Source organism: Arcticibacter eurypsychrophilus, from assembly GCF_001730525.1.
In the GTDB taxonomy this organism is placed as follows: domain Bacteria; phylum Bacteroidota; class Bacteroidia; order Sphingobacteriales; family Sphingobacteriaceae; genus Arcticibacter; species Arcticibacter eurypsychrophilus.
Window position 1 is genome coordinate 1 of the sequence record NZ_MDFN01000022.1, and the last position, 86091, is coordinate 86091.

Here is an 86091-nt window from a genome sequence, read left to right on the forward strand (position 1 = left end):
AAGTGTATAGCTATATTAGGACGAGACAACTGCGATAGGTCAGCTTCGTTGCTTGACCCTTCGTTGTTCGTTGGTGCTGGCTTGGTGGTGCGTGTCTGAAGCCGCAAGTAAGGGACAAGCAAGCGTTATGTAAGGGCGATGTTGTACTTGCGTTGCATTCATGGGTCTATGTTGGTTATGTTAGATAGCGTTTAAAGATCCCTAAGTAATTTCTTTAAAAAGTATTAATGCTTTTAAATTATTGAGCTAACGTATACCTGATATTAGTAATCGCTGATCCTCCAGCAGTATAACCAACTTCATCTGGATCGTCGTATGAAATTACTTCAACCACGGTAAATGACCTTTTTGCTTTCAGTGCAAAGATGCGTGCCAACCCTGGGTTGTAAGTGGTTATTGGTTGAATCTCTCCGGAGGTACCGTCATATTGATAATTTCCGTAAATGACCGTATAGTTTACATTTTCACCCTGTATGTTCGGTGTGAGCTCAAAACCAAATTCTGTACACGGTTCTGATAGTACAAAGGTAAAGGAGCCATTCTCTGTGGAATTGAACAATACTTCAGGGTTTATCTTCTCAACAAAAGGTGGGATGTTCCATTCCGAACTCCAGCCATGGGGAGCCGTTTTATTTGCCTTAAGTTTTTGCATGCAAATTCTTTCCTGGTCCTTGTTGAAAAAAGCCACAGAGAAACTTTTAGTGCCAATCTGATGGTAAAAATACTTTGCTTTTAGTTTTGAAATACCCAGCAGGCAAGTTTCCTTCAGGTAATCAGGATTTATGAATTCGATCCACGTGTGTTCTCCTGTACTTCCATCTCCTGTATCGTCTGGTACAGAAGGATAATTTATAGTACGTAAGTTTAAGTTGGCGGTTAAAGTGTCATTATGGGTTCCTGTTCCTAAAGGGATGGTGTAAATTAAAGTTTGAGCCAGACTATCTTTCTCCGGAACAACATCTATAAAGGTTTCTTTTTTAGAACAGCTGGATAGGGTTGTGGCTATTAAGGCCACCAATAAAAAATTGAGGGTAGTTTTTTTCATGGGTGTTATGCTTTATGATCATTGATGATTACTCAGCTAGCTTGTACCTGATGTTTGCAATTGCAGAACCTCCTGGGGTATAGTTCTCTGCATTGGCATATTCAGCCCAATGAAGGGTTACTGTAGTGAAAGGCCTTGCTGATTTTATTGCAAATAGTCGTGCTCCAGAAGGACTAAAGGTTGTCAGTGCAGAGATTTTGCCGGAACTGTAGTCCCAATTACCATTTCCATAAAAGCCTATGAAATTTGTGTTTTTATCTTTAATGTTGGGTGCAAGCTCAAAACCAAATGCTGTACATGGTTTTGATAACACAATGAGGAATTCTCCACGGGAATCAGGATTGAACAAAACATCGGGGTGTTCCTTTTCTACAAAGGGGAGCCTATTCCATTTGCAGTTCCAGCCATAAGTGGATGCGGTTCCCTTTAGTTTTTGAAAGCTAAGTTTTTCGTCAAAACGACTAAATAAAGAAAGATAAAAGTCTTGTGTACCTATTTGGTGATAAAAACTTCCAGGTGTGAGTTTTGAAATATCCAACAGGTGAGTTTCCTTAATATATTTAGCTGATGGAACGGGTATCAGATTAAAGATTCTGGTTGTTCCAATTAGTGGTTTTACAGGCGATTTTGGAACTTTCAAAGGGGTTAAACCGAGTTTTATTAATGAAGTTTCATTGAAACTTACCGATCCTAATGGTACAGCATACTCAAGCATAGCACTCTTACTTATGACGATGTCTGCCAGGTCTTCGTTTTTTGAACAACTTGATAATAAGGCAGTAATGATAAAGAGGAACAACGATTTAATGTCAAATTTTCCCATAGAGCGATTTGATTTATAACCTTAATTTAGGTTAAATCGATCAGTTAGGCAGGTTCTGAGTAATCAGATCATCACATTGTATATTCGCATGTATACTAATGTGAAATTGATTTTTTTGAATATTATGTAGTTGTGATTCAATATGTTTGGGAATTTATAGCTAAAAACATCTAATATTGATTACTATCTGTTGCAGGTATAAGCGCATTGTGAGAAATAATTAGAAAGTTTAAATTGCTCAGTTTTTGTGAGATAAAACTTGATTTTTTTTAACTATTCATTTCTTTTTTGACAGCTTCCTCAAATTCTTCGGGATGTTGTGTTCCGATCAGGTATTCTAAACCATCCCTGTCTATCAATGATAAAGCTTCTTTACCTCCTGCATAGAAACGGATCTTCCCTTTTGAATGAAGATTGTATACCGGATTGTTGATGATGTAATGGCTGTATTTCGTGCGCGCAACTTTTACAATACTATTCAGGTCAATTTTAACCAGGCGGGTAGTCCAGAGACCATCAATAATGATACTTTTATTTTTGATAGTGGTACGGTAATGTACCATAAATAGCATCAAAACAGAACCAATCAGAATACCTGCTCCTACCATAAGCAGCAGTTCGGCGGTATTTTCTTTTTGAGCGCTTAAGTAATAGGCTCCGAAACAGAAAAGTGCCATAGTGATCCGAATGCTGATTCTGTTAAAGTCTCTGCCTAAATATTGTTTTTCTGTAAAGGTTGCCTGGTTGATCATTTATTTAAAATTTCTATAATGAAAATATCCTGCGTCTGGATTGTTACCTTGTATCTATCGTCAGAACGGTAACCTGCAACCCAGATAATGTCGCCATTGCCGTTTTCCAGTATCCCTGTTTCTTGTTTCTCAAAGCGATTCAGTTTTTGATTGGTAAAATAATCACTGATCTTCTTTTTCCCTTTCATCCCTAAGGGGATAAAATAATCGCCTATATTCCATAGACGTAATTTAAGGGGAAAATGTAACAATTCGGCGTCTAAATATGCAATTTTATTATCGCCTTTATAAGGAAAAGATAAAAAGTCTACATGCGAAATAGAAAACCTCTGTCCCATCCAGGAGAAGGAGGTCATGTCGGGGGTGATGTTAAGCTCCTCTTGTTCTATTCTTGATTTGTGCTTTAAGATTAGTAAAGACCTATCCAGTAATATGGTATGACTACTGGATTCGAATGTTTTTCCGGATTGACTGTCCCATACATTAGACAGATCGCGCAGACTGGTTTCCTTAAAGTGATAGGGTTTAAAAAGCTCGTAAAGGATAAAATCTTGCGGTATTAATGGTTTTAAATCCGCTATCTGAATTTCTATCGTATCGAAAGAGATCTGTTTGAATAGGGAGGACCGGAGCTTTTCTATTTGCAGGTGCAGAAAAGTTTCCAGGTCGGCAAAACGTTTACTGTTTTCCTGAAAGGTATTGTCCAGCTCTTTGTTAAGCAGCTTTAATTGGGGGATCACATCTAGCCGGATCTTATTCCGTTTATATTTCACGGAGGCATTGGAGGCGTCTTCCCGGTATTGGATGGATTGAGCAGCAATGATTGAGCTGATTTCTTCGCTGTGTAGGAATAAAAGGGGACGGAGGATTTGGTTTCTCTTTGGCAGGATACCATGTAGGCCTGAAATACCTGTTCCACGAACCAGATTAAGCAAAACAGTTTCTGTAGCATCACTTTTATGCTGCGCTACTGCAAGATACTGGTAGTCGTTGGCTTTCCGGATTTGTTCAAACCAGGCATAACGCAAATCCCTAGCTGCCATTTCTATGGAGATATGATGCTCCTTTGCATAGGCAGTGGTTTGGAATTTGATAGTATAGAAAGGGACGTTAAGCTTGGCGGCCAGATCTTTGGTAAAGACTTCATCTTCATCAGATTCTTTATCTCTGAGGCTGAAGTTACAGTGTGCGATACCGAAATTAAAACCTGCTTCATAAAACAGGTGAGCAAGGAGTACAGAGTCTTTACCACCACTTACACCTACCAGTATTTCATCCGAAGGGTCGAATAGTTTATTTTGTTGAATAAAAGCAATAAACCTTTCTGTTGGGAACATTGTCAAAAATATTTAATTTATGTGTATAATATGCTGAATTCACATATAATGCATAAATAAACTAATTTTGCAAGGTGAAAAAATTGCTTTTTCTTTTTATACTTTTTTTAAGCGTTTACGATCTATCCGCACAACGGAGAAGTCAGATACAGTTAACGAGTTCTACCGAAATTAAAGCGGTAGATGGGGGTAATGGTCAGTTTGCCAGGGTTATCAATCCTGTATTTGTACATGATGGCTCCACGTTAAGGGCGGATAGTTCAGACTACAACCAGGCCGGCAATGCTTTTGATGCCTACGGACATGTGGTGATTACTCAACCTGATGGAACGACTATTTATTCGGATGTGTTGAATTATAATGGAGTAACGAAGGTTGCTATCCTGACCAATAATGTTCGGATGATTGATAAATCGGCTGTTTTGACTACGAATCACCTCACGTATAGGATGGCCAGCCGGTATGGTACCTATATTGGTGGGGGAAAGATTGAAAATGGAAGGGATATTTTAACCAGTCAGAATGGCTATTATTTTGCCAGCAATCATGATGCTTATTTTAGGTACGACGTGGTGGTGAATACACCTGATGCGTTAATCAAAACCGATACACTTAAATATAATACGGAAACAAAAATTGCTAATTTCTTTGGACCTACAACTATTAATGGAAAAGGAGCGAATGTAGCCTCGAAATTGTATACAGAGAATGGCAGGTATAATACAGTGACCGATCAGGCTTGGTTTGGCAAGAAAAATCTATATACTGAAGGTTCTAAATCACTGAAGGGCGATAGTCTTTTTTATGATGGGAAAGCGGGTACGGGTAAAGCGATTAACAATATCACGTTTTTAGATACGGTGCAAAAGGTGATTCTGAAAGGGAACCAGGGGATTTACAGAAAGTCTGATGAAAGTGCATTGGTGACCCGTAATGCCTATGTGGTGATGCAGGTAGACAACGATTCTTTATCTGTGGATTCTATATATATGACAGCAGATACCTTGATGACTAAGCTGATCCGGATGGGTGATTTGATACCAGCTAATCCGGAAGCCTTGAAATCTGATGAGGAAATTAATGATGATCCGGTAGGGGAGAGTGGTGAAGATCAGGGTATTGTGGTTCCTAAAAGGGTAGCTCCTGTAGAGGCAGTGGTAGCTGTGAAGGATAAGGATAAAAAATCATCCCAAAAAAAGAAGTCTTCCAAGCGTGATAAGGATTCCGAACAGGTAAAAAATGCACCTCCGGCTGTGGATAGTACAGCAACAGAAAATCCTATAAATGAAATAGGGGCGCTGGTTATCCCGAAAAAGCCTTCAAAGGCGGACAGCTTAAAGGCAGATTCTTTGTCCGGAAAAAAAGGTACTGTGGCTATTCCTAAAAATGCTTCTTTGCTGAAGAAGGACTCTGTATTGCTTAGAAAAGATTCATCGGTACTTTCGAAAGACTCCTTATTGGCTAGGAAAGGTGGTTCGCTAAAAGTGGATTCCTTGAAGCGTGATAGTACTGGTAAGGTAATACCTGCCGTTGTTAAGGTAATTGAATTGGTTCCTTTTAATCCAAGGGACACGGTTTTGACCAGAGTTATACATGCCTATCATAAAGTTAAGATCTTTAAATCTGATCTTCAATCGCGTTCTGACTCTACGTTTTATAGTTATGCAGATTCTATCATTAGGTGTTATGTTAATCCGATTATTTGGACGCAGGGGACTCAGCTTACGGCGGATACTATTTTCCTAAGGTTAAAGAATCAGAAGCTTGACAATATGCTGCTTCAAAATAATGGCCTTATTGTGAGTACAGAAGGTGATTCAACTAAGTTTAATCAGGTAAAAGGTAAAGTGTTAACGGGTGTTTTTAAAGACAGTAAGTTGGAAAGCATGTTTGTGGATGGAAATGCAGAGAGTATATACTATACGATCGAAGATAGTGTTTATACTGGTTTTAACCGGTCGTTGAGTAGCAGAATGAGGCTTGAATTTGCAGATAGTAAGTTAAAGCGGGTCTTGCTGGTGCGCAAACCGGAAGGTAAATATTACCCGATAGAGAAAGCCCCAAAGGATATGGAGATCCTGGATGGTTTTATATGGAAGCCTAAAGATCGTCCGAAATCTAAGGAAGAAATTATCCCTACATTAAGGAAGAAAAGGGCAACAGTAAGTGCTAAAGCAGTTGCGGCTAAAGCTAATAGTAGTAAGGTGGTTATAAAGCCTGTAGCTGTTACTACAAAACCTGTTCAGAAACCGGTAGCAGTTAGTGCAAAAACTCCTGCAGCTGGCAAAGGAAGTACTTTGCTGAAAGGGGCTACTATTCCTAATTCAGCTATTTCAAAAGGTCCTGCTATTCTTGATTCAGCTATTCTAAAAATTCCTGCTATTACGGATTCAACTATTTTAAAGGTTCCTGCTGTAATAGATTCAACGGTTAAAGCTGCTGTAAAGAAACTTTAATTTGTGTATTCTTACTAGGTTTAAAATGCTTAATCCTACCAGAAATACCTCTTTGTAGAGAGAATACCTGTTATAAATTTCTCATAACATTTGTTCAGTACATATTAGAAGCCTATTCTGGAAATTGTAATTTTAAAAATGCAACCAGCTTTTCTACTGCTTTAGCGCGATGACTGATTCCATTCTTCTGGGCAGAGGTCATGTCAGCGAATGTCATGTCATAACCCTCAGGCTGAAAGATTCCATCATAACCAAATCCTGCTGTGCCTGAACGTACCTGGGTGATTGTTCCTTCTGCGCTACCTTCAAAAATATGTTCTTGTCCGTTAATTAGGAGAGAGATGACGCATTTAAACCGGGAATTACGGTTCTCCATAGTTTTCATTTTTTCCAATACCAACTGCAGGTTAGTTTCCGGGTCACGCAATCCTGAATAACGTGCAGAATAGACTCCTGGATCGCCATTTAAGGCATCTACCTCTAATCCTGAATCATCAGAAAAGCAGTCTGTTTTGAAATTGTTGAAGATGAAATGGCTTTTTTGAGAGGCATTTTCGATAAAGGTATGCCCGGTTTCTGGAATCTCTTCCAGGCAGCCGATTTCATTCAATGTTTTCAAGAGGAATTTATCGCCAATCAGCGCCTGTACTTCTTCCAGTTTATGTTGGTTATTCGTTGCAAATACTAATGTTTTCATTAAAGTTTTTTCATTTGATTCCAGAATTCCCTTTTTTTATCCTCATTGACCATCATGTCAGTGAAACTATAAGTCGCCAGAATTTGCATTCCTTCGAATTCAGTGATCGCATTGAGAGGGAGTTTTCGTATTTGAATGGCAGTAGGTTCAATGCCAAACAGGACTATGCTGCTGCAGGCAAAATAGTTTTTGAGTTCTTTCCATCCTGAATTAGGGTATTTACGTTGATTTACGATGGCAATATCTTTTAAACTCATCCTTTTCGCGCTTAAGATCTTTTGTAGTGCTTCAAGTTCTTGGGACTGCAGGTTGGAATGGGTCTGGTCGTTTATTAAAAGCAAAAGAAATTTATTATTTTCACCCAGGTACTCAAAAGTAATATGCTGTTCCTCTTTTTCGTTAGTGATCTCAGGCAGTGGATCTTCTCTGACGACATAGATATCATCGGTCATCAGGTAACGAAGAGCTGAAAGATCAGTTGCTTTTAAATCACTCATGTAGTCAAAAGTAATAATCCTTTGTTAAAAATAGTTAAAACAATAGCATTAGCTATAGAGGAGTTAAAATTAAACTTACCTTTATAGAGGTGGAATTCACCTAATTTCTTAAGCAAATCAAATATTATATCGTTAGTTTTGCGAGATTTTTAAATTTAAATACTACATCTGTTGTAGCAGATCCATGGCGGACTGATATGCATAACGTACTAAAACATAATGAGACAAACCGTAGGGATACTTTTTTTTCTTTTAACATCTGTTAACCTTTTCGCACAAAATGTTTCCATCAATAAAATTGCTGCTGTAGTGGGCGATAACATCATCCTCCAGTCTGATATTGAACGGGAATATGCTAATTATATCCTGCAGGGAAATCCACAGAATGCAGATGTGAAATGTGGCGTGCTGCAACAAATGCTGACACAGAAGCTTCTTTCTCAACAAGCTATTATTGACTCCGTACTCGTTACTGACGATGAGGTGAGTAATGAAGTAGACAGAAGAATGCGGTCGTTTATACAACGAGCAGGTGGACAGGAAAAGTTGGAACAGTTTCTAAACCGTTCGGTAATCCAGTATAAAGATGAGATTCGTCCCGATGTAAAAGAACAGCTTGTCGCCAATAAGATGCATAGTAAGATTACCGAGAATATCGGGATCACACCATTAGAAGTAAAGCGGTTTTTTGAATCAATTCCAAAAGATAGTCTGCCTGATTACCCTACAGAGGTTGAAGTGGGAGAGGTTGTGGTATATCCTAAACTAACTAAACTGGAAAAAGAACAGTTTAGAGACAAAGCGGAGGCGCTACGTTTAAGGGTCAAGGCAGGTGAAGATTTTGCTACTCTAGCCCGATTATATTCTCAGGATCCAGGATCAGCTGCTGAAGGAGGGGACCTTGGTTTTTTCGACAGAACAGCTATGGTGAAAGAGTTTACTGCCCTTGCATTTAAGCTGAAGCCAAATGAATTGTCTCCGGTATTTGAAACAGATTTCGGTTTCCACTTTCTACAGGTTTTAGAACGTCGTGGAGAGCAGGTAAAAGCTCGTCATATCTTAATCAAGATGGAAGCACCTGCTGGCAGTTTAGTGCGTACCAAAGTAGCGATAGATAGTATCTATCAGAACGTGGTAGATAAAAAGCTTCCTTTTTCTACAGCAGCATCGCTTTACTCAGATAATAATGATACTAAGTATAATGGAGGGATGTTATTGAATGCAGAAGATGTGCAGTCGCGTACTACATTCATTCCTACTGATAAATTGGATCCTTCTGTTTTCTTCGCTATTGATACCATGAAAGTGGGTACTTATTCAAGACCTTATGAGTTTACCGCACGGGATGGCAAAAAAGGCTACCGTTTTGTTTACTTGAAGTCTAAGACGGACCCACATAAGGCAAATATGGATCAGGATTTTCCGAAGATAAAAGAAATTGCATTTCAGGACAAGACTCAGCGTGAAGTGAGTAACTGGTTTGAAAAACGCAGGGTGTCAACTTATATTAAGATTGATCCGGAATACCAGTCTTGTTCCAGTTTGAAAATGTGGTTACCTACAGAAACTGCTCAAGTTCAAAAATGAATTACAACTCGGATGTAGAGGGTTTAGACGCTTTAAGCTTATCCTATAATAGGATAAGCAAAGAGATTTCACGTGTCATTATCGGGCAGGATGAAGTAGTTAAAGCGGTTCTGATCTCTATATTGAGTAATGGGCACTGTTTGCTGATAGGAGTGCCCGGACTGGCAAAAACCTTACTGGTCAATACCATTGCCCAGGTTTTAGATCTTCATTACAATCGGGTTCAGTTTACGCCTGATTTAATGCCATCTGATATTGTAGGCTCAGAGATCCTTGGAGAGGACCGGTCATTTAAATTTTTAAAAGGACCAGTATTTGCTAATATTATTCTGGCAGATGAAATCAACCGTACACCTCCTAAAACACAGGCTGCATTACTGGAAGCCATGCAGGAGAAAATGGTTACCGTAGGTGGTAAAAGCTACCCTTTACCGAATCCCTTTTTTGTATTAGCTACCCAAAACCCGATTGAACAGGAGGGAACCTATCCACTTCCTGAAGCTCAGTTGGATCGTTTCATGTTTAATGTGACGCTATCCTATCCCTCGTTTAAAGATGAAATTGAAGTAGTAAAAAGTACCACTTCAAACAATAAGCCTGAGCTTCATAAAATATTAACTGCTGAGCAGATTCAGTATTTCCAACAACTGGTACGGAATGTGCCAATTACGGATCATGTGCTCGAGTATGCGGTATCGCTTTCTGCAAAAACCCGGCCTGGAACAGCTTTAGCAACTCCTGAAGTGAATAAATATTTGAGTTGGGGTGCAGGTCCAAGAGCCTCTCAATATCTGGTTATCGGGGCAAAATGTCATGCTGCTATATCTGGAAAATATTCCCCGGACATTGAAGATGTGCATGCTGTTGCTCTTCAAATTTTACGGCACCGTATCGTTCGAAACTATAAAGCTGAAGCAGAAGGAATTACTGCCGACGCAATTATTAAAGGGCTTTTTTAAGCTTTTTAACCTGCTGTTGAGCATCATCAATTTCAGTAATCACCATCATTTTTTTTAATCGTCTGAAAGTTAAATTTGTGAAGATGCCGATCTAAGCATCCTAAATACAAAGTTATGGAACCTTTCAGAAGAATATATTTCCCGGCCATTAATCTTATTGGCCCTGGAGCAGTCCAGGAGATTGCAGTTGAAATTGAAAAGCTTGGACTTACTAAACTATTAGTCGTAACCGATAAGGTATTACAAGCTGTTGGCGTAGTTAAACAAGTTACTGATGTATTGGATGCCGGTGGGATTGAATACGTGGTGTATGCTGAGGTTAAACCTAATCCTACAACTAAAAATGTATATGATGGATTAGATCTATTCAATTCAGCATCTTGTGATGGTTTGCTTTCTATCGGTGGAGGCTCTCCTCAGGATGCAGCTAAAGCAATAGGAATACTAAAGACCAATGGCGGAAAGGTTCCCGATTATGAAGGAATCAATAAATCGTCAAAGAAATCAGTGCCTATAGTAGCCGTGAATACCACTGCTGGTACTGCTTCCGAAGTAACCATTAACTACGTGATTACGGATGAAGTAAGAAAGATAAAGATGGTGATCATTGATTCAAATTCACTTGCTTCAGTAGCTGTGAACGATCCAATCCTGATGTTAAACAAACCAGCGGGACTTACTGCTGCAACGGGAATGGATGCCCTGACTCATGCTATTGAATCTTATATCACTAAAGGTGCTTTTCGTTTATCAGAAACTCTTTCTCTGGAAGCTATTCGCCTGATCAGTGAAAGCTTAGAAGATGCAGTTAAAGATGGACAGAATCTGGAAGCACGTTCCAAGATGGCATGGGCGTCTTATATTGCCGGCCTTTCCTTCTCTAATGCTGGATTAGGAATTGTTCATTCTATGGCACATCAGTTAGGTTCAGAATATGATCTTCCTCATGGTGTTGCAAACGCATTACTTCTTCCTTATGTAGAAGAGTTTAATTCTGTAGTTTGCGAAGAAAAGTTTAAAAATATTGCGCAGGCATTGGGTAAAAATATTGAAGGCATGACTGTAACTGAAGCTAAACAAGAAGCTATTACAGCGCTTAAAGAAATGGCAGTGAAGTTGCATATTCCTTTGTTAAAAGAAACTTCTTTTAATCCGGCTGATGTTGATAAACTAGCTGCTCAGGCAATGGTAGATGTTTGCACAGGCGGCAATCCAAGAGAGGTAACAGCAGAAGATATTAAATCAATTTATATGAAGGCTTTCCAGGGATAATCAAAGTTTTGCCCACCTTTGATTCCTGGGTTTTGGTTGTTGTGTAATCCTGCAGTTCATAGCTGCAGGATTTTTTTTCGTTAAAGTTCTTCAGTGAATACTTCAACTATGACATTCCATTTATAATTGGGCTGAACTTCCCACACACGGATATAGTTGTATTTCTTTGCCAGGATAGTTGATGTACCGTAAGTATAAGCAATTTCGCCACTTACAGAACGATCTGCCTTAATTGGATAAGTCAGTGCTTTATATCCTTGCTTTTTCCAGAATTCCATGATAGCCTTCTTATTGGTCATGGGCTCGAAGCCTGGAAACAATAACCAGCTGTCTTCGGTAAGGAATTCCGTTTGGGCAATCTTATTATCAGCCTTCATGATGGTAGACATGAGCTTGTCGGAACTGTATACAATGTCCTCACGTTGCTGAAGTCGTTTATCTGACTTCTGATGGATATAACTGGCATCGGTAGGATTAAAAAACTTCTTAGGTATTGTTTTTACTGGTTTTTTATGGGCAACACCTGCATCCATTGCAAGTCTCCATACTCCTCTATTATTTTTCTTCCAAACTGAAATATAAGTACCATAGAAAGATCGCTCATCTGTTTCACTTTGCTTATAAGTATAAGGCCCTGCAGTAAATCCCCAATCATTACTCTTTGATATTTTGGCAAGTACCGGATTAAGTCGCAAATATCCAATACTATCAGGTTGTTCTTTATAGTATTTTAACGCAGGAAGGGGACCTGGTCTAAAGGCAATAGTGCTATTATCGGATACTGAAATAAACGCTTTCTTCAATCCTTTCTCCTGGGCTTTTAGGTTAAAATAATTCTCTGCTGCAATAAGCTGGTCTACGCCTTCGGGTGTTTGGGCAAATGCTGATGTGTAAAGAACAATAGCGCATAGAAAGCTGAATATTTTTTTCATTTATTTGATTTTGTTTTAAGTAATGGGATTGACAAGGGATTATACTTTGCTCCAGGAAGTGCTTTCTTTATTGTCCTTTAGCTGGATGCCAAGATCAAACAGTCCATTCCTGATTTTATCAGATGTAGCATAATCTTTGTCGGCACGGGCTTGTAAGCGTAGATTGATAATGAAATCAACCAGAGGGCCCATCTCATCGGTTTGAATGGTTTCTTCCTTTAATCCCAAAATATCATAAACAAAGTCATGAATAAGAGTAGATAAAAGCGAGAGATTGGCCTGGTCAATGCATGTCTTACCATCATGAATACTGTTGATGACACGTGCTGCTTCAAAAAGCTCTGCAATGGCAACCGGACTATTGAAGTCATCATTCATTGCATCATAACAACGCCGACTTAATTTCGCAATATCAACATCAGAATGATCGGATGTTTGAAGTTTTTCAACTAAAGCACAAGCATTCATCAAACGACGGAACCCTTTGTCGGAAGCTTCAAGTGCTTCATTGGAAAAATCAAGTGTACTGCGGTAATGTGCCTGAAGCATAAAAAAGCGAACGGTCATCGGAGAAAATCCTCTTTTCAAAAGATGATGATTTCCTGTAAAAAGTTCAGCAGGTAGGAATCCGTTGCCTGCAGATTTAGACATACGTGTTCCATTCACTGTAAGCATATTGGTATGCAACCAATATTTAGCAGGTTCTGTATGATGGCAGGCTTGCGATTGTGCAATCTCATTCGTATGATGTGTGGCAGCAAGGTCCATTCCTCCTCCATGAATGTCAAAGGTATCACCCAGGTATTTGCTGCTCATGGCAGAACATTCGATATGCCATCCCGGGAATCCCCATCCCCATGGGGATGGCCAGCGCATAATATGTTCTGGTTTTGCTTTGATCCATAAAGCAAAGTCCAAACGGCCTTTCTTTTCGTCCTGACCACCAAGATCGCGACTGTTTGCTATCAAATCATCAATATTCCTATTTGTCAGAATCGTATAATTATATTCTTTACTGTATTTTTCCACGTCAAAATAAACCGATCCGTTTATTTTATAAGCAAACCCATTGTCGATGATTTCCTTAACCATCTCAATCTGCTCAGCAATATGTCCGGTCGCTGTTGGCTCAATATTTGGAGGGATTGTATTGAATATCCGCAACACGTCATGAAAGCCAATGGTATAGCGTTGCACTATCTCCATAGGTTCAAGTTTTTCAAGTCGCGCTTTTTTTGAAAACTTATCATCGCCCTCATCATGGTCGCCTTCTAAGTGTCCGGCATCCGTAATATTTCTTACGTATCTGACTTTATATTTAAGATGTACTAAGTATCTGTATATTAGGTCAAATGATATGAATGTGCGGCAATTTCCTAAATGAACATCTCCGTAAACAGTAGGTCCACAAACGTACATTCCTACAAATGGTGCATTTATAGGTTCGAAAACTTCTTTTTTTCGTGTTAAAGTATTATAAACAACCAGGTTGTTATTCATGCTGCAAACTTAATAAAATTGATCAGTTAAGGTGTGAGTTCCAGATCACTTCTTACAGGATAGTGATCAGAAAGTTTTTTATTGACGGTTAGATAACTTTTAACTTGAAAATCTTTCGATACCAGGATATAATCAATCTGAAAGTTAGGAAATTCGCCATTATAAGTCATGCCAAACCCACTTCCTTTTTCACGAAAGGCGTTTTTAAGTTCGTATGATAACTTATTTACAGCAAATGATGTTGGCGTATCATTAAAGTCTCCGGTAACAACAAGTGAATTCGGATAGTCCTTCATGTGACGGGAAAGGATTATCACCTGTTCACTGCGCTTAATAAAGGCTCTTTTGAGTCGACTTCCAATACGTCTGGATGATTCTACATCCGTATTAATTTCATCTTTGACTGTTTTGATATATTCATAATCTTCAGGCTTAAAGCTAATGGACTGCAGGTGGATGTTATACACTCTAAATTTCTTTTTTTTATACTTAAAATCAGCGTAAATGGCTTCATTTCCACCGTTAGAGTTTGGGAATTTAACTGATCCTGTATCGGTAAAAGGAATTCGGGAAAATATAACCATCCCTTTGAGTTCCCATGGATTACTGAACTCCTCATAAACATGATAATGATCAGCATCCAAAATTTCTGTAATTAATCTTTTGATATTTGATTCTCCCCGGCGCTTGGAATAGTATTCCTGCAGGCAAAGGATATCAGGTTTTTCATTGCGGATAACTTCCAACATCTGATCTCGTACCGGCCGGTTATTCTTTAAGTCGAAAGGTTTAAATTCATGTACGTTCCACGTCATTACTCGAATCATATCCCTGGAAGTCTTTGGCACCTCTATCGCATTTGACTCGCGAAATCCAATTGTACCGGTAAGAAATTTCCAACCAATGATAACAGTCATCATGGAAATTAAAGCATATACAGGTTTACTCAGGATCCAGAAAATGATAAAGGCGATGTGAATACATAAAAAAAAGGGATAGGCTAAACCTAAAAAAGCAAGAGGCCATAATACCGAAGGACTTGTAATGGAAGACAGGTAGCTGAGCAGGATTAATACGACAAAGACCAGGTTTAAAAACAATACTGATTTCCGTGCTAGTCCTATTCCTCTACCCTTTCTTTTTCTCCTCATTCTTTATTACTCGCTTTGAACAATTCTTCCTTCTCTTTGCGACTCAGGCTATCATAACCAGACTTGGAAATCTTGTCGAGTATGGTATCAATGATATCCTGATCAGGGAATCCAGCCGGAACTTTAGGATTGTAATTCTTCGCAGCAACCTTTAGTTTTTTCTTTTTAGCGAAGATCCTACTCCAGTCATTTCCACTTTGAAGCTGTTTAATAAAAATAAAACCCATCAAAGCACCACCTAAATGGGCAATGCTGCCACCTGCATTGAGTTCAGCTATACCAATAATGTCAATAATGATGAATACCAAGACCAGGTATTTCAATTTAACGTCGCCAAATAGGAGTAAACGAATACTAAAATTTGGAAGTAATGTAGCAGTTGCCACTACAACAGCCATTACACTCGCTGAGGCGCCAATTAAAGTAGCTACCGGTAATACATTAGAAAATGCAGGAAAGATATTATAGAACAAAATATAAAGTAAGGCGCCTGCAAGACCCCCACTGAGGTAAGCAAACGTAAATTGCCGTCCGCTTAAAAAATCTTCGAAGATCTGACCAATCCAATACAACCATAACATGTTAAACAAGAAATGGAAAAATCCGGCATGCCCAAACATATAAGTAAGCGGAGTCCAGAACTTATACATCAACTCCGGCAGATAAGCGGGAAGTGACATATACTCTTTAATCAAAGAGGCAACAGAGGTATTCCTGGTAAATAACCATTCAGCAACGGAGATGAACCCTATTGCCACAAATATAATACTGTTTATTCCAATAAACAGATTCAGACGGCTTCCAGAGAGAGCCACTTTATACCACAGTTCGCTGATAACCGATTTTCTCATATTAATCCCCCCGGACGATGAATCCTCCAATATTTTATTAAAATAAAACCAAATAGTGCACCCCCTAAATGTGCAAAATGAGCAACAGAATCGCCTGCAAATTGTCCCACACCCATGAATAATTCTATAACGACATAAAACGGAATAAAATATTTCGCTTTTATAGGAACAGGAATAAATAGTAAATATAATTCAACATTAGGAAATAACAAACCAAAAGCGACTAAAACGCCGAAGATTGCACCCGAAGCACCAACCATCGGTCCCATATAAATTTGACGTAATGTATTAATATCTGCAGGGTTCGCAGAAGTAAATGTATCCACATTTAAAGTAATGCTCCCGGCAATGCCGTATACTTCAAATGCCTGTACCGCCATTTGTAAAGCCAGCGCTCCCAAACCAGTAATCAGGTAGAAGTTCAGGAAACGTTTTGAACCTAAAACATATTCAAGAGAGGTCCCGAAACTAAAAAGCGCAAACATATTAAACAGAATATGGAAAAAAGACTGATCACTATGCATAAACATATAAGTAATGGGTTGCCAGATTCTAAAATGCCGGGAATCAAAATAAAATACACCTAATATATCAGTCAACTGAGATTGCCCATCTTTCATAAACAGCATGGTTGCCAGATAGAAAATACCATTTATAATCAATAAGTTTTTAACTACTGGTGATATATTTGAAAAAGGAGATGTGTTGTAACTATTCATTTGTGCTATAAAGGGGTGCTATCTATTTGTCAAATTTTTGTAAAAGTTCTTCAATTGAGTATTTTATAATAACAGGCTTGCCTGTCAGGGAAGAGTTTGGCCTTTCGCATGCAAACAGCTGATCGATCAGGTTGTTCATTTCTTCCTGCGATAGATGAGTTCCTGCCTTTAAGGCTGCATTCCGGGCAAGTGTGCGGGCCAAATTATCCCGCTTATCCAAGCGCAAAAGTGTTAAATTGTTTTTAAATCCTTCAATAAGATGTTCCAGCATTTCGACCTCACTGACGTTAGTGCTGATGTCTGCCGGAATTCCCTCCACCACTACGGTGTTTTTCCCAAATTCCCTGATTTGAAAGCCAAGTGCCTGAATATCGGGTAACAACTCTTTTACCAATTCGAAATCAGCAGCATTCAGCGTAACGGTTTGTGGAAACAAGCTTTGCTGACTAGCGCCCTGATGGTTTTCAAGCTGAATTATGAAACGCTCATATAAGATCCTTTCATGGGCAGCTTGCTGATCAATCAGCATAAACCCGGATTTAATAGGCGATATGATCAAGCGGTTATGCAGCTGGAAGAAATGGCGTCCTTCTTTTTTAATCTGAGCATTCTCGCTTTCTTCGATATCCAGAATCGTCTGCTGCTGCTTATCCCTTGCCTGATCCACAATATCATACAATGACCCCCAGTTCTTATTCACATCACGCTGGTCTTCACCAAACGGACGGAAATAAGCAGAGGTACTACGCTCCGGTTTTTTATCTGATTCAAATGGATTAAAGTCTGGATTAAAACTGATTTGTGGCTGTACAATTTCGTCCGGTGTCTGTTGCGTAATCATACTGTTAAAGCTTGTTTCCTGATCAAAATCAAGTGTCGGAGTGATGTTATACTGGCCAAGAGAACGTTTTACCGCAGATCGTATAATCGCATACAGGGCTTTTTCATCCTGATACTTAATCTCTGTCTTAGTTGGGTGTACGTTTATATCAATTTTTGATGGGTCAATATCAATAAAAAGCACATATAACGGATAACTATCGTCCGGAAGCAGCTCATCATAAGCCGCTAATACCGCATGGTTCAGATACGGGTCTTTAATATATCTTTTATTGACAAAGAAAAACTGCTCTCCGCGGGTCTTGCGCGCAAACTCTGGCTTTCCTATAAAACCCTTCACTACAATAATACTGGTATCTTCTTCCAGAGGAACGAGCCTTTGATTGTAGGCGTTGCCTAATAAATGAACAATGCGCTGCTTTAAACTGGCCTTAGGAAGATGAAAAAGCTCATTTCCATCATGATGAAAGGTAAAATAAACTTCCGGATGAGCCAATGCGATACGTTGAAACTCATCAATAATATGGCGCAATTCTACCGGATTCCCTTTTAAAAAATTACGTCGTGCAGGAGTATTATAAAACAGATTTTTAATACAGGTACTGGTTCCGGCTGCACAGGAAACTGGTTCTTGCTTAATTATTTCAGAGCCCTCTATACAGATCAGGGTGCCAAGTTCATCCTCATGTCGCCGTGTTTTAAGTTCCACCTGAGCGATAGCAGCAATAGATGCCATTGCTTCTCCTCTGAAGCCCATCGTCCGGATTGCAAACAGGTCATCCGCTTTCCTGATCTTTGATGTAGCATGGCGCTCGAAGCACATCCGCGCATCGGTCACAGTCATGCCGCATCCATCATCAATAACCTGTATGAGGGATTTTCCGGCATCTTTTACAATTAACTGGATTTTTTCCGCACCAGCATCTATAGAATTCTCTATGAGTTCTTTAACTGCCGATGAGGGTCGTTGTACTACCTCGCCTGCTGCAATTTGATTAGCAACTGAATCTGGTAAAAGCTGTATAATATCAGACATAATTCTATTTGCAAAAATAATCAAAAATAATCAGCATCATTCCTATGTTCTTTCCTTCTCATTTTTTACACAAAATGTGAGTATTATTTGTGGAACCGGATTATTATTCAGACTTTCAGACCTACAAACTCTTAATCAACATTTAACATTAAGTTAACCGTTTTAGCAGAATGAAATCATTTAAGCTTGTCTCGTAAAAGCTCCAATTGGATTTTTATCTGTCCCTAAGATGGAAAAAAGCTCAAACTAACCAAGGCCTGGGGGATTCCTCCAGGCTTTTTTTATAAAGACATTTATTATTCGGAAGTTTGCTTATCCGTAAAAGAGAACTTACTTATGAGATTTAAATCATTTCACTCTTACCTTTTTATTACTCTTCCTATTCTCATCCTATTTATCACACTTACCTCTTTTGGTTTCTCATGTCATCGTGCCCAGATAGATTCGCTGCAGGATATGAAAGCAGCATCAAGCACCACTGTTTTGTTAAATAATACAGGTTTGGTCATTCCTTTACTGAATCTGGAAAATAACCGGATTGCCAGTGTAAACATGGGATCAGCGCATGCTGAAGTTTTTGATAGTATAGCCAATAAATATACAACGGTAGACCCCTTTGTTTCGAAATCTTATACTTTAAATGCGGTCACTCATCCATTAACCTCCAGGCTCAAAGCATACAAAACTATACTGGTATTAGTCAATGATGAAGCGGTAAACGATAATAAGACGCGTTTATTTCTCCAGGATCTGCAAAAAAGCAAACAGTTAATTGTTGTATTCTTTGGAAATGCCATTAACCTGGGAAGGCTCGACAGTATCCATGCCCCTGTCATCTGGTCTTCTCATAACTCTGCAGCAGCTGCAAATTTTACCGCCCAGCTCATCTTTGGAGGAGCCTCTTCTACAGCAAAACTCAGCTCTACTTCATCTGCCCACTATAAGTTAGGCGATGGTTACCAAACTTCTGTGATGCGTTTATCTTATACTATTCCCGAGGAGTTAGGAATTAAAAGCACTAACCTTGAAAAGCCTATTGACGAGATTATGTTTCCAGCCATTGCTCAACATGTTACTCCAGGAGCAGTCATCATGGTGGTTAAAGATGGTAAAGTGATTTTTGATAAAGCTTATGGGAGTCATACGTACGACAAAACTACAGCTACAAGGATCGATGATATTTTCGATCTGGCCTCAATAACTAAAATTGCAGCTACTACCATGGCTACAATGAGGTTATACGAACAAAATAAGATCAACTTAGATTCATCAATGGCTTATTACCTGCCAATTGCAAAAGGCACGAATAAAGGAGGTATTCAGGTTAAGGATCTGATGCTTCACCAGGCAGGACTAATTCCCTTCATTCCATTTCAAAATTACATTAAGCTAGGAGAACACAGTGTGGACTCCTCCATCTTCTTTCCCTTGAAAGTGGCTGATAATTATTATATCCGGCCTAACTTTTACCAGGATGTGATGCTTCCAAAAATGATCAGTTCGGCAGTTCGCCCCAAAGGCAGATATGTGTATAGTGACCTGAGTATGTATTTCATGAAAGAAATTATTGAGCGGCAAACGGACGAACGGATGGATCAATATGTAAACGAACAATTTTATCTACCGCTAGGCATGAAGTACACTGGCTTTAACCCGCGAAAAAGATTTGATCAGATTAACATTGTCCCCACCGAAAATGATAAATATTTCCGCCATACCCTTGTAAACGGATATGTACATGATCAGGGGGCTGCATTAGCTGGTGGTGTTGCTGGTCACGCCGGTTTATTCTCTACCACAAATGATTTGGCGATCCTGTTTCAAATGATCCTGAACGAAGGGACATACGGTGGAAAAGCGTATTTTAAACCATCCACCATCCAAATGTTTACGTCAAAATATTCAGACATCAGCAGGAGGGGATTAGGTTTTGACCGTTGGGATCCCGATCCTGCAAATCGGTATCCGTCTGAACTGGCATCAGCTCAGACCTATGGACATACCGGCTTTACGGGCACTTGCGTATGGGTAGACCCGAAAAGCAAGCTGATATTTATATTTTTATCCAATCGTGTGTATGATCAAAGTGCAAATAAGTTAAGCAGTTTGCGCATCAGACCCAGGATTCTGGATGTAATTTATAAGGCGATTAGCAAGGCTGAACGATAAGATTAACAAGGCTGCATTATAATATACAATTGCAACGTTTAATTTACCAGAAGCAAACAATAACTTCATCTTTTTCTGATAATTTTGCAGCATGAAAATCGGAATTGTATGCTACCCTACTTTTGGTGGAAGTGGCGTCGTAGCAACAGAGCTAGGTAAGGCATTAGCAGATCATGGCCACCAAGTTCATTTTATTACCTATAGCCAGCCGGCTAGGCTTGATTTCTTTTCTGAAAATTTATATTACCACGAAGTTGCGGTGTCGCAATACCCTCTTTTCGATTATCCGCCCTACGAATTGGTTCTTGCAAGCAAATTGGTAGATGTGGTACGCCATGAGAAGCTGGATATTCTTCATGTTCATTATGCCATACCGCATGCATCTGCCGCCTATATGGCTAAACAGATCCTGGCTACATTCGGGATTCATATTCCGGTAGTAACCACCTTGCATGGTACTGATATCACGCTGGTAGGAAAAGATGTAACCTTTAAGCCAGTTGTCACTTTTTCGATTAATAAATCGGATGGTGTTACCGCTGTTTCCGAGCACTTAAGAAAAGCAACATATGATCATTTCGATATCACGAATGAAATAGAAGTCATTCCCAACTTTATTGATCTTAACCGCTTTTCTCATAAAGGAAAAGATCACTTTAAAAAGGCAATAGCTCCTAACAACGAAATGATCATGGTGCATACTTCTAACTTCCGTAAAGTTAAAAGGGCTACAGATGTGATCCGCATCTTTAAAAAAGTAATTGAAACTATCCCATCTAAATTATTAATGGTAGGAGATGGTCCTGAACGCGTAAACTGTGAACAACTTTGCCGGGAGTTTGGCATCTGCGATAATGTTCGTTTTTTGGGTAAACAGGATGCTGTGGAAGAAATTTTATCGGTTGCCGACCTTTTTCTAATGCCTTCAGATACGGAAAGTTTCGGATTAGCTGCATTGGAAGCTATGGCTTGCCAGGTACCTGTTATTTCCTCAAATGCAGGCGGCCTGCCTGAATTGAACATTCAGGGTGTTACCGGTTTTATGAGCAATGTAGGCGATGTGGCAGATATGGCAAAGAATGCTATTTTTATATTGGAAGATAGAGAGCGTCTTGCTGAATTCAAAAGCAATGCACTTAAAAGAGCAAAGGAATTCGACTTGAGTATCATTTTGCCTTTATATGAAAACTATTATAAGCAGATATTAGAGAAAAACTTGTCTGTTTTATAACTGGCTTTGTTGTTATCTGACGCACAGCCTCAAATTTGAAACTATACGACTCATGCCTCTCAACCTTTTTTGAACGAAATCCGCTTTCCCGGCAGAATATCTGGAATAATCTGCTTTAATGTTACTGTTTTGCCACTCGAAGTAGCCTGTGTACTTAATCGAGAATCCAGTCCCAGCATCAGGAGATTGCCTTTATAAAACATCTCTATTATTTTTTCTTCTCGACCTGGGTAATTGCACGGTTGCATATCAACCTCTTTTATAGCATAGTCTGAGGGTTTTTCAGATTGAAATGCTCCGATGATCGCACAAGGACTGAACGCTACACTGTTTAACAAGATACTTTCATTGGTTTGGCTTAGAGTAGAGTACAGCATCAAGGACATGCTCACCAAAGCTAAACAATCCTCTGGAACTGCTTCTTTAAAAGTAATGACTTGTCCTTCAGTTATTTGATAACCTTCAATGTCAACATCCTGATAACCTAGGTTTTCATAATACTGTTCCCTAAAGTTAAACGCAACTAACATTAGCCTGATCCGGTGTTTCATATAAGCTCCGTTAGCGTTTTTAGGCCTTTTGATGCTTGTTTGCGTATTTAAGTTACTTATTGTAACACTCACCAACCCATCCTCGCTTTTACTAACCTCATGACTCATCTGCAAAACATCATGAAGTTTACAGTTTGCATTGAACTCGAAACTGTTAAGTAAAGAAAGATCCCCATCATGCAGATCCCTCTTCCCTTTTTCTCCACTCACATTATTTAGTATCGACCGGTACACCATTTGGGTACTCCTGTAAGCTGCCGTCCCGTCTTTGAATAAATAAGCTGGTTCAAATGCCGTCCGTATAACCGCCGCCGAAGAACTTGAAAGTCCAAACTCAGTAGCACTTCTTTTAGTTTTTTCGGTTTGTTTAAATGCCTTTGCCTTGCCCTGTATAATATTCTTTCCCCGGTACTCCCTGTAAATCACCGAACCTGCGGTTCCATGGACCATTCCTTTTTTATCTATTGTAGCCATATCGTTGAAATTTAATAGGGCAAAGGACTTATTTAGGAATCTTAAAAACGAAACACAGGCAAAATCTTCCGAAATCTTCTTAAATACATCAGATTTTTCCTAAATACGCTTTAGATTTATGATAAAGGATTTTACGGTTAAGTGTATAAAATAAATGACTGCAATTCACAGCAAAAACAAGCTCATAAGAATCACCAATAAGTCCGACTTTAATTATCCATTACCGGACTCAATTTGGATCCTTATCGCATTCTTATTAGATTATGTTAGTATCAGCACATCACATGATGACTCATAATCTTTTGGTCATGGGTTCGAGTCCAGGTGGGCGCACAAATAAAAAGCAAAACCATAACAAATCCCTAACAGAAAATTTGCGTCCTAAAAGAAAAATTAGGACAGCCGTAAGCGCAAAGGTTTATAAACACCCCAATATCAATCATGACGCTTTTAACCTTTATTATCATACATTGCAGTTTGCTTACCATAAACCAAATAAATCCGCTAGCTATAATGAACGACAAATTAAGAACCTGAGCAGAAAGTTTAAGGCAAAGTATATTAAAAAAGACATTTGAAGGTAAGTTATTATTATAAATAGTTCACAAATTTGTGAATATAATTAGTATATTTGTACCAATCCAATACCAATGGAGATTACATTTAAAGAACAGTCGTTAGCAGATTTATATGAAGGTAAAAAAGTTAGAGACAAGAGGTTTCAATTTCAGCCCCAAGTTATCAAACAATATATCAAAACATTAAACAAGCTTCGTTCTCTGGATAATATAGAGCAAGCATTTCAATATAACACACTCCGTTATGAAAAACTATCAGGTAATTTAAAAGGAAAAAGTTCGGTAAGTGTAAATATGCAATACCGTATTATTTTTCAGGAAATAGCTAGTGAGAAAGCACCTTTCGAAATCATTTTGATAGATATTGAAGCGTTAAACAATCATTATAGCTGATTAATCACCTATTTAACACAAAGGAGAGCCACCTTTAAAACGGCAAAAATATGTCAACCAACATAAAACAACTTACCCCTGCAAAAGCTATCCATCCTGGCGAAATTCTTAATGATGAGTTAAAGTATAGAGGAATAAGTCAGCAAGATTTTTCCCTTGAAACGGGTATTTCCAAAACCATTCTTAACGAAATTATTAAGGGCAAAAGAAGCATTAATGCAGATGTTGCTTTGCTAATTGGTAAAGCTTTGCAAATGGACGCAAAACTTTGGCTGAATCTGCAAAATAATTATGATTTAGATTTATCCAACATCAAAGAAAAAACCCGAAGATACTTGGAGGCTACAGATATGTGGAATCAAATCAAAGAATATGTTCCGTATAAGTTTTACAAAAAGTGTAAAGTGATATCCGGTAATCCGGTAACTGATGTATTATTGGTTAAAGAAATCTATAATGTATCGGATATTACTGCTTTAGCGGCAGTTTATAAGCAACCAAAGTATGCGCATTTTCGTAAGTCGGGGAAACTGATACCAGATAAAATTAATTTAATTGGTTGGGTAAATGTGATTGCTTTTGAGGCGAAAAAAGTAGAAGTTGATGTTTTTGATGTAGTAAAGAAAGACGAATTAATTTCAAAATTAAAGGATGTTTTTAGAGAGAACACGGAGACTGTTAGTCGTACAACGGAGATTCTGAGCAATTATGGCATAAAACTAATTGTTCATAAAAACGCTGAGAAATGCGCCGTGGATGGTGTTTCTTTCTGGAGTGAAGGTAAGCCCGCAATTGGATTAAGTATCAGACATCAACGTATTGATAATTTTGCGTTTACCATTTTGCATGAGCTGGCGCATATATTTCTACATTTGATAAATGATGTCAATGCGCAGTTTATTAATTTAGATAAGCAGGCGTTGGAGCAAGAATATATTGAAAGTAAGGAAGAAAAAGAGGCAAATGATTTTTCTTCGTCCGCTTTAATAAACAATGATGAATGGAAAGTATTTATTGCAGACAACTCTATCTATCAGGCTCATAAAGTAGACCAGTTTGCAACTCGTTTGGGCGTACACCCGGCTATAGTTTATGGAAGATATTCTAATGAAACGGGTAATTATAAAATCAAAGCTAACATCGATAAAAAATTAAATTAGTGGCGAACAACGCTAAATTATAAAATAAAAAGATTACTGATTGATTCCTAAAATGGTTCCAGTATTTACTTGATGAATTTCAGGAATTACTTACTAAATTTCAGACAAACCGGAGCGTCAAGCGCTAACTTTTCTCCAGTAGCGGTTAGCAGTCCTGTTACTTTGTTCCTTTTGAACACAATGATTTCGTTGCTATTGTTATTGGCAACCAGTAAAAAGTTACCTTTTGGATCAATTATAAAGTTTCTTGGCCCTTTACCTAAAGTCGACTGATGTCCTTTCAACGTCAGCACTCCTGTTGATGGATTTATGGAGAATATTGCAATGTCGTTAGCATCACCTCTGTTTGAGCTATATAAGAATTTTCCATCAGGAGATACATGAATATCTGCAGCACCAGTTTGCCCTGTAAATCCGTCGGCAATCATAGAGATGGTTTGAATTTTTTCCATCTTCCCTTTATCAAAAGAGAACGCCAATACATTTCCTGTCATCTCCATGAGCGCATACACATATTTGCTATTGGGATGGAAATCCAGATGTCTTGGTCCATCACCAGGCTCTGCAGCTATATAGGGAGGGTCAGTTGCCTTTAGTGGCTCTGAAGCGCCGCTATGATCAACGGAATAAACGGAGATCTTGTCGGTGCCTAAATCGCTAACCAGGAGGAATTTCTGGTCAGGGGATAAGATGGTAGAATGAACATGCGGACCTTCTTGTCTGGATTTATTTACACCACTTCCGGTATCCTGGATAGACTGAAGCATATCGCCTAATGACCCATCTGGTAAAACTGCATATACAACCAGGTTACCCTGACCATAGTTGCCCGCAAAAACGTACTTATTTGTAGCGTCTACTGAAATATAACACGTACCACCACCCTGAGCGGTTTTCTTATTAAGGAACTTTAGTTTTCCACTTAACTTATCGAAGGCAAATGAACTGATTGAACCTTCATTGTCTTCATTAGTGGAATAAATGAATTTTCCATTGGCACTAGGTGTGAGGTAAGAAGGATTTGATACACCGGTAGCTTTGTTCTTGTAGCTTAACTTGCCTGTTACGGAGTTAAAGGAGTATACATAAATGCCTTCACTTTTGCCCTTAGTGGTATAAGTTCCCACTATCAGATTCAGGTTTTGGGCTGATGCTTGATGTATGGTGATTAGCGACATGATAATTAATAAAAAGGTCTTTCTCATTACAAGGTAATATATGATGGTTTAGGTATAAAGTTAACACATTAAGGGAATAATCAAATTTGTTTTGAAACTATTTAAGCTGATGAGTTTAACAGCTTCTGGTGGAAAAAGTTCTGGGGAATTGTGGTAAATCAAACGGAATATTCATAAACCCAAAAGCCCTCAAGATATCCAGCTTTCTAAGGCTTGTATCTTGAGGGCTGTACATAGATTTCGACTATGCTTTTTATTATTTTATTAGATGTTTCAGTTGGATGATCTCTTTTTCGTCAAGGTATCTCCATCTTCCACGAGGTAAGTCTTTTTTAGTCAGGTTGGCATAAACCACTCTGTCAAGTTTAACTACTTCGTATCCAAGGTGTTCGAATAAACGACGTACTATTCTATTTTTTCCACTATGGATTTGAATTCCGATTTCTTTTTTACTTCCACCGGCAACGTAGCTGATTTCATCAGGTTTCATCATACCATCTTCAAGTTCAATACCATACGCAATCTTATTCATATCGCCCTGGCTAAGACTCTTATCCAGTTCTACATGGTAAATTTTGGTAATGTTATGACGGGGATGAGACAGCTTATCGGTAAGATCGCCATCATTAGTCAGCAGGATTAAACCTGTTGTGTTCCTGTCCAATCTGCCAATAGGATAGATCCGCTCTTTAGAAGCTTTGTCTACAAGCTGCATGATCGTTTTGCGTTCCTGAGGATCGTCAGTAGTGGTGAGATAATCTTTAGGCTTATTTAAAAGCACATAAGTCATTTTCTCACGTTTCAATGTTTCGCCATTGTAACGGATCACGTCCGTCATTGGATTGATTTTGAAACCTAGCTCATTGACCGCTTCACCATTCACGGTAATTACACCTGCTTCAATTAATTCATCCGCTTTTCTGCGGGAACAAATCCCGGCATTAGCAATATATCTGTTCAGTCTGATAGTTGCATCTGCAGGTTGAGAAGGAGAATAGGGTTTTTTCCTTGCACGAAGGTTTGATCCTTCGATCTTTTCTTCAGAAGTCCATTTTCTGTTCTCTCCGTTTTCTGTTTTGCGTTCCGTAGATCTTCCGTCATCAGCAGGCCTTCTGTCGTATGAACGGTCGCTTTGTGTTACGCTACCTGGAGTACGTGGTTTTCTATCTTCACCGTAAGGTTTTCTGTCCGCACTGTACGGTTTTCTTTCTCTCTTATCATCACCAAAAGCCTTCCTGTCATCACCAAATGGTTTTCTGTCCGAATTGAAAGGTTTTCTGTCCGAATTGAAAGGTTTTCTGTCAGAATTGAAAGGTTTTCTGTCAGAACTGAAAGGTTTCTTTTCGTAAGGGCGGTCGCCTTGTGGACGGCTACCTGAAGTTCTGTCTTCACCGAAAGGTTTTCTGTCAGAACTGAAAGGTTTTCTTTCGTATGGGCGGTCGCCTTGTGGACGGCTGCCTGATGTTCTATCATCACCGGAAGGTTTTCTGTCAAAACTGAAGGGCTTTCTATCCGAATTGAACGATTTTTTTTCGTAAGGACGATCGCCTTGTGGACGGCTACCTGAAGTTCTGTCTTCGCCAAATGGTTTTCTATCGGAGCTGAATGGTTTCTTTTCGTATGGGCGGTCGCTTTGAGGGCGGCTACCTGAAGTTCTGTCTTCACCGTAAGGTTTCCTATCGGAGCTGAATGGTTTTCTTTCGTATGGGCGATCACTTTGAGGCCTGCTGCCAGTAGTACGTGGTCCTCTGTCTTCGCCTAATGGTCTTCTTTCTCTTTTGTCATCGCCAAAAGTCTTTCTGTCCTCACCGTAAGGTTTTCTGTCCGAATTGAAAGGTTTCCTTTCGTATGGACGGTCGCTTTGTGGGCGGCTTCCTGAAGAAGTACTTCTTCTGTCAGAACTGAATGATCTTTTGTCTGAGGAGCGTTCTCCTCCGGCTTTAAAGTCACGGCTTCTTTCTCTGGAATCTGTTGATCTGTTTGCGAAAGGGGGACGGTCATCCGTTCTTTTACGATCACCTCTTTCATCAGACGCTGGGCGATCTGATCTTCCCGGACGATCACTTGTTGGTCTTTTACGATCTCCGTCAAACTTTCTTCTTCTTTCTGTGTTTGTCTTGTCCGGACGTTCTGTTTTTGATGTTTTATCAAAACGATTGGTATTGAAGGACTTGTCGTCGCGACTTTTCCGATTATTATTTTCTGGCATACTATACTGCTAACCTATTTTAAATGGGGGGCAAAGTTAGTTAAAATAAATAATTAAAGCCGTAACGTACGGATTTAATTATTTATACAGAATTGCTCAGAAAGCAGGCAATAAAGGCCTGATTTTTAGGCAGTAGTGTATAAGTGCTTGGTTATTAGATATATATTGTATATCTTTGTAATCTTTTTTATTTAAACATAGTAAGGAACGCATGATTAAGAAACATTTGATGGCGTGTTTTGCAGTTGTTATGATTATGATTTTAGCAAAAATCGGGGTCAGCAGAACTTCAGTAACATACGTTAATTCGTTTCCACAAAAAGTGGATGTCCCTTCTCCCCAAGAGGAAAAAGATTCATCTCCATCCTACTCTTATGAGTTTGCAAGTGAAGTGATACCAGTTGAACGTTTAAAGGTATCCAGGAGAATGAAGCGTTATTTGAAAGCCAGTAGTTATGAGCATATTCAAACAGATCGGTTACATCATAAGGCAGCCCGTTGGTTTCCTATTATAGAGCCGATTTTAAAAAGGTATGGCATTCCGGAGGATTTCAAATATTTGCCATTAGTTGAAAGTGGCTTAAAGGGTGGAACTTCTGTTAAAGGTGCTGCTGGATATTGGCAGTTTATGCCTGGAACAGCACGGAGTTATGGACTGGTTGTTAATGGCGATCAGGATGAAAGACATAACATGAAAAGATCCACTGTTGCTGCGTGCAGGTATTTAAAAGACCTGTATAAGGAATTCAACAATTGGACGTTGGTTGCAGCAGCTTATAATTTAGGAGAAAATAGCTTACGGAGGCAAATACATGCTCAAGGGCACAAGAATTATTTTAAGCTGAAGCTGAATAAGGAAACTGCTTCTTATGTATATAAATTAGTATCCATGAAAGAAGTGATTGAAAATCCGATCAAGTATGGATTTGCAAGTCGGAACAAAAACCTGCTTGCCAAGGAAACAAGGCCTGCACCGGTATATATTAATCCGGTTATAGAGCAAAATGCAATTACGGCATTGAATCTGCTGCAAAAGCAGGAGTTATAGATTTATTTTATTTGAAGACCGACATGCGAAATCTGGGGAGAGATTGGCCTGAGGTCTTTAAGTAAACTGTAAAATTCCAAATCCAAGGCTTTATTTAAATTCTATTAACCGATCTTTACACTTTAATTTCAAGAGGTATTAATTAATGGATAAAAGCACACCTGATCTTGGCGAGCAAAGCGAAGTAGAGGTTTACGGAGCCAGGGTTCATAATTTAAAAAATATAGACGTTTCTTTTCCACGCAATCAGTTGGTAGTAATAACCGGATTAAGTGGCAGTGGTAAGTCCTCTTTGGCCTTTGATACCATATATGCAGAAGGTCAGAGACGCTATATGGAAACCTTCAGTGCCTATTCCCGGCAGTTTCTGGGAGGCATGGAGCGACCTGATGTGGATAAAATTTCCGGATTAAGTCCGGTTATCGCAATCGAGCAGAAGACCACATCTAAAAATCCACGTTCTACAGTGGGTACTATTACTGAAATTTATGACTTTATGCGACTGCTTTTTGCCAGGGCAGGTGAAGCTTATTCTCATGTTTCGGGCAAAAAAATGGAGCGTATGTCCGAAGGGCAGATGCTCCAAAGTGTTTTGCAGCAGTTTGACGGTAAAGCTATTGCAGTGCTGGCTCCTGTTGTAAAAGGCCGAAAGGGTCATTACAGAGAGCTCTTTGAGCAGATTCGCAAACAAGGGTATTTAAAGGTAAGGGTTGACGGCAAGATTGTTGATCTTACGCCTAAGATGCAGCTTGACCGCTATAAGATCCATGATATTGAAATGGTTATCGATCGGTTATATGTATCGCAAAATGATAGTAAGCGATTAAATACTTCCATCCAGTCCGCATTAAAAACATCCAAAGGGATTATAAAGATTGCGGATGAGGAGCAGAACGAATTCTTTTTCAGTAAATTCCTAATGGATCCTGAATCAGGGATTTCTTATGATGAACCACAGCCTAACACGTTCTCGTTCAACTCGCCGTATGGTGCATGTGAACGATGTGATGGGTTGGGTACCATATTTGAAATTGATGAATCGTCAATTGTTCCTGATCCGAAGTTGAGCATCATGAAAGGCGGACTAGCACCTTTAGGCGAATACAGGGAAACCTGGATGTTTCAGATGTTGAAAGCACTAGCAAAGAAGAAGGATTTTTCTTTATCAGATCCAATAGAAAAACTTCCACGAGAGATTTTGGAAATGGTATTAAACGGATCGGATGAAATGATAACCGTTCCGGTAGCCTATAATAAGTGGAACGTTCAAAATTATCAGGTTACTTTTGATGGAATCATCAAAATGCTGGAAGAACAGGCAGATAAGGGTGTAGATGATTCGTCAAAGGATCTGGAAAACTTCCGTGTACTCAGGACCTGCCCGGTATGTCATGGTGCCCGATTAAAGAAGGAGTCTTTGAATTTTCGGATCAGTGATAAAAATATCTATGAGCTCTCTTCCATGAGTATCGTCAAGCTGGGGAATTGGTTTGAGGATATAGAATCGAAGCTTAGTGAGCGTCAGAACATTATCGGGAAAGAGATATTAAAGGAGATTCGTTCCCGCATTGGTTTTCTGCTGGACGTAGGTTTGAATTACTTAACCTTAAACCGGACCGCAAAAACGTTGTCGGGGGGAGAGGCACAACGCATTCGTTTGGCTACCCAAATTGGGTCGCAACTCGTCAATGTATTATATATTTTGGATGAGCCAAGTATAGGTCTCCATCAACGGGATAATGCACGCCTTATATCTGCATTAAAGAACCTGCGTGATATTGGCAACTCGGTGTTGGTTGTTGAGCATGATAAAGATATGATTCTGGAAGCTGACCATGTAATTGATATGGGGCCGGCAGCAGGTGTGAGAGGAGGCGAAGTGGTTGCTCAGGGTACACCAGCAGAGGTGCGAAATGCGAAAACGCTTACTAACGCCTATCTGAGTGGTGAAAAATCAATTGCTATTCCTTCGCAGAGACGTAAAGGAAATGGGCAGGAGTTGATCCTTAAAAATGCGACAGGTAATAATTTGAAGAATGTAACCGTCAGGTTTCCATTAGGTAAGCTGATTTGTGTTACCGGTGTTTCAGGCAGTGGTAAATCAAGCCTAATAGGTGAAACTTTATATCCTATTCTGAATCATCACTTTTTCAGAGCAAAGAAAATTCCTATGCCTTATAAGGCAATCGTGGGACTTGAACATATTGATAAAGTTATTGAGATTGATCAAAGTCCTATAGGGCGTACACCACGTTCCAATCCATCTACCTATACAGGTGTGTTTTCTGATATCCGTAATCTGTATGTGGGTTTACCGGAAGCAAAAATCCGTGGATATAAACCCGGCCGCTTTTCTTTTAATGTAAAGGGCGGACGGTGCGAAACTTGTCAGGGTGCAGGCATGAAGGTTATTGAGATGAATTTCTTACCTGACGTACACGTACCATGCGAAGAATGCAATGGAAGACGATACAATAGGGAAACCCTTGAAGTGCGTTATAAAGGTAAGTCAATCAGTGATGTACTGGATATGAGCATTGAAGAGGCGGTTGATTTCTTTGAACTTATTCCTTCTATTCACCGAAAGATTAAAACACTTTTTGATGTAGGTCTCGGGTATATCAAACTGGGACAATCATCTACAACCTTATCAGGAGGGGAAGCGCAGCGGGTGAAGCTGGCAACGGAACTTTCTAAAAAAGATACAGGACAAACATTCTATATTCTGGATGAGCCAACAACGGGACTTCATTTTGAAGATATCAATGTACTTCTGGGCGTGTTGAACAAACTGGTCGATCATGGAAATACTATTCTGGTGATTGAGCATAACCTGGACGTGGTAAAGGTATCAGACTGGGTAATAGATCTTGGTCCGGAAGGAGGAGATGCAGGAGGAGTGGTTTTATTTGAAGGAACGCCGGATGATCTTGTAAAGGTCAAAAAGAGCTTTACCGGACAATTTTTAAAGATAGAAATGGGAAGATAAATATTGAGCTATGGAAAATATTTTAAGTGCTGCCCAAATGCGAGACACAGATGCTCATACCTGTGCTACATTTAAATTATCCTCATTGCAATTAATGGAGCAAGCTTCACAGTCTTTTGTAAAGGCTTTCTCCAGAGAGTATCCGGAACGTTATCTTAAAATAGCGGTTTATTGTGGTACCGGAAATAATGGTGGGGATGGACTGGCGATTGCCCGGTTGTTATACCAGGAAGGATACAGCCACTTAAATGTTAAAATAGCCCGTTTTTCTGATAGAAGCAGTGCTGATTTCGACGCTAATCTCATTGATATAGAATCTACTCCTATTCCTGTTGCTGAATTAGTGCATGCCGATGAATTGGATAAGGAAGAGGCGGAACTCATTATAGATGCCCTGATAGGTTCGGGCCTGAATAAGCCACTAGAGGGTGAGTTCAGGATGTTGGTGGAAAAGATCAATGTGCTTAACAAGGTAGTTGTTGCTGTAGATATCCCTACCGGTTTTAAATCAGAGGGCGCTATGAAATTGTCAGATACGGTACTGGTTGCAGACCTGGTTATTTCTTTTCAGCGGGCAAAAGTGAATTTCTTTTTGCCTGAATCTGCAGGTTTTATCAAAGAGATTAAAGTAGTGGATATTGGATTGAATGAGCATTATATTCAGTCACTGACAACACCTTATTACCTGATTACTCAAAAAGATATTGCATCTCGTTTAAAAAAACGAGCTAATTTTACTCATAAGGGAACCTATGGACATGCGCTAATCATTGCAGGCGCGCCTGAAACTATGGGTGCTGCACTTTTGAGTGCTGAAGCCTGTATGTGTACCGGAGCTGGTTTAACAACGGCCTGTGTGCCGGAAGAGGGTTTAACTGCTTTAAATACCAGGGTGCCCGAGGTTATGGCTATTCTGAATAAAAATGTCAATGGAGATTTGAAATGGAATACCTACCAGGCTGTAGGTATTGGCCCGGGCATAGGTTCTTCCCCTGAAAGTTTGGCCTTACTTACAAAAACGTTAAAAGAGTACAATAAACCCGTAGTAATTGATGCTGATGCGCTAAATTTAATTGCACAGAATAACGACTTGATGCAAATCATTCCGGAAGGATCTGTTTTAACCCCTCATGTGAAAGAATTTGACCGGTTGTTTGGGAAGCATGAGAGTTGGTGGGACAGGGTTGTCACAGGAATAGACCGTGCGGTAACTCTGGGTTGCACCATACTGCTTAAAAATCAGTATACAATGATTTTTACAAGAGATGGGAAGTGTTTATTCAACCCTACAGGTAGTCCGGCAATGGCCAGTGGAGGGATGGGTGATGTTTTAACAGGGATGATCACCTCCTTTATCTCCCAAGGTTATAGTATAGAAGACGCCGTTATTTTAGGTGTTTATATTCACGGGGCAGCTGGCGAAGAAGGCAATGATTATGTTGTTCCTGCCTCTAGTCTGATTAAAAGGCTGCCAGCCACTATTGCAGCGAATTATACTACCTGATCAAATAAGTGTTTTTCAGCGTGATAAGATGAACGGACCAGTGGACCACTTTCTACATACTTGAATCCCATTTGCTGTCCTATTTCTTTATATTTAGCAAACTGATCCGGGTGGATCCAGTCCATTACAGGGTGATGATTTTTTGAAGGCTGAAGATACTGACCTATTGTTAGCACATGAACGCCTGTATTTGCAAGATCCTGCATGGTTTCAATGACATCAGGTTCTGTTTCACCTAAACCTAACATGATACCAGACTTGGTACGTAATCCAAATTCAGAAATCCGGTGCAATGCTTCCATACTTCTATCGTATTTGGCTTGAACACGAACCTGTTTGGTTAATCTTCTAACGGTTTCTATGTTATGAGAGATCATTTCCGGGCGTTCTTCGCATACGCGATACAGGTTATCCCAAATTCCTCTGAAGTCTGGAATCAAAGTTTCCATAGTAGTGGCGGGACTTTCTCTTCTTACAGCACGTATGGTTTCAGCCCAAATGATTGAGCCTCCATCTTTGAGATCGTCACGATCTACAGAAGTAATAACGGCATGTTTGACGCTCATTAATTTGATAGAATTGGCAACCCTATTGGGTTCATCCAAATCTACAGCAAGAGGTCTTCCTGTGGACACAGCGCAAAATGAGCATGAGCGGGTACAAATATTACCAAGAATCATAAAGGTAGCGGTACCGGCACCCCAGCATTCACCCATATTGGGACAATTGCCACTTTCGCAAATCGTATGAAGTTTGTGGGTATCGACTAATCCTCTTACACTTGCGTATTCTTTTCCGACGGGTAGTTTAACCCGTAGCCAGTTTGGTCTCCTCTGAGATTGGTTGGCAGGTATTACCAGCAATTCGATCATATCGCAAATGTAAATAATTAGACCTTAGGTAATGGTCATACTTCAGTGCAATTTGACAATTGAGAGAGATTTGGAGTGTGATTTATGTAAAAATTTTATGATTTAATACGTTTCCCTGTTTGATTGCAGCGTATTTATGAAATATGTGCAGCTGCTATTTCACCTGAAATTTCGCCATGGGATGCATGATAAATACACTTTCCATCCTTTATGAGAAGTAATTGAGGGGACTCATGGTATACATCAAAAGTTTTCGCTACTGCTGCAGAAAGGTCCCGGTGCTTAATTAAGTCCAAAAAATATAAAGAAGTTTCCTGGGGAAGAGCACCCTTGTCAAGCTCAAATCTTTTCTTAGCCATCATGCTAATTGGGCATCGGGTACTGTGTTTAAATAAAATACTGTAGCCACTAATGTGCTGTATGTCCTGTAGTTGTTGTATCGTTTCTAGTTGTATCCAGTTCATAGGTGTAAAATTAAAATACAAAGTTGAATTTTATCTGCGTGATTTGGGGTATGAGTTATATGCAGGGCATACTTTGTTTGAACAAGATTGAAAAACTGTACATGCAGTAATTAATAATAAGAATAGTAACGTAACTCTTTTCATGTTGTTAAAATAAGAAAACTATCTGATCAACAGCTTTCTAATATGATTATTATTTAAGTAAACGCTGCAAATCGGCCATAAGTATAGCTGAAGCTGCTGCTTCGGTTCCTTTATTGCCATGTTTGCCGCCTGCCCTTTCTTGTGCTTGTTCTAAATTTAAGGTTGTTAATACACCGAAGATCACCGGTATAGCATGCTTAATGCCTACATTACTGATGCCATTTGCAACTGCATTACAGATATAATCGAAGTGAGGAGTATCTCCCTGGATAATGCAGCCTAAACAAATTACTGCATCTACTTGCTGTGTGTTTAATATCATTTCTGCAGCTACAATCAGTTCGAAACTGCCGGGTACAGTAAATGAAAGGATGTTTTCCGGAAGTGTACCTTGTTGAATAAACATATCATATGCACCCTGATATAAAGCACCGGTTATGTCCGCATTCCATTGTGCGGTAACAATAGCAAACCTGAACGATTCAGCGGATGGAATTGTTGTATGTGAAAAGTCGGAAAGATTCTTGAGATGAGTTGCCATAGGAACAAATGAAAAATGGCTACCCTTTAGGTAACCATTTAATTATTTATAAAGCTCAGTATTTATAAACGAGCTTCCGCACGTGCAATGTAAGTATCTATAACAGAGGCTTCAATGCTTGTTGGATAATTTTCTTTAATTTTTTTATAGGTATCAGCAGCAGATTTAAATTCTTTTTGCTCTTCGTAAACGAGACCTAGCTTTTTCAAGAAAAGAGGAGAAGTAAAGGTGTTATCAGATTTGCTTGCTGCTTTTTTGTAGTAAGTAATTGATTTATCGTACTCTTTTAATTCAGAATAAGCATCACCTAACATGCCTAATACCAATGGGTCGATAACAATACTACCGGTACTGCTGTAGTTACCTAATGCATCAATGGCTTTCTCGAATTCACCCTTTTGCAGGTATAAACCACCCAGATAAGCATTGGCAAGATTAGCAGATTTAGTGCTGGAGTATTCGTCAGCTATTGTTTCAAAGCCCGGATATGAACCATCACCCTTAATAGCTCTGTCAGCTAAAGAATCAACGGCTACGTATTCTTCTGCTTTAAACATTTCATTTGCAGCCGTTTCTGCACGGGGTGCTAAGTAGAATTGTTGATATCCGATGTAAAGTAAAATAAGTGCTACTATTGCTCCGCCAATAACAGCCAGACTTTTCTTGTTCTCCTGCACAAAGTGCCCTGGGTTTGTCAGCATATTTGATTGAGTTTTAGTATCCATTTGATTTGTCGCCATTTGCGTAAAATTGAAGTTTGCAAAAATACGTTTTTAAGGGTTACTAACAAGTGATTGTAGAAAGAAAAAACTTAAATTGTTTTTGAAAGATTAACTTTGTCACTGATAGTATGTGGCTGGAGAAATTATCCCTATTAAATTTTAAGAATTATGAAGAGGCCGAATTGGCCTTATCACCTTCAGTTAACGCCTTTACGGGCGATAATGGAGCAGGTAAGACCAACCTTCTGGATTCGATTCATTATCTTTCCCTTTGTAAAAGTTATTTTAATCCAATAGACTCCCAGCAAATCAAAAATGCATGTGATTTCTTCATGATACAGGGTGTTTTTGATATGGACGGATCAAATGAAGTGATTTCCTGCTCGCTTAAGCGCAATCAAAAAAAGCTATTTCGTCGGAATAAGAAGGAATATCAGCGATTGGCCGACCATATTGGTCTCTTTCCATCTGTCATGATTTCCCCTAATGATGTCAGTATTATTATTGAAGGAAGTGAAGAACGTCGTCGTTTTATCGATAATGTGATTTCTCAAACCGATGGGCACTATCTGGATGAACTGATTATTTATAATAAAAATCTGCTCAACAGAAATGCTTTATTAAAAAGGATTGCAGAAAGAGGGCAGTATGATCCGGAACTAATGGAGGTTATTGATGACCAGATGATCGCATCCGGTCAAATAATATTTGAAAAGCGAAAGGCTTTTATGTCTGTTTTTATCCCAGTATTCGAAAAACATTATAAATATCTGACTGAAGAAGCTGAACAGGTTGAGTTAATATATGATTCTCCTTTGTTTCATGATGAATTTGCAGCACTGTTGAAAAAATCAGTGGAGCGCGATCGTTTCCTTCAGCGTACCACAATGGGCATCCACAAAGATGATTTAAGCTTCAGTGTAAACGGTATGCCGATGAAGAAATTTGGGTCACAGGGACAGCAGAAGTCATTTCTTATTGCTTTGAAGTTAGCTCAGTATAGTTTTCTGCAGATGAAGAAAGGGTATAAGCCTTTGCTATTGCTGGATGATATTTTTGATAAGTTGGATGACAAGCGGATTAAGAAGTTAATGCAAATGGTGTCTCATGATGATTTTGGACAAATATTTCTGACGGATACCAACAGAGAGCGTATTGAAGGAATCTTTTCAGGTATTGGAGTTGGCCTAACTATATTTGAGGTAAGGAAAGGAGTGATACAAAATGAGAAAACCGAATGACAAGCCAATCAAAGAGGCTATTGAACAAATGTTGCGGGTATATAAGCTAAAGAGAAAGTTTGATGAAACCTCGCTTGTTGCAGCATGGCCGGAAATGATGGGTCCTGCTGTAGCTAATCGTACGCGTCAGTTATATATCCGTGATAAAAAATTATTTATCCGTGTGGAATCTTCGGTGTTGAAAAATGAATTACTGATGATCCGTTCTCAGATTCTGGATAAGATGAATGAGCGGGCAGGGGCGGATGTGCTTGAGGATATTGTATTTTTATAAACAAGGTCCTTTGATAGACCTTGTTTATAAGTGGTTTTTTAAAAACGCTCAAACTGAGAGAAGAAGAAGTTCCCTTCAATAGCTGCATTTTCATCTGAATCGGAACCATGTACTGTGTTCGCTTCAATAGACTTGGCATATTTATTACGAAGTGTGCCTGCATCAGCTTTAGCCGGATCGGTTGCACCAATCAATGTACGGAAGTCTTCCACTGCATTGTCTTTTTCAAGAATGGCAGCGACGATAGGGCCTGAACTCATAAAAGATACCAGGTCATTATAAAAAGGACGTCCTTTGTGTACAGCATAAAATTCACCTGCAGTTTCTGCAGTTAATTTAGTGTATTTTAATGCGATAATTTTAAAGCCCCCTTTAGTGATATCATTCAGTATAGCACCAATATGGTCGTTTTCAACGCCATCTGGCTTAATCATGGTAAATGTTCTGTTTGTTGCCATTGTGTTTTTAAGTTGCCGTAAAATTATAATTTAATTTGTAGCAAAAGAAGTATTTGGCGAAAAAGACGGATAGTTATGCGCGAAGATAAGAAATAATTGCATTTTGTTAGATCAAGGTTTTTAATAGCTTTGCATTTCTTTTAATAAATGATGTTAGAGTTAGAAACCCTTAAAGAATTATTGACGCTGCCCAGGCGTATTGTTATTACCACTCATCATAAGCCTGATGGCGATGCAATGGGTTCATCTTTGGGGCTTTATAACTATCTGATCCAGAAAGGGCATCATGTACGGGTTATCACGCCATCGGATTATCCGGTTTTTCTTCAATGGATGCCCAATAATACCGAAGTCCTTATCTATCCTCAACAAATAGAACTGTCCAATACTTTTATAGCGGAGGCAGAACTTGTATTTTGTCTGGATTTCAATGCATTGAACAGGATCTATGAAATGGGCGTTCAGATACAAGAATCGCCGGCTAAAAAAGTGATGATTGATCATCACCTGGAACCGCAGGACTTTGATGATTACCGGTACTGGTCTATCAATGCTTGTTCTACAGCACAGCTTGTATATGAGTTTATTGTCCAGGTGATGGAAGAGCCAGAATTGATCAATAAGGATGTGGCTACCTGTTTGTATACGGGTATTATGACCGATTCGGGATCTTTCCGGTTTCCGACTACCACACCAAGGGTGCATATTATTGTTGCAGATCTGATCACGCGAGGTGCAGAAAACTGGAAAATTCATCAGTTGGTATACGATAACTTCTCTGAAAGCCGTTTACGTTTTCTGGGTTATTGTTTACTTAATAAGCTTGTTGTGCTTCCTGAGTATAAGACCGCATATTTTTCCGTGTCTGCAGAAGAACTGAAGCGGTTTACAATTACAACAGGCGATTCAGAAGGATTGGTTAATTATGCATTAACAATAAATGGCATCAAACTGGCTGCTCTTATTATTGAGCGACCGGATACTGTTAAACTTTCCCTTCGCTCTACAGGTGATTTTCCGGCCAACGAAATTTGTAAAAAATATTTTAAAGGAGGAGGTCACAGAAATGCAGCAGGGGGACAATCTGATCTGTCTCTGGATGACACCGTCTTGAAATTTAAAGAAATTCTAATTGAATATAAAAGTCTATTAATACAATAACTACAAAAAAGAAAATGAACAAGAGCTTAATTATGTTGGGAATTGCAGCGTTAGCGTTTACTAGCTGCAAACAGTTTAAAAAAGGTGAAGGTGATATGCAGTATATTATCCACGAGGATAAAGATGGTGCTGCAATCAAAGAAGGTGACTTTATCGCTTTACATGCGATCCAAAAAACTGAAGAAGATTCTACTTTATCTAATTCGTATGACTATGACAGGCCTATGTTTGTCGCAGAACAGAAATCTTCATTTAAAGGAGATATCTATGCTGCATTAGCAATGCTAAGTGAAGGTGATAGTGCAACTTTCAAAATCAATCTGGATTCTTTGCAGGCAAAAATGAACATGCCAAAGCCAGCAAACACAAAAGGAAAGTACATGGTCTTTACTTTTAAGATTGACAAAGTAATTCCAAAAGGTACATTAACAGATAGTTTATTTCAGGGTAAAGTAGACCAATTTTTAAAGGCAGAAGTTGCTAAGGCTAAGAGTCAGGAAGCTGGTAAGATCAGTAGATTTATCGCTGCTAATGATTTGAAACCTACAGTAACGGCTTCAGGCTTAAATTATATAGTAGAAAAAGAAGGTAATGGTACAAAACCAGCAGTTGGAGATACCGTTAAATTAGATTATACAGGTAGCTTCCTTACAGGAAAAGTATTTGATACCAGTATTCAGGCTGTAGCTAAAAAAGAACCAGGTTTGTTTAATGCAATGCGCCCTTACACACCTATGAAGGTCCCTGCAGGTGTACATGCTACAATTCCAGGTTTTGATGAAGGCTTATTGTTATTATCAAAAGGAAGTAAGGTTAAATTTATTATTCCTTCTAGTTTAGCTTATGGCGAACAAGGAAGTCAGATTATTCCTCCTTTTATGCCATTAGTATTTGAAATGGAAGTGTTGGAAATTATTAAACCTAAACCAGGTTCTCCTGCTCCAGTAATTGCTCCAGCTCCGGCTCCAGTTGGTGCTCAGGGTAAAAAATAATAACTTATTTCTTATATTAAAATTTAACAAACATCCGGCTGATGCATATTCAGCCGGATGTTTAATTTTAAATCTCATATGAAAACTGCAAATTTAATCATGGCATTGTTGGTTGTGCTGAGTGTTCAGGTATTTGGACAGGCTAAGCCCGATTTAAAGCAATTGCCCAATGGAGTTCAGTATCAAATTTATACCAAAGGCACAGCGGCCCGAATAAAATTAAATGATGTAATTACCTTTAATTTTACTCAAAAAACGGATAAGGATTCTGTTTTATTCAGCTCATTTGCATCAGGCAAGCCTGTTACAATAGCTGTGGAGCCATCGAAGAGTATTTCGGATTTGATGTATTTCTTTCCGATGCTTGGATTGAAAGATAGTGCATTTGTGAAGATACCCAGTGATTCTTTATTTAAAGATGGCCAAATGGAACGTCCATCTTTCTTTCCTAAGGGAAGTACACTTCAGTTTGTTTTAAAAGTTGAGAATGTTCAGTCTATGGAGGCTGCAATGGCTGAACGTCAAAAGATGATGGATGTACAGGCTAAAGCCGCTGATTCTTTAAAAACAAATGAACTGCGTATTATGGATGCTTTTGTAGCAGAAAATAAGTTGGTGGTCACACAAACACCTTCCGGTTTACGGTATTTAATTCTGACTCCTTCTTCGAAGCTGAAACCTGCTGCAGGCGACACGGTAGAAGTAAATTACATTGGACGGACCTTAAATGGTAAAACCTTTGATTCCAGTATTGAGGCAGAAGCTAAAAAGGCTGGCCTGGAACAACCGGGTCGTAATTATGAGCCGATTAGTTTTGTAGTTGGACAGGGAGAAGTAATTCCTGGGTGGGATGAGGCGCTATTGCTGATGAATGAAGGATCAAAAGGACGCTTTCTAATTCCTTCTGCACTTGCTTACGGACCTAAGGGTGCCGGCCAGGATATCGCTCCTTTTAGCACGCTTGATTTCCAGGTAGAATTAGTGAAAGTGAAACCTGCTAAAAAAGTTGTAGCCACCACTAAACCTGCCGTAGCAGTGAAAAAAACGGTGTCAGTTAAGAAAGTGACCCCTAAGACAAAATCTACAGTTAAGAAGAAGGTTGTGACCTCTAAGACAAAATAAGCTGTCATATTGTCATCGTAAACAATTTCATTATTGTCTGCTATTACTTTTCCATGTGTCAAACAGTTGAATTATAAGCTTGGCATAAGCATTGATAAGTAAGAAGTAGTTATTGAATTAAGAAATAATAAAGAAGAATATAATATGTCAAAGATTATTGGTATCGACTTAGGAACAACAAACTCTTGCGTTGCCGTAATGGAAGGTAATGAGCCTGTAGTTATAGCCAACAGCGAGGGAAAACGCACAACTCCATCAATTGTTGCGTTTGTTGAAAACGGAGAACGTAAAGTAGGTGATCCTGCAAAACGTCAAGCAATTACAAATCCAACAAAAACGATCTACTCTATTAAGCGTTTCATGGGAAACAGCTTTAATGAAGTAACGAAGGAATCATCACGTGTACCATACACTGTATTAAAAGGTGATAACAATACACCACGTGTTGATATTGACGGTCGTAAATACACTCCTCAGGAAATTTCAGCAATGATTCTTCAGAAGATGAAGAAAACAGCAGAAGATTTCTTAGGCCATGAAGTAACAGAAGCGGTTATTACTGTTCCTGCTTATTTCAATGATGCGCAACGTCAGGCTACTAAAGAAGCTGGAGAAATTGCAGGTCTAACTGTTAAAAGAATTATAAATGAACCGACTGCAGCTGCTTTAGCATACGGTTTGGACAAAGCACATAGAGATATGAAAATTGCTGTGTTCGACTGTGGTGGTGGTACTCATGACGTGTCAATCCTTGAATTAGGTGATGGTGTGTTTGAAGTTAAGTCAACTGATGGTGACACTCACCTTGGTGGAGATGACTTTGACCATGTGATCATTGACTGGTTAACTACAGAGTTTAAGGCAGAGAATGGTATGGACCTTGCAAAAGATCCTATGGCTCTTCAACGTTTAAAAGAAGCTGCAGAAAAAGCGAAGATTGAATTATCAAGCTCTACTCAAACTGAGATCAACCTTCCTTATATCACTGCTGATCAAAATGGACCGAAGCACCTTGTACGGACTTTAAGTCGTGCTAAATTTGAGCAATTGGCAGACAGTTTGATCAAACGTACTATTGAGCCTTGTCGTTCAGCTTTGAAAAACGCTGGATTGACTATTGCAGACATTGATGAAGTGATCTTAGTAGGTGGTTCTACTCGTATTCCTGCTATTCAGGATGCAGTAAAAGCATTCTTTGGTAAAGAACCTTCTAAAGGTGTTAACCCAGATGAAGTTGTAGCTATTGGTGCAGCAATTCAGGGTGGTGTGTTAACAGGAGAAGTGAAAGATGTATTGCTTCTTGATGTTACTCCACTTTCTTTAGGTATTGAAACTATGGGTAGTGTAATGACTAAATTAATTGAGTCTAACACCACTATTCCAAGTAAGAAATCTGAAACTTTCTCTACTGCATCAGACAATCAACCATCTGTAGAAATTCATATTCTTCAGGGTGAGCGTCCTATGGCAAACCAGAATCGTACTATTGGACGTTTCCACTTAGATGGACTTCCACCAGCACCTCGTGGTATACCTCAAATCGAAGTAACTTTTGATATTGATGCGAATGGTATCTTACATGTATCTGCCAAAGATAAAGCAACAGGTAAGGAACAGAAAATTCGTATCGAGGCATCTTCCGGTTTAACAGACGAAGAGATTAAGAAGATGAAGTTGGAAGCAGAAGAAAATGCTGATTCCGATAAAAAAGCAAGGGAAGAAATCGACAAGCTTAACGCTGCCGATGCACTTATATTCTCAACTGAAAAACAGTTAAAAGAGTATGGTGATAAAATCCCTGCTGAGAAAAAAGCGCCTATCGAAAGTGCTTTCACTAAATTGAAAGATGCTTACGCTGCTAAAAGCTTTGCTGATATTGACGTAGCTCAGGAAGAATTGCAAGCCGCTTGGAATGTAGCTTCTGAAGATATGTACAAGGGAACGCAAGATGCGGGTGCTCAGGGTGCTCCTAATCCAGGACCTGGTGCTGCTAATGGAAATGCAGCCAGCAATGGTGACACAGTTACTGATGTTGACTTCGAAGAAGTAAAATAATTAAGTAATTTTTAATTTAAAAAGCCGTTTCAGTTTTCTGAAGCGGCTTTTTGTTGTTGTAATAAACGATATTTGCAGTAATGACCTTTACGGATACACATACACACCTCTATTATGAGACGGATACTGAGAATCGTAAATTGCTAATGGAGCGATGTTTCTCTAATGATGTTACCCGTCTATTTCTTCCTAATGTTGATCTGGATACAGTTCCTTTAGTTTTAGCACTGACTAATGCCTACCCTGAAAACTGTTTTCCTATGCTAGGACTCCATCCTTGTAATGTAAAGGAGGATTATTTAAAGGAACTTCAATCGCTTGAAAATATAAATTTACCTTCCATTGTGGCCATAGGTGAAATAGGTATTGACCTCCATTGGGATAAAACAACGCTGGTCTTTCAACAAGATGCGTTTTTGAAGCAGATTAAATGGGCGAAAGAGCTGGATCTTCCTATTGTGATTCATTGTAGAGAGGCTTTCGATGAGGTATATGAAATACTGCTTGCAGAAAAAGATGCTAAATTGAGAGGAATATTTCATTGTTTTTCTGGAACTCTGGAACAAGCACAACATATCATAGCGTTAGGTTTTTATTTAGGCATAGGAGGGGTGGTAACCTATAAAAATGCTGGATTAGATAAAATACTTGTGGATATTGATATACAAAATATAGTGTTAGAAACGGATTCTCCCTATTTAGCGCCGGTGCCTTACAGGGGGAAATCGAATGAAAGTAGCTATTTACCCTACATTGCTGCAAGGGTTGCAGTGATTAAAAATTTACGGATAGATGAGGTCGCAGAACTTACCACTAAAAATTCTAAACGAATATTTGGTGTCTGAGAGTTGCATTCCTTTTATATCTTTATCAAAAATAACAGAGCTGAGTTAAAATGACAAAGGTACTCATCATTTATACCGGAGGAACCATAGGCATGGTACATGATAGGGTCACGGGTACATTGATGCCTCTTGACTTTAACCTGATTACCGAAAATGTTCCAGAACTTAAGCGCCTGAATTATGAAATAACAGTTTATTCATTCCCTGAAATAATAGATTCATCTAATATGACACCGGATGTATGGATTGAACTGGCGGAAATTATTGAAAAGAATTATGCTATTTACGATGGCTTTGTAGTACTACATGGCACGGATACAATGGCATTTACAGCATCTGCTTTAAGCTTTATGCTGGAAGGCTTAAACAAGCCGGTTATTTTTACAGGAGCACAACTGCCAATAGGGGAGATCAGAACGGATGCAAAGGAAAATTTAATAACTGCTCTGGAAATTGCATCTGCTAAGCAAAATGGTAAAGCCAGAGTGCCTGAAGTATGTATTTACTTTGATTTTCAGCTGTTTAGAGGGAATAGGGCATTTAAATATAATTCCGCTAAGTTCGAAGCTTTCCGGTCTCCTAACTATCCCGTACTTGCTGAAGCGGGTGTTCATTTAAGATTCAATGATTCGAGTATCCGGAAATGTGACGACTGTATTTTCAAAGTGCATAAAAAGCTAAACAATTCTATTGCTATCTTAAAGTTATATCCGGGAATAAGTGCTGAAACGGTTAAAGCAATCGTAAATTCAGAGGCTAGCGCTATTATTCTAGAGAGTTTTGGGGCTGGTAATACTTCTACCGAAGAGTGGTTCCTAAACTGTCTGCAAGCTGCGCTGAATAAGGGTAAGGTGATCCTGGATATTTCACAGTGTAAGGTAGGAACAGTTGAACTTGGGAGATATGAAACTAGTCGCCCATTGAAAGATATGGGAATAGCAAGTGGTTTTGATATGAGTTATGAAGCTGCTGTAACCAAGCTGATGTTCCTGTTAGGAAGAGGATATACAGTCGATCGTATTTCGCATTTACTGGAAACTAATTTGCGCGGAGAGTTGAGTAAATCATCTCCTGTAGCGACGAAAACAGTTTTTTAATATTTATTTTCCAAAGGGTGGTTTCTTGTGACATAAATTCTTAGTTTTGCATCCCATAAAGGATAGGTGTCTGAGTGGCCGAAAGAGCACGCTTGGAAAGCGTGTATACCTCAAAAGGGTATCGAGGGTTCGAATCCCTCCCTCTCCGCAAGATAATTTTCCAAAGACAGTCAAAAGCCTGCAATCATCTGATTGCAGGCTTTTGTGTTAAAGACGAAATTTTATTTTTATTCAAAAAAAGCAGCGAAAAGTTTAATTAGATGAGTTCTTTTATGACTATCTACCTCATTAAGCAGATTCTTTGAGGTATGGATAATATATAATTTGCAATCTATATAAAAATAGTACTAGTACAGTAAGCACATAAAATTTAGAGAATACCTAACCAATAAAAGGAACGAATAGGTTTTATACACAGAAAGATCATAGATAATTGTGAACTGTTTACTAATTTATATATCTTAGTAAAACTTTAGGGGTGCGTTACGCTGAGAAATACCCTTTGAACCTGATGCAGTTAGTACTGCCGAAGGGAAAAGTGAAACAACTTCCAAAGGTTGTTTTTCCTTCCTTAATATGGGTGCATTCCTATTGTTAGAAATTCTGATAAATGGACATTACCGTAAATCAAAAAACGTATTCCGTAGCTGATGTTTGCTCCTTGCAGCAAATAATTAGCGTTGTTCTGCACTCTCCCTTTAGTGGTATAGCTGTAGCTATTAATCAAAAAATTATATCCAAAAACGATTGGGAATCTCACTTCCTGGAATCTGGAGACCATATTATCATCATCAAAGCAGCCCAAGGCGGATAATCAAATTAATTTATGAAAAACGAAAAAATTCCAACAGATGAGGCGATCAGTAGATCACCGTTTCCGGCATCGCGTAAAGTGTATGTTAAAGGGCAAATTCATGATATCAAAGTTGCCATGCGTGAGGTTATCTTAAGTGATACTAAGTTGCATGGCAGGTTTGGTGAAACAGAAGCAAACGCAGCCGTTACTATTTATGATACAAGTGGTCCTTATACCGATCCAGCCGTTTATATTGATGTTAAAAAAGGGATCTCCCGTTTGAGGGAACGTTGGATCTCTGAACGCAATGATGTCAATCAGCTTGAAAATATTTCCTCTATTTATGGCAACCAGCGTGCTAATGATCCTGATTTAGATACCTTGAGGTTTACGTATATCAGTAAGCCTTATAAGGCAAAACCTGGTATGAATGTATCACAAATGCATTATGCAAGAAGAGGGATCATTACCCCTGAAATGGAATATATAGCTATTCGTGAGAATCAGCAGATCAATCTGTTAAAAGGTCAATTGAGTGGTCAGTATGAGGTAATGTCACAACAACATGAAGGACAAAGCTTTGGCGCAAATACTCCCAAAGGAGTTATTACCCCTGAATTTGTCAGGCAGGAAGTAGCAGAAGGCAGGGCTGTAATTCCATGCAACATCAACCACCCTGAGCTTGAGCCTATGATCATCGGGCGTAACTTCCTTGTAAAAATTAATGCCAATATTGGAAACTCAGCCGTCAGCTCCAGTATCGAGGAAGAGGTAGAAAAGGCTGTATGGGCTTGCCGATGGGGTGCTGATACGATTATGGATCTATCAACCGGTAAAAATATCCATGAAACTAGGGAATGGATTATTCGTAACTCACCAGTTCCTATTGGTACAGTACCTATCTATCAGGCATTAGAAAAAGTAAACGGAAAAGCAGAAGACCTGACCTGGGAACTTTTCCGGGACACCTTAATTGAACAAGCTGAGCAAGGCGTGGATTACTTTACGATCCATGCAGGGGTGCTTTTGAGATATGTTCCACTTACAGCCAAACGTATTACTGGCATTGTATCCCGTGGAGGCTCAATTATGGCGAAGTGGTGCCTCGCACATCACAAAGAAAACTTTCTGTATACACACTTTGAGGATATTTGTGAAATCATGAAAGCGTACGATGTTGCCTTTTCTTTAGGTGATGGTTTGAGACCTGGCTGTATTGCTGATGCCAATGATGCCGCTCAGTTCGGGGAGCTTGAAACGTTGGGAGAACTTACTAAGGTTGCCTGGAAACATGATATTCAAACCATTATTGAGGGTCCCGGCCATATTCCCATGCACATGATAAAGGAGAACATGGATAAGCAATTAGCCCACTGTGGTGAAGCCCCTTTTTATACTTTAGGTCCGCTAACTACTGATATTGCACCTGGATATGACCACATTACTTCTGCTATCGGAGCAGCAATGATAGGCTGGTTTGGTACGGCCATGCTTTGTTATGTTACTCCAAAAGAGCATTTAGGTCTTCCAAATAAGAAGGACGTTAAAGACGGTGTAATTACATATAAAATTGCAGCGCATGCAGCTGATCTTGCTAAAGGGCATCCCGGAGCACAGTACCGGGATAATGCTTTAAGTAAAGCCAGGTTCGAATTTAGATGGGAAGACCAGTTCAATTTATCCTTAGATCCGGATACAGCTAGAGAATTTCATGATGAAACCCTTCCTGCGGATGGTGCTAAAATAGCCCACTTCTGCTCGATGTGCGGTCCTAATTTCTGCTCTATGAAAATTACCCAGGATGTGCGTGAATATGCGAAGGAACAGGGTATGGCTGCCAGTGATGCTCTTTCAAAAGGCATGGAAGAGAAGTCAAAAGAGTTTCTGCAGAAGGGTAGTGAATTATATTTATAATTATGAAGATGATCGTAATTTCAAACCCAACGGACCTGACTGCTGAATGGAAAACCATCAACACCTTGTTTGAATTAGGTTTGAAATACTTTCATCTCAGGAAACCGGATAGTGATATCAACAGTGTACGTGGTTTTTTAAAACGGCTAAACCCAAAGTATTATCCATATATCGCTTTGCATCAGTATCATGAACTGGCAGCAGAGTTTGGAATAAAAAGACTTCATTTCAGCGAACAGGCACGGAGGGAAACTAACACCGCGAAGGTAGACATGTATCAGGAAAAAGGATATAGACTAAGCACCTCGATCCATGACCTTAGTATCATCAAAAGCTTAACTCATTTCGACTATGCTTTTTATGGCCCTGTATTTAACAGTCTCTCCAAACCTGGCTATCAAGGTGTGCTTGCTGAAAATTTCAAACTTGAACTTCCGGATAGAATAAAAATAATTGCTTTAGGCGGCATCACTCCAGCCAACATACATGCGATCAGGGAAATGAATTTTGATGGTGCAGCATTCATTGGCACGATATGGAACGAGCCTGAACATGCTATAGAAAATTTCAACTCATTAATAAAATACCAATATTTTGAACAATGACAATTGATCAACTACATTATATATCGCAGCCTGCTGCTGATGGATCTCATCTAACAGCCATCAAACAAGCACTGGAGGCAGGTTGTAAATGGATCCAGCTCCGAATTAAAAACCAGTCTCCTGAAGAAATCAGGGAATGCGCAGCAGAAGCGCTTAAGCTATGCAAGCTTCGAGGCGCAAAATTAATTATAAATGATCATCCTGAAATAGCACTTAGCATTGGTGCCGATGGTGTTCACTTGGGCTTAGAAGACATGCCGGTAGCTCTGGCACGTCAATTTGTAGGTAAAAATATGCTCATTGGAGGAACGGCCAATACCTTCCAGCATATTCAACAACGCGTGACAGAGGGTGTTGATTATATTGGTTTAGGCCCTTTTCGATTCACAACAACAAAAGAAAAATTAAGCCCCATATTAGGTCTCCAAGGGTATATTGATATCCTGAAACAAATGGATGAAGCCCAAATCAGTATTCCTGTAATCGCAATAGGCGGAATATTACCTGGGGATCTCCAGGCAATTATAAACACAGGCGTTCATGGTATTGCCCTATCAGGAGCCATTACTTTCTCCAATAATAAGCAACAAACCGTTAAACAAGTATACGCAATCAAAAGAATCTATGTTAAAAATAGCTGATAGAACGTTCAATTCCCGGTTGTTTACAGGAACAGGCAAATTTAGCTCTGCTGCAGTGATGGAGGAAGCTTTACTATCCTCCGGTTCTGAATTGGTAACAGTGGCACTCAAACGTGTTGACCTTAAAAAACATGATCATGATGATTTTCTGGTTCGACTGAAATATCCTCATATCCATTTATTACCCAATACTTCTGGTGTTCGAAATGCAAGGGAAGCAGTCTTTGCCGCTCAACTGGCAAGAGAAGCATTGGAAACAGACTGGATTAAACTGGAGATTCATCCAGATCCAAAATACTTAATGCCCGATCCGATTGAAACATTAAAAGCAACAGAAGAACTGGCAAAATTGGGCTTCACTGTACTACCCTATATTCATGCGGATCCTGTTTTATGTAAAAGGTTAGAGGATGCAGGATCCGCAGCAGTGATGCCTTTAGGGTCTCCAATTGGTAGTAATAAAGGATTAAAGACCATTGACTTCCTTGAAATGATTATTAGCCAAAGCAATGTTCCAGTCATTGTCGATGCTGGCATCGGCTCTCCTTCTGATGCCGCCTGGGCAATGGAAATTGGTGCTGATGCTGTGCTGGTAAACACGGCGATAGCTGTTTCTCAAAATCCGGTATTAATGGCACATGCATTTAAATTAGCCGTAGAAGCCGGAAGAATGGCCTTTAAAGCCAGACTCGCCAGCCCAATGAATTATGCAGTTGCAAGTAGCCCCTTAACCTCCTTTTTAAATGAATAATTTTACAGAAGTTTTCAAAACCTTTGACTGGGAAGAAACGAAGAGAAGCATTTATGCTAAAACGAGTCAGGATGTCGAAAGAGCCCTGTCTACGCAAAAACGTACATTGGAAGACTTTAAAGCACTTATCTCTCCCTCCGCATCTGCTTATCTGGAACAAATGGCAACTATTAGTCAGAAATTAACCCAGAAACGTTTTGGTAAAGTAATTCAGATGTATGTGCCACTTTACCTTTCCAATGAATGCAATAACATCTGCACCTATTGTGGGTTCAGTTATGATAATAAAGTCAGGCGTAAAACCCTCTCTAATATGGAAATTATGCAGGAAGTTGCTGTAATTAAGAAAATGGGGTATGAGCATATTCTTTTAGTTACAGGTGAATCGAATCAAACCGTTCATGTAGATTATTTCAAAAAGGTACTTAACTTGATCCGTCCCCATTTCGCACATATATCTATGGAGGTGCAACCACTTGACCTGGAAGATTATCAGCAGCTTACCCCTTATGGATTAAATACAGTATTGGTTTACCAGGAGACTTATCATCAGGAGGATTATAAGAAACACCATCCCAAAGGGAAGAAGTCTAATTTTGATTATCGCTTGGAGACACCTGATCGACTCGGCAGGGCAGGCATCCATAAAATGGGCTTGGGTGTTTTAATAGGGCTGGAAGACTGGCGTACCGATTCTTTTTTTACTGCTCTGCACTTAGATTATCTGGAGAAAAAATATTGGCAAAGTAAATACAGCCTTTCATTTCCAAGACTAAGACCCTTTAGCGGTGGCTTGGAACCCAAAGTAACAATGAGCGACCGTGAGCTCGTGCAATTGATCTGTGCTTACCGTTTGTTCAATGAAGAAGTTGAACTTTCAATTTCTACCAGAGAATCCCCTTCTTTCAGAAATAATATCATCAAGTTAGGCATAACTGCTCTAAGTGCAGGATCCAAAACCAATCCTGGAGGTTATGCGGTAGAGCCTGATTCGCTTGAGCAATTTGAAATTAGCGATGAGCGGAGTCCCGAAGAAATAGCGGAGATCATAGCTGCGCAAGGATACGAACCCGTTTGGAAAGACTGGGATAACAGTTTGGCTATCTAGCTATTTTTAATTCACCCTGTTGCTTTTTAATATATTTCGCTACGTCTAACATAGGGGCAACCCAAATATCTTTCTCTCGTTTCTTTAAATAGACTAGTAATTTACGGTGCTCTTCCAAGCTTACATTTAACGAATGCTCCCCACCAACACCGTGAAATAGAAAAACGATTAATGACCCTGCTTTTTCAGCTTCCTCAACCTGGAATATCATTTGAGCTGCCGTACTGTTGTTCTGGCCAAAAGCATTCACATTAGAAAGGTCTATACCTTTTATTTGAGGATATCCAGGTATAACACCTCGTGCAGCCACAAAATCGTTCTTTAAAAGATTATAAAAAACCGTATCCCCGATTGTAAGGTCGCCGCAAGGATAAGCAAATGTCCGCTCTGATTTGCCGTCAATAGCTTTGAGCAAGGTATTGGTAACGCGGATTTCGTTTATGGCTCTGGCCACTGAATATCTGGTCAGATCATTTTCTTTGGTAACAAAGCCCCTTCCAGGTAATGTACCATCACAAGGGTGGACTAAAGAATGGTTTCCCAATTCATGTCCTTCTTTTGCAGCAGCACGCCACTCGTTCATTCTGCCCGCTAATACAGGTGAAGAGCCGATAAGATAAAATGTGCCCTTTAGCTTATATGAATCAAGCATGGGTATAACCTTGTCAAGGTGCACATTTAAAGCATCGTCATAGGTTAATACAACAGCGCATTTTTTTCCTTCCCAGTTTATTGGTTCTACCTGTGCATAACAGTAACTGTTGACTACTAAAGCTAAGCTTAGGATCAGTATGTTTTTCATATTCATTTGTAGTATATGTTTTAACGATATCAGGGCATGTTATTTATTGTAATTAGAAAAACATCGTTCTGCCGAATAGTTAACAGTTTTTCCAACTTACCTGAAGCGCCTACTGTCACGGTTATCTGTTGTACAGGTTTATCATTATTCTGCTTCTTCAGAAATTTTACCTGATCAATAGTCAGTTGCGAAGGAGAACCCAATTTGAAATATGCAGAATAAGGGTCATTTATTCCATATCCGGTCTGGTACATACTTAAAATATATTTGCCTGGTTTTAACCCCTCGAGTTTCAACTGAGCAGGAGCTAATGTTTTTGCAGGTAAATCTCTTTTATAAAATACCTGGTTATTTACACTATCACCAGGATGGTCTATTGTGAAGTTCCACACTAAAGCCTGCACATTACCTTTAGCATCCTTACAAATAATTGCGCTTGAATCCGCATTTTGTAACTCTGTATCTCCAAGCTGATTTAAATATTTATAAGCATAATAGGCAGGCTTCTTAATGTCCTGGTAATTGATCAAGCCGAAGCCACCATGAAAGGGTGTAGCTCTTGGACCAGCTTCTTCAAAAATATCAGTAAATGTCCAATACGACATCGAATTTACATGTGGGGAGGCGTATTTAACTGTATTTAAAATATAAGCAGCCTCGTGATAACTGTCATGAATAGGATCCGCTGGCGTATAAGAGGAACTCCATTCGGTATAATGCAATTCAAGATTGGGTAAGGCAGAACCTAATATTTGCTGTTTAGAACGATGCATATTGTTTGAAACCTGATTTCTGTCCTGACTCAAAACCGTTCCCACATCACCACTAACATCCAGAAAACCTTGTTTTACACCATAATCATGCGTGCTTATAAAATCAATAGGAGCATTTTGCTTCACACAGAAATCAATTGTTTCAGGTACCCATGCATTACCTGCAGTGGCAGGACCACCTACACGATAACGGGGAGATACACTTTTAATCGTGCTTGCCGTTTCCTTATAAAGTTTAAAGTAGTCCTGTTGAGTCCCTGTAAAAAAAGCATCTTTAAGGTTAGGTTCATTCCATATTTCAAAATACCAGTTAGCCACTTCTTTTTCACCATAGCGCTGTGTCCAATGTTCAGTAAGCGCTTTAATCAAGTCATTCCATTTTTTATAATCTTTGGGCGGAGTGACATTCCCTTTCCACCAAAAGATGGTTTTGTCTCCGCTTGCCAATGCACCAGGCATGAACCCTACTTCTACAAAAGGCCTCATTTTTATTTCAAGCAGAAAGTCGAAAAGCGCATCAATGTATTGCCAGTTGTAAATGGGCTTGCCAGTTTTATCTTCAAAGTAGACACCCATATCATCAGAAAGCAAGCCATGGAAACGGATGTACTTAAACCCACATTCCTCCTTTGCCTTTTTGAGTTGCCTTTGCCAGTCTGCTCGCAAGCCTTCATTAGCCCTGCCAGCCCCTACACAAAGATTAAAACTCTTCGGGAGTAAACCCTTTATTTGACCAACGTTGGCATAAATAACTCTGGAGTTCAATTTTACTTGCGCTTTTGCATTGATATCGAAGATGGAAATCAACAATATTGACAACCAATATTTTAATTGCATATTTTAATAGGTTTATTTTATTCTCACGTAAAGATATCATCTTTTGGGTATTGTGACTATAAACTGAATTAACATTTTTTAGAGCTTGATTCTCCGTTTTAACAAACAGGTATTTCAATACTGCATAATGATATAGTTGATAGGGGTATTCTTTTTTGCTAGTAATATACTGAACAGCAAAAAGGCTTCGAATTGCAAGATTCGAAGCCTTTTTGTTGTTCAGTTACCTGGATTAAAAAGTATTACTAAAATAGATCTGTTATTACTTTTTACATTCTCCCAAAGTAAACCTGAATCTTCCTTTATCAAATTTTATAGGTTCCCCTTTAACAAAATAGGACCTTCCTAGTGACGTTTCTATCGCACCTACGCCTAAAATCAACTGATTATCTTTCTTTAAAAATGCCAGCGGATTTTTAAACTTATTCGCCTTATTGGTGCCAACGGTGTAGCTATAATCAACAAATAACGTATCACCACTATATTTTCCCTGAACAATACCTTCATTCTTGGGACTCTTTGTGAAATTGATCACTAAACTTCCATCAATTTTACCACTGCTTAACTCTTTAATGTCTAAAAAGGCAGTATCCTTTCCATCAACAGCAACATAGCATTGGCGACTAACCATGGAGTCTTTCACCGTAGCTGAAGTACTATCCGTTTGTTTCGGGTTCTGATTACAACTTATTAATAATGGCAAAGCCATCAATACATAATAAAGGTTTGATTTTTTCATAACTGTATTATTAATCGCGTTAATTCAAGGTAAAACTAACGTATTTGTATAGATTTATAGGAACCACTTTGTAAAAATACTTTGATCAAAGCGCAATTTATTTATAATTAACTTACTTTGTGGCAGTAGAAAAGATCGAACGATAATAAGGCCATCTTTCCAATTAACCTGATAATATGCTCAAGCTTATTAAAAATTATAAAACCATTTGCTTGGCCGGTACACTTTTATTACTGACCATTCAACATACCCTCTCACAGGAACTTTATCCCCTAAAACTTGCTGAAGGTTTATGGCATAATGAATCACGTGAACTCCGCTATAAGCCAGATGGAAAAGGCTTTTTAATCATTAACGGAAATCGTCTTTTTACCAGAGCCCTTTATGGCACCCATACCGCTTTTAGAATAGAGACTGGTGATCGACCTGAATTCGCTCTATATATGCCGGGAATGGGAGGTAATTTCAAGTTAGGTATTGAAGTAAATGGAGGTAGCAAATGGCTTTCACAAGCGCAGACCATCACTGCCCGTTATGAAGCTGGCTCCATGAACTATACCATAAAAGACCCTCTTTTAGGTTCAGGTACGCTTACCATGGATATTCTTGCCCTTGCTGATGCAGAAGGTCTGATCCTTAAAGCCCGCTTTCAGGGTGTAAAAAATCAGGTACATCTTATTTATGCTTTTGGAGGTGCCAGTGCTAAAAAGTTCTCCAGGGATGGCGATATGGGACCTGATCCCGAATCAAACTTTTATCTCAAACCTGAAAATTGTAAAGATAATAGCTTTGCCATTAATAAATCACAATTTGCACTTCGGTATGGCGCAGGCTTGCAGGTAGGACAGGATGGCCGTTACTTTGAAGAAGACTTAATTCAACCATCGGCAGTATCGAAAGAGCGTCAATTAAAAGGTGTCTTCCCTTCCGGCACAATACTAAAAATTGCTGATGCAACACAACTAGGTTCACCAGCAAACTTATTTCAATCAACGGTTCAGAAAGCTCCTGTACTGGTAGGGAAGTTAAAAGTCAGCAATGACAAGGATTATTATGTTTCCATATATAATCCTTCAACAAAACCTGCCTTTAAGGATTCACAAACACCAAAGCTATTTCAACAAGCAGAAGATACGCGTAAGCTCTTAGCCAATCGGATCACCATTAACACACCCGATCCCTTCATAAATACCATCGGAGGTACTTTAGCCATTGCTTCAGATGCAATTTGGGAAGAGCCATCTTATTTGCATGGTGCTATTGGATGGCGAATGCGATTGAATGGTTGGAGGGGAGCTTATACAGCCGATGTTTTAGGATGGCATGACCGGGCTAAAACTCATTTGGAAAGTTACGTTCAATCCCAGGTTCAAACTCCTGCAAGTGGTTCTGTCATCGCGGATACAGCTATGCACCTATCCAGAAGCCTTGAAAAACTTGGAGCAGGCATGTTTACAAGTGGTTATATCAGTCGTGACCCCGAAGGCATAAAACTTAGAGCCCATCATTACGATATGAACCTGGTTTTTATTGATATCATGCTCCGGCATTATGCATGGACCTGCGATCTGCAATTTCTAAAAGAAACATGGCCCGTATTAAAGCGACACCTGGAATGGGAAACCCGTAACTTTGATTCCGATGGCGATGGCTTATATGACGCATATGCGGCAATCTGGGCGAGCGATGCCCTTCAATATAGTGGTGGTGGAGTAACACACACCTCTGCCTACAATTACCTTGCTTATAGTAAAGCTGCTGAAATTGCAACTTTGCTAAACGAAGACCCATCTCCTTATCGTAAAGAATCAACGAAGATTTTAAATGCCATGAATACGTTGTTATGGATGCCAAAAAAAGGATCTTTTGCTGAGTTTAAGGATGCGTTAGGCAATAGGTTATTGCACCCTGCTGCTGCCATCTGGACTATCTACCACAGTATGGATTCTAAGACCATGGATCCTTTCCAGGCCTATCAGAGCATGCGCTTTATCGATAATGAGATCCCGCATATTCCTGTCCGCGCAAATGGATTAGAAGACAAAGGCTATTATACCATTGCGACTACCAACTGGATGCCCTATACCTGGTCATTGAACAATGTCGCCATGGCCGAATCCATGCACACTATTTTAGCAAATTGGCAAGCTGGCCGCCCGGATGAAGCCTTTAAATTATTTAAAAGTGAAATTTTAGCCTCGATGTACTTAGGTGGAAGTCCTGGCAACATAGGTCAAATTTCCCATTATGATGCTGTTCGTGCAGAGGCTTACCGGGATTTCGCAGATCCCATAGGCATGTTTTCCCGTGCATTAGTGGAAGGTCTTTTCGGGATTGTACCCGATGCATTAAATAAGTCAGTTACCATTCGACCTGGTCTGCCCGCTGAATGGAACTATGCCTCTTTTTCAACACCGGATATCTCATTTGACTTTAAAAGAAACAACAAAAGGGATATCTATACCTTAATACCGACATTTCCTAAAAGTCTAGACCTGAAATTTCAAATCATTGTACAAGGCCAGGTAAAAGAAATTAAAATAAACGGCCAGCCGACGAAATGGATCAATATTTCATCATCAGTAGGTCAGCCTGTGATCGAGCTAAACGCTAAAGCTTCAAAAAGTTATCACATTGAAATGCTCTGGGAAGGTGCAAAACCTGTTTTACCTGAGCCGGAAAAAACATATGTTTCTGGTAACACCTTATCGCTTAGTTTCCCAGGTGTAAAAGTGATTAAAGTGTATGATCCTCAACAGTCCTTAACTCATATCCAAGCCAATGACGTTGGTTTTAGCGCAAAAGTGAGTGCTCCCGGAGGATCACCTATGGCATTCGTTCAGTTAAGCCAGGGCAGCTTAGTATGGTGGATGCCAATCTGCTTTCAGGTTAAAAAGCCACTTACCCTACTTACGGTCAAGGGTAACGATGTCAATAATCAGGCGTTTCGTTTACAGAACAATACCCAGACTGATCTACTTGCCACCGTTCGCGTAAATCAATATCAAACGACAGTTCCAATCCCTGCAGGTACAACAGCACCTGAAATAAATATTCCATCCGAACAGTTGATCACAGGAACCAATGAGGTTAACATCAGCATTCCTAATGGAGAACCAATTGTGGAACATCTGATAGATTGGACTGCCCAAACCACCAATAAACTGGAAATGATCAATCTTATACCCTTTTTCAATGACCAGGTTACCCAAATTTTTAAAAACAAATACCTTTCACCAAGGCCACAGGTAACCACTTTGCAATTACCATGGCAGGGAACAGGTGACTGGCCTCATCCTCTAGAAACACATCTCATTGACGATAGTGGTCTGCGCAAACTAGCAGGAGATAAAAACACAATCGCTCTTCCCCAAGGAATTTCTTTTGCGACAACAGGTACCACCGGTAAAAATAGTATCCTGTTTACCTCCCAATGGGATAATTATCCGAAGGAGCGGAGCATCCCTCTTTCCGGAAAAGCTGCACACCTCTGGTTGCTTATGGCAGGATCTACCAATCCGATGCAAAGCCAAATGAATAACGGAATCGTAGTGGTCGATTATACCAACGGAACAAGCGATACCCTCGCATTACGGAATCCTGAAACCTGGTGGCCAATAGAGAAGGATTATTATACCGATGGTTATGCCTTCAAACTCAAACAACCACGCCCTATCAGGGTACATTTAAAAACCGGAGCTGTCGTTTCAGGCGAAGAATCACTGCTTTCTTTCAACGGAAAAGAAATCGATGGTGGTGCCGCTACCGTTTTGGATCTCCCGCTTGATCCCAATAAAGTACTGAAAAGTCTTACCTTACAAACACTGACCAATGATGTCGTTATAGGATTGATGGCCGCCACTCTAATGAGATAAATTTAAATTAAAAGAAGTATTTATCTGCAATTCATAGATAAGTTTGAAAAGAAAGTATTTATCAGAAAATAAAAACCGAAATTCGGTTCATAAAATTTAAAAGGTGTATTTAAATGAATACATCTTAATGCGTTACATCTAATCTTTGTAAAAATGAAAAAAAGCATTTTGATTCTATTTAAAAACCGAAATTCGGTTCATAAAATTTAAAAGGTGTATTTAAATGAATACATCTTAATGCGTTACATCTAATCTTTGTAAAAATGAAAAAAAGCATTTTGATTCTATTTGTTCCTTTTCTGATTCAATCCTGTAATTCTTCTGGCAGTTATAAGGATGTGATGGATGAAGTGTTAAAAATCCATGATAAAGTAATGATGGATAGCGAATTGGCTGTTCGGAACAGAATGAAACTGGATACGCTTTCTTCAAACATGGAAAGCCTTGCTAAAACAAAGCCAAACCTCGATACCTTACAAGCTTCCAAAAAAATAAAGCAATTGAAGTCAGAGTTAGATCAGGCTGACAATAAAATGAATGCCTGGATGCAAGGCTTTGAAGTTGAGCCCGGTAAAAAATCAAATGACGAAGCAGTTGCTTATTACAAAGAAGAGGAAAAAAAGATTAAGGCATTGGACAGCCTTTATCTAAAAGTGATCAAACAATCTGATGATTATCTGAATGAATTAAAATAATAATCAGAACTGGATTCAGGTAATCCGCTCATTCTGATTATTATTTCAAGTAGAAGATTAAGTAGAAATAAACTTGTGTTTAATAGTGATGATATTACGATCAATAGTACTACTGTTTTATCGTAATTTCTATCTTTCCCCCATTCTTAAATAGGTCGTGTGGCACAAAATATCCGTTGTTTTCCTTGCCATCAACTTTTATAGAGGTTAAAACTCTACCCTTTCCAGGCTTGGTTATAGTCAGCACTTTCCCGCTGCTGGTTTTCCATTTTACCTCATCAAATAACGGAACCGTAACCAGGTATTCAGGATCAGTTGCCGAGAAGGTATATAAACCCAATGCGCTAAATACATACCAAGCAGACATTTCCCCTGCATCATCCATTCCGCAAAGTGCCAAACCCTGGTCACCGATACCGTATAAATTATTCAATATGTTATCGATCACTTTCTGTGACTTCTCTGGTTTGCCAACAAAATAATAAGCAAAAGGCACTTCATGATCAGGCTGATTGCCATGACAATACTGACCAATCATAGTTTCTACATTTCGGGCAATATAATTGGGGTTCCATGGTAAGGTGAAAAGTGAATCTAATTTCGATTCAAATCTTTTTTCTCCGCCATACAAGGCGATTAAGCCCTTCATATCATGTGGGGCAAAGAAAGATACCTGCCAGGCATTTGCCTCCCTGTACATATACTCATAATAAGGGAACTGAGGATTGAAATTTTTTATCCAATCACCATTTTCTAATCTGCCTCTCATAAACCGGGTAGATGGATCAAACATATTTTTATAGTTCTTAGATCTCGCCATGAGGATCCTGTAATTAGAAGTATCCCCTAACTTTTGGGCCATCTGAGCAAGTGAATAATCATCGTAAGAATACTCCAGCGTTTTCGATACACCAGCCTTGGCCTTGGTTTCTACCTCAGGATGCGGCACATCAGGATCAGAGATATACCCTTTTTTAATATATTCAGTAATATACGGACGGGCGCCACCTTCTACATTGGCATTTTTTAGTAGTATTTTATAAGTCCCTTTCACATCAAAATTGTCGATACCTCTTAAGTAAGCTCCTGCAATAGATGAAGCGCCATGGTCACCATGGAAAAAAGTAGGTATAAATCCGGTTTTATCCCCCACATCTTTCATTGATTTAATTACATCAAGCGTAACCTGTGGTGATATCAAGCCTAAAAGCACATCTTTATTTCGATACGTATCCCACAAAGATGGCTCCGTATAATAATTAAAATCAGCCTTCACCACCTTTCTGGCTGCATCTGTAAACTCTCCGTTTACGTCACTGCGTAATGCTGGCCACAGAAAAGACCGGTACAAACATGAATAAAGCAGTTGCTTCTGCTTAGCGGTTCCCCCCTTTACCTGTACAGATGATAATAAGGTTTCCCATTTTTGTGTGGCTTCTTTCCGTACAGTATTAAATGTTTTATTGCCAATTTCCTGCAACAGATTCTGTTTTGCATTCGCTACACTTACAAATGACAATCCTATTTTGAGTTCAACAGGTCCACTGCTGCCATTTGACAAATGAACCATGGCAAAGCCTGTACGTTTACCTTCTTCAGTCTTTTCTAATTTTTCAATAGGGGTATTCAGACTGGCGTAGAAATAAATTCGCTCTCCGGTCTGCTGATATCCCTGTAAAGCAGATGTTCCTATCTGCTCAATACTCCAGTTTGATATGTTATTATTGGCTTTTGCCAGGTCAAAGAGAATTTGCCTGTCTTTGTTGTTTTTATATTCGTACTTGTGATAGCCACATCGTAGCGTAGAGGTCAAACTCACATTAACAGAATAATCGTCAAGATAAACCTGGTAAAAACCAGGTGCAGAGCTCTCTTTCTTATGAGTAAACTTAGATCCAAACTTAGCTCCAGGATTTGAAACAGGCAATATAGGTATATTACAAAGATTCCAATGCCCTTTATTGGTATGCGTAAATCCATAAATAACCGTATCCTCATACTGGTATCCTGCACCAGATCCATATGCTGTAATGGGACTTAATTGAACCATCGCGTTTGGCAATGAACTGCCCGGAAAGGTAAGTCCGGCCCATGATCTCCATCCCTGTGGCAACTTATATCCAATAATTTTAGGATCGGTAAGTGGTGCTGTGCCAATAAAAGTATTAACATACTTGGTAAGAGACGTTGTGGTTTGACTTTTACCAGCAGTTGAAGCAAGTAAAAACAGTAATACCAGGTTTAACGTGAAATTAATTGGATTCCTCATCTTTATGGAAATAATTTGGTTCAAATAATGTGTTTAATCATCTGTTGTATTCCTTACAATTCGATAGCCCAACATCGCTGATCTGTTTTTATAGAATATGAATGCCAGACAATTGATCCTAATAATTTGCAAAATCATAATTATAGCTAAATTGGTTAATGCATTTAGCATAAAGACAAAAATGGTCTTAAATTTTGAATAATTTCGATAAAAATAGAATTAAAAACAAGCTGAGCAAAACGAGGATGTAAGGTATGAAGTGCTGAAACTCATAATACAGTAGGGATTTGACCTGTCAAGTCATTCGTGTAAAAATTCAAATGAAGAGGGTATTGGGAGGGAAGAAGGAATAAAGTATCAGGATAGAGTTTTTAAAAAAAAATAAGGAGAGGATACGAATAACCCTTTCCTTATTAACTAATAACCTTACACCGCAAACGAGGTCCCGCATCCGCAAGTACTCGATGCATTTGGGTTGTTAAACGTAAACCCACGTGAGTTTAATCCATCCTGGAAATCAATTTGCATCCCAGCAAGATAAAGACCATGTGTCTTATTCATATATATTTTTACACCGTTATGCAAAAACTCCTGGTCCCCATCTTTTTTCTGATCAAAGCCTAAAATGTAAGTCATACCTGAGCATCCTCCACCTTCAACACCAATGCGTAAGCCGAACTCATCGTTAAGCTCCTGTTGCTGTTGTATTTTTTTAAGCTCTTTTGTTGCTCCTTCAGTGAAAGAAACCGGTATAAGTGATGTTGCTGTCTCCATACTCATTTCTTTTTTATATTTACACCAAATATAACCTTAATTCCTCATTTTTGTTTATCTAAGGGCGATTTGACGCTCTGACTACAAATAGTATAATGCAATCAACCACACTGTTTTTACTTGATATTGCTAAATTAACATTATCAGGAACCCTACTTATTTTTATCGGATATCTCTTTGCAAGACCTCATCTGGATCAGAAACTTAAAGTCCAGCTGCTCGATTTGAAAAAAGGAAGTCAGGCCGCAATACTGCCTCTTCGGCTTCAGGCTTACGAAAGAATCATCTTACTGATGGAGCGGATTAATCCAGTGAATCTGCTGCTACGGACGAATACACCCGGTCTTACCCTCATTGAATATCAACAAATTCTCACTGCGGAAATCAGAAATGAATATCAGCATAATGTAACGCAGCAATTGTATGTGAACGAGACCTCATGGGCTTTGATCTCAAAATTGAAAGAGGATACCATCGCATTAATTAATAATGCAGGCAAATCATTACCTGCTGATGCCTCACATATCGAATTAAGTAAACTTGTACTGCAGCATTTATCAACATTGGAAATTAATCCCTATGATGCAGCTCTTGTCGTTATCAGACAGGATATTCAACAATTATTTTAAAACTCGTATATAAAAAAATGGTCTTATTCTTATCACAAATTTTCCATAAAGCCAAATGGATCCTGCCTGTGTTAGTAATCACACTAGCAGGATGCAGCCCGAAGCTTCATCTTTCCGGCAATACACCTCATCTGTATCCAATTAAAAATCTTCCGGCAGACTCATCTATACTAGCCTATTATAAATCCTATAAAGCCGGTATTGATTCTCAGATGAATACGGTGATTGGAGTGGCATCGGTCAATATTGAAAGAGGACGTCCTGAGGGATTATTAAATAACCTGGTTGCCGACGTCATGTTTCAGGCCGGTAATGAGAACCACATAGAATTTGATTTCGCTCACACAAATTACTATTCACTCAGGAATCCCATCAGCGCAGGACCTATAAAAGCATTTAAGATCTATGAACTCATGCCCTTTGAAAATTATTTCGTAACCGTAAAGCTCAAAGGAGCAGACATCCTCGATTTATTCAACTATATGGCAGCAGGAGGAGGCGATCCAATTTCGGGAGCTACGTTCTGCATTAAAGACGGAAAGGCATCTGATATTATGATTCAGGGCATCCCTTTTGATGTATCAAGGGACTATACCGTATTAACCAATGATTATTTAGCGAATGGTGGCGATAAGGCAGTGATCTATACCAGGGCACTAAAGCGCACAGAGAGTACCATTAAGGTAAGAGATGCCCTGTTGAACTATATTAAACAACAGCAAGCTGCCGGCAAATCCATCAATCCTAAACTTGATCACCGAATCCAAACTATTAAACTTTGATCATGAATAGAAGAAAATTTATCAAAAATACATTGACATGTTCCGCTCTTATCGCATTAAGCTCCGGATACCAGGATGTTTTTGCTGCAGATCAGCGCGTAAAATTGACTATTCTACATACCAATGATGTTCATAGCCGGATAGATCCTTTCCCCATGGACGATATTAAATATGCAGGTATGGGTGGTGTAGCATCTCGCGCCGCCTTAATTAAAAAGATCAGGCAAGAGGAGGAACATGTTCTTCTTTTCGATGCTGGCGATATCTTTCAGGGTACCCCTTATTTTAATTTCTATGGCGGAGAGCCTGAAGTTAAGATGATGTCATTGATGGGATATGATGCAGGAACAATGGGCAACCACGATTTCGATAATGGAGTAGAAGGATTCGTCAAGCAATTGCCACATGCTAATTTTCCAATCCTTACCGCAAACTATGATTTTTCGGACACTCCCTTATATGGGAAAACAAAACCCTACCAGGTATTTAAAAAAGGCAGACTGAAAATAGGGGTTTATGGAGTCTGTATCCAACTCGATGGATTGGTTAATATGGAGCAATTTGGAAATACCAAATACCTCGATCCTATCAAGAAGGCGCAGGAGATTGAGGTGCATCTGAAGAACAATGAAGATTGCGATATGATCATTTGTCTGTCGCATCTGGGATATATGTACGATACGGATAAGGTATCCGATGTAGTGTTGGCACAAAATACGTCTTATACAGATTTGATCATCGGCGGACATACCCATACGTTCCTTGCCGTTCCCGACAGCATTCTAAATAAGAGGGATAAAAAGGTGATCATTAATCAGGTAGGTTTCGCCGGAATTAATCTGGGACGTCTGGATTTTGTCTTCGAAAGTAAAATTTCAGGCAAAATGACCTATACTTCTGCTGTTGAGCCTGTTAAATTATTTTCAAATTTTAATTCCTAAACCGAGTATTTTTTCGAATATTCGATGTTCCAAATCGGTCGTTGAAATCTTCACTGCATTGCTTGGAAATCAAATTATTAACAAAACGCTTCATGGAAAAAACTGGTACTAATGTTTGGAATAACTGTCTTCAGATCATAAAGGACAATATTCCGACTCAAAGCTATAAGACCTGGTTTGAGCCAATAAAAGCATTGCGTCTGGAAGGAAATGTGTTGACCATACAGGTGCCTAGTTTATTCTTTTACGAATGGCTGGAAGAGCATTATGTTGGTCTTTTACGGAAAACCGTAAAAAAGCAATTAGGAGACGAAGGTCGCCTGGAATACAATATAGTTGTTGAGAAGTCGTCGAGTAGTAAACCATTTACTACCAATATGCCCTCTACCGGAAATGGGTCCGAAGCAAAATACCAATCCATACCAGTAGCCGTAACGTTAAATAAGGATATTAAAAATCCATTTGTGATACCTGGTTTGAAAAAACTTCAGGTTGACCCTCAGTTAAATCCCAATTATTGTTTTGAGAATTTTATAGAAGGGGATTGTAACCGTCTTGCCCGCTCGGCAGGTTACGCGGTAGCAGCAAAACCCGGAGGCACTGCATTTAACCCACTACTCCTTTATGGGGGTGTCGGTCTTGGTAAAACTCACCTTGGTCAGGCTATCGGAAACGAAATCAAACGCACCAATCCCGAAAAGCTCGTGATTTATGTGTCCTGCGAAAAGTTCTGTCAGCAGTTTGTGGATTCACTGAAAAACAACACCATCAATGATTTCGTGAATTTCTACCAGGCTATGGATGTAATCATCATGGATGATGTGCATAACTTCGCCGGCAAGGAAAAAACACAGGATATTTTCTTCCATATTTTTAACCACCTGCACCAGTCCGGCAAACAGTTGATTCTAACATCCGACCGTGCGCCTAAAGACATTACAGGATTAGAGGATAGACTCTTGAGTCGTTTTAAATGGGGACTCTCTGCAGATTTACAGGTTCCTGATCTGGAAACCCGTATGGCTATCCTAAAGAAGAAAATGTATGCCGATGGTATTGAACTACCTTCAGAGGTAATTGAATACGTGGCACATAATATCGATAACAATGTCCGCGAATTAGAAGGAGCTATGGTTTCTTTACTAGCTCAATCTACATTGAACAAGAAAGAGATTAACCTGGCTCTGGCTAAGTCCATGCTCAAAAACTTCATCAAACATACTTCCAGAGAGATTTCAATGGAATATATACAAAAGCTTGTTTGTGAGTATTTTGAAGTGCCAATAGAGATGGTTAAATCAAAAACCAGGAAGAGGGAAATTGTTCAGGCCCGTCAGATCTCGATGTATCTTGCTAAAAGCCACACCAAGACCTCATTGAAATCAATTGGTCAGTTCTTTGGTGGACGCGATCATTCTACAGTAATATATGCTTGTCAGACGGTTGAAGACTTGATTGATACCGATAAAAAGTTTAAGAATTATGTACAGGATATCCAGAAGAAACTCAAAATGAGTTAAACCCGTGTTTATTTTAAACATAAAAAAGGGCAATCTCCATTACGAGGTTGCCTTTTTTGCTATAAGACAATATAATTAAAGCTTTCCCAATTTCGCTAAAGCGAAAAAGATGCTGCTGATATGTAATGCCTGTTCAATTTTATTCTGAAATACCAGTTCTTTTAATTCGGGTACACTAACCGTAAACACTTCGATCTCTTCTTTTCCATCCAGATCCTGCTCCTGCACCTTTTTGCCTCCTGTAAGGATAAAACTGTGCGTCAGGTTAGATGAAGTTGAAGGATTGGCATAAACCTGGCAAATCGGCTCTAAGGTATCGAAAGCGTAACCGGTTTCTTCCAGCAATTCCCGAACTACCGCCTCTTCAGGTGTCTCCCCCGGATCTATACAACCACCTGGAATTTCAGTAAAGACCTTTTCCGCTCCATGACGATACTGCCGGATGAGTAATACCTTACCCTCTTCTGTAAATGCCACTGCATTTACCCAGTCCGGATATTCCAGCACATAATAATCATCGACTATCTTGCCATCGGGCATGCGGCAAGTATCCACGCGTAACGTTGCCCACTGCTTCTTAACCAGATATTTAGAAGATAATTTCTCCCAATTCAGATTACTCATATTGCTGAGTATTTAAAAAATTGGTGATTTGCTCCCGTCGCGCAATGTTCTCAAAACTTTGCTGATGGTGTTCAGTTTCCAATAAATTAAGAATGGCAGCCGTTTTATGAAGTATCAAAATAGTTTCCTTTTCTTCTTGAAATGGATATACGGTTTCAAACAAAAGCTGCGCTAAGAGGTTCAGCTTTGATGCCGAATACGTATTTGCGTTTAAAAATAATTGAAAATCTTCCACACCTGAAGTTTCCAGATATTCTCTAGTGAGTCCGAAATTATCAGAAAGAGCCTGAAAGGCTAAGTCCATTCCATCATCTACATTTCCATCATTTTTAAGCCCCAATATCTTAGCCAATATTTGGCCCAGCTTCTGAATTTCAGCTTCTATAAAGTCTTTTCGTATCATGGTTAATAAAATTCTATGTTTAACTCCTTAAATTACCAGCTGCCGCTTGATCCGCCACCGCCAAAACTACCGCCACCGAATCCGCCAAAGCCACCGCCTCCACCACCAAAACCGCCTCCGCTATTTCCGCCGCCAAAGCCGCCACCTCCACCGCCGCCGCGACCAGCCATGCCGGCAAGCAAACTCCACCATAATAATCCTGCACCACCACGACCTCCGATCACTCGCCCGCCGCCACCACCGCCACCACCTTTAGAGGCGATAACAGCAATTACGATAACAGCAAGTATGATCAATCCAACCGGAAAACCTCCCGATCTTGATTTACCTTTAGGCGGTGCATCATTTTTATATTCACCCTTGGTATAGGATATAATGGCATTCGTAGCTTTATCTAAGCCGGAATAATAGTCTCCTTGTTTAAAATAAGGCTTAATATCATTTTCAATAATCTGATGAGTAATGGCATCAGGAAGAGCACCTTCTACACCATATCCGGTTTGAATAGTTACTTTTCGATCGTCAATTGCCGCAAGAAGCACCACGCCATTGTTCTTCCCTTTCTGACCCACCCCCCAGTTTTCTGCCAGCTTAACCGTATAATCAGCTATGTCATAAACACCTATAGATTTGATCAGCACGACAGCAATCTGTGTAGAAGAGGTGTCATTAAAGGCAACTAATTTTTGCTCCAGACGGTTAGTTTGTTCAGCCGAAAGGGTATTGGTAAAATCAGTCACCAGTCGGTCCGATTTAGGAGGAAGCTCTTGAGCCCTTAGCCCTGCAGTAATTAAAAGGAAGGAAAGTGCTAGTAATAAACCTTGTTTTACATTCATGTTGGTTCGCTAATCTTATCAGATGTAAGAAATATCATCTGATAACTCATTTTTATCACCATTTCTTGCCGGAAATAGTTTCTTAAGCTGCTCACCTGCAGCAGTTATCCCTGCAATTACGCCCAAAGAAAGATTTTCGCTCTTAAAATGTGCAAGCATTGTCTCTTTCGTCGTATCCCAAAAGTCTGCAGGAACCCGGGCATTTATGCCTTCATCACCTATAATGGCAAATTTATGGTCATCCGTTGCAATATAAATCAGGACGCCATTGCGTAATGCAGTCTTGTCCATTCCAATCTTAAGAAAATAGATCGATGCCCGTTCAAAAGCATCAGGAACAGGGCATTTTTTCTCTATGCAAATCCGGATCTCTCCGGATGTACTCTTTTCTGCATGCTCAATTGCTTTACGGATATCTTCTTGTTCGATATCCGTAAAAATAGCTGAATTCTTACTCATGTTGCTGGTTTAAAACTGAACAGTAGGGGCTTTGTTAGCACCTGCTTCAGCCTGGAAATAACCTTTCTTAGAAAAACCGAACATTCCGGCAGTCAGGTTATTAGGAAAGCTCCTGATCTTGGCATTGAACTGTTGAGTGACGTCATTAAACTTTTGTCTTTCTACTGTAATACGGTTTTCTGTTCCTTCCAATTGACTTTGTAAGGTTTGGAAATTCGCATTCGCCTTCAACTCAGGATAATTTTCTGTAACCATTAATAAACGGCCGATTGCAGAACTTAACTGTCCCTGTGCGTTTTGGAATTTTTCAATATTTTCAGGGGTCAAATTATTAGGATCAATATTTACTGAAGTCGCTTTTGCACGAGCTTCCACAACCTGTGTAAGCGTTTCTTTTTCGAAATTTGCTGCTCCTTTTACGGTATTTACCAAATTAGGGATCAGATCAGCACGTCTTTGATACACGTTTTGTACTTGTGCCCATTGCGATTGAACTTGCTCGTCCAATTTAACCATGCCATTATAATCGCATGACGAAAAGGTAAAGATGCCGATTAAGCCGGCAAGCGTATAAACTAGTTTTCTCATAGTGTTAAAGTTAAAGTTTTTGATTCATATCTAAGATGTCAAAATTCATACCTTTGTTACTATCCGGGATAAAAACCTGGCTATAATTATGAAAGAAATTGAAATAGTGCTACTTCCGCACGAAAGTAACGATCGTGAGATCTTGTTTGACAAAGCGGCAACTGCACTAAATATAGCGCGTAATAGCCTGAAAGACGTACAAATCCATAAACGATCTATAGATGCACGTGGTAAGCAGGTCGTATTTCGCCTCAAAGTTTATGTGTACACCGAAGAAATTCCGGTACCTGAAATTTTTACCGTTTCCTATCCAAATGTCAGTAATAAAAAGCCGGTCTTAATTATCGGGGCAGGTCCGGCAGGTTTGTTTGCCGCTCTTCGCTGCATCGAACTGGGTCTTAAACCCATTATTCTGGAGCGTGGAAAAGATGTGAAACAAAGAAGGAGAGATTTAGCAGCCATCCACAAAGAAGGAATCATCAATCCGGAGTCTAACTATTGCTTTGGAGAAGGTGGAGCAGGAACTTATTCCGACGGTAAACTATATACCCGATCCAACAAACGGGGCGATGTGCAGTATGTATTGAAAGCTTTCGTTGCCCATGGTGCCACAGAAGATATATTGATCGATGCCCGTCCCCATATCGGTACAAATAAACTTCCACAAATCATTACTTCGATGCGGGAAAATATTTTGAATTCCGGTGGTGAAATTCATTTTGATACCAAGGTATCTGAATTTTTGATGTCTGGTAATAAAATGAAGGGCGTTAAAACTGCATTGGGCAATGATTTTCATGCAGAAGCTGTCATTCTGGCAACAGGACACTCAGCACGGGATATTTATTATATCCTGCGCAAGCATAACTTACACATCGAGGCCAAACCATTTGCCTTAGGCGTTCGTATTGAACACCCCCAATTGCTCATTGATCAGGCGCAATACCATTGCGAGGTACGCGATCCGGATCTTCCACCTTCTTATTATAGTTTAGTGGAGCAGGTAGAAAGCCGGGGTGTGTTTTCATTTTGTATGTGTCCCGGTGGAATCATTGCGCCCTGTGCAACTGATTTTAATGAGATTGTAGTGAATGGCTGGTCGCCTTCAAAGCGCAATAATCCATTCGCAAATTCTGGAACCGTGGTGCAGATTAACCTGGAAGATGTTCCCGGATCATTTGAAGATCCGTTCCGGCTTTTGAATTTCCAGGCAGAAACAGAGAAAAAAGCCTTTTTCGCAGGAGGAGGAGCATTGGTCGCCCCGGCACAGCGCATGGTCGACTTTTCCAATGGTAAGCTTTCCAACGATTTGCCGGATAACTCCTATTTACCCGGAACCAGAAGTGCTGATCTTTCGATGGTATTGCCTGACTTCGTTTATAGCCGACTTCAAAAAGCCCTTCCTGCTTTCGGAAAAAAGATGAAAGGGTATTTTACCAATGAAGCAATATTGGTGGGGGTGGAGTCCCGTACCTCAGCACCGGTGCGGATTCCCAGAGATAAGGAGAGCCTTCAGCATCCCGATGCAATCGGATTATTTCCTTGCGGAGAGGGTTCAGGATATGCCGGCGGTATTGTCTCGGCTGCAATTGATGGCATGAATTGTGCAGATGCAGCATCGAGGCTTTTAAATTAAATACATAGGTTTAACAGCTTAGTTTTATTAAATAATTGCTTTTATGAAAAAGACATTAGTATTAGGAGCCACTCCGGATTCAAGCCGGTATGCATTTCTTGCATCAAATAGATTAGTAAACCACGGACATGAAATTGTGAATGTAGGAATTAAAAAAGGAGAGGTGGCCGGTGTTGCTATTGAAGAGGCAGGGGATATTCATTCGGATATCGATACGGTGACGCTTTATGTGGGAACCCGCAATCAACCGCCTCTTTACGATTATATTTTAAACACCAATCCGAAACGGATTATTTTTAATCCAGGCACAGAGAATGAAGAGTTGGAAGCACTTGCGCAGGCAAAGGGAATAAAGACGGTGGAAGCATGTACATTAGTGATGCTTTCTACGGGGCAGTTTTAATGTTTGAATTTATTTAACCTTGGAATCTTAGGGTTCCTGTTGATTAGGATAAGTCGGCTCGTTGCCTGGTGGTGAGGTAGCGACTTACATTTCTAAATGCTAAGTAAAAAAAAGTAATCTGTACTTGCTGCTTGGTGATGAGGTACAGACTCAGATCCTTGAACCCTTAGTCAAAAAAGTCAATCTGCACTTGTTTCTTAGTGATTAGATAGCAACCGTTAAGTGAATTCTTCTAATAAGATAGCAACAAAAATCCGGTATGAGTCCAACTAAAGCTAGTTGAAGTCGGACTTACACCGGATTTTTGTTGATATAATTTCGCTTGCAATAGCATTCATTTAACCAGTTGTCCTTCCTTAGTACAGTTTGAATACTGGACCCCTGGAAATCATTAGAGGAATTTACAGATGCTCGCAATGCTTTATGCAGGGTAGGAAAATTAGTCAAAGCAAATTAGTTTGTTTTTTTTTAAAAATGGTTTTAAGTGATATGGTTTGGTAGGTTTTAGATTGAAGCAAATCTCCAACTAAAGAATGTAAAGATTAACCAAAAGCTTTTTTGTCCTGTAATGAAATTTATATCAGGATGGTCATTTTAGGTTATTTGCGACATAATTGGGAAGATTTGGGACATTTTCTCTTAACAATCGTTCCTAACGAATCTTTCTAGTACTTTATGCAACTAATTTTAAAGTTATGGCTACAATAGACAAAAGAGGAATGGTTCACGGGACCGCAGGTCCAGTGATCTACCGGGAGTACCGGGGAAAGAACATCATCCAAGCGAAAGCAAAGAGGTTTAAACAAACCGAAAAAACGATTAGGAGTGCTAGCGAGTTTGGGCTTTCGAGTTCAGCAGCAAGAGTTATTCGTACTGCGTTTGAACCTGCTTATTATTTTAAAGATGGAACAGCTGCGTATAGGAGTACTCAACTGGTGTACCGGTCGATACTGAACAATGTGAGCGGAGAGAAAGGGAAACGGGATTTACATGATGGGGATCTTTCTTTATTAAAGGGATTGGACTTCAATGCCAACAGCAAACTGCATGAAGTGCTGCAAATGAGCCATTCAGTGAGTAAAAGTGCAGAAGGTTTGGTAAGTGTTACCATTATAAGATAAACAAAAAGGCAGTCGCAGTTAGTAAAAAGATAGAAGTCAAGGAAATTAATCCTGATGGCCTGGTGCGAAAAAAGATTTCGTTTAAAAAGATATACTGATAATTGCAGATCATAATTAAATAGACCCACCCGGTATTAATACAGAATGTGCAACTATATTCTGAACAAACGGAGTACCAGCCAGGCAAGCAATCATCCGGCTGAATGCCAACTTACCTAATTTATATCCACTTGTCTCCGCATAGGTTATTTCGGGATAATATAATTGGGGTATAAATCCATCACTAATGGCAACGATACCTATATCTTTAGGCACATTGATTTTTTCGATCTGCACAGCTTTCATCACCCCTGTCAAAATCTCATCGCTCATGCAAAATATAGCATCTGGCTTTGTTTTTGAACGGTAGGCTATTTGAAGTAGAGTAGCGGCTTCGGCTGGATTCAAAGCATGAACAACGTTATAGTTTTTTTGCATGTGGTGCTTTTGCATGTAATCAATAAATGCCACCATACGGGCCTGTGTAATTGATAAATGTTTATCACCAAAAATTGCCAAAATCTTTTTCTTCGATTTTTTTATCAGAGTATCTGCCGCGATTTCTGTTGCATGAACATCGCCTACACACACTTTGTTACAAGCTTCAAACGGCGGAACTTTATCAAAAAAAATCACTGGAATATTAACTTTCTCCAAGTTTAGAATTTCACTAATATCTTCTGTGGAGGATGTTAATGAAATGAATATACCACTTAACCTCGCTTTCCGACACCGTTTAACATTCGCCTGCTCGATAGCAGGATCATCGCCGGATTGTAGGATTATGAGGGAATAGCCATAACGCCTGGCTTCTTCTTCCAGTGAACTGATGAAAAAGTGATAAAAGTAATTAGAGATGGCCGGTATAATCACGCCGAACTCCTTGCTGTTGTTTGTACGTAAATTGACCGCATTTTCGTTCGGCTCATATTCTAAAGTTGCCGCAAGTTCCTGCACTTTTTCGCGAGTCTCCTTCGAAATATCAGGATGATCCTTTAGTGCTCTCGATATCGTAGATATACTTAGGTTAAGCATATCCGACAATTTCTTTAGTGTAACCGGGGTTTTCAATTTATATTAATCAGGTGAGTTAATTAGTTACCAACAACAAACGTTTGCGGAAATGTTTGCGATAACGTTTGCGCTACTAAGGTAGCGAAACATCGTCAATAGTACGACCCATGCTCATACCTTTATTCCGAACCAAATATTAAATCTGAATTAGATGAAAGTACAATTACTATTGGGTATACTGCTGTTAACTGCGGTATCCGTATTCGCTCAGGAAAACGTTACCGTAAAAGGTAAAGTTACCGATAAAAACAATGAGAGCCTACCAGGCGTAACTGTTCAATGCCTTAACAATATGCACTCAACTGCAGCAGATCTTGACGGTGTGTTTACCCTAACGGACCTACCCGCAAAATCTGATGTAAAATTGCGTATCACTTTTATCGGATACACGGCTGTTGAAAAGGTGATCAATCTTTCAGCCGGCTCAATTGATACCGTTCGTATCACCCTTATGAATAATGACGGTCTAGCGTTATCTGAGGTTGTCGTAACGGGTGTAAATAACCGGGGGAGCAAATTGAAGACGAGTCTTTCGGTAAGTACATTAAGACCTTCGGACTATTTAAAGGCAGCGCCTCAAACTACTGCTGAAATTTTTAAGTCTATCCCTGGCATTCGTTCGGAGTCGTCAGGTGGCGAAGGCAATACAAACATTACGGTCAGGGGTGTTCCGCTATCTTCAGGCGGTTCAAAATACCTGCAATTACAGGAAGATGGTTTACCTGTGCTGCAATTTGGCGATATCGCTTTTGCTACCGCTGACATTTTCTTACGGGCAGATCAAAATATTAGCCGTATTGAAGCAGTAAGAGGAGGCTCAGCTTCTACTCAGGCCACTAATTCACCGGCAGGGATTATTAACTTTATCAGCAAGACCGGTGTCGTTGAGGGCGGAAGCCTATCTACTTCCATTGGCTTAGATTATCGGAATTTTAGGACAGATTTCGATTATGGCTCTCCGTTAGGAAATGGTGTAAGTTTTCATGTCGGTGGTTTTTACCGTACTGGTGATGGTCCCCGCACTGCAAATTTCACTGCAAATAGTGGTGGTCAGTTCAAAGCGAATCTTACCAAACAGTTCGACAAAGGTTATGTAAGGATTAATTTCAAATTCTTGGATGACCGGGCTGCTGCTTATCTGCCAATGCCCGTTCAGGTTACTGGTACCAATAGCAATCCGACTTATACATCTCTTCCAACTTTCGACATCAAGAAAGGCGCTTTACAGACACCTTATTTACTCCAAACACAAGGGTTGGGAAGTAACGGCTCGCCTTATACCAGCAACGTAAGCGACGGTATGCACCCGATATCCAAATCAATAGGTGCAGAAATGCAGTTTGACCTGGGCGATGACTGGACATTAGAAGATCGCGGCAGGGCATCATTTAATTCCGGTGAATTTATAGCACCTTTTCCAGCAGTTGTTGGAACAACTTCTTCCTTATTAGGCCAAATAGCTACAGCTACCGGCACCAACTTGGCAGGTGCTACGGTTACAAATGGTATTACCGGGCAGTTAGCAGGGTCACAGGCCATGATCATACATATGTTTGACGCGAATCTAAATAATTTCAACAATTTCGTCAATGATTTCAAGATAAGGAAAAAACTCGATAATATAAACCTGACTTTTGGTTATTATAAATCAAGTCAAAACATTGATATGGATTGGCTTTTCAATTCTTACCTGATGACTCTTGAAGGTAAAAATTCCCAACCTCTTAACATTACTACGGCAGGCGGTGCTTCGGCAAGCCAGAACGGGCTATTCGCATATGGTGTGCCGCTTTGGGGCAACCTGCACCGCAACTACAATGTAAATTACGATATATCAGCTCCTTATGCCGGTCTTGCCATAGATATTACTAAAAAATTAAATTTTGATGGAAGTATCAGGTATGATATAGGACGCGTTCGGGGTACTTATTCAGGGGACGCACAAAGCGCTTTTGATGTTAATCACGATGAGACCATTGGATTAAACGAAAAAAGTGTGTCATCTATTAATTCCGCAACTGCCAAACCGGTAAATTATAATTACGAGTATCTGTCGTATTCCTTCGGTTTAAACTATTTGATGGATGATTCCAAAGCTATCTTCGCCCGTTATAGTTCAGGTGCAGCCGCACAGGCTGACAGGATCTTGTTTTCGTCGACTGTATCCAACGACGGCAGCGCAGTTGGAAAATACAATCGTATTAATCAGGGTGAGCTAGGCTTAAAATATAAATACAACAAGGGCGGAATATTCTTAACCGGGTTCTATGCAAAAACTGACGAAGCCGGTGAATACGAAGTGACCACTCAAAAGATCATTCAAAATAGCTACCGTGCTTTCGGTGCAGAATTTGAAGGTGTACTGAACCTGACCGGGAATTTCGATCTTCGCGCCAATGCGACCTATACCCATGCACGTATCATTTCCGGTGCATTAAACGGCAACAAACCCCGCAGACAGGCAGACCTGATCTATGGCTTTACACCCACCTATACTATAAAAAAACTTTCATTTGGAGCCAGTGTAATCGGAACAACCAGTTCGTTTACCCAAGATGTAAACAGCCTGATATTGCCAGCTTATGTATATGTTAATCCTTTTCTTATGTTTCATTTAAACAAAAATTGGAATGTATCTTTAAATTTCAATAATGTATTTAATGTGACGGGCTTCACGGAATCTGAGGAAGGTGCGATAACTGAAAACCAAACGAACGTGGTTAGAGCGAGATCGATTACCGGACGCACCATGACCGGAACGTTGTCTTATAGCTTTTAAATTTTACCTTGAATGGCCAGAGAGGTGAAGTACTTGCTGGCCATTTTATTTTTCATACTATTTATTACAGCACACCATGCAGGATATAAAACGATCAGCGCTTTTAAACCAAGCTATAACAGTTTTAAAGCGCGCATCAACAGGAAATTATATTTTAGCCGCTGCCACAGGGGCAAAGGACAATTACGATCATATTTGGGCACGGGATTGTGCGGTCACTGGATTGAGTATTTTAACCTGCCAGATCGATGAACTATATATTCCCTATATCAATTCCTTAAAATTGTTGCAAAAAGCGGCCAACCATGCCGGGCAGATACCCTCTAATATCAAAGTTGATCAAGATGGATCAATCATGAAAATAAGCTTTGGCGGAACGGCTGGTCGTACTGATGCCAGTTTTTGGTGGCTGATTGGGAGCATCAGTTACTTAAAGCAACAGCCCGATGATGCTTTCTACCGATTGGTGTCTGACCAGGCATCATTGATCTTCGCCCTTGCAGAAAATTGGGAATTTAATGGCAAAGGCTTGATGTATGTTCCCATGAGCAGTAACTGGGCAGATGAGTATATTACACATGGCTATGTGTTATTTGACCAGCTATTGCGCTATTGGGCATTGAGCATTGCGGGAACTTATTTTGATCGCCCGGAATGGACGGCAAAGGCGTCTGAAATTAAAACACTGATCAGGCAGCACTTTTTACTGGAACAGCCATTAAAGGACAGTCTTTATACCCTGGCGCAGCAGCAAGCTCTGGCAGGTTACGAGCTGGGCAAGAACTTCATCGCCTCATTTACACCAGGCGATCGTGTAGAGCGGTTTGATGGCTGGTCTATTGGCCTTTTGCTGATGCTTGACATTCCATCCCCTGAAAGTATTCAGAAGCTTGTTTGTTCGCTACAGGAAAGTTTGTCGTCAAACCAATCGAAGGGTATTCCGGCATTTTGGCCGGAGATCAAAGCCGGGGAAGTGCTGTATCAGCAACTTTTGAATAATCATAGTTATGATTTCAAAAACAAGCCGGGCCATTTTCACAATGGGGGTATCTGGCCTGTGGTGAACGGCTTTTTGATTGCAGGGTTAATGATAGCAGGTGAAAGTAAACTGGCATCGGATCTGACAGATCTTCTTTTTGAAACTCTAGAAACTTCAGATGTCGAACATCCATTTGCCGAATATTACGATCTCTATGAGGGTAAACCTGGTGGCATGGCGAATTTATGTTTTAGCGCGGCAGGTCTTTTACTGGCCAATACTGCTGTAAACAAATCATCGGATATAAATAGTATCATCCCACCGGCTGTAGTGACTGCTATTGAGGTTAGAGAGCAATTTGAAACCTGTGCCACGCATATTGCAAAGTTACTTCCGCCAATTCAAAACGAAACCTTTGTTATTTCCATTGCGGGAGAGTCAGGCAGCGGAAAAACAACTCTGAGTAAGGCACTTAAAGCTGTTTTAGATGAAAAAGGATTAAAAACAGTTTTGCTACACCAAGATGATTTTTTCAAATTACCACCGAATCAAAATCACCGGGCTAGGGAAATGGACTTTGAACACGTTGGCTATTCCGAGGTACGACTTGACATGCTAGATGCGTCTTTGCAGCAAATTAAAGATCAGCATACCGATGTGCTTGCCATTCCTTACATGAACAGGCTTGTTGATACTGAGGAAACTAAAGTGATCAATATTGCTGACGTAAAAATGGTTATTGTTGAGGGGACATATACAACCATGCTTCATAACCCTGATTTGCGTATCTTTATGGACACCAGTTACCAATTGACCCGTCAAAACCGCATTACCCGCGGACGTGATACCATTACCGATTTTATTGAAAATGTATTAATGAAAGAAAGCCAATTGATACAATTACATAAAACCATGGCCGACCTGGTTGTCGACAACCAGTTTAAAATTGAGCGTAAACAATAGTATTAGAGGCAATTAAGATGAATCAAATAATTTCCGGCAAGGCCAGGCTTAGTTTTTGGCAGATTATCAACATGAACTTTGGCTTTTTAGGTTTGCAGTACAGCTTCGGCTTGCAGCAGGCCAACATGAGCCCAATATATTCCTATTTGGGAGCAAAGGAAAGCGCATTACCTTATTTATGGCTGGCCGGCCCGATAACGGGTCTCATACTCCAACCCATCATTGGGGCGATGAGCGATAGTACCTATACCCGCTGGGGAAGAAGAAAACCCTATTTTTTGATCGGTGCTATATTTTGCAGTCTTTGCCTTTTTATTATGCCGCATAGCAGTTCTGTTTGGATGGCGGCCAGTATTTTATGGATATTGGATGCTGCCAACAATATCACACAGGAGCCCTATCGCGCTTTTGCCAGTGATAAACTGGATGAATCACAGCACCCTATCGGGTTTTTAACCCAAAGCGCCTTTACAGGTTTAGGGCAAACCCTGTCTTACCTGACACCGACATTACTCATTTTAATCGGCGTAAATAAATATGCTGAAAATTCTCACCATATTCCGATAACCACCATTATTGCCTTTATGATTGGCGCTGTTATCTCTATCAGTTCTATCATATGGACATTATACACCACTAAAGAAAATCCACTATCAGTCGAGGAGATCGCTGTAATAAAACAAAAGAAAATCAGTATTAAAAGTGTTTTTACCGAAATATTCTATGCTTTAAAAAATATGCCCTTAGCAATGAAACAAATGGCGCCAATGATGTTTTTCAGTTGGTATGCTATGTTTACCTATTGGATATATATAGCCAATTGTCTTTCGCACTCGGTTTATGGTGCTTATCCGGTCAACAATTTTAGGTTGGCCGATCTGCTAGCAGGACAAATAGGAGCATTTTATAACTTTATTGCTTTTCTATCAGCTTTTCTACTGGCCTTCCTAGCAAGAAAATGGGGTTCTAAAACCGTTCATTTCATCTGTCTACTTTTAGCTGGTTTGGGGCTAATTGCTTTACCATTAATACATAGCGCTACCCTTGTGTTTATCCCAGTGGTTTTCCTTGGGTTTTGCTGGGCTAGTATGATGGGAAATCCTTATGTTATTTTGGCTAAAAGTATTCCAGCTAACAAAGCAGGTATCTATATGGGCATCTTTAATTTATTTATTGTAATCCCAATGCTTTTACAAAATTTAACCATGCCATTATTCTATCATTCATGGCTTGCCGATAGTCCAACTAATGCTATTCAACTTGCCGGAATATTTTTATGTTTGGGATCAATATGCACTTTTTTTGTAAAAGGACGTTCGAAAACAATTAAGTTAATGATTCCGTGAATCACCCGGTCATTGGGACTTTTATAGGGTAAGGGTCCCGCCTGGACTTGACTTACAAGGACCACGCTGTTGGTTGCTCCATAGGCGGCAATGCCATGAGTTACTTCCCGTAAGAAAGTACAGTTGTTCATGATGCAGTATAATACGTGACTAAGATGTTCCCATGATTTGCAGCGTTTGCTGTACCTGTCGGCATTATATTCTTTGACCAGACTGGCAAAAGAGGAACGATCTAACATTCATGTAAGATGCGGGAGTATCGGCTGTCTGGAGAAAGTTGTACCTTTAAACATACCTTTAGTGTGGTAACTTACAGTACAATAAAAACGGGTTAGCTTAGGTTAGCCCGTTTTTTTATCGGATAACAATGATTTTTAGTATAACTTTGACTTGAATTTGTAAATTTTTATAACCAAGAGTACAAGATAAACCTTAACCATCACATTACTTCATAAAGCTAATTCGCCATCAATTGGAAGTATCAACTGTGTTGCTTAACATTAATCCCTAAGTATTTCTTGAATAAGCGATTATATTTTTTTAAAATTGAAAAGCTTTATACTTTAGCAACTCTTCTATGTATTTGATCAGCAACAGTAAAATAATCAAGCCAGGTATATTTACTTTCTTGATTTTTATTTTGTCTTCAGCCAGCCTCCTTGCAAAGCAACATCCTTTAAAACCAGACAAAGAGCCGGTAGATTACGTAAATCCTTACATTGGTAATATAAGTCATTTGCTGGTACCAACCTATCCTACCATACACTTACCCAATAGTTTGCTTCGCGTATATCCGGAGAGAGATGATTTTACAGGAAATCAGATTAGCGGACTTCCTGTCATTGTCACCAGTCATCGAGGTGCATCCGCTTTTAATTTAAGTCCTTATCAGGGAGAAGAGAAAAATCTGGATGCTGTAATCAACTATGGTTATGACAATGAGATCATCAAGCCTTACTTTTATCAGGTTGACCTTGATGATTATGGAATAGCGGTAAAGTATGCTCCATCGCATCAATCGGCTATTTACCAATTAAATTTTACGGAAACCGGGCCTGCTTACATCGTCCTTAATTCACGTAATGGTGAAATGAAAGTGGATGCGAACACCATTAGCGGATATCAGTCATTGGGAAATAACACAAAAGTATTTCTGTACATGGAAACTGATTTAAAGCCTACGTTAAGCGGTGTTCTAACAGAGCATAAAATTAATTCGACTGTAAAAACTATAAATGGAAAAGATGCTTGTGTGATTCTTAAGTTCCCTTTAAATACCAAACAGATAAAAGTGCGATATGGAATTTCGTTTATCAGTATTGAACAGGCAAAGAAAAACCTGCAACGCGAAATCAAAGATTACAATCTCGAGAAAGTAGCTGAAACAGGAAGAGGAGTTTGGAATAAAACATTAGGAAAAATACAAATAGACGGTGATAATGATAATCATAAAACGGTGTTTTATACCTCGCTTTACCGTACATATGAACGGATGATCTGTATTTCTGAGGATGGAAATTATTTCAGTGCTTTTGACGGCAAGGTTCATCAAGATCAAGGCATTCCATTTTATACTGATGACTGGATCTGGGATACGTATCGGGCAACACATCCGCTAAGGGCAATAATTGAACCGAAAAAGGAACAGGATATGATTAATTCATTCATCCGTATGGCTGAACAGATGCCTGATTTCTGGATGCCTACTTTCCCTGAAATCACTGGAGATAGCCGACGAATGAATTCGAATCATGGTGTGGCGACAATAATTGATGCCTATAATAAGGGGTTAAGAGGATTTGATCTCGAAAAAGCATATCTGGCATGCAAAAATGCCATTACACAAAAAACATTAGCTCCATGGTCGCCTAACAAAGCGGGAGCACTGGATGTTTTTTATAAGAAGAACGGTTATATTCCTGCATTGCATCCGGGAGAGGAAGAAACAATTCCAGAAGTTCATTCCTGGGAAAAACGCCAGCCTGTAGCGGTTACGCTAGGTACTGTTTATGATGAATGGTGTTTATCTAAAATTGCAAAGATTTTAGGGAAGGATGAAGATGCTGCTTATTTTGCAGAACGCAGTCTTAATTACCATAAGGTATTCAATTCGGAAACGAAGTTCTTTCATCCTAAAGATAAAGATGGAAAGTTTATTGAACCTTTTGATTATCGGTTTTCGGGTGGCATTGGTGCCCGGGATGCTTATGATGAAAATAATGGGTGGGTGTATCGTTGGGATGTACAACATAATATAAGTGACCTGGTGCAAATGATGGGTGGAAAAGATTCTTTCGTTAATGAACTGGAACGGATGTATAATACTCCTCTTGGCATGGGAAGGCCTGATTTTCATCATCAGTTTGGTGATCATACCGGGATTGTCGGTCAGTATTCTATGGGCAATGAGCCAAGTATGCACATTCCTTATTTGTATAATTATGGAGGACAACCCTGGAGAACTCAAAAGCGCGTTCGTACTTTATTAAATCAATGGTTCAGAAACGATTTAATGGGTATACCAGGAGATGAAGATGGGGGTGGTCTGACTTCATTTGTTGTATTTTCATCTTTAGGATTTTACCCTGTTACTCCTGGCTTACCGATGTATGTGATAGGCGCACCTATGTTTAGAGATGCAAAAATAGATATTGGCAATGGGAAAATATTTGAGATTTCATGTTTGAATTATTCACCGGATAATAAATATATCCAATCTGCAAAACTCAATGGAAAGGACTGGAACAAATCATGGTTCTCGCATCAGGAATTAATAAAAGGGGGAAAACTAGAATTCGTTATGGGAAAACAGCCAAATAAACTATGGGCTTCAGCTGACAATGCATTGCCTCCGTCATTTAGTATGCCTGATTAATGTATTAAAGTTTTGCCTCTATTGCCTGAGGCTTTATATTTGATTTTTTATTCGTAAATATGGCGTGATCCCTGGGACCAAAAGATGAATTCAGACGGCTTGATGATTCCTGGACTTCCTTAGAGGATTGATCTCCGGTACCGATAATTTGATATGATTCAGTCTTTTTGCGTCTTTCAATGATGCTTCTGGATCCGAAATTATAAGTCAGACTTAATCCGGCAAAAAAATTACCATGAATAATCGTGCTTTTGAATACCTCCTTATTCCATTTAACAAAACCTTCTTTGTGATATTCAATAGTTCGGATTCCATACATACCTAAGGTCCCCTTTATTAGAAATCCTGATTTTTGCACACCTAAATGCAGTGCAGTATAATTACTTGCCGCATAAGAAGCCTTTACGTCACCATCCAAGATCATTTGTGTGGCAATCTCTGCATTATATACGCCATTGGGATGGGCACGGTTATAATCACGTTGCCATTCTGCACTCCCTGTTTGCGATGCCCCGTTTTGAGTATGTGTCAGATTGGTCGTTCCTTCATTATTGGTTTCGCCGGCTAATTCCAAATCTACGATGAAGTTAGAGCCTCTTCCATCTTCCACATTGCCATAGCCTAAATTCAAAATATGTGTCACCAGGGTGTATCTGTAATACGTCATGACGTGTGAAAGGTCAAAAAATCTTTTGTAAGGATCATCCACACCAGGGGTAGAAAGAACAGTGGCGTCAACACCTAGCATAACCGGACCTGCATTTATGCCGAAGTGACCGCCCCAGTTAATATAGTGCTGATTAAACTTGGGCACCTCACCATGCTCTCCCAGTATTGTTTTATCATCATATCCCACTTGGCGCTTTCCTGTTCCTCCTATGATGCCAAACTCAGGATAGAAAACAGGCTTTACTCCCTTTGTTGCAATCTTGAGCAGGTTTGAGAAATAGATGTCAGATTCTAGTCTGAATTCTATACCATTTTGAACAACACGCGACCCTTGCTGTGGTTGATCGTTTACATATTCTGGAATAAAGTCAACGGCATCAAATACAGTTCGGTATTCAGAATGGCGACTCGCCATTTTTATTCTGGGGTTAAACAGGATCAATTTTTTTGTTTCTTGTATGTCAACAGTTGAATATTGACGCATAATACTTGCGCCGACCTGCTGTACGCTGATATATGCTGTTGATGTGGATTGTACTGGGGTATCAGGACCAGCAACGGCTACCAGAACAAGATCAGAACTGGTCATATATTGTGTTTTGTCTGATCCATAACCTAGCGATTTCATCTTTTCAGTACCATGATCAGTTAATTCAGCCAGGCGTTTAGGCGTAAAATTACCTGTTTGAGTGGCAGAAACTGAACCTTTGCCACTGATTAGCTGTCTTAAAAGTTTTAAAGCATCCCGTTCTCCATAGTGAAGGGCGGTGAGCATGGTTATTTCGAGTGCCTTTGCTTCAGCTTGATTACTTACCTGATCGGGATTAATTACCTGATCTTCTGTAAGTAAAACGGGTCCTACGTTGCCTGGTACATTCGCATTGAAAAACTGACTGTTTTTTAATGCTTTAATGGTATTACTTTCTTTCCCTTTTCTAAGATCGTTTGTTAACTCTTCTACGAATTTTTTACTTTCAGGATGACGGTTTAAATCTCCTTCCTGCAAACGGATCAATTCAAAAAGTGCACGTTTGTAGTTCTCATTGGCATTCTCTTTAGACATTTTGGCGCCAGGAAATGTACGTGACCTGAATTCAGCAACGGCTGCTTTTTCCGCGGCATATTTATTTTTATTTTTTGCCTGTTCGCGGCGTAGTATTTCTGCTAGTGTAATAGTGGTGCCATTGTAATCAAGTATTTCCAGATTGCTGCTTTCACGGATTTCTCTTGTGGCTGAAGTAATCGTAATTGTGTTATGTAGCTTAGTTCCATAATCGCGTGCCATATAGGCTTGATATACATTTTCCTTCCATTGCGGCTGATTGCTCCGGATTGTGGCTGGTTTAGCTGATATCATTGCCCGAAGGTCTTTTAATACTAGTGGATTATTTCCAATAGTGACCTCTTGATTTTGTTCTGTTCTGAAAGTTATACTTTGTCCTTTAGGCAGATACTTATTAATCAATTCAAATAAGGCAACTGTTCCATTTATACCTTGTTTGGCAACATATTCCAAATCATGTTCGCTTAGTAATGTGGTAAGGGGTACGCCGTTCTGTTTGTCATATTTAGTAGTATCCGCAAGTATCTCAGCGGCTTTTACTGCTGCTCCAGTAAGTCGTGTATCCTCTTTTAGCAATTGAGTGGTCTTTTGATAGGTAGTTAGCGACTCTCCCGGACTGCGTTTTATAGTTACTGTATCCTGCGGAGCTTTGTAGGTTTGCGCTTCTGAGTTTTGAGTCATTGCGAAGTAGCTGCCAAAAGAAGCAATGGTCATCATTAGAGTACGGTTAATCTTATGAGGGAAATAGCTAAGCACTTTCATGTGTGAAATAATTTTGCGCAATATAGAAATGTGTTTGGGTTTAAGAGGTCAGGTGTGCCTGTTTTGAACATAGAGTGTGAAATATGTGGTAAAATGTGTTTATGTCCAATATGCTTATCTGTTTATACTGTAGGGTTAGTTTAAATTACATAGTAGCGCAGTCTTAAATTTTCTTAGTTTTTAAATTTATTGATAGGTAAGGTTTTTACGAAAATTCGAACAAAAATATTCCGTTGAGTTGGAGTATTATTTCATAATAAGAACTGCAGTTTAAACTTTGTATGATTGGATACGAAGAATTTATTAGTAGGAGATGTAATTGGATATTCTACAAGGGTACCAACTTTCGTGGTTTAACATGATTCCTGGTAATTTGAAACACAATGATGAAAGATAACTTTGTCTGGGTTCTCAATCAATGAATCTATATCCTGTTGCTTTTAGTGATTTATTAAGAAGTAGGACTCTTTTTCTTTACAAAGCACTTAATTTTATCTTTATATATTTTTAAATGAATTTTTATACAGCTGGTATCTGGGCAGAATGAAGGTATAATAAATGATTTCCTAATCTATATAGATTTTATTGCAGTTTCGTTTGCTGTTAAGATTGCTTTCTTTTTCCTGATATTTCGTATCAACGGAGGCTATTTTATACGGAATTCGTATTTTTAGTACTTCATGTTAATAAATTATTTACTTTATTTTCATGTCCTAACAGTCTGTCGGATAAGCGTCCCTGCGGGTTCTATGAGATTTGAGATGGTTTTTTTGAGAAAAGGACTGAGAAATAGTTGCAGGAATGCTGCGAAATGTGCACTTTTGCAATCCCAAAACGAACGGGGAAAAGCAAAGCGCGAGGCGGAGCGGAAGATGAAGAGAGATGGAAAGAGGAGCTGGAAAAGAAAATCATTTTTTTCTTGCAAATATGAAAAAGCTTCTTACCTTTGCAATCCCAAATCGGGGATAACAAAACGCTGCAAGCGCAAGGCTTAAAGCACACAGGATTACAGGATTGAAACTAAGTATAACAGCTTAGAAGAAGCCAAACAAGATTGACATAATTCAAGAGGTTAAAACCTTAAATTGAAATATA

At 39.5% G+C, this 86091-nt stretch carries 70 protein-coding genes, 1 tRNA gene, 1 pseudogene and 1 riboswitch; of the genes and pseudogenes, 39 read left to right on the plus strand and 33 right to left on the minus strand.

What is annotated here, in order from left to right:
* Positions 1-238 precede the first annotated feature (238 nt).
* The 4 genes from BFL47_RS12720 to tilS all read right to left on the minus strand — a co-directional run bounded on the left by BFL47_RS12720 (position 239) and on the right by tilS (position 3957).
* Complete coding sequence (locus tag BFL47_RS12720; RefSeq protein WP_069660180.1) at positions 239-1045, minus strand: hypothetical protein; 807 nt, start codon at positions 1043-1045, stop codon at positions 239-241.
* Between the two features lie 28 nt (positions 1046-1073).
* The gene (locus tag BFL47_RS12725; RefSeq protein WP_069660181.1) at positions 1074-1868 is read right to left on the minus strand and encodes a hypothetical protein; all 795 of its coding nucleotides are present in this window, start codon (positions 1866-1868) and stop codon (positions 1074-1076) included.
* 269 nt (positions 1869-2137) lie between these two features.
* Positions 2138-2620, minus strand: coding sequence for a hypothetical protein (locus tag BFL47_RS12730; RefSeq protein WP_069660182.1), 483 nt, complete (start codon positions 2618-2620; stop codon positions 2138-2140).
* A complete protein-coding gene (gene tilS, locus BFL47_RS12735) occupies positions 2617-3957 on the minus strand; it encodes a tRNA lysidine(34) synthetase TilS (protein WP_069660183.1) in 1341 nt (446 codons plus the stop codon). The genes BFL47_RS12730 and tilS overlap by 4 nt, the downstream gene beginning before the upstream one ends.
* 74 nt (positions 3958-4031) lie before the next feature.
* Between tilS and BFL47_RS12740 the strand changes: the two genes are divergently transcribed.
* Positions 4032-6413, plus strand: a complete 2382-nt coding sequence (locus BFL47_RS12740; protein ID WP_069660184.1) for an OstA-like protein — start codon at positions 4032-4034, stop codon at positions 6411-6413.
* A gap of 112 nt (positions 6414-6525) precedes the next feature.
* Here BFL47_RS12740 and rdgB read toward each other — a convergent pair whose 3' ends face one another.
* Complete coding sequence (gene rdgB, locus BFL47_RS12745) at positions 6526-7110, minus strand: RdgB/HAM1 family non-canonical purine NTP pyrophosphatase (RefSeq protein WP_069660185.1); 585 nt, start codon at positions 7108-7110, stop codon at positions 6526-6528.
* Positions 7110-7607, minus strand: coding sequence for a hypothetical protein (locus BFL47_RS12750; protein WP_069660186.1), 498 nt, complete (start codon positions 7605-7607; stop codon positions 7110-7112). The genes rdgB and BFL47_RS12750 overlap by 1 nt, the downstream gene beginning before the upstream one ends.
* A gap of 219 nt (positions 7608-7826) precedes the next feature.
* Between BFL47_RS12750 and BFL47_RS12755 the strand changes: the two genes are divergently transcribed.
* The 3 genes from BFL47_RS12755 (at position 7827) to BFL47_RS12765 (ending at position 11425) form a co-directional block, all read left to right on the plus strand.
* Positions 7827-9194, plus strand: coding sequence for a peptidylprolyl isomerase (locus BFL47_RS12755; protein WP_083257160.1), 1368 nt, complete (start codon positions 7827-7829; stop codon positions 9192-9194).
* Positions 9191-10153: an AAA family ATPase gene (locus BFL47_RS12760; RefSeq protein ID WP_069660188.1), complete on the plus strand. Its 963-nt coding sequence runs from the start codon at positions 9191-9193 to the stop codon at positions 10151-10153. The genes BFL47_RS12755 and BFL47_RS12760 overlap by 4 nt, the downstream gene beginning before the upstream one ends.
* A gap of 114 nt (positions 10154-10267) precedes the next feature.
* Entirely contained in the window at positions 10268-11425 is a 1158-nt protein-coding gene (locus BFL47_RS12765) for an iron-containing alcohol dehydrogenase (protein ID WP_069660189.1), read from the plus strand.
* Between the two features lie 80 nt (positions 11426-11505).
* On the opposite strand, the gene BFL47_RS12770 is transcribed toward BFL47_RS12765, so the two are convergent.
* Genes BFL47_RS12770 through mutL form a run of 6 tightly spaced genes read right to left on the minus strand, consistent with a single transcriptional unit; the run spans position 11506 to position 18454 of the window.
* Positions 11506-12357 (minus strand): Cif family virulence factor, encoded by an 852-nt coding sequence (locus tag BFL47_RS12770; RefSeq protein ID WP_069660190.1) that lies wholly within the window; start codon positions 12355-12357, stop codon positions 11506-11508.
* Between the two features lie 39 nt (positions 12358-12396).
* Entirely contained in the window at positions 12397-13857 is a 1461-nt protein-coding gene (cysS, locus tag BFL47_RS12775) for a cysteine--tRNA ligase (protein ID WP_069660191.1), read from the minus strand.
* Positions 13858-13883: 26 nt separating this feature from the next.
* On the minus strand, positions 13884-15008 hold the full coding sequence (locus BFL47_RS12780) for an endonuclease/exonuclease/phosphatase family protein (RefSeq protein WP_069660192.1): 1125 nt from the start codon (positions 15006-15008) through the stop codon (positions 13884-13886).
* Entirely contained in the window at positions 15005-15859 is an 855-nt protein-coding gene (locus BFL47_RS12785; RefSeq protein WP_069660193.1) for a rhomboid family intramembrane serine protease, read from the minus strand. The genes BFL47_RS12780 and BFL47_RS12785 overlap by 4 nt, the downstream gene beginning before the upstream one ends.
* Positions 15856-16578: a rhomboid family intramembrane serine protease gene (locus BFL47_RS12790; RefSeq protein WP_069660194.1), complete on the minus strand. Its 723-nt coding sequence runs from the start codon at positions 16576-16578 to the stop codon at positions 15856-15858. Before BFL47_RS12790 ends, BFL47_RS12785 begins: the two co-directional genes overlap by 4 nt.
* A 22-nt stretch (positions 16579-16600) precedes the next feature.
* Positions 16601-18454 (minus strand): DNA mismatch repair endonuclease MutL, encoded by a 1854-nt coding sequence (mutL, locus tag BFL47_RS12795; protein WP_069660195.1) that lies wholly within the window; start codon positions 18452-18454, stop codon positions 16601-16603.
* Positions 18455-18790: 336 nt separating this feature from the next.
* On the opposite strand from mutL, the gene BFL47_RS12800 reads away from it, so the two are divergent.
* Positions 18791-20623, plus strand: coding sequence for a serine hydrolase domain-containing protein (locus tag BFL47_RS12800; protein ID WP_069660196.1), 1833 nt, complete (start codon positions 18791-18793; stop codon positions 20621-20623).
* Positions 20624-20714: 91 nt separating this feature from the next.
* On the plus strand, positions 20715-21854 hold the full coding sequence (bshA, locus tag BFL47_RS12805; protein ID WP_069660197.1) for an N-acetyl-alpha-D-glucosaminyl L-malate synthase BshA: 1140 nt from the start codon (positions 20715-20717) through the stop codon (positions 21852-21854).
* Between the two features lie 59 nt (positions 21855-21913).
* Here the strand turns inward: bshA and BFL47_RS12810 are convergent, their stop codons facing one another.
* Complete coding sequence (locus BFL47_RS12810; RefSeq protein WP_069660198.1) at positions 21914-22879, minus strand: hypothetical protein; 966 nt, start codon at positions 22877-22879, stop codon at positions 21914-21916.
* A 650-nt stretch (positions 22880-23529) separates the two neighbouring features.
* On the opposite strand from BFL47_RS12810, the gene BFL47_RS12820 reads away from it, so the two are divergent.
* Both BFL47_RS12820 and BFL47_RS12825 read left to right on the plus strand, forming a co-directional pair.
* The gene (locus tag BFL47_RS12820) at positions 23530-23850 is read left to right on the plus strand and encodes a type II toxin-antitoxin system RelE/ParE family toxin (RefSeq protein WP_069660200.1); all 321 of its coding nucleotides are present in this window, start codon (positions 23530-23532) and stop codon (positions 23848-23850) included.
* Positions 23851-23900: 50 nt separating this feature from the next.
* Positions 23901-25010, plus strand: a complete 1110-nt coding sequence (locus BFL47_RS12825) for a HigA family addiction module antitoxin (protein WP_069660201.1) — start codon at positions 23901-23903, stop codon at positions 25008-25010.
* 86 nt (positions 25011-25096) lie between these two features.
* On the opposite strand, the gene BFL47_RS12830 is transcribed toward BFL47_RS12825, so the two are convergent.
* Both BFL47_RS12830 and BFL47_RS12835 read right to left on the minus strand, forming a co-directional pair.
* Positions 25097-26215 carry a lactonase family protein gene (locus BFL47_RS12830; RefSeq protein ID WP_069660202.1) on the minus strand — a complete coding sequence of 373 codons (1119 nt, stop codon included), beginning with the start codon at positions 26213-26215 and terminating at the stop codon, positions 25097-25099.
* 229 nt (positions 26216-26444) lie between these two features.
* Positions 26445-28397: a pseudouridine synthase gene (locus BFL47_RS12835; protein WP_083257162.1), complete on the minus strand. Its 1953-nt coding sequence runs from the start codon at positions 28395-28397 to the stop codon at positions 26445-26447.
* A 211-nt stretch (positions 28398-28608) separates the two neighbouring features.
* On the opposite strand from BFL47_RS12835, the gene BFL47_RS12840 reads away from it, so the two are divergent.
* The 3 genes from BFL47_RS12840 (at position 28609) to BFL47_RS12850 (ending at position 33938) form a co-directional block, all read left to right on the plus strand.
* The gene (locus tag BFL47_RS12840) at positions 28609-29445 is read left to right on the plus strand and encodes a lytic transglycosylase domain-containing protein (protein ID WP_245681364.1); all 837 of its coding nucleotides are present in this window, start codon (positions 28609-28611) and stop codon (positions 29443-29445) included.
* A 145-nt stretch (positions 29446-29590) separates the two neighbouring features.
* Entirely contained in the window at positions 29591-32434 is a 2844-nt protein-coding gene (gene uvrA, locus BFL47_RS12845) for an excinuclease ABC subunit UvrA (RefSeq protein WP_069660203.1), read from the plus strand.
* 10 nt (positions 32435-32444) lie between these two features.
* Complete coding sequence (locus tag BFL47_RS12850) at positions 32445-33938, plus strand: bifunctional ADP-dependent NAD(P)H-hydrate dehydratase/NAD(P)H-hydrate epimerase (RefSeq protein WP_069660204.1); 1494 nt, start codon at positions 32445-32447, stop codon at positions 33936-33938.
* Here the strand turns inward: BFL47_RS12850 and lipA are convergent.
* From lipA to BFL47_RS12870, 4 genes are all read right to left on the minus strand, one after another.
* On the minus strand, positions 33926-34810 hold the full coding sequence (gene lipA / locus BFL47_RS12855) for a lipoyl synthase (RefSeq protein ID WP_069660205.1): 885 nt from the start codon (positions 34808-34810) through the stop codon (positions 33926-33928). The genes BFL47_RS12850 and lipA overlap by 13 nt on opposite strands.
* A gap of 134 nt (positions 34811-34944) precedes the next feature.
* Positions 34945-35274 (minus strand): bacillithiol system redox-active protein YtxJ, encoded by a 330-nt coding sequence (gene ytxJ, locus BFL47_RS12860; RefSeq protein WP_069660206.1) that lies wholly within the window; start codon positions 35272-35274, stop codon positions 34945-34947.
* Between the two features lie 193 nt (positions 35275-35467).
* A complete protein-coding gene (gene ribH / locus BFL47_RS12865) occupies positions 35468-35959 on the minus strand; it encodes a 6,7-dimethyl-8-ribityllumazine synthase (protein ID WP_069660207.1) in 492 nt (163 codons plus the stop codon).
* Positions 35960-36021: 62 nt separating this feature from the next.
* Complete coding sequence (locus tag BFL47_RS12870; RefSeq protein WP_069660208.1) at positions 36022-36699, minus strand: tetratricopeptide repeat protein; 678 nt, start codon at positions 36697-36699, stop codon at positions 36022-36024.
* A gap of 110 nt (positions 36700-36809) precedes the next feature.
* Between BFL47_RS12870 and recF the strand changes: the two genes are divergently transcribed.
* Together recF and BFL47_RS12880 are read left to right on the plus strand one after the other, a co-directional pair.
* On the plus strand, positions 36810-37922 hold the full coding sequence (gene recF, locus BFL47_RS12875; protein WP_069660209.1) for a DNA replication/repair protein RecF: 1113 nt from the start codon (positions 36810-36812) through the stop codon (positions 37920-37922).
* Positions 37906-38196, plus strand: coding sequence for a DUF721 domain-containing protein (locus tag BFL47_RS12880; protein ID WP_069660210.1), 291 nt, complete (start codon positions 37906-37908; stop codon positions 38194-38196). Before recF ends, BFL47_RS12880 begins: the two co-directional genes overlap by 17 nt.
* 38 nt (positions 38197-38234) lie before the next feature.
* Here BFL47_RS12880 and BFL47_RS12885 read toward each other — a convergent pair whose 3' ends face one another.
* Positions 38235-38654 carry a nucleoside-diphosphate kinase gene (locus tag BFL47_RS12885; protein WP_069660211.1) on the minus strand — a complete coding sequence of 140 codons (420 nt, stop codon included), beginning with the start codon at positions 38652-38654 and terminating at the stop codon, positions 38235-38237.
* Between the two features lie 150 nt (positions 38655-38804).
* On the opposite strand from BFL47_RS12885, the gene BFL47_RS12890 reads away from it, so the two are divergent.
* The 13 genes from BFL47_RS12890 (at position 38805) to thiH (ending at position 51741) form a co-directional block, all read left to right on the plus strand.
* On the plus strand, positions 38805-39815 hold the full coding sequence (locus BFL47_RS12890; RefSeq protein WP_069660212.1) for a DHH family phosphoesterase: 1011 nt from the start codon (positions 38805-38807) through the stop codon (positions 39813-39815).
* A 14-nt stretch (positions 39816-39829) separates the two neighbouring features.
* A complete protein-coding gene (locus BFL47_RS12895) occupies positions 39830-40807 on the plus strand; it encodes an FKBP-type peptidyl-prolyl cis-trans isomerase (protein WP_069660213.1) in 978 nt (325 codons plus the stop codon).
* Between the two features lie 78 nt (positions 40808-40885).
* Positions 40886-41929 (plus strand): FKBP-type peptidyl-prolyl cis-trans isomerase, encoded by a 1044-nt coding sequence (locus tag BFL47_RS12900; RefSeq protein ID WP_245681365.1) that lies wholly within the window; start codon positions 40886-40888, stop codon positions 41927-41929.
* Between the two features lie 144 nt (positions 41930-42073).
* Positions 42074-43984 carry a molecular chaperone DnaK gene (gene dnaK / locus BFL47_RS12905; RefSeq protein ID WP_069660214.1) on the plus strand — a complete coding sequence of 637 codons (1911 nt, stop codon included), beginning with the start codon at positions 42074-42076 and terminating at the stop codon, positions 43982-43984.
* Positions 43985-44064: 80 nt separating this feature from the next.
* The gene (locus tag BFL47_RS12910; protein WP_069660215.1) at positions 44065-44829 is read left to right on the plus strand and encodes a TatD family hydrolase; all 765 of its coding nucleotides are present in this window, start codon (positions 44065-44067) and stop codon (positions 44827-44829) included.
* Positions 44830-44879: 50 nt separating this feature from the next.
* Entirely contained in the window at positions 44880-45926 is a 1047-nt protein-coding gene (locus BFL47_RS12915; protein WP_069660216.1) for an asparaginase, read from the plus strand.
* 60 nt (positions 45927-45986) lie between these two features.
* Positions 45987-46074 (plus strand) — tRNA-Ser (locus tag BFL47_RS12920).
* A 316-nt stretch (positions 46075-46390) separates the two neighbouring features.
* A riboswitch (TPP riboswitch) is annotated at positions 46391-46478 on the plus strand.
* 58 nt (positions 46479-46536) lie between these two features.
* Positions 46537-46740 carry a sulfur carrier protein ThiS gene (thiS, locus tag BFL47_RS12925; RefSeq protein WP_069660217.1) on the plus strand — a complete coding sequence of 68 codons (204 nt, stop codon included), beginning with the start codon at positions 46537-46539 and terminating at the stop codon, positions 46738-46740.
* 12 nt (positions 46741-46752) lie between these two features.
* Positions 46753-48636 (plus strand): phosphomethylpyrimidine synthase ThiC, encoded by a 1884-nt coding sequence (thiC, locus tag BFL47_RS12930; protein WP_069660218.1) that lies wholly within the window; start codon positions 46753-46755, stop codon positions 48634-48636.
* Positions 48637-48638: 2 nt separating this feature from the next.
* Complete coding sequence (locus BFL47_RS12935) at positions 48639-49241, plus strand: thiamine phosphate synthase (RefSeq protein WP_069660219.1); 603 nt, start codon at positions 48639-48641, stop codon at positions 49239-49241.
* Positions 49238-49882, plus strand: a complete 645-nt coding sequence (locus tag BFL47_RS12940) for a thiamine phosphate synthase (protein ID WP_069660220.1) — start codon at positions 49238-49240, stop codon at positions 49880-49882. Before BFL47_RS12935 ends, BFL47_RS12940 begins: the two co-directional genes overlap by 4 nt.
* Positions 49866-50633 (plus strand): thiazole synthase, encoded by a 768-nt coding sequence (locus BFL47_RS12945; protein ID WP_069660221.1) that lies wholly within the window; start codon positions 49866-49868, stop codon positions 50631-50633. Before BFL47_RS12940 ends, BFL47_RS12945 begins: the two co-directional genes overlap by 17 nt.
* Positions 50626-51741, plus strand: coding sequence for a 2-iminoacetate synthase ThiH (gene thiH / locus BFL47_RS12950; RefSeq protein ID WP_069660222.1), 1116 nt, complete (start codon positions 50626-50628; stop codon positions 51739-51741). Before BFL47_RS12945 ends, thiH begins: the two co-directional genes overlap by 8 nt.
* Here thiH and BFL47_RS12955 read toward each other — a convergent pair.
* The 3 genes from BFL47_RS12955 to BFL47_RS12965 all read right to left on the minus strand — a co-directional run bounded on the left by BFL47_RS12955 (position 51734) and on the right by BFL47_RS12965 (position 54892).
* Complete coding sequence (locus BFL47_RS12955) at positions 51734-52543, minus strand: polysaccharide deacetylase family protein (protein ID WP_069660248.1); 810 nt, start codon at positions 52541-52543, stop codon at positions 51734-51736. The genes thiH and BFL47_RS12955 overlap by 8 nt on opposite strands.
* A 29-nt stretch (positions 52544-52572) precedes the next feature.
* Positions 52573-54153 carry a GH39 family glycosyl hydrolase gene (locus tag BFL47_RS12960; protein WP_069660223.1) on the minus strand — a complete coding sequence of 527 codons (1581 nt, stop codon included), beginning with the start codon at positions 54151-54153 and terminating at the stop codon, positions 52573-52575.
* 262 nt (positions 54154-54415) lie between these two features.
* Positions 54416-54892: a hypothetical protein gene (locus BFL47_RS12965; protein WP_069660224.1), complete on the minus strand. Its 477-nt coding sequence runs from the start codon at positions 54890-54892 to the stop codon at positions 54416-54418.
* A gap of 176 nt (positions 54893-55068) precedes the next feature.
* On the opposite strand from BFL47_RS12965, the gene BFL47_RS12970 reads away from it, so the two are divergent.
* Positions 55069-58767, plus strand: coding sequence for a DUF4450 domain-containing protein (locus BFL47_RS12970; protein ID WP_083257164.1), 3699 nt, complete (start codon positions 55069-55071; stop codon positions 58765-58767).
* Between the two features lie 263 nt (positions 58768-59030).
* Positions 59031-59462 (plus strand): hypothetical protein, encoded by a 432-nt coding sequence (locus BFL47_RS12975; protein WP_069660225.1) that lies wholly within the window; start codon positions 59031-59033, stop codon positions 59460-59462.
* A 109-nt stretch (positions 59463-59571) separates the two neighbouring features.
* On the opposite strand, the gene BFL47_RS12980 is transcribed toward BFL47_RS12975, so the two are convergent.
* Both BFL47_RS12980 and BFL47_RS12985 read right to left on the minus strand, forming a co-directional pair.
* The gene (locus BFL47_RS12980; RefSeq protein WP_069660226.1) at positions 59572-61731 is read right to left on the minus strand and encodes a GH92 family glycosyl hydrolase; all 2160 of its coding nucleotides are present in this window, start codon (positions 61729-61731) and stop codon (positions 59572-59574) included.
* 426 nt (positions 61732-62157) lie between these two features.
* Positions 62158-62511 (minus strand): HesB/IscA family protein, encoded by a 354-nt coding sequence (locus BFL47_RS12985; protein ID WP_069660227.1) that lies wholly within the window; start codon positions 62509-62511, stop codon positions 62158-62160.
* 89 nt (positions 62512-62600) lie between these two features.
* Between BFL47_RS12985 and BFL47_RS12990 the strand changes: the two genes are divergently transcribed.
* From BFL47_RS12990 to dnaA, 4 genes are all read left to right on the plus strand, one after another.
* Positions 62601-63134 carry a DUF7935 family protein gene (locus tag BFL47_RS12990; protein ID WP_069660228.1) on the plus strand — a complete coding sequence of 178 codons (534 nt, stop codon included), beginning with the start codon at positions 62601-62603 and terminating at the stop codon, positions 63132-63134.
* 17 nt (positions 63135-63151) lie between these two features.
* A complete protein-coding gene (locus tag BFL47_RS12995; protein ID WP_069660229.1) occupies positions 63152-63916 on the plus strand; it encodes a 5'-nucleotidase C-terminal domain-containing protein in 765 nt (254 codons plus the stop codon).
* Between the two features lie 2 nt (positions 63917-63918).
* On the plus strand, positions 63919-64857 hold the full coding sequence (locus BFL47_RS13000) for a bifunctional metallophosphatase/5'-nucleotidase (protein ID WP_069660230.1): 939 nt from the start codon (positions 63919-63921) through the stop codon (positions 64855-64857).
* Positions 64858-64949: 92 nt separating this feature from the next.
* On the plus strand, positions 64950-66377 hold the full coding sequence (dnaA, locus tag BFL47_RS13005; RefSeq protein ID WP_069660231.1) for a chromosomal replication initiator protein DnaA: 1428 nt from the start codon (positions 64950-64952) through the stop codon (positions 66375-66377).
* Between the two features lie 75 nt (positions 66378-66452).
* Here dnaA and BFL47_RS13010 read toward each other — a convergent pair whose 3' ends face one another.
* From BFL47_RS13010 to BFL47_RS13030, 5 genes are read right to left on the minus strand one after another with little or no spacing between them, the layout of a single operon-like run.
* Positions 66453-67001: an NUDIX hydrolase gene (locus BFL47_RS13010; protein WP_069660232.1), complete on the minus strand. Its 549-nt coding sequence runs from the start codon at positions 66999-67001 to the stop codon at positions 66453-66455.
* Positions 66994-67404 carry a hypothetical protein gene (locus BFL47_RS13015; RefSeq protein WP_069660233.1) on the minus strand — a complete coding sequence of 137 codons (411 nt, stop codon included), beginning with the start codon at positions 67402-67404 and terminating at the stop codon, positions 66994-66996. The genes BFL47_RS13010 and BFL47_RS13015 overlap by 8 nt, the downstream gene beginning before the upstream one ends.
* 32 nt (positions 67405-67436) lie before the next feature.
* A complete protein-coding gene (locus tag BFL47_RS13020) occupies positions 67437-68240 on the minus strand; it encodes a TPM domain-containing protein (RefSeq protein WP_069660234.1) in 804 nt (267 codons plus the stop codon).
* An 18-nt stretch (positions 68241-68258) separates the two neighbouring features.
* Positions 68259-68699 carry a TPM domain-containing protein gene (locus BFL47_RS13025; protein WP_069660235.1) on the minus strand — a complete coding sequence of 147 codons (441 nt, stop codon included), beginning with the start codon at positions 68697-68699 and terminating at the stop codon, positions 68259-68261.
* 9 nt (positions 68700-68708) lie between these two features.
* The gene (locus tag BFL47_RS13030) at positions 68709-69287 is read right to left on the minus strand and encodes a LemA family protein (RefSeq protein WP_069660236.1); all 579 of its coding nucleotides are present in this window, start codon (positions 69285-69287) and stop codon (positions 68709-68711) included.
* Between the two features lie 88 nt (positions 69288-69375).
* Here BFL47_RS13030 and BFL47_RS13035 point away from each other — a divergent pair, with 88 nt between their 5' ends.
* The 3 genes and pseudogenes from BFL47_RS13035 to BFL47_RS13045 form a co-directional block, all read left to right on the plus strand.
* Positions 69376-70923, plus strand: a complete 1548-nt coding sequence (locus BFL47_RS13035; protein WP_139125819.1) for an NAD(P)/FAD-dependent oxidoreductase — start codon at positions 69376-69378, stop codon at positions 70921-70923.
* A gap of 43 nt (positions 70924-70966) precedes the next feature.
* A complete protein-coding gene (locus BFL47_RS13040) occupies positions 70967-71326 on the plus strand; it encodes a CoA-binding protein (RefSeq protein WP_069660238.1) in 360 nt (119 codons plus the stop codon).
* Between the two features lie 695 nt (positions 71327-72021).
* Positions 72022-72438, plus strand: a pseudogene (locus BFL47_RS13045) (hypothetical protein); the annotation flags it as partial.
* Positions 72439-72561: 123 nt separating this feature from the next.
* Here BFL47_RS13045 and BFL47_RS13050 read toward each other — a convergent pair.
* The gene (locus tag BFL47_RS13050; protein ID WP_139125820.1) at positions 72562-73557 is read right to left on the minus strand and encodes a LacI family DNA-binding transcriptional regulator; all 996 of its coding nucleotides are present in this window, start codon (positions 73555-73557) and stop codon (positions 72562-72564) included.
* Between the two features lie 154 nt (positions 73558-73711).
* Between BFL47_RS13050 and BFL47_RS13055 the strand changes: the two genes are divergently transcribed.
* The 3 genes from BFL47_RS13055 (at position 73712) to BFL47_RS13065 (ending at position 79627) form a co-directional block, all read left to right on the plus strand.
* Entirely contained in the window at positions 73712-76339 is a 2628-nt protein-coding gene (locus BFL47_RS13055; protein WP_083257165.1) for a TonB-dependent receptor domain-containing protein, read from the plus strand.
* Positions 76340-76415: 76 nt separating this feature from the next.
* A complete protein-coding gene (locus tag BFL47_RS13060; protein WP_069660241.1) occupies positions 76416-78281 on the plus strand; it encodes a glycoside hydrolase 100 family protein in 1866 nt (621 codons plus the stop codon).
* A 17-nt stretch (positions 78282-78298) separates the two neighbouring features.
* On the plus strand, positions 78299-79627 hold the full coding sequence (locus BFL47_RS13065) for an MFS transporter (protein ID WP_069660242.1): 1329 nt from the start codon (positions 78299-78301) through the stop codon (positions 79625-79627).
* On the opposite strand, the gene BFL47_RS20505 is transcribed toward BFL47_RS13065, so the two are convergent.
* The gene (locus BFL47_RS20505; protein WP_083257166.1) at positions 79537-79866 is read right to left on the minus strand and encodes a DUF4372 domain-containing protein; all 330 of its coding nucleotides are present in this window, start codon (positions 79864-79866) and stop codon (positions 79537-79539) included. The two genes, BFL47_RS13065 and BFL47_RS20505, sit on opposite strands and share 91 nt — an antisense overlap.
* Before the next feature lie 401 nt (positions 79867-80267).
* Here BFL47_RS20505 and BFL47_RS13070 point away from each other — a divergent pair, with 401 nt between their 5' ends.
* Positions 80268-82502 (plus strand): GH92 family glycosyl hydrolase, encoded by a 2235-nt coding sequence (locus tag BFL47_RS13070; protein WP_245681366.1) that lies wholly within the window; start codon positions 80268-80270, stop codon positions 82500-82502.
* A 4-nt stretch (positions 82503-82506) separates the two neighbouring features.
* Here BFL47_RS13070 and BFL47_RS13075 read toward each other — a convergent pair whose 3' ends face one another.
* Positions 82507-84996: a hypothetical protein gene (locus tag BFL47_RS13075; RefSeq protein ID WP_069660244.1), complete on the minus strand. Its 2490-nt coding sequence runs from the start codon at positions 84994-84996 to the stop codon at positions 82507-82509.
* Positions 84997-86091: the final 1095 nt, after the last annotated feature.

Bases quoted from the DNA above. Each gene is read 5' to 3' on its own strand.
- tilS (WP_069660183.1), bottom strand. From the start codon at position 3,957: ATGTTCCCAACAGAAAGGTTTATTGCTTTTATTCAACAAAATAAACTA.
- BFL47_RS12965 (WP_069660224.1), bottom strand. From the start codon at position 54,892: ATGAAAAAATCAAACCTTTATTATGTATTGATGGCTTTGCCATTATTA.
- BFL47_RS13025 (WP_069660235.1), bottom strand. From the start codon at position 68,699: ATGAGTAAGAATTCAGCTATTTTTACGGATATCGAACAAGAAGATATC.
- uvrA (WP_069660203.1), top strand. From the start codon at position 29,591: ATGGATAAAAGCACACCTGATCTTGGCGAGCAAAGCGAAGTAGAGGTT.
- BFL47_RS12755 (WP_083257160.1), top strand. From the start codon at position 7,827: ATGAGACAAACCGTAGGGATACTTTTTTTTCTTTTAACATCTGTTAAC.
- BFL47_RS13040 (WP_069660238.1), top strand. From the start codon at position 70,967: ATGAAAAAGACATTAGTATTAGGAGCCACTCCGGATTCAAGCCGGTAT.
- BFL47_RS12840 (WP_245681364.1), top strand. From the start codon at position 28,609: ATGATTAAGAAACATTTGATGGCGTGTTTTGCAGTTGTTATGATTATG.
- bshA (WP_069660197.1), top strand. From the start codon at position 20,715: ATGAAAATCGGAATTGTATGCTACCCTACTTTTGGTGGAAGTGGCGTC.
- BFL47_RS12790 (WP_069660194.1), bottom strand. From the start codon at position 16,578: ATGAATAGTTACAACACATCTCCTTTTTCAAATATATCACCAGTAGTT.
- BFL47_RS12935 (WP_069660219.1), top strand. From the start codon at position 48,639: ATGAAGATGATCGTAATTTCAAACCCAACGGACCTGACTGCTGAATGG.
- dnaA (WP_069660231.1), top strand. From the start codon at position 64,950: ATGGAAAAAACTGGTACTAATGTTTGGAATAACTGTCTTCAGATCATA.
- dnaK (WP_069660214.1), top strand. From the start codon at position 42,074: ATGTCAAAGATTATTGGTATCGACTTAGGAACAACAAACTCTTGCGTT.
- BFL47_RS12940 (WP_069660220.1), top strand. From the start codon at position 49,238: ATGACAATTGATCAACTACATTATATATCGCAGCCTGCTGCTGATGGA.
- thiH (WP_069660222.1), top strand. From the start codon at position 50,626: ATGAATAATTTTACAGAAGTTTTCAAAACCTTTGACTGGGAAGAAACG.
- BFL47_RS13030 (WP_069660236.1), bottom strand. From the start codon at position 69,287: ATGAGAAAACTAGTTTATACGCTTGCCGGCTTAATCGGCATCTTTACC.
- ytxJ (WP_069660206.1), bottom strand. From the start codon at position 35,274: ATGAACTGGATACAACTAGAAACGATACAACAACTACAGGACATACAG.
- BFL47_RS12990 (WP_069660228.1), top strand. From the start codon at position 62,601: ATGCAATCAACCACACTGTTTTTACTTGATATTGCTAAATTAACATTA.
- BFL47_RS12885 (WP_069660211.1), bottom strand. From the start codon at position 38,654: ATGGCAACAAACAGAACATTTACCATGATTAAGCCAGATGGCGTTGAA.
- BFL47_RS13060 (WP_069660241.1), top strand. From the start codon at position 76,416: ATGCAGGATATAAAACGATCAGCGCTTTTAAACCAAGCTATAACAGTT.
- BFL47_RS12870 (WP_069660208.1), bottom strand. From the start codon at position 36,699: ATGGCGACAAATCAAATGGATACTAAAACTCAATCAAATATGCTGACA.
- BFL47_RS12895 (WP_069660213.1), top strand. From the start codon at position 39,830: ATGAACAAGAGCTTAATTATGTTGGGAATTGCAGCGTTAGCGTTTACT.
- BFL47_RS12780 (WP_069660192.1), bottom strand. From the start codon at position 15,008: ATGAGGAGAAAAAGAAAGGGTAGAGGAATAGGACTAGCACGGAAATCA.
- BFL47_RS13015 (WP_069660233.1), bottom strand. From the start codon at position 67,404: ATGATACGAAAAGACTTTATAGAAGCTGAAATTCAGAAGCTGGGCCAA.
- BFL47_RS12985 (WP_069660227.1), bottom strand. From the start codon at position 62,511: ATGAGTATGGAGACAGCAACATCACTTATACCGGTTTCTTTCACTGAA.
- mutL (WP_069660195.1), bottom strand. From the start codon at position 18,454: ATGTCTGATATTATACAGCTTTTACCAGATTCAGTTGCTAATCAAATT.
- BFL47_RS12750 (WP_069660186.1), bottom strand. From the start codon at position 7,607: ATGAGTGATTTAAAAGCAACTGATCTTTCAGCTCTTCGTTACCTGATG.
- thiC (WP_069660218.1), top strand. From the start codon at position 46,753: ATGAAAAACGAAAAAATTCCAACAGATGAGGCGATCAGTAGATCACCG.
- BFL47_RS12890 (WP_069660212.1), top strand. From the start codon at position 38,805: ATGTTAGAGTTAGAAACCCTTAAAGAATTATTGACGCTGCCCAGGCGT.
- BFL47_RS13020 (WP_069660234.1), bottom strand. From the start codon at position 68,240: ATGAATGTAAAACAAGGTTTATTACTAGCACTTTCCTTCCTTTTAATT.
- BFL47_RS12725 (WP_069660181.1), bottom strand. From the start codon at position 1,868: ATGGGAAAATTTGACATTAAATCGTTGTTCCTCTTTATCATTACTGCC.
- rdgB (WP_069660185.1), bottom strand. From the start codon at position 7,110: ATGAAAACATTAGTATTTGCAACGAATAACCAACATAAACTGGAAGAA.
- BFL47_RS12960 (WP_069660223.1), bottom strand. From the start codon at position 54,153: ATGCAATTAAAATATTGGTTGTCAATATTGTTGATTTCCATCTTCGAT.
- BFL47_RS12955 (WP_069660248.1), bottom strand. From the start codon at position 52,543: ATGAAAAACATACTGATCCTAAGCTTAGCTTTAGTAGTCAACAGTTAC.
- BFL47_RS13075 (WP_069660244.1), bottom strand. From the start codon at position 84,996: ATGAAAGTGCTTAGCTATTTCCCTCATAAGATTAACCGTACTCTAATG.
- BFL47_RS12825 (WP_069660201.1), top strand. From the start codon at position 23,901: ATGTCAACCAACATAAAACAACTTACCCCTGCAAAAGCTATCCATCCT.
- ribH (WP_069660207.1), bottom strand. From the start codon at position 35,959: ATGGCAACTCATCTCAAGAATCTTTCCGACTTTTCACATACAACAATT.
- BFL47_RS12945 (WP_069660221.1), top strand. From the start codon at position 49,866: ATGTTAAAAATAGCTGATAGAACGTTCAATTCCCGGTTGTTTACAGGA.
- lipA (WP_069660205.1), bottom strand. From the start codon at position 34,810: ATGATCGAATTGCTGGTAATACCTGCCAACCAATCTCAGAGGAGACCA.
- BFL47_RS13010 (WP_069660232.1), bottom strand. From the start codon at position 67,001: ATGAGTAATCTGAATTGGGAGAAATTATCTTCTAAATATCTGGTTAAG.
- BFL47_RS12910 (WP_069660215.1), top strand. From the start codon at position 44,065: ATGACCTTTACGGATACACATACACACCTCTATTATGAGACGGATACT.
- BFL47_RS12810 (WP_069660198.1), bottom strand. From the start codon at position 22,879: ATGGCTACAATAGATAAAAAAGGAATGGTCCATGGAACCGCAGGTTCG.
- BFL47_RS12880 (WP_069660210.1), top strand. From the start codon at position 37,906: ATGAGAAAACCGAATGACAAGCCAATCAAAGAGGCTATTGAACAAATG.
- BFL47_RS12970 (WP_083257164.1), top strand. From the start codon at position 55,069: ATGCTCAAGCTTATTAAAAATTATAAAACCATTTGCTTGGCCGGTACA.
- BFL47_RS12800 (WP_069660196.1), top strand. From the start codon at position 18,791: ATGAGATTTAAATCATTTCACTCTTACCTTTTTATTACTCTTCCTATT.
- BFL47_RS12900 (WP_245681365.1), top strand. From the start codon at position 40,886: ATGAAAACTGCAAATTTAATCATGGCATTGTTGGTTGTGCTGAGTGTT.
- BFL47_RS12785 (WP_069660193.1), bottom strand. From the start codon at position 15,859: ATGAGAAAATCGGTTATCAGCGAACTGTGGTATAAAGTGGCTCTCTCT.
- cysS (WP_069660191.1), bottom strand. From the start codon at position 13,857: ATGAATAACAACCTGGTTGTTTATAATACTTTAACACGAAAAAAAGAA.
- thiS (WP_069660217.1), top strand. From the start codon at position 46,537: ATGGACATTACCGTAAATCAAAAAACGTATTCCGTAGCTGATGTTTGC.
- BFL47_RS12850 (WP_069660204.1), top strand. From the start codon at position 32,445: ATGGAAAATATTTTAAGTGCTGCCCAAATGCGAGACACAGATGCTCAT.
- BFL47_RS20505 (WP_083257166.1), bottom strand. From the start codon at position 79,866: ATGTTAGATCGTTCCTCTTTTGCCAGTCTGGTCAAAGAATATAATGCC.
- BFL47_RS12770 (WP_069660190.1), bottom strand. From the start codon at position 12,357: ATGAAAAAAATATTCAGCTTTCTATGCGCTATTGTTCTTTACACATCA.
- BFL47_RS13000 (WP_069660230.1), top strand. From the start codon at position 63,919: ATGAATAGAAGAAAATTTATCAAAAATACATTGACATGTTCCGCTCTT.
- BFL47_RS12730 (WP_069660182.1), bottom strand. From the start codon at position 2,620: ATGATCAACCAGGCAACCTTTACAGAAAAACAATATTTAGGCAGAGAC.
- BFL47_RS12975 (WP_069660225.1), top strand. From the start codon at position 59,031: ATGAAAAAAAGCATTTTGATTCTATTTGTTCCTTTTCTGATTCAATCC.
- BFL47_RS12720 (WP_069660180.1), bottom strand. From the start codon at position 1,045: ATGAAAAAAACTACCCTCAATTTTTTATTGGTGGCCTTAATAGCCACA.
- BFL47_RS12830 (WP_069660202.1), bottom strand. From the start codon at position 26,215: ATGAGAAAGACCTTTTTATTAATTATCATGTCGCTAATCACCATACAT.
- BFL47_RS12835 (WP_083257162.1), bottom strand. From the start codon at position 28,397: ATGCCAGAAAATAATAATCGGAAAAGTCGCGACGACAAGTCCTTCAAT.
- BFL47_RS12760 (WP_069660188.1), top strand. From the start codon at position 9,191: ATGAATTACAACTCGGATGTAGAGGGTTTAGACGCTTTAAGCTTATCC.
- BFL47_RS12995 (WP_069660229.1), top strand. From the start codon at position 63,152: ATGGTCTTATTCTTATCACAAATTTTCCATAAAGCCAAATGGATCCTG.
- BFL47_RS13065 (WP_069660242.1), top strand. From the start codon at position 78,299: ATGAATCAAATAATTTCCGGCAAGGCCAGGCTTAGTTTTTGGCAGATT.
- BFL47_RS12980 (WP_069660226.1), bottom strand. From the start codon at position 61,731: ATGAGGAATCCAATTAATTTCACGTTAAACCTGGTATTACTGTTTTTA.
- BFL47_RS12765 (WP_069660189.1), top strand. From the start codon at position 10,268: ATGGAACCTTTCAGAAGAATATATTTCCCGGCCATTAATCTTATTGGC.
- BFL47_RS12820 (WP_069660200.1), top strand. From the start codon at position 23,530: ATGGAGATTACATTTAAAGAACAGTCGTTAGCAGATTTATATGAAGGT.
- BFL47_RS13035 (WP_139125819.1), top strand. From the start codon at position 69,376: ATGAAAGAAATTGAAATAGTGCTACTTCCGCACGAAAGTAACGATCGT.
- BFL47_RS13055 (WP_083257165.1), top strand. From the start codon at position 73,712: ATGAAAGTACAATTACTATTGGGTATACTGCTGTTAACTGCGGTATCC.
- BFL47_RS12915 (WP_069660216.1), top strand. From the start codon at position 44,880: ATGACAAAGGTACTCATCATTTATACCGGAGGAACCATAGGCATGGTA.
- recF (WP_069660209.1), top strand. From the start codon at position 36,810: ATGTGGCTGGAGAAATTATCCCTATTAAATTTTAAGAATTATGAAGAG.